Annotated in this window: 102 protein-coding genes and 2 riboswitches (1 of these 104 running past the window's edge); of the genes, 57 read left to right on the top strand and 45 right to left on the bottom strand. The window is 64.3% G+C overall.

The window, feature by feature from the left end:
- Positions 1-375, top strand: the end of a protein-coding gene (gene hpaH / locus BLJ79_RS17135; RefSeq protein WP_071215985.1) for a 2-oxo-hept-4-ene-1,7-dioate hydratase. It extends 411 nt beyond the left edge of the window; 375 of the gene's 786 nt are visible here — the last part of the coding sequence; the start codon falls outside the window, past its left edge; its stop codon occupies positions 373-375.
- Positions 360-1,175: an aldolase/citrate lyase family protein gene (locus BLJ79_RS17130; protein ID WP_175475518.1), complete on the top strand. Its 816-nt coding sequence runs from the start codon at positions 360-362 to the stop codon at positions 1,173-1,175. Before hpaH ends, BLJ79_RS17130 begins: the two co-directional genes overlap by 16 nt.
- Positions 1,176-1,447: 272 nt before the next feature.
- On the opposite strand, the gene BLJ79_RS17125 is transcribed toward BLJ79_RS17130, so the two are convergent.
- Positions 1,448-2,602, bottom strand: coding sequence for a Fic family protein (locus tag BLJ79_RS17125; RefSeq protein WP_071215984.1), 1,155 nt, complete (start codon positions 2,600-2,602; stop codon positions 1,448-1,450).
- Positions 2,603-2,802: 200 nt separating this feature from the next.
- Here BLJ79_RS17125 and BLJ79_RS17120 point away from each other — a divergent pair, with 200 nt between their 5' ends.
- Positions 2,803-3,549 carry a sulfite exporter TauE/SafE family protein gene (locus BLJ79_RS17120; protein WP_071215983.1) on the top strand — a complete coding sequence of 249 codons (747 nt, stop codon included), beginning with the start codon at positions 2,803-2,805 and terminating at the stop codon, positions 3,547-3,549.
- A gap of 66 nt (positions 3,550-3,615) precedes the next feature.
- On the top strand, positions 3,616-4,944 hold the full coding sequence (locus BLJ79_RS17115) for a cell division protein PerM (RefSeq protein ID WP_139194935.1): 1,329 nt from the start codon (positions 3,616-3,618) through the stop codon (positions 4,942-4,944).
- Positions 4,945-4,953: 9 nt separating this feature from the next.
- Here BLJ79_RS17115 and BLJ79_RS17110 read toward each other — a convergent pair whose 3' ends face one another.
- Entirely contained in the window at positions 4,954-5,496 is a 543-nt protein-coding gene (locus tag BLJ79_RS17110) for a DinB family protein (protein WP_071215982.1), read from the bottom strand.
- Positions 5,493-5,900, bottom strand: a complete 408-nt coding sequence (locus BLJ79_RS17105; RefSeq protein WP_071215981.1) for a hypothetical protein — start codon at positions 5,898-5,900, stop codon at positions 5,493-5,495. The genes BLJ79_RS17110 and BLJ79_RS17105 overlap by 4 nt, the downstream gene beginning before the upstream one ends.
- 153 nt (positions 5,901-6,053) lie before the next feature.
- On the opposite strand from BLJ79_RS17105, the gene BLJ79_RS17100 reads away from it, so the two are divergent.
- Genes BLJ79_RS17100 through purN form a run of 6 tightly spaced genes read left to right on the top strand, consistent with a single transcriptional unit; the run spans position 6,054 to position 11,870 of the window.
- Complete coding sequence (locus BLJ79_RS17100) at positions 6,054-7,580, top strand: ABC transporter substrate-binding protein (RefSeq protein WP_071215980.1); 1,527 nt, start codon at positions 6,054-6,056, stop codon at positions 7,578-7,580.
- A 10-nt stretch (positions 7,581-7,590) separates the two neighbouring features.
- Positions 7,591-8,550, top strand: a complete 960-nt coding sequence (locus tag BLJ79_RS17095; RefSeq protein WP_071215979.1) for an ABC transporter permease — start codon at positions 7,591-7,593, stop codon at positions 8,548-8,550.
- A complete protein-coding gene (locus BLJ79_RS17090; RefSeq protein ID WP_071215978.1) occupies positions 8,547-9,374 on the top strand; it encodes an ABC transporter permease in 828 nt (275 codons plus the stop codon). The genes BLJ79_RS17095 and BLJ79_RS17090 overlap by 4 nt, the downstream gene beginning before the upstream one ends.
- On the top strand, positions 9,371-11,098 hold the full coding sequence (locus tag BLJ79_RS17085; RefSeq protein ID WP_071215977.1) for a dipeptide ABC transporter ATP-binding protein: 1,728 nt from the start codon (positions 9,371-9,373) through the stop codon (positions 11,096-11,098). The genes BLJ79_RS17090 and BLJ79_RS17085 overlap by 4 nt, the downstream gene beginning before the upstream one ends.
- Positions 11,099-11,143: 45 nt before the next feature.
- On the top strand, positions 11,144-11,281 hold the full coding sequence (locus tag BLJ79_RS23425) for a YbaK/EbsC family protein (RefSeq protein WP_175475517.1): 138 nt from the start codon (positions 11,144-11,146) through the stop codon (positions 11,279-11,281).
- A gap of 22 nt (positions 11,282-11,303) precedes the next feature.
- Positions 11,304-11,870 (top strand): phosphoribosylglycinamide formyltransferase, encoded by a 567-nt coding sequence (gene purN, locus BLJ79_RS17080; protein WP_071215976.1) that lies wholly within the window; start codon positions 11,304-11,306, stop codon positions 11,868-11,870.
- A gap of 228 nt (positions 11,871-12,098) precedes the next feature.
- Here purN and BLJ79_RS17075 read toward each other — a convergent pair whose 3' ends face one another.
- Positions 12,099-12,782 (bottom strand): helix-turn-helix domain-containing protein, encoded by a 684-nt coding sequence (locus tag BLJ79_RS17075; RefSeq protein ID WP_071215975.1) that lies wholly within the window; start codon positions 12,780-12,782, stop codon positions 12,099-12,101.
- 128 nt (positions 12,783-12,910) lie between these two features.
- Positions 12,911-13,429 (bottom strand): putative immunity protein, encoded by a 519-nt coding sequence (locus tag BLJ79_RS17070; RefSeq protein ID WP_071215974.1) that lies wholly within the window; start codon positions 13,427-13,429, stop codon positions 12,911-12,913.
- A gap of 333 nt (positions 13,430-13,762) precedes the next feature.
- On the opposite strand from BLJ79_RS17070, the gene BLJ79_RS17065 reads away from it, so the two are divergent.
- Positions 13,763-15,229, top strand: a complete 1,467-nt coding sequence (locus tag BLJ79_RS17065; protein WP_071215973.1) for an FAD-dependent monooxygenase — start codon at positions 13,763-13,765, stop codon at positions 15,227-15,229.
- Between the two features lie 311 nt (positions 15,230-15,540).
- Here BLJ79_RS17065 and BLJ79_RS17060 read toward each other — a convergent pair whose 3' ends face one another.
- Positions 15,541-18,573: an alpha-mannosidase gene (locus BLJ79_RS17060; RefSeq protein WP_071215972.1), complete on the bottom strand. Its 3,033-nt coding sequence runs from the start codon at positions 18,571-18,573 to the stop codon at positions 15,541-15,543.
- 543 nt (positions 18,574-19,116) lie between these two features.
- Between BLJ79_RS17060 and BLJ79_RS17055 the strand changes: the two genes are divergently transcribed.
- Positions 19,117-20,034 carry an N-acetylglucosamine kinase gene (locus BLJ79_RS17055; protein WP_071215971.1) on the top strand — a complete coding sequence of 306 codons (918 nt, stop codon included), beginning with the start codon at positions 19,117-19,119 and terminating at the stop codon, positions 20,032-20,034.
- A 28-nt stretch (positions 20,035-20,062) separates the two neighbouring features.
- On the opposite strand, the gene BLJ79_RS17050 is transcribed toward BLJ79_RS17055, so the two are convergent.
- Positions 20,063-21,412, bottom strand: coding sequence for an MFS transporter (locus BLJ79_RS17050; protein WP_071215970.1), 1,350 nt, complete (start codon positions 21,410-21,412; stop codon positions 20,063-20,065).
- A 267-nt stretch (positions 21,413-21,679) separates the two neighbouring features.
- Here BLJ79_RS17050 and BLJ79_RS17045 point away from each other — a divergent pair, with 267 nt between their 5' ends.
- Positions 21,680-22,429: a DUF4303 domain-containing protein gene (locus tag BLJ79_RS17045; protein ID WP_083411400.1), complete on the top strand. Its 750-nt coding sequence runs from the start codon at positions 21,680-21,682 to the stop codon at positions 22,427-22,429.
- Here BLJ79_RS17045 and BLJ79_RS17040 read toward each other — a convergent pair.
- Positions 22,426-23,094, bottom strand: a complete 669-nt coding sequence (locus tag BLJ79_RS17040) for an anti-sigma factor (protein ID WP_071215968.1) — start codon at positions 23,092-23,094, stop codon at positions 22,426-22,428. The two genes, BLJ79_RS17045 and BLJ79_RS17040, sit on opposite strands and share 4 nt — an antisense overlap.
- On the bottom strand, positions 23,091-23,594 hold the full coding sequence (locus BLJ79_RS17035; RefSeq protein WP_071215967.1) for a sigma-70 family RNA polymerase sigma factor: 504 nt from the start codon (positions 23,592-23,594) through the stop codon (positions 23,091-23,093). Before BLJ79_RS17035 ends, BLJ79_RS17040 begins: the two co-directional genes overlap by 4 nt.
- A 244-nt stretch (positions 23,595-23,838) precedes the next feature.
- Here BLJ79_RS17035 and BLJ79_RS17030 point away from each other — a divergent pair, with 244 nt between their 5' ends.
- Positions 23,839-24,387 carry a COG4315 family predicted lipoprotein gene (locus BLJ79_RS17030; protein WP_071215966.1) on the top strand — a complete coding sequence of 183 codons (549 nt, stop codon included), beginning with the start codon at positions 23,839-23,841 and terminating at the stop codon, positions 24,385-24,387.
- 90 nt (positions 24,388-24,477) lie between these two features.
- Positions 24,478-26,145, top strand: coding sequence for a bifunctional phosphoribosylaminoimidazolecarboxamide formyltransferase/IMP cyclohydrolase (gene purH / locus BLJ79_RS17025; protein WP_071215965.1), 1,668 nt, complete (start codon positions 24,478-24,480; stop codon positions 26,143-26,145).
- Between the two features lie 583 nt (positions 26,146-26,728).
- Here purH and BLJ79_RS17020 read toward each other — a convergent pair.
- The 3 genes from BLJ79_RS17020 to BLJ79_RS17010 all read right to left on the bottom strand — a co-directional run bounded on the left by BLJ79_RS17020 (position 26,729) and on the right by BLJ79_RS17010 (position 29,459).
- Positions 26,729-27,172: a YdeI/OmpD-associated family protein gene (locus BLJ79_RS17020; protein ID WP_071215964.1), complete on the bottom strand. Its 444-nt coding sequence runs from the start codon at positions 27,170-27,172 to the stop codon at positions 26,729-26,731.
- Between the two features lie 295 nt (positions 27,173-27,467).
- Positions 27,468-27,899, bottom strand: coding sequence for a VOC family protein (locus BLJ79_RS17015; protein ID WP_217641929.1), 432 nt, complete (start codon positions 27,897-27,899; stop codon positions 27,468-27,470).
- A 99-nt stretch (positions 27,900-27,998) separates the two neighbouring features.
- Entirely contained in the window at positions 27,999-29,459 is a 1,461-nt protein-coding gene (locus BLJ79_RS17010; protein WP_083411398.1) for an MDR family MFS transporter, read from the bottom strand.
- Positions 29,460-29,614: 155 nt separating this feature from the next.
- Here BLJ79_RS17010 and BLJ79_RS17005 point away from each other — a divergent pair, with 155 nt between their 5' ends.
- Both BLJ79_RS17005 and BLJ79_RS17000 read left to right on the top strand, forming a co-directional pair.
- On the top strand, positions 29,615-30,199 hold the full coding sequence (locus BLJ79_RS17005; protein ID WP_071215962.1) for a TetR/AcrR family transcriptional regulator: 585 nt from the start codon (positions 29,615-29,617) through the stop codon (positions 30,197-30,199).
- A 221-nt stretch (positions 30,200-30,420) separates the two neighbouring features.
- Positions 30,421-32,643, top strand: coding sequence for an NADP-dependent isocitrate dehydrogenase (locus tag BLJ79_RS17000; protein WP_071215961.1), 2,223 nt, complete (start codon positions 30,421-30,423; stop codon positions 32,641-32,643).
- 13 nt (positions 32,644-32,656) lie between these two features.
- Here BLJ79_RS17000 and BLJ79_RS16995 read toward each other — a convergent pair whose 3' ends face one another.
- The 5 genes from BLJ79_RS16995 to ilvD all read right to left on the bottom strand — a co-directional run bounded on the left by BLJ79_RS16995 (position 32,657) and on the right by ilvD (position 39,014).
- Positions 32,657-33,055: a hypothetical protein gene (locus tag BLJ79_RS16995; protein WP_139194933.1), complete on the bottom strand. Its 399-nt coding sequence runs from the start codon at positions 33,053-33,055 to the stop codon at positions 32,657-32,659.
- A 222-nt stretch (positions 33,056-33,277) separates the two neighbouring features.
- Entirely contained in the window at positions 33,278-34,630 is a 1,353-nt protein-coding gene (locus BLJ79_RS23015; protein WP_139194932.1) for a hypothetical protein, read from the bottom strand.
- 172 nt (positions 34,631-34,802) lie between these two features.
- The gene (locus tag BLJ79_RS16990) at positions 34,803-36,335 is read right to left on the bottom strand and encodes a deoxyguanosinetriphosphate triphosphohydrolase family protein (protein WP_071215959.1); all 1,533 of its coding nucleotides are present in this window, start codon (positions 36,333-36,335) and stop codon (positions 34,803-34,805) included.
- A 146-nt stretch (positions 36,336-36,481) separates the two neighbouring features.
- Positions 36,482-36,958 carry a hypothetical protein gene (locus tag BLJ79_RS16985; protein WP_139194931.1) on the bottom strand — a complete coding sequence of 159 codons (477 nt, stop codon included), beginning with the start codon at positions 36,956-36,958 and terminating at the stop codon, positions 36,482-36,484.
- A 187-nt stretch (positions 36,959-37,145) separates the two neighbouring features.
- Positions 37,146-39,014, bottom strand: coding sequence for a dihydroxy-acid dehydratase (ilvD, locus tag BLJ79_RS16980; RefSeq protein WP_071215957.1), 1,869 nt, complete (start codon positions 39,012-39,014; stop codon positions 37,146-37,148).
- Between the two features lie 77 nt (positions 39,015-39,091).
- Between ilvD and BLJ79_RS16975 the strand changes: the two genes are divergently transcribed.
- From BLJ79_RS16975 to BLJ79_RS16945, 7 genes are all read left to right on the top strand, one after another.
- Positions 39,092-39,928, top strand: coding sequence for a helix-turn-helix transcriptional regulator (locus BLJ79_RS16975; protein WP_071215956.1), 837 nt, complete (start codon positions 39,092-39,094; stop codon positions 39,926-39,928).
- Positions 39,929-40,360: 432 nt separating this feature from the next.
- Positions 40,361-40,479, top strand: a riboswitch (SAM riboswitch).
- A 105-nt stretch (positions 40,480-40,584) separates the two neighbouring features.
- Complete coding sequence (locus tag BLJ79_RS16970; protein WP_071215955.1) at positions 40,585-41,511, top strand: methylenetetrahydrofolate reductase; 927 nt, start codon at positions 40,585-40,587, stop codon at positions 41,509-41,511.
- Between the two features lie 54 nt (positions 41,512-41,565).
- Positions 41,566-43,923 (top strand): 5-methyltetrahydropteroyltriglutamate--homocysteine S-methyltransferase, encoded by a 2,358-nt coding sequence (metE, locus tag BLJ79_RS16965; RefSeq protein ID WP_071215954.1) that lies wholly within the window; start codon positions 41,566-41,568, stop codon positions 43,921-43,923.
- A 103-nt stretch (positions 43,924-44,026) separates the two neighbouring features.
- Entirely contained in the window at positions 44,027-45,367 is a 1,341-nt protein-coding gene (locus BLJ79_RS16960; protein ID WP_071215953.1) for an O-acetylhomoserine aminocarboxypropyltransferase/cysteine synthase family protein, read from the top strand.
- 18 nt (positions 45,368-45,385) lie between these two features.
- Positions 45,386-46,594 carry a cystathionine gamma-synthase gene (locus BLJ79_RS16955; RefSeq protein ID WP_071215952.1) on the top strand — a complete coding sequence of 403 codons (1,209 nt, stop codon included), beginning with the start codon at positions 45,386-45,388 and terminating at the stop codon, positions 46,592-46,594.
- A 206-nt stretch (positions 46,595-46,800) separates the two neighbouring features.
- On the top strand, positions 46,801-47,808 hold the full coding sequence (locus BLJ79_RS16950; protein ID WP_071215951.1) for a bile acid:sodium symporter family protein: 1,008 nt from the start codon (positions 46,801-46,803) through the stop codon (positions 47,806-47,808).
- Positions 47,809-48,097: 289 nt separating this feature from the next.
- Positions 48,098-48,781 carry a hypothetical protein gene (locus BLJ79_RS16945; protein ID WP_071215950.1) on the top strand — a complete coding sequence of 228 codons (684 nt, stop codon included), beginning with the start codon at positions 48,098-48,100 and terminating at the stop codon, positions 48,779-48,781.
- Between the two features lie 322 nt (positions 48,782-49,103).
- Here the strand turns inward: BLJ79_RS16945 and BLJ79_RS16940 are convergent, their stop codons facing one another.
- Entirely contained in the window at positions 49,104-49,403 is a 300-nt protein-coding gene (locus BLJ79_RS16940; protein ID WP_071215949.1) for a hypothetical protein, read from the bottom strand.
- 439 nt (positions 49,404-49,842) lie between these two features.
- On the opposite strand from BLJ79_RS16940, the gene BLJ79_RS16935 reads away from it, so the two are divergent.
- Complete coding sequence (locus tag BLJ79_RS16935) at positions 49,843-51,372, top strand: FAD-dependent oxidoreductase (protein ID WP_071215948.1); 1,530 nt, start codon at positions 49,843-49,845, stop codon at positions 51,370-51,372.
- A gap of 31 nt (positions 51,373-51,403) precedes the next feature.
- Here the strand turns inward: BLJ79_RS16935 and BLJ79_RS16930 are convergent, their stop codons facing one another.
- The 3 genes from BLJ79_RS16930 to BLJ79_RS16920 form a co-directional block, all read right to left on the bottom strand.
- On the bottom strand, positions 51,404-52,000 hold the full coding sequence (locus BLJ79_RS16930; RefSeq protein WP_071215947.1) for a hypothetical protein: 597 nt from the start codon (positions 51,998-52,000) through the stop codon (positions 51,404-51,406).
- A gap of 100 nt (positions 52,001-52,100) precedes the next feature.
- Positions 52,101-53,159, bottom strand: coding sequence for a Gfo/Idh/MocA family protein (locus BLJ79_RS16925; RefSeq protein WP_071215946.1), 1,059 nt, complete (start codon positions 53,157-53,159; stop codon positions 52,101-52,103).
- A gap of 43 nt (positions 53,160-53,202) precedes the next feature.
- Positions 53,203-53,727, bottom strand: coding sequence for a gamma carbonic anhydrase family protein (locus tag BLJ79_RS16920; protein ID WP_071215945.1), 525 nt, complete (start codon positions 53,725-53,727; stop codon positions 53,203-53,205).
- Positions 53,728-54,043: 316 nt separating this feature from the next.
- Between BLJ79_RS16920 and BLJ79_RS22560 the strand changes: the two genes are divergently transcribed.
- The 3 genes from BLJ79_RS22560 to BLJ79_RS16905 all read left to right on the top strand — a co-directional run bounded on the left by BLJ79_RS22560 (position 54,044) and on the right by BLJ79_RS16905 (position 57,287).
- The gene (locus BLJ79_RS22560) at positions 54,044-54,595 is read left to right on the top strand and encodes a hypothetical protein (RefSeq protein WP_139194930.1); all 552 of its coding nucleotides are present in this window, start codon (positions 54,044-54,046) and stop codon (positions 54,593-54,595) included.
- Positions 54,596-54,692: 97 nt separating this feature from the next.
- Positions 54,693-55,157 carry an OsmC family protein gene (locus tag BLJ79_RS16910; protein ID WP_071215944.1) on the top strand — a complete coding sequence of 155 codons (465 nt, stop codon included), beginning with the start codon at positions 54,693-54,695 and terminating at the stop codon, positions 55,155-55,157.
- A 267-nt stretch (positions 55,158-55,424) separates the two neighbouring features.
- The gene (locus tag BLJ79_RS16905; RefSeq protein WP_071216074.1) at positions 55,425-57,287 is read left to right on the top strand and encodes a heavy metal translocating P-type ATPase; all 1,863 of its coding nucleotides are present in this window, start codon (positions 55,425-55,427) and stop codon (positions 57,285-57,287) included.
- A gap of 9 nt (positions 57,288-57,296) precedes the next feature.
- Here the strand turns inward: BLJ79_RS16905 and BLJ79_RS16900 are convergent, their stop codons facing one another.
- The 4 genes from BLJ79_RS16900 to BLJ79_RS16885 all read right to left on the bottom strand — a co-directional run bounded on the left by BLJ79_RS16900 (position 57,297) and on the right by BLJ79_RS16885 (position 60,952).
- Positions 57,297-58,112 carry an HTTM domain-containing protein gene (locus BLJ79_RS16900; RefSeq protein ID WP_071215943.1) on the bottom strand — a complete coding sequence of 272 codons (816 nt, stop codon included), beginning with the start codon at positions 58,110-58,112 and terminating at the stop codon, positions 57,297-57,299.
- Complete coding sequence (locus BLJ79_RS16895; RefSeq protein WP_139194929.1) at positions 58,097-58,459, bottom strand: hypothetical protein; 363 nt, start codon at positions 58,457-58,459, stop codon at positions 58,097-58,099. The genes BLJ79_RS16900 and BLJ79_RS16895 overlap by 16 nt, the downstream gene beginning before the upstream one ends.
- A 476-nt stretch (positions 58,460-58,935) precedes the next feature.
- On the bottom strand, positions 58,936-59,784 hold the full coding sequence (purU, locus tag BLJ79_RS16890) for a formyltetrahydrofolate deformylase (RefSeq protein ID WP_071215941.1): 849 nt from the start codon (positions 59,782-59,784) through the stop codon (positions 58,936-58,938).
- 61 nt (positions 59,785-59,845) lie between these two features.
- The gene (locus tag BLJ79_RS16885; protein WP_071215940.1) at positions 59,846-60,952 is read right to left on the bottom strand and encodes an NAD(P)-binding domain-containing protein; all 1,107 of its coding nucleotides are present in this window, start codon (positions 60,950-60,952) and stop codon (positions 59,846-59,848) included.
- 92 nt (positions 60,953-61,044) lie between these two features.
- Positions 61,045-61,132, top strand: a riboswitch (ZMP/ZTP riboswitch).
- Between the two features lie 62 nt (positions 61,133-61,194).
- On the opposite strand from BLJ79_RS16885, the gene glyA reads away from it, so the two are divergent.
- From glyA to BLJ79_RS16870, 3 genes are all read left to right on the top strand, one after another.
- Positions 61,195-62,481 (top strand): serine hydroxymethyltransferase, encoded by a 1,287-nt coding sequence (glyA, locus tag BLJ79_RS16880; RefSeq protein WP_071215939.1) that lies wholly within the window; start codon positions 61,195-61,197, stop codon positions 62,479-62,481.
- 82 nt (positions 62,482-62,563) lie between these two features.
- A complete protein-coding gene (locus BLJ79_RS16875; RefSeq protein WP_071215938.1) occupies positions 62,564-63,445 on the top strand; it encodes a bifunctional methylenetetrahydrofolate dehydrogenase/methenyltetrahydrofolate cyclohydrolase in 882 nt (293 codons plus the stop codon).
- A gap of 120 nt (positions 63,446-63,565) precedes the next feature.
- Positions 63,566-64,171, top strand: coding sequence for a hypothetical protein (locus tag BLJ79_RS16870; protein ID WP_071215937.1), 606 nt, complete (start codon positions 63,566-63,568; stop codon positions 64,169-64,171).
- A gap of 230 nt (positions 64,172-64,401) precedes the next feature.
- Here the strand turns inward: BLJ79_RS16870 and BLJ79_RS16865 are convergent, their stop codons facing one another.
- Positions 64,402-65,577 (bottom strand): M20 family metallopeptidase, encoded by a 1,176-nt coding sequence (locus BLJ79_RS16865; RefSeq protein WP_071215936.1) that lies wholly within the window; start codon positions 65,575-65,577, stop codon positions 64,402-64,404.
- A gap of 48 nt (positions 65,578-65,625) precedes the next feature.
- Positions 65,626-67,161, bottom strand: coding sequence for an AbgT family transporter (locus tag BLJ79_RS16860; RefSeq protein ID WP_071215935.1), 1,536 nt, complete (start codon positions 67,159-67,161; stop codon positions 65,626-65,628).
- 146 nt (positions 67,162-67,307) lie between these two features.
- Between BLJ79_RS16860 and BLJ79_RS16855 the strand changes: the two genes are divergently transcribed.
- The 8 genes from BLJ79_RS16855 (at position 67,308) to BLJ79_RS16820 (ending at position 76,384) form a co-directional block, all read left to right on the top strand.
- Positions 67,308-68,330: an Lrp/AsnC family transcriptional regulator gene (locus BLJ79_RS16855; protein ID WP_071215934.1), complete on the top strand. Its 1,023-nt coding sequence runs from the start codon at positions 67,308-67,310 to the stop codon at positions 68,328-68,330.
- Positions 68,331-68,415: 85 nt separating this feature from the next.
- Complete coding sequence (locus tag BLJ79_RS16850; protein ID WP_071215933.1) at positions 68,416-69,543, top strand: sensor histidine kinase; 1,128 nt, start codon at positions 68,416-68,418, stop codon at positions 69,541-69,543.
- A gap of 37 nt (positions 69,544-69,580) precedes the next feature.
- On the top strand, positions 69,581-70,282 hold the full coding sequence (locus tag BLJ79_RS16845) for a response regulator (protein WP_071215932.1): 702 nt from the start codon (positions 69,581-69,583) through the stop codon (positions 70,280-70,282).
- A 157-nt stretch (positions 70,283-70,439) separates the two neighbouring features.
- Positions 70,440-70,712 carry an SHOCT domain-containing protein gene (locus BLJ79_RS16840; protein WP_071215931.1) on the top strand — a complete coding sequence of 91 codons (273 nt, stop codon included), beginning with the start codon at positions 70,440-70,442 and terminating at the stop codon, positions 70,710-70,712.
- Positions 70,713-71,067: 355 nt separating this feature from the next.
- Positions 71,068-72,174: a fatty acid desaturase family protein gene (locus BLJ79_RS16835; RefSeq protein WP_071215930.1), complete on the top strand. Its 1,107-nt coding sequence runs from the start codon at positions 71,068-71,070 to the stop codon at positions 72,172-72,174.
- A gap of 468 nt (positions 72,175-72,642) precedes the next feature.
- Positions 72,643-73,677: an iron ABC transporter substrate-binding protein gene (locus BLJ79_RS16830; RefSeq protein ID WP_071215929.1), complete on the top strand. Its 1,035-nt coding sequence runs from the start codon at positions 72,643-72,645 to the stop codon at positions 73,675-73,677.
- A gap of 50 nt (positions 73,678-73,727) precedes the next feature.
- Positions 73,728-75,275: an ABC transporter permease gene (locus BLJ79_RS16825; RefSeq protein ID WP_071215928.1), complete on the top strand. Its 1,548-nt coding sequence runs from the start codon at positions 73,728-73,730 to the stop codon at positions 75,273-75,275.
- Positions 75,276-75,313: 38 nt separating this feature from the next.
- Positions 75,314-76,384 (top strand): ABC transporter ATP-binding protein, encoded by a 1,071-nt coding sequence (locus BLJ79_RS16820; protein WP_071216073.1) that lies wholly within the window; start codon positions 75,314-75,316, stop codon positions 76,382-76,384.
- A gap of 83 nt (positions 76,385-76,467) precedes the next feature.
- Here the strand turns inward: BLJ79_RS16820 and BLJ79_RS16815 are convergent, their stop codons facing one another.
- Entirely contained in the window at positions 76,468-77,865 is a 1,398-nt protein-coding gene (locus tag BLJ79_RS16815; protein WP_071215927.1) for an MFS transporter, read from the bottom strand.
- Between the two features lie 171 nt (positions 77,866-78,036).
- Here BLJ79_RS16815 and BLJ79_RS16810 point away from each other — a divergent pair, with 171 nt between their 5' ends.
- Positions 78,037-78,954 carry a LysR substrate-binding domain-containing protein gene (locus BLJ79_RS16810; RefSeq protein WP_071215926.1) on the top strand — a complete coding sequence of 306 codons (918 nt, stop codon included), beginning with the start codon at positions 78,037-78,039 and terminating at the stop codon, positions 78,952-78,954.
- An 11-nt stretch (positions 78,955-78,965) separates the two neighbouring features.
- On the opposite strand, the gene BLJ79_RS16805 is transcribed toward BLJ79_RS16810, so the two are convergent.
- The 3 genes from BLJ79_RS16805 to BLJ79_RS16795 are packed head-to-tail and all read right to left on the bottom strand — an operon-like array spanning position 78,966 to position 81,901.
- Entirely contained in the window at positions 78,966-80,219 is a 1,254-nt protein-coding gene (locus BLJ79_RS16805; protein ID WP_139194928.1) for an NAD(P)/FAD-dependent oxidoreductase, read from the bottom strand.
- 5 nt (positions 80,220-80,224) lie between these two features.
- Positions 80,225-80,548 carry a 2Fe-2S iron-sulfur cluster-binding protein gene (locus tag BLJ79_RS16800; RefSeq protein WP_071215925.1) on the bottom strand — a complete coding sequence of 108 codons (324 nt, stop codon included), beginning with the start codon at positions 80,546-80,548 and terminating at the stop codon, positions 80,225-80,227.
- 60 nt (positions 80,549-80,608) lie between these two features.
- Entirely contained in the window at positions 80,609-81,901 is a 1,293-nt protein-coding gene (locus BLJ79_RS16795) for a cytochrome P450 (RefSeq protein WP_083411395.1), read from the bottom strand.
- A 114-nt stretch (positions 81,902-82,015) separates the two neighbouring features.
- On the opposite strand from BLJ79_RS16795, the gene BLJ79_RS16790 reads away from it, so the two are divergent.
- Both BLJ79_RS16790 and BLJ79_RS16785 read left to right on the top strand, forming a co-directional pair.
- On the top strand, positions 82,016-82,915 hold the full coding sequence (locus tag BLJ79_RS16790) for a LysR family transcriptional regulator (protein ID WP_071215924.1): 900 nt from the start codon (positions 82,016-82,018) through the stop codon (positions 82,913-82,915).
- Positions 82,916-83,012: 97 nt separating this feature from the next.
- Entirely contained in the window at positions 83,013-83,876 is an 864-nt protein-coding gene (locus tag BLJ79_RS16785) for an ABC transporter ATP-binding protein (RefSeq protein ID WP_353615488.1), read from the top strand.
- Between the two features lie 337 nt (positions 83,877-84,213).
- Here the strand turns inward: BLJ79_RS16785 and BLJ79_RS16780 are convergent, their stop codons facing one another.
- The 8 genes from BLJ79_RS16780 to BLJ79_RS16760 all read right to left on the bottom strand — a co-directional run bounded on the left by BLJ79_RS16780 (position 84,214) and on the right by BLJ79_RS16760 (position 91,415).
- Positions 84,214-85,101, bottom strand: coding sequence for a type II secretion system F family protein (locus BLJ79_RS16780; protein WP_071215923.1), 888 nt, complete (start codon positions 85,099-85,101; stop codon positions 84,214-84,216).
- Positions 85,102-85,113: 12 nt separating this feature from the next.
- Entirely contained in the window at positions 85,114-85,935 is an 822-nt protein-coding gene (locus BLJ79_RS16775) for a type II secretion system F family protein (protein ID WP_286135474.1), read from the bottom strand.
- A gap of 125 nt (positions 85,936-86,060) precedes the next feature.
- The gene (locus tag BLJ79_RS16770) at positions 86,061-87,416 is read right to left on the bottom strand and encodes a TadA family conjugal transfer-associated ATPase (protein ID WP_502686111.1); all 1,356 of its coding nucleotides are present in this window, start codon (positions 87,414-87,416) and stop codon (positions 86,061-86,063) included.
- Between the two features lie 191 nt (positions 87,417-87,607).
- Complete coding sequence (locus BLJ79_RS16765) at positions 87,608-88,804, bottom strand: CpaE/TadZ family protein (RefSeq protein WP_071215920.1); 1,197 nt, start codon at positions 88,802-88,804, stop codon at positions 87,608-87,610.
- Positions 88,801-89,544, bottom strand: a complete 744-nt coding sequence (cpaB, locus tag BLJ79_RS22555) for a Flp pilus assembly protein CpaB (protein WP_083411394.1) — start codon at positions 89,542-89,544, stop codon at positions 88,801-88,803. The genes BLJ79_RS16765 and cpaB overlap by 4 nt, the downstream gene beginning before the upstream one ends.
- 55 nt (positions 89,545-89,599) lie before the next feature.
- On the bottom strand, positions 89,600-90,682 hold the full coding sequence (locus tag BLJ79_RS22550; protein ID WP_083411393.1) for a pilus assembly protein TadG-related protein: 1,083 nt from the start codon (positions 90,680-90,682) through the stop codon (positions 89,600-89,602).
- Entirely contained in the window at positions 90,670-91,053 is a 384-nt protein-coding gene (locus tag BLJ79_RS22545) for a TadE family protein (RefSeq protein ID WP_083411392.1), read from the bottom strand. Before BLJ79_RS22545 ends, BLJ79_RS22550 begins: the two co-directional genes overlap by 13 nt.
- A 140-nt stretch (positions 91,054-91,193) precedes the next feature.
- Positions 91,194-91,415 carry a Flp family type IVb pilin gene (locus BLJ79_RS16760; protein ID WP_071215919.1) on the bottom strand — a complete coding sequence of 74 codons (222 nt, stop codon included), beginning with the start codon at positions 91,413-91,415 and terminating at the stop codon, positions 91,194-91,196.
- Positions 91,416-91,974: 559 nt separating this feature from the next.
- On the opposite strand from BLJ79_RS16760, the gene BLJ79_RS16755 reads away from it, so the two are divergent.
- The 5 genes from BLJ79_RS16755 to BLJ79_RS16740 all read left to right on the top strand — a co-directional run bounded on the left by BLJ79_RS16755 (position 91,975) and on the right by BLJ79_RS16740 (position 96,007).
- Positions 91,975-92,331 (top strand): VOC family protein, encoded by a 357-nt coding sequence (locus BLJ79_RS16755; protein ID WP_071215918.1) that lies wholly within the window; start codon positions 91,975-91,977, stop codon positions 92,329-92,331.
- Positions 92,332-93,043: 712 nt separating this feature from the next.
- A complete protein-coding gene (locus BLJ79_RS23420; protein WP_175475515.1) occupies positions 93,044-93,229 on the top strand; it encodes a hypothetical protein in 186 nt (61 codons plus the stop codon).
- A gap of 51 nt (positions 93,230-93,280) precedes the next feature.
- Entirely contained in the window at positions 93,281-93,433 is a 153-nt protein-coding gene (locus BLJ79_RS23415; RefSeq protein ID WP_175475514.1) for a hypothetical protein, read from the top strand.
- 264 nt (positions 93,434-93,697) lie between these two features.
- A complete protein-coding gene (locus BLJ79_RS16745; protein WP_071215916.1) occupies positions 93,698-94,960 on the top strand; it encodes an NYN domain-containing protein in 1,263 nt (420 codons plus the stop codon).
- Positions 94,961-95,140: 180 nt separating this feature from the next.
- Positions 95,141-96,007 (top strand): hypothetical protein, encoded by an 867-nt coding sequence (locus BLJ79_RS16740; RefSeq protein WP_071215915.1) that lies wholly within the window; start codon positions 95,141-95,143, stop codon positions 96,005-96,007.
- Positions 96,008-96,339: 332 nt separating this feature from the next.
- On the opposite strand, the gene BLJ79_RS16735 is transcribed toward BLJ79_RS16740, so the two are convergent.
- A complete protein-coding gene (locus tag BLJ79_RS16735; RefSeq protein ID WP_139194927.1) occupies positions 96,340-96,597 on the bottom strand; it encodes a hypothetical protein in 258 nt (85 codons plus the stop codon).
- A gap of 13 nt (positions 96,598-96,610) precedes the next feature.
- Between BLJ79_RS16735 and BLJ79_RS16730 the strand changes: the two genes are divergently transcribed.
- Entirely contained in the window at positions 96,611-96,988 is a 378-nt protein-coding gene (locus BLJ79_RS16730; protein ID WP_139194926.1) for a hypothetical protein, read from the top strand.
- 5 nt (positions 96,989-96,993) lie between these two features.
- A complete protein-coding gene (locus BLJ79_RS16725) occupies positions 96,994-98,010 on the top strand; it encodes a TolB-like translocation protein (RefSeq protein ID WP_139194925.1) in 1,017 nt (338 codons plus the stop codon).
- A 55-nt stretch (positions 98,011-98,065) separates the two neighbouring features.
- On the opposite strand, the gene BLJ79_RS23010 is transcribed toward BLJ79_RS16725, so the two are convergent.
- Positions 98,066-102,556 carry a DUF4082 domain-containing protein gene (locus BLJ79_RS23010; RefSeq protein WP_071215911.1) on the bottom strand — a complete coding sequence of 1,497 codons (4,491 nt, stop codon included), beginning with the start codon at positions 102,554-102,556 and terminating at the stop codon, positions 98,066-98,068.
- 285 nt (positions 102,557-102,841) lie between these two features.
- Between BLJ79_RS23010 and BLJ79_RS16715 the strand changes: the two genes are divergently transcribed.
- The 5 genes from BLJ79_RS16715 (at position 102,842) to BLJ79_RS16695 (ending at position 107,044) form a co-directional block, all read left to right on the top strand.
- Complete coding sequence (locus BLJ79_RS16715) at positions 102,842-103,366, top strand: hypothetical protein (RefSeq protein ID WP_071215910.1); 525 nt, start codon at positions 102,842-102,844, stop codon at positions 103,364-103,366.
- 83 nt (positions 103,367-103,449) lie between these two features.
- Complete coding sequence (locus tag BLJ79_RS16710; RefSeq protein ID WP_175475513.1) at positions 103,450-104,295, top strand: exodeoxyribonuclease III; 846 nt, start codon at positions 103,450-103,452, stop codon at positions 104,293-104,295.
- Between the two features lie 16 nt (positions 104,296-104,311).
- A complete protein-coding gene (gene trpS, locus BLJ79_RS16705) occupies positions 104,312-105,349 on the top strand; it encodes a tryptophan--tRNA ligase (RefSeq protein ID WP_139194923.1) in 1,038 nt (345 codons plus the stop codon).
- 2 nt (positions 105,350-105,351) lie between these two features.
- Positions 105,352-105,909, top strand: coding sequence for a 2'-5' RNA ligase family protein (locus BLJ79_RS16700; protein ID WP_071215909.1), 558 nt, complete (start codon positions 105,352-105,354; stop codon positions 105,907-105,909).
- A gap of 10 nt (positions 105,910-105,919) precedes the next feature.
- On the top strand, positions 105,920-107,044 hold the full coding sequence (locus BLJ79_RS16695) for a YihY/virulence factor BrkB family protein (protein WP_139194922.1): 1,125 nt from the start codon (positions 105,920-105,922) through the stop codon (positions 107,042-107,044).
- 242 nt (positions 107,045-107,286) lie between these two features.
- Here the strand turns inward: BLJ79_RS16695 and BLJ79_RS16690 are convergent, their stop codons facing one another.
- From BLJ79_RS16690 to sdhC, 4 genes are read right to left on the bottom strand one after another with little or no spacing between them, the layout of a single operon-like run.
- Positions 107,287-108,069 (bottom strand): succinate dehydrogenase iron-sulfur subunit, encoded by a 783-nt coding sequence (locus BLJ79_RS16690; protein WP_071215908.1) that lies wholly within the window; start codon positions 108,067-108,069, stop codon positions 107,287-107,289.
- Positions 108,069-109,856, bottom strand: coding sequence for a succinate dehydrogenase flavoprotein subunit (gene sdhA, locus BLJ79_RS16685; RefSeq protein WP_071215907.1), 1,788 nt, complete (start codon positions 109,854-109,856; stop codon positions 108,069-108,071). Before sdhA ends, BLJ79_RS16690 begins: the two co-directional genes overlap by 1 nt.
- Positions 109,857-109,909: 53 nt before the next feature.
- Positions 109,910-110,356 carry a succinate dehydrogenase hydrophobic membrane anchor subunit gene (locus BLJ79_RS16680; protein WP_071215906.1) on the bottom strand — a complete coding sequence of 149 codons (447 nt, stop codon included), beginning with the start codon at positions 110,354-110,356 and terminating at the stop codon, positions 109,910-109,912.
- A gap of 3 nt (positions 110,357-110,359) precedes the next feature.
- Positions 110,360-110,755: a succinate dehydrogenase, cytochrome b556 subunit gene (sdhC, locus tag BLJ79_RS16675; protein ID WP_083411388.1), complete on the bottom strand. Its 396-nt coding sequence runs from the start codon at positions 110,753-110,755 to the stop codon at positions 110,360-110,362.
- 251 nt (positions 110,756-111,006) lie between these two features.
- Between sdhC and BLJ79_RS16670 the strand changes: the two genes are divergently transcribed.
- From BLJ79_RS16670 to BLJ79_RS16660, 3 genes are all read left to right on the top strand, one after another.
- The gene (locus BLJ79_RS16670; protein ID WP_071215904.1) at positions 111,007-112,119 is read left to right on the top strand and encodes a mannose-1-phosphate guanylyltransferase; all 1,113 of its coding nucleotides are present in this window, start codon (positions 111,007-111,009) and stop codon (positions 112,117-112,119) included.
- 249 nt (positions 112,120-112,368) lie between these two features.
- Positions 112,369-114,564: a choline BCCT transporter BetT gene (gene betT / locus BLJ79_RS16665; protein ID WP_083411387.1), complete on the top strand. Its 2,196-nt coding sequence runs from the start codon at positions 112,369-112,371 to the stop codon at positions 114,562-114,564.
- On the top strand, positions 114,561-115,343 hold a 783-nt coding region (locus BLJ79_RS16660; protein WP_139194921.1), incomplete at its 3' end, for an aldehyde dehydrogenase family protein. The genes betT and BLJ79_RS16660, both read left to right, overlap by 4 nt.

The following is a 115,343-nucleotide window of genomic DNA, read 5'->3' as shown; positions in this document are numbered from 1 at the left end:
CTGGAGATCCTGGACTCGCGCATCGAGATGGAGGGCCGCACCATCGTGGACACCATCTCCGACAACGCGGCCATGGGAGCCATGGTCATCGGCGGCAACCCGATGAAGCCGCAGGACATCGACCTGCGCTGGGTCTCGGGCATTCTGTTCAAGAACCAGGTCGTCGAGGAGACCGGCGTCGCCGCCGGCGTGCTGAACCACCCGGCAGCCGGGGTCTATTGGCTGGCCAACAAGATCGCCGCCCACGGCGACAAGCTCAATGCCGGGGAAATCATCCTGGCCGGATCCTTCACCCGCCCGATGTGGGTGGACAAGGGTGACACCGTCTTTGCCGACTACGGACGAATGGGGACCGTGACATGCCATTTCTCATAGAACCCGACCCGTCCTTCAAGGATGCGCTGGAACATGCAGACCACGCCCTGTCGGGGATCTGGGTGTGCTCGGGATCCCCGCTGGTCGCGGAGATCTGTGCCGGCGCCGGATTCGACTGGATCTTCATCGATGCCGAGCACTCGCCCAACGGGCTCGAGTCGATCCTGGGCCAGTTGCAGTCGGTGCGCGGCTACCCGGTCATTCCGGTGGTCCGCCCGCCGGTCAACGACACCGTGGTCATCAAGCAGTACCTTGACCTGGGCGTGCAGTCGCTGATCATCCCGATGGTCAACAACGCCGAGCAGGCCCGTGCCGCGGTCGCCGCCTGCCACTACCCGCCGACGGGCGTGCGCGGCGTCGGCTCGGCGCTGGCCCGCTCGGCCCGCTGGAACCGCATCCCCGACTACCTGACGCGCGCCGGGGACACCCTGACGCTGATGGTGCAGATCGAATCGGCCGAGGCGGTGGCCAACGTCAAGGAAATCGTGGAAACCGAGGGCGTGGACGGCATCTTCATCGGCCCCTCCGACCTGGCCGCTTCGATGGGCGTGATCGGGCAGCAGGACCACCTCGACGTGGTCGCCGCGGTGGAGACCGCGATCGCCGCGGGCAAGGCCGCCGGAAAGTACGTCGGCGTCAACGCCTTCGCCGAAGCAACCGCCAAGCGCTACATCGAGCTCGGCGCCCACTACGTGGGTGTCGGTGCCGATGTGGCGCTGCTGGCTCGCGGCACCGAGGCGCTRGCCGCCAAGTTCCGGCCCGGCGTTGGAAGCCAGGCCGGGGCCCCGGCCAGCTACTGACCGAACCGGGCTGGGGCCTGGAGCGCAAGACAAGCGGTCCTGCGGGAGGTACTTTCCTCTTGCATGGCCGCCTGTTTCTTGTCCTCTCCAGGGCGCCCGGAAGACTTCTTGCGTCCGGTGCAAATCCGGCAACATTTTAGATCCGCAAAAACAACATTTAAATCTTAGGTCGTTCCAAGCCCGGGATCGCGGTGTTTTTTACAGTTCGTAAAATTGAAAGAATTTAAAAAGGTCAACCAAGGATTTTAGTACTTGTCGATTCGGTTCATGCCCTATGCGAAATCGTCGCGCAGGATGCTCGGGAGGAATCCGAGGTCGTCCAATTGGCGAATGACGAACGAAGTCAGTGGACCGGGCGCCATGACGAGGCGGTAGCTGCGTTTGCCGTCGGCGATCGGTTCTATCAGTCGTTGGTCAAGCATCTTACGAATCCCTTGGCTCCGTCTTGCGGCAGAGCCCACAAAAATATGCTGGATATCCTGGGGCTTGATTTCCGTTTGTCGAGCGAGGAGCCCAAGCACTTCGGATTGCTGCACGTCGATCGCTCCGGATCGCGTTGCTTTTGTGATGGCTGGCAGTAGCAGTCTCTCGGTCACGAATTTGCGGTCGCCAAGTTGCTTCAATTTTTCAAGGTCATCGCGGAGGCCTTCGAGCAGGTAGGTGCACCAATCAACGATTGCGCCGGTCTCCAGCGAGTCAGCCCTTTCAAGCATTCGATAGTAATTCGTGCGATCCGCCCCGAATACCGCCGTGGGGTTCAAAGCCCGGTAATTCGTAGTTGTTGAGAATCCCTGGCTCACCATGACCGCGTATGTGAGCAGCCTGCCCACGCGTCCGTTTCCATTTCCAAATGGGTGAATCCATACGAAACGGTGGTGCGCAATCGCTACTTTCAGCAGGTCGTAGCTTTGCTCCGCTTCGGCGTTGATGAAGTCGAGCAATTCGCTCATGTCGGCTTGCACGGAACCAGGGAGGGGAGGCACGTGTCGGGACCCGCCAATGGAAACCTCCGTTGTGCGGTACGCGCCCGGAGTTCGATCACCCTCGCGTACCAAACCGGACACTGCAATTCGATGTAATTCACGCACGAGGCTGTGTGTGATGGGGGTCCCGGGCGAAACCACTTCGTCAATGAATGCGGCGGCCTTCTGGAGCAGCAAGATTTCCTGGACGCCATCGGAAGGATTCGCGTGCGGGTTCACCTGTGCACGGGCGGCACCCTCGACTGCATCCACAATTGACGTTCTGTTGCCTTCGATACGGGCACTCATGATGCTGGTCATGAGCTGGAACACCGACTTCAACTGGGAGAAAACGATTTGATCGGTTGTGCCCGCCCCGAGATCGCCGCGAAGTCGTTCCAACTCGATAACCACTTTTGCCAAGGGGGAGTTGAACGAGAATTCCGGGAAGCTGATCGGCTGCATGTGAACATTTTAGACAGACGAAACCAGCATTTAAATCCGTAATCGATCCAAGCCCGGAATTGCGGGGTTTTTGGCAGTTCGTAAAATCAAAAGAATTTAAATCCGCCAGCCCGAGATTTCAGGTCCGGCTCCGCCGACCGGTCCGCTGGAAGCAAACAGACCGGCACAAACGAGCGGCCACAAGAGATAGGCTCGATCGAATGGAACTTCCCCTCATCTTGCTCGTCCTTGGCATGGTTGTGCTCGGTGCCATTGCGCAGCGCGTGGCGGGGCTCGGTTTCGCGATGCTCGTCTCCCCGTTCCTGGTCCTCGCCCTGGGCGCCCACCAGGGGGTGTTCCTGGTGAACATCTGCGGTGTGGTCTCCTCGGCGATCATCGTCCCCCGGGTCTGGAAGGACATCGACTGGTCGATGTTCCGCTGGCTGTGCTCCTTCAGCGTCGTCGGCTCGGTGGCCGGCGCTTTGCTGGCCGGGGGCCTGCCCCAGGCCCCGCTGTCGATCGTGGTCGGCGCCACGGTGCTCGCCGCGCTGCTGCTCTCCCTGATCCTGGTGCGCTCAAACGTGACAGTGGACGGGCAGGTCCCCAAGGCCGGCGCCGGGTTCCTCTCCGGGCTCACCAACTCCCTGGCCGGGGTCGGCGGCCCGGCGGTGAGCGCCTACGCGGTGCTCGCGCGCTGGCCCCAGCGACCCTTCGCCGCGACCCTGCAGCCCTTCTTCGTGGTGACCGGGGCTGTCACCGTGGCCATGAAGTTCATCACCACCCCCGACCAGCTGCCGCCGCTGCCGGGGTGGGCCTGGATCGCGGTTGCCGTGTTCATCGGGGGCGGGGTGCTCATCGGCGAGCAGGTCCAACGAGTGGTCACCGACCGGCACGCGCGGTTCTTCGTGCTGTGTTTCGCCTTCTTCGGTGCCGTCACCGCGTTGGTCAGCGGGTTGCGCGCGCTGTGACGCCAGGGTGCGCGCAAACGCGTCAATCAGGGCCGCAAGCACGCATCGATGGCACGATTGGAAGCAATGAGTGAGAAGAAAAAGCAGCCGCCCGCCGCGGCGGCATTGAACGCGGCACGCCAACGGCTGAGCACCGGCTGGCCCATGCCGTTGTTCCTGCAAGGGGCCTTCGAGTTCATGCAGGCCGCCCTGTTCTCGGCCTTCCTCGTGGTCATCCCGTGGTTCGCCGTGTGGTTCAGCGGAGGCTTCGCGGACCGCAGCATCGAATCGGTGCTGAAGATGGGTGGACAGATCTGGCTGCTGATCCACGCCGTCCCGCTGCACCTGCTGCAGGTAGGCACCGGTGCCGACCCCTCCCAGGGCTCCGGGCTGCTGGATTTCACCCCGCTGGGACTCACGCTGATCCCGTTCTTCCTGTGCTGGCGCGCCGGGCGGCGCATCGCGCGGGCCTCCTACACCGACTCGTTGTGGCAGGGCATCCTCGGGGCGCTGGGCGTCTACCTGCTCTGCGGGCTTTTCACCGGGTTCCTGGTGAACAACGAGGAAGCCTCGGTTTCGCTGCTCGCCGCCACCCTCATTCCCGCCATCCCTGCCGGCGCCGGGGTGGTCATCGGAGCCCGCCGCGAGGCCGGATCCTGGGGCCGGCTGATCGGCTTCGACGCCGCGGCCTGGATCTCCAAGACCTCCCAGCATTCGCGCTGGGCCGGGTCCTACGTGTGGGCGGTGCTGTGCGGCGGCACCCTGGCCTACATGCTCACCTTTGCACTGTCCTCGCTGCTGCTGGCCATCAACCTGGGCGTGCACTGGGTCGATGTCTCCAACGTCTACCAGCAGCTGCGCCCCGGGCCCATCGGCTCGGCCGTGCTGACCCTGGGCCAGCTGGGCATCATGCCCAATCTGGCGCTGTGGACCCTGGCCTGGATCACCGGCGGCGGCTTCACCCTGGGGGTGGGCAGCACGCTGTCCACGCTGGAAACCACCGTCGGGCCGCTGCCGGCGGTCCCGGTGCTCGCGGCCCTGCCTTCCGGGGACCTGTCCTACGCCTGGGCATTCATGGGCCTGCCGGTGCTGGCCGGGATGCTGGCCGGCTGGTACTTCCTGCGGGTGGGGGAGAACCACCTGGACGACTGGGTCTCCAAGCGCATCCGCTCCCGCTGGGCCTCCCTGGGCCTGTCAACCGTCGCCCTGGGCGTGTTCGTCGGAGCCTTCGCCGGGGCGCTGTCGCTGGTGGGTTCCTGGCTGGCCGGCGGGTCGCTGGGCATCGGGCGGTTCACCGAGGTGGGGCCGGATGTCATGATGACCGCGCTGCTGCTGGCCGCCGAGGTCGCCCTGGGCACCGCCATCGGATACCTCATCTCCCCGCTGCTGGAGCACGACCCGGTGCTTGACGGCTAGGGTTCGGTCCTATTCCCGGCCGCGTGCCACGCCCAGGTCGTGGTGCAGGTGGTGGGCCGCGTCGTGCCAGGCGTACTGGGCCAACGTGGCGGTGGTGAACACCGCGCCGTTGGACCGGGTGCCCATCCGCGGGATCTGCGCATCGGTCAGCGCCTCCAACGCCCCGGCGAAGGCCAGCGAGGCTTCCTCGAGCATCCGGGCGACCTCGAGGGCCGGGATCGAGGCGTAGTCGTTGGCGACGGCCGCCGCATCCTGGTCCCAGTTCGCGAACGACGGGGCGTCCTTCTCGACGATCAGCGCCAGGCGCTCGGTCATTACCTGATACATCTGGGCCACGTGGGCCACGTATTCGTGCGCGCTCCACACCATCGGCGAGGGTCGGGTGCCCGCGCCGGGGGAGCCCAGGACCTCGGCAAAGCGCCCGGAGGCCTCGCGCACCAAGGCGGCGACCTGCGCGGTGCTCAGCGCCCGCACGTCGATTCCGCATTCCTCGCAGGTTTCGTTAAGCACCAGGGTCCAGTCCTTGGTGTCGGGCATGATTTGTTCGCTCATTTCAAGATCCTCAATCCACTGGGTTCCAGTTGCTTGATGTATTCCCGGGTGCATGCCGCCTGGGAGCGCAGCGTCAAGGCGTCGCGCTGGCATTGCTGGTATTGCAGGGACGGCCCGTAGAAGGCCAGCTGCCCGGCCAGCGGCAGGGCGAAGAGCCCGCAGGCCAGCGTTGCGACCGGGGCGGCCAACCGCAGCATGCCGGCGGCGGGGTTCCGCCACGCGCGCACGCAGGTGATGGCCCCGACGACGGTTCCGGCCACCGCGAAGGGCAGGCCGGCCAGCCGCCACGGCAGCGGCTGGTACCAGAAGCACAGGGCCCCGGCCATGGCCGCGATGGTGCCCGCGACCCAGCCCAGAAGCGGGCGTGCGGGATCGGATGCCCCGGTGGTGGTGTTGCTGCCCATATCTTCCACACTAGACCCGACGGGCCCGATCGTTACAGGGACGGGTTAGCGCCGGGGCCCGGTGCGTACGATAATGGTTTGTCAGCGGTGCTTTCGCACCACGGGCGGCGCACGGCGCCGGCCCCCAAGCACCTTTAGAGGAATGATGGTTCGATGCAGGCAATCTTGACGGCCCGACGCGGCAGGCGGGGCGCACGGCTCGCTGCCGTGCTTGCTGCGCTGCTGATGCTGGCGGCCTGCAGCGCCGGATCCACCGGCGGGGCACCGGCGGACAAGGACAAGCTCGTGGTCGCGCTGACCGGGGAACCGGTGAACCTGGACTTCACCACCACGGCCGGGGCAGCGATCCCGCAGGCCATGATGGCCAACGTATACGAGGGCCTGGTGACCCTGGACCAGACCGGCGCGATCCGCCCGCTGCTGGCCACGAAGTGGGAAACGAGCAACGCGAACAAGTCCTACACCTTCACCCTGGTCGAGGGAGCCACGTTCTCCAACGGGGCCGCCTTCGATGCCGAAGACGTCAAGTTCTCCATCGAGCGGGTCAAGTCCGCCGCGTGGCTCAACGGGCTCAAATCCAAGATGGACGATGTCCAGGACGTGGTGGTCAACTCTCCGAACTCGGTCACGGTGAACCTTGCCCGTCCCTCGCAGGCCTGGCTGTACTCGATGACCACGCTGGTCGGGGCCATGTTCGACCCTTCGGGCGTGGACGATTTGGCCAACAACCCGGTGGGCACCGGGCCCTACAAGCTTGCCTCCTGGGCGCGCGGGGAATCGATCAACCTGGAGGCCCGCCCCGACTACTGGGGTGCGGCCCCGGGCATCAAGGACGTGTCCCTGCGCTACTTCGCCGACGCCATCGCGACCACCAATGCGTTGTCTTCCGGGGACGTGGATGTCATCTACAACATGCAGGCACCCGAGCTGCTTTCCTCCTTCGAGTCCAACCCCGCCTACCAGGTCATCGAGGGCACCTCCAACGGCGAGGTCATCCTCTCGATGAACAACAAGGCCAAGCCCTTCAACGACAAGCGGGTGCGCCAGGCGGTGCTCTACGCCATCGACCGCAAGGCCGTGCGCGACACGGCCTGGAACGGGTTGGGCACCCTGGTTGGCGGGCCGGTCCCGCCCACCGACCAGTACTACGAGGACCTCAACGACCGCTACCCCTTCGACCCGGCCAAGGCCAGGGAACTGCTGAAGGAAGTCGGCGTCCAGGACCTGAAGATCACCTTCACGGTGCCCACCCGTCCGTACGCCACCGCAGTCTCGGAGATCGTCCAGTCGCAGCTGCGCGACGTGGGCATCGACGCGAAGATCGCCTCCGCGGAGTTCCCGGCCGTGTGGCTGGATACGGTGTTCACGCGCCACGACTACCAGATGTCGGTGATCCTGGCCGTGGAAGCCCGCGACCTGCTGACCATGTTCAACAACCCCAACTACTACATCGGCTACGACAACTCCAAGATCAAGGACGAGGCCGCCGCCGCGGACGCGAGCGACGAGGCGACCTATGTGGAGGGCATGAAGAACGTGGTGCGCACCATCGTGGAGGACGCCCCGGTGGACACGCTGTTCATCTTCCCGAACATCTCGGTGGCCAAGGCGGGGATCACCGGGCTGGGCGCCAACTCGGTCACCGAGGCGCTGAACCTCGCGCCCATCGCCTGGTCCTAGGGCGGCGCACATGCTGGTGCGCATTGCGGGGAACCTCGCACGCTTCGTGCTGTCCCTGTTGGCGGCCACCCTGGCGGTCTTCGCGCTGATGCGCGTGCTGCCCGGGGACCCGGCGGCCATCGCCGCCGGGGAAAACGCGACCCCCGAGGTGGTGGCGGGCCTGGCCAGGCAATTCGGCACCGACCGGCCGCTTCCGGTGCAGTACTGGGACTGGTTCTCCGGTCTCTGGCGCGGGGACTTCGGGATCTCCTACGTGACCCGGACCGACATCTCGCCGCTGGTGGCGGACAAGGTGCAGGTCTCGCTGATCCTGGTGACCCTGGCCATGGCGCTCGCGCTGGCGATCGCGGTCCCGGCCGGGACGATCGCCGCGGTGCGGCACCACAAGCCCTCCGGCGCGGTGATCTCCGCGGCCAGCCAGCTGGGCATCGCGATCCCCGGTTTCCTGCTGGGCATCGTGCTGGTCTCCTTCTTCGCGCTGCGCCTGGGCTGGCTGCCGGCCAACGGCTGGGTGGCCCCCGGGGTCGACTTCGCCGGGTTCGCCTCCCGGCTCGTGCTGCCGGTCATCGCGCTGGCCGGGGTGCAGTCCGCGATCCTGGTGCGCTACGTGCGCTCAGCGGTGCTGGAGGTCATGCACGAGGACTACCTGCGCACCGCCCGGGCCAAGGGCCTGTCCCCGCTGGGGGCGCTGGTGCGGCACGGGCTGCGCAACGCCGCGATCCCGGTGCTGACGGTGACCTCCGTGCAGTTTTCCGCGCTGATCATCGGGGCCGTGGTCATCGAGCGGGTCTTCGTGATCCCGGGCCTGGGTTCGATGCTGCTTTCCGCCGTGGCAAACCGGGACCTGCTCACCGTCCAGTCGGTGGTGATGGTGCTGGTGGCCCTCACCCTGGTGGTGAACCTGCTGGTGGATGTCCTGTACACCATCGTCGACCCGCGCATCCGCGCCGCCGCCCAGGGAGCACGATGAAAAACGCCCGCCCCACCCCCGCCCTGCTCGCCGGGGCCGCGATCGTGGCCCTGATTGCCGCCGCGGCCCTGCTCTCCTTCGTCTATACGCCCTTTGACCCGTTGCAGGTCAATGCGCCGGCGCGGCTGCAGAGCCCGAGCCTGCAGCACTGGCTGGGCACCGACAACCTGGGCCGCGACCTGCTCTCCCGCATCCTGGTCGGGGCGCGGATCACGCTGCTGGTCGGGGTGGTCTCGGTGGGCATCGCGGTGCTCATCGGCACCCCGGTCGGCATCTGGGCCGGGRTGAAACGCGGAGCGGTGGAGGAGATCACGATGCGCGGCGCCGACATCCTGCTGGCCTTCCCCGCGCTGCTGCTGGCCATCATGTTCGCCGCGATCTACGGGGCCTCCACCGTCTCGGCGATGGCGGCGATCGGGCTGGCCTCGGTGCCGGGCTTCGCCCGGGTGGCCCGCGCCGGGACGCTGCAGGTCATGAACGCCGAATACGTGCTCGCCGCCCGGGCCGCGGCCCAGCGCCCGGTGCGCATCGCCGCCCGCCACGTGCTGCCCAACATCACCGGCATGCTGCTGATCCAGTGCTCGGTGACCTTCGCGCTGGCCGTGCTGGCCGAGGCCGCGCTGTCCTTCCTGGGACTGGGCACGCCCCCGCCGGTGCCCTCCTGGGGGCGGATGCTGCAGGAATCCCAGCAATACTGGGGCAGCTTCCCGGCCATGGCGATCTGGCCCGGACTGGCCATCGCGCTGGCCGTGATGGGCTTCAACCTGCTCGGGGACGGCCTGCGCGACCGGCTGGATCCGAAGCTGGGCAGGGGCAAGGCATGAACGAGGAAATAGGCATTGCAGACGAGCCGCTGCTGCGCGTCGACAACCTGGGCATCGCCGCCGGGGCCACGCCGCTGGTCTCCGAGCTGTCCTTTTCCATGGCAGCCGGCGAGCGCATCGGGCTGATCGGCGAATCCGGGTCCGGCAAGTCCCTGACCGCCACGGCCCTGCTGGGCCTGCTCCCCGAGGAACTGGCACTGACCGGCAGCGCGCACCTGCGCGGCTTCGCACCGGAGCTTTTCACCGCCGGGGACAAGGCCATGAGGGGGCTGCGCGGGGACGGGATCTCGATGGTCTTCCAGGAGCCGCTCTCGGCCCTGAACCCGCTGATGAAGGTCGGTGCGCAGGTCGCCGAGGTGATGCTGGTGCACCGCACCGTGCCCACCCGGGCCGCGGCCCAACGGCGCGCGGTCGAGCTGCTGGCCTCGGTGAAGATCCCCGACCCGGCCCAGGCCGCCGGGGCCTACCCGCACCAGCTCTCGGGCGGGCAGCGCCAGCGCGTGATGATCGCGATGGCCCTGGCCAACGACCCGCAGCTGCTGCTGGCCGACGAGCCGACCACGGCGCTGGATGTCACGGTGCAGTCCCAGGTCCTGGAGCTGATCTCCGCCCAGGTTTCCGAGCGCGGCACCGGGCTGCTGTTCATCACCCACGACCTGGCCGTGGTCGCCAACATGTGCACCCGGGTGCTGGTGCTGAACAAGGGCAGGCTGGTGGAATCCGGCGACATCGACAGGATCTTCACGGCCCCGGCCCACCCGTACACCCGGGCGCTGCTGGCCGCCAGCGACATCTCGGCCACCGATGCACGCGGCCGGCTGTTCACCGTGGACACCGCCGCCGGCTACGTGCCCCCGGCACTGCGCGAGGCACCGGGCACGGCCGCGCCGGCACCCCGCCGGGCCGCCGCGGACCCGGCGCTGATCACCGCCACGAACCTGGGCCGGACCTACCACCGTGCCCGCACCAAGGCCTTTGGCCCGCGCCCCGTGGTCAAGGCCCTGGATGGGGTCGGCTTCAGCATCGCCGCCGGGGAACGGGTGGGCATCGTGGGGGAGTCCGGCTCGGGCAAGACCACGCTGCTGCGGATCCTGGCCGGGCTGGATGCCCCGAGCACCGGAAGCGCCGTGGTGGCCGGGACCGAGGTCGCCGGGGCCAAGGAGGCGGACCTGGCGCCGCTGCGCCGCCAACTGCAGATCGTCTTCCAGGACCCGATGGGTTCGCTGGACCCGCGGATGAAGGTCGCCGACATCATTGCCGAGCCGCTGCTGGTGCCCGGCCGGAAGCTGGATGCCCGCGGGCGCGAGGCTGCGGTGCACAAGATGCTGGGGCTCGTGGGCCTGGATCCCGAGTCCGCCTCCCGCTACCCGCACCAGTTCTCCGGCGGGCAGCGCCAGCGCATCTCCATCGCCCGGGCCCTGGTGAACCGCCCCAGCATCCTGGTGGCCGACGAGCCGGTCTCCGCGCTGGATGTCTCGGTGCGCGCCCAGGTGCTGAACCTGCTCGCGGACCTGGTGGACAAGTACGCGCTGACGCTGCTGATGGTCTCCCACGACCTGTCGGTGGTGCGCCACCTGTGCGACCGGGTCATCGTGATGAAGGACGGGCGGATCGTGGAAACCGGGGACACCGAGCAGATCTACAACAACCCCGCCCATCCCTACACGGCACAGCTGGTGGCCAGCTCGCTGGACCTGGCCGAGGAGCTGGCTCCGACCCCGTAGGGTGGCTGGCACGGAACCGGGATTGCCGGAATCCGCCCCGCCCCGGTGAACCCCGGGTTGGTGGCCGTTGCCGGGCACCCGGTCAGCGGCAGCGGGATCCGCGCATCGAGGATCTTGTGTTCCGGAGCCGTCCTGGCCTCCCTGCCCGGCGCGGTGGTCCTGCCGCTGGCCAAGGCCGGGTGAAGCTCCCACTAAACTGGTACCCATGCGCATCGTAGTTCTTGTCTCCGGCACCGGGTCCAACCTCCAGTCCGTCATCGACGCCGTCGCCGACGGGTCGCTGAAAAACGTGGAAATCGCCGCCGTCGGCGCAGACAAATACGGCACCCACGGCGTGGAACGCTCCGCGGCCGCCGGCATCGAGACCTTCGTGGTGAACTTCAAGGACTATGCCGAGCGCGCGGACTGGAACCACGCGCTGACCGAAAAGTGCCTGTCCTACGAGCCGGACTACGTGGTCTCCTCGGGGTTCATGCGCATCGTCGGGGAAGAGTTCATCAACGCCTTCGACGGCACCTACATCAACACCCACCCGGCCCTGCTGCCCGCTTTCCCGGGCGCCCACGGCGTCCGCGACGCGCTGGCCTACGGGGTCAAGGTCACTGGCTGCACCGTGCACATCGCCGACGCGGGCGTGGACACCGGTCCGATCCTGCGCCAGGAAGCGGTGGTGATCGAGGACGACGACACCGAGGAGTCGCTGCACGAGCGCATCAAGGTCGTCGAGCGCCGCCTGCTCATCGCCACGCTGGCGGACCTGGCCGGGAAGTAGCACCCGGCTTTTCGAAGCAGGAGGCCTGCCCGGATTGGATCCGGGCGGGCCTTCCGTTTAGGCAGAGCTTGCAGGACCGCCCCAACGGCATCACGCGTGGTTAAGCAGCTCGCGGAGGGAATGTACCGCATCGGCAAGCTCGTCTTTGCCTACGCCGAGGCGGTTGGGGTGCTGCGAACCGAAGCAAAGCACCTTCCGGGCACACGGAAGCTTTGGCGAAGACGCTGCTCAGGCATTGGCGATTATCCGCTGCAATGTATCCCGCCCTGCCCCGCGTTCGCGGATGTCGTCGGAGTCCATCAAATCCAGTGCGATGACGGCGTCGGAACCCACTGCGCCCGAAACCAGTTCGGGGTCGTCTAAGAACCTGACAAGCACGCCGCCCGTTTCGTCGTTGGCAAGGGGAATCTGATCAAGCAACGACTCGGCTGAACCGGTCCAATACCCTTCCAAACGGTCCTCATCCAGAACACCGGCCAAACCGAACCGGCCGGCAACGGATTCCTGGGCGATCGAACTGACACCGGTTGGCAGCAGCATTCCGGTGAGACTGGAACGAACCCGCGAGCCCGCGCTGAATCGCCTCACCTGGCAGTGGTTTCGCGCCAAACGCTGCAACTCGGACGCTTCCATCGAGCGCAACTGCCTGGTGAGCCTGGAACGACGGGGCTGGTCGATGAGTTCCGTCTGGTGGCGGTGCAGTATTTCCAACGCCGCCCATGCGGTTCTCGGAGACCAGATACGTCCCGGGGCCTGCGAGCAGCGTTGGATCCTGTGGATGGATGCCGGTTCGAAAAGAAGCCTGCCAGCCATTTTTGTCGCCTGGAGCCGACCGCTATTTACCAGGCGTCGCACTGCTGCCGGGGAGATGCCAAGCACCTCGGAGGCCATGGCAGTCGTGTAGAGATCCATGTTTCAATCATGTCTGAAACGACACTATTGATACATAGTTGGTGAATCCATCTGCCTGGGAATACTTATGAGTGCTGCGTAACGACTCCAGAGGCGCCCGGCCTCGACTCCGAGGTCCACTTGGCGGGTCAATCGGTGAAGACGTTCCAGCAAATGGCATTGCGGTGCTTCTGGTCATCGAGAACCAGTTCACGGACCGCCGCAGGCAGTTGGGAGCGTTGCCATTCCCGTTCCGCTGCACGGGCCGCCGCGGCGTCCCGGGATTCCGCAGCGGCACCGGCCGCTCGGATGGCGTATGCGGCGGCACCCAGATCGTGGGCTGCCACGTGGGCCACGGCGACGGCCTGCCCGGCCGCAAGGGCCGCGAACTTCACCGGATCGGGCATGGAGCGCCCGGCGGAATTGGCCACGAAGGCCTCTCGGTGCGCTTCGCGCATCGGGACCTCGCCACGGATCCAGGCCCGGCCGACCTCGATGGCGTGCCGGGGTCGGGTATCGCCAGGTTGCCGGTCCTCAAAGAGCGGCAGCACGTGTTCGGCGCAGTCCAGCGCCCAGGCGGCAAGCATCCGGTGGTGTTCATCGCTCAGTGTGCCCCCGCGACGGATGGTGACCAGCCGGGGATCGCGCTCCTTGGGAAGGATCGGCATGCTGCAAATATACGCTTCACGAAGTTCCAAGGCACGGGGGTCCAGGGCGAAGCTTGCAGGTTTTCCGGGACGTGGCACGGCGAGGGGAATCGGCACGTCGTTGATCAACGCAAGCGAGGGATCTGGCACGGTTGCCGGGTGGGGAACGGACTGCCCGATAGGAGGGCCATCCGTGCGGCCTGGCGGACCGTCCTGAAATCACCGAGGATGCCGCCGTGGGCGTCGTCTTGCATTTTCAGGATATCGCCTGCCAGGGGGCTTGCCGCAAGCCCCGCGGCGTGCCATACACTGCTCGAAAGTGCCCTTGGAGGCACACCATCGGGAGGGAAGAACATGGCGGATGTCCTCATCGTGGGCAGCGGCCCGGCCGGAATGATGCTGGCCGGGGAATTGGCCGTGGCAGGCATCGACGTGGAGATCATGGAGCGGCGGCCGACGGGGGCGCTGGCCGAATCCCGTGCCGGGGGCTTCCACTGCCGAACCATCGAGATCCTCGACCAGCGCGGGATTGCCGATCGATTCCTGGCGGCGGGAAAAACGGTGCAGACCGCCCGCTTCGGCAGCACTGTGCTGGACATCAGCGATTTTCCCACGCGGCACCCCTATGGGCTTGGACTGTGGCAGAGCCAGATACAACCAATCCTCGAAGACTGGATCAACCAGCTCGGCGTGCCCGTGCACCATGGGCGGGAGGTCATCGGCTTCGACCAGGGCGACACCGGGGTCACGGTCGAGACCGCCGGCGGCGGCAACCACCGCACGGCGTACCTGGTGGGTGCCGACGGTGGACGCAGCCTGGTTCGCAAGGCGGCCGGCATCGATTTCCCCGGATGGGAAGCAACCCGCAGCAACCTGATCGCCGAAGTGGAAGTGTCCGAGGAACCACCCGCCGGTACGTTGCTGGATGCGGCGGGAGTCCACGGCTTCAGCCTGCTCGACGACGGGCGCACCTATCGCGTCATCACCACGGAGCAGCAGCTCGGATCGCGGGAGGCACCCGGAGTAGGCGATCTGGCCGATTCCCTGACCGCGGCGTACGGGACGGACTTCGGAGTGCACAGCCCAACCTCGATCTCCAGGTTCACCGACGCCACAAGGCAGGCAGCAACATACCGCAAGGGACGGGTGCTGCTGGTCGGGGACGCCGCGCACGTGCACTATCCCGCCGGCGGCCAGGGGATCGGCCTGGGCATGCAGGATGCCGTGAACCTCGGCTGGAAACTCGCGCAGGTCCTCAAGGGCAGCTCACCGGATTCCCTGCTGGAGACCTACCACGCTGAGCGGCATCCCGTGGGGCTCCGCGCGCTCAAGCACTCCATGGCGCAAACGGCCCTGCAACGCCATGACGCACGCTCCGCAGCGCTCGCCGAGACCGTCAGCGAGCTGATGCACATGGACCAGCCGCGCCAGCACCTCGCCGCATTGATCCACGGCCTCGACATCGCCTACGACCTCGGGGAAGGACACCCGCTGCTCGGGCGACGCATGCCCGATCTCGACCTTGACACGCCCAACGGCCCCACACGGGTCTTCGCCCTGCTTCATGATGCCAAGCCGGTGCTGCTCAAGCTGGCCGGGTCCAACCGCCTCGAGATCGCGCCGTGGGCAGACCGGGTGCAGCAAGTCGAAGCCCGGTTCAACGGCCCTTTGAAGCTTCCTCTCCTGGGTGAGGTGGCGGCCCCCGCCGCGGTGTTGGTCCGCCCGGACGGCTACGTCGCCTGGGTGGGTGAAGGCTCCGACCAAGGGCTTGCTGACGCGCTCACGCGCTGGTTTGGATCGGGGACGCCCGCCAGAACGTGATCGTTCCAGGGGAGTACGCCGTTACTCCTGCGATGTCCGCACGCGTCGTCACGACGACCCCATGACCGGCGGCGGAAACCTGGCGGGGACGGCCACCGCCGGTGCGGAAAGCGGGAGTTATTTCGTTGCCGCGACCGTTGATCATCGTCGATTCCGGGTGCGTTCCTTGTGCATGATCATTTCCGTCTCGACGGGGAGCAAGCCGAGCTTCGAGTTGATGGAACGCATCCACTTGTTTTCGTCGTCACTGCTGGACCTGACCCCACCGGCCATCGCCCTGCGGGACCTGCACCAAAACGAAGAATCGGGTGCTAGCGACCGAGGCGGAAGCGCAGGGTTCGCACCTCGAAGGCCGTCAAGGAAATTCTTACCGACCCGTTGGTGTGTTCGGCAATGCCGCCGTCACCCTCGATGGCGTCCTCCAGGAGGCCGATCACGGAGGCCGAATCCACCGGATGGTGCACCTTTACGGTGCCTGAGGCACGGCGGCCCAGGGACTCGTAGACGCGCACGACCAGGTCGCCGGACTTGTCGCCTGCCAGCTTCACGCTGGAGAGCACGGTGCCCGTTCCGTCGACGGTGACCAGCGGGTCGAACCCGTGGGCGCCGGTGAGGGTGCGCTGCGTGGAATTCAGCAGGGCGCCGGCCTCGGTGGCCGAGGCGATGTCGGCGCCGATGACCAGACCGTAGCGGTGGGTCTGGATGCCCTGATCGGTCTCCGGATCCGGGAAGCGCGGGGCACGCAGCAGCGACAAGCGAACGTTGGTTGTTACGCCGGCCTCGGTGGAATCTCGGGTGACGTCGAAACCGTAAATGGAATCGTTGACCAGCGCGGCTCCGAAGCCCGGTTCCCCGGCGAGCACGAAGCGGTGCATCGAGGTCTCGAACTTCGCCGCCTCCCAGCTGGTGTTCACGTGGGTGACGCGCTTGTGGTAGCCGAACTGGGTCTCGGCGATCACATGCTCGGCGCGGATATCCAGCGGGAACGCGACCTTGAGAAACTTCTCGGTCTCGTGCCAGTCGGTGACCTGCTCGATCTGCAGCACCCGCGAACCCGGCGCCAGAGCCAGTTCCTGGCGCAGGGTCGAGGCGGAGAAACTGCGTTCGATGGTGACGCGTGCGGTGCCGTCCTCATCGGTGGACAGGGCGATCGCATCGAGTCCGCGCAGGTCGGTGACCTGGTTGCGGTAGTACTTGTCCACGTCCCAGGCATCCCACTTGTTCGGGAAATCCTGGTGCAGTTGCAGCAGGTTGGCCTCGGTGCCCACGGCAATGGCCTCGCGCCCGGTGGCGTGGTCAACCGCCGAGGTGACCAGGCCCTCGCGGGAAATGGCGATGGTGACCAGCTCATTGGACAGCACGAAGCCGTCGGCCGACTCGCTGGCCTTCACTGTGTCGGCTACCGGGGCCAGCTCGGCCACCGGCACGCCGGCTCCGGTGCGGATGCCCGAGCGGGTGAACGATGCAGCGTTCATCGCGATCGGGGTCTCGCCCTTGCCGACCAAGGCGGCCTGCGCCGCGGCGATGATCGCCTCGGTGGCCTTGGTGGCCCGCGCGTACTCGGCAACGACCTCGCGGTGGACCCAGGCGATCGAGGTGCCCGGAAGGATGTCGTGGAACTGGTTGAGCAGAACCGTCTTCCAGAGTGCGTCGATCTCCTCGTGCGGGTACTCGAAGCCGGTGTACACGGCGGCGGTGGCGCACCAGAGCTCGGCCTCCACCAGCAGCTGCTCGGTGCGGCGGTTGCCCTGCTTGGTCCGGTGCTGGGAAGTCAGCGTGGCGCGGTGCAACTCCAGGTAGAGCTCGCCCACCCACACCGGCGGGTTTGCCAGCTCGGTCTTGGCGCGCCTGAAGAACTCGTCGGGGTGTTCCCACTTCACCTTGGCGCTGCCCTCGAGGTCGGCCAGGCGGCGTGCCTTGCCGGTCATCTCTCGTGTGGTGCCGCCGCCGCCATCGCCCCAACCCACAGGTGCAATGGAACCGGTGGCGTGGCGCGATTCGCGGAACTGGCGCGAGGCGCGGGCTACTTCCTCACCCGAAAGCTGCGAGTTGTAGGTGTCCATGGACGGGAAGTGGCTGAAGACGCGCGAGCCGTCGATCCCTTCCCAGTTGAACGTGTGGTGCGGGAATACGTTCTGCTGGTTCCAGGAGATCTTCTGGGTGAAGAACCATTCGAAGCCGGACCGTTTCATCAGCTGCGGAAGCGCGGGGGAGTACCCGAAGGAATCCGGAAGCCAGACCCCGGCGCAGGTGATCCCGAATTCCTCGCGGAAGAAGCGCTGGCCGTAGTAGAACTGGCGGACCATGGATTCGCCCGAGGGCATCACGGTGTCCGACTCGACCCACATGCCGCCCAGCGGCAGGAAGCGTCCGGAGGCCACGGCTTCCTTGACCCGGCCGTAGACCTCGGGGCGGTGCTCCTTGAGCCAGGCGTACTGCTGGGCGCTGGACATGCCGTAGAGGAAGTCCTCGTCGTCATCGAGCATTTCCACCATGGAGGAGGAGGTCCGGGCGACCTTGCGGATGGTCTCGCGCACCGGCCACAGCCAGGCCGAGTCGATGTGGGAATGGCCCACCGCGGAGATGCGGTGCGCGGATTCGTCGGCGCGCGTGGCCAGCACCCCGGCCAGTTCGGCGCGGGCCGCGGGCGCGGTTTCGGTGATGCGCTGCAGGTCCAGCACGTCAAGGGCGTTGTCCATGGCCTGCAGGATGCGCATGCGGCGCGGGCCCGCGGGCAGCTCGGCCTGCAGCTCGAGCAGCACCTCCAGGTCCAGGGAAAGCTCGTGGACCTCGGGTTCGAAGATCGCCAGGTCCATGCGTCCGGTGGTGTAAAGCCTGCGCGAGGACGAGGTCTGGATGTCGCCTTCCTGGGTCGGAAGGAACGGGTGGTAGTCCAGCAGCACCGGGTTGGCGGCGGCCTCGATAAAGTAGTCCACCTTCTCGTCGCCCTTGGCGCTGTCGGCAACGGGGATCCACTGGTTGCGCGGGTTGATGGCCTTTACGGTGCTGCCGTCGGCCCGGTGGACCAGGCCTTCGCATTGGAAGCCGGTCATGTTCTTGTCAAAGCCCAAATCAACCAGGGCCTCGAGGCGCTTGCCGGCCCATGCTGCCGGGACGGTGCCGCGCAGGTGGAACCAGGTCGTTCCCCACGCCGCGCCCCAGGCGGTGCCGACCGAATAATCGGTGTAGTCCAGGCCCATGGCTTCGGCCGGCGCGATGGGCTCGCCGGGAAGTTCGTGCCATTGAACCTCCAGCGGGAGGGCAACGGGGTGGATGGCAGGGCGGATGCGTTCCCCAAGGACCCGCGCAACACGTCCGAGGGTCAGGGGGATGTCGTCATGCATGAAGAATGCCTTTCGCGGGGCCGCGGCCCGAAGGATGGTGTCCCAGGGGCCGGGCGGGGGTGCTCTGCAAGGATTTCGTCGTTGACCTGTCTTGTCAGCGTATCCGAGAAGACCTCCACCGTCCCGGAAGATCCGGTCCAGGCCAACGGGAGGCCGTGCCGAACCTGCCCCCCGTCCGGGGCGAGAACGCGGGAGACGGCTCCGCGGGGGTTCGGGTGCCGGACCGTCGCGTGGGCGCGTCCCGGAGGGAAACACCTGGGGCCCGGGCAGTGATGTCCCGCAATGGGACGGCAGCCATCCACCGTGGCGGACGGGCAAGGGCAGGCAATGGCGGATACGATGCCATCATGATTCAGGGCTTGCACCCGCAAGCGACGGTCGTTGCCGCAAGGCCCGCCGAACCGACCGTGGCTGGCGGGGAGCCGCGGACATGCCGCCGTTCAGCCTGTCCGTGAACGGCTCGGGCACCAGGCATCCGGGGGAAAATGGGCAAGGACCATCACCCCGGCGAGGCACGGGCATCACCCACGAGAAGGAACATTCATGAGTAGCACCCGGCAGAAACCGCTGGCCTTGGTGGGCCTGGACATCGGCGGAACCAAGACGCACGCCATGGCCTGGAGCGGTGGGACACGGCTTGCCGAGGCCAAGAGCGGAAGCGCCAACGTGCAGAACGTCAGTGTGGAGACCGCCAGGGCCAACATTGCCGAGGTGTTCGCCGCACTCGGGGCCGGGCATATCGACCGGGTCGTGGCTGGTGCAGGCGGCATCGACACCGAGGCGGACGCCGGGTTCCTGCGTTCCATGATCGCCGTCCACGCCCCGGATGCCGAGATCCTCGTGGTCCACGACACCCGGCTGGTCCTGGCCGCGGGCCACGCCTCCACCGGCATGGCTGTCATCCTGGGGACCGGTTCGGCGGTCTGGGGCGTTAACGCCGAAGGCAAGGAAGGCCGGGCCGGTGGCTGGGGCTACCTGCTGGGGGACGAGGCCAGCGGCTACTGGATGGGCCGCGAGGCGGTGCGTCACACGCTGCGCGAGTTCAACCGTGGACTGGCCCCGGGCGAGCTGGGCCGGCGCGTGCTCGCGGCCAACAAGGTTTCCTCCCCGGACGAGCTGATTGCGCTCTTCCACGGTGACACCGACCGCCGCTACTGGGCCCAGCAGTCCCCGCTGGTCTTCGAGGCCCTCGCGGCCGGGGACCCGGACAGCGCCGTGATCGTTGGCGAGGCGGTCGAGCATGTGTGCCAAATGCTCTCGGACATCTCCGCACTGCTGGAAACCCAAGGGCCGGTCATCATCGGCGGCGGCCTGGGCATGCACCAGCCTGTCTACCAGGAGATGCTGCGCCAGGCACTGGGAGACTTGGGACTTGTCGAGATCCGCTTCCTGGATCTCGACCCGGTGGAAGGGACCAAGTTCATCTCCGACCACACTCCCTTGCCCGCAAAATCCGCCTAGGCTCCGCCGATCCAGACCCTGGCAAGACCTATTGCAGGGCGCGGCCCTTGGTCTCGGGAGCGAAGAACGCCATCAGGATGACAGCGCCCAGCACCAGGGCCCCGGCCACCAGGAACAGGTTGCCCAGGCCCACCACGGGCCACAAGGCGGCAAAGGCCAGCGGCCCGAACCCGGCACCCAGCCGGCTGAACGAGGATGCCCAGCCAAAGCCGGATCCGCGCAGTTCGGTCGGGTACAGCTCGGAGACGTAGGTGTAGAGCACCGGCACGGCGATCTGCACGACCACGCCGAAGACCAGCAGCCAGATCAGCGCGAGGGTGGGCGCGTTGATGGTCACCGCGACCATCACCAGGATGATCGCGGACAGCGGGCCGGTGATGCCCAGCAGCCACTTGCGCCCGACCCGCTCGACCAGCAGCGCCGCGATGCCCACGCCGATCAATCCCATCAGCGCCATCACCGAGGTCATGAAGAACGCCGTGGACTGGACCATGCCGGTGTCGGCCAGGATGGACGGCATCCACGTCAAGGCCAGGTAGTAGACCAGCAGGATGGTCAGGAACAGCGACCAGGAGACCATGGTGATCCGCGGGCTGAAGCGCCAGATCTTCACCAGCTGCTCCAGCCAGGACCCAGCGGACAAGCGCGGGACGGACTGGGGCTCGGGCAGCGTGTAGGGCGCGGCGGTGGCTCCGGTGCGCGCCACCAGGTCGTCGATGACCTTGGCCGCGGCATCGCGCTGGCCCTTGCGGACCAGGTAGAGCGGGGACTCCGGGACGCTGCGCCGCACCCAGAACACCAGCAGCGCCGGCAGCACCATGACCACCAGGATCAGCCGCCAGTTTCCCGTGGTCGCCTGGACCCAGCCGGAAACGAAGAATGACAGCGCGGCGCCGACGGGCCACCAGCCATCCATCGCGGTGAGYACCCGGCCGCGTTGCCTGGCCGGGGTGAACTCGCCGACCAGCGCGTAATCCACCGGGATGCACCCGCCCAGGCCCACCCCGGCAATGAAGCGGCAGGCCACAAACCAGCCGAAGCCCGGGGCCAGGGCCCCTGCGACGGTGAAGATGGAGAAGATCAGCAGTGTCCAGGTGAAGGCCTTCTTGCGCCCGATCTTGTCGGCAATGGTTCCCCAGAGGAACGCGCCGAGGGCCATGCCCACCAGGTTGCCGGTGCCCAGCAGCGCGGCGGTGGTCCGGTCCAGGCCCCATTCGGCGGCGACCAGCGGGATCAGGGCGCCGTTGAGCGTGACATCCCAGGCGTCGAACATGAAACCCAGCCCGCCAATGATGAAGATCCTTCCCTGCACACCCCACTTCCACGGAAGGTTCTGGACGACCGATTCGCCGGTGGGAAGCTTCAGGAAATTGTTCATCAGGAATTGGCCTTCGGAAAGGTGCGGACCGACGCAGGACGGGGGTACAGCCAGGACAACATGGAGGCAAAGCGGCAGGGCGGAGGAAGTCCTTCGGCGCCTGCCGGGAACAACGCTACGCGCTGGAATGGAAAACCACAGAATAGGCCTTGACTTTTTGTGGCTTTGTGTTGCGCCGACCGGCATCATTCCGGCCCCGGCGCATCCGCCGAAGCCCCATGTGCCGGGGCTGTTCCGGTGCGGGGCAACCCGGGGTAGGCTCTGGTTATGGGAGTAGATTGGACCGCTCTCGAAGAGGCGATACGGGTGTCGGCTCTTCGCCAGGCGGAAGAAATAATTGACCGTCACCCGGACGAAATGTTCTATGCCGTTGCCCTTGACGGGGTGAGCGCGGACGAAACCGACCACATCGATTTGCCCGTGCTGGCCCTGAACTCCGAACAAGCCCTGACCCGTTCCCTCGCCGGCGACGACGAGGAAAACGACGAAGAGGACTTCGACGACGAGGACGAGGAAGAATACTTCGAGGAACGTGCCGACGCCGACGACGACGGGTCCGACAGGGACCTGAATCGCGACGACAACAACAGCAACTCGGACGATGACGACGAAGACGAGGGCGAAACCACCGACGAGGACGACGACGATGAAGACATCGACGCGGTCCTGAAGGAATTCGACGCGTTGGCCTCCGGTGCCGAGCAGGGCTACTACTCATCCAAGTGGAACCCCGCCGATTGGCAGTGGAGCCCCATCGAGCTCTTCGACGAGTCGGCCACCGAGCTGTGGAGCCAGGCGCTGACCAACGTCGCCAAGGACCATGGGTGGGAAAAGACCAACCGTCTGTACTACGAGATGCTCATCCGCGTCACCGAGTCGTTGCGCAACACCCTGGCCAAGGGACGCAACAAGGACATGGTCGTCTACCTCTCGGATGACGACCACGGCGATGCCCTGCTGCGCAGGTGCCTCACCGAGGCACAACTGGCCAAGCATTTCCCGGAACTGGCGATTTAGCTCGGCAACTGCGCAGGCCCCTCCGGAACATTGAGCTGCGCGAGGATCCTTGAATCCACGTCGCGCAGCTGGATCACCGAGATGTGCCCCATCTGCGTGGGTACGGCTCCGCTCAGGCGGGCCGTACCCGTCTTGGTTGCGTTCCAGGATCCTGCCCGGTCGACCTGGCCGGAGCTATCGATGACCCACAACGACAGGGTCCCGTTGGTGGGCAGGTCGGTGGCGCTGAACTGCACCTCGGTGCCCCACGCCTTGGCATTCAATCCCACGTCCACGCGCGGCCCGGCGGCCGAAACGACCTGGTAGCTGGCATCGGGTGCCGGGGCAGGGTTCAGCACCGGTGCCAGGAACACCCCTCCGGCCACGGACGCGGCAACCGCGAGGACCGCCGCGGACCCCCATGCGGCCCGGCGCGTCCGGCGCCTGGCCCGCAGCCGGTCCAGCAGCTGAATCCCGGGCTCGGCCACCGGCGCCGCCGGCTCGGCCTCAAGCATTGCCCGGGCGGCCTGTGGGTCCAAGGCACCCAGGCGCGTCGTTACCGGGGCATATGAGGCAAGCTCCCTGCGGCACTGGGCGCAGGATTCGAGGTGTGCCTCGAAGTTCCGGGTTGCCTCGGGGTCCAGCCCGCCCAGCACATAGGCACCCAGATCCAGGTGATCGTTCACTGTTCCACCCCCATCTCCGCCAGGATCCCGCGCAGGGACCGCATCGCATAGTACGCCCGTGATTTCACCGTTCCCTGGGGGATCCCCAGGCTGGTGGCCGTTTGCGCCACCGTGGAACCCAGATAGTGCAGGTGGACCACCACCTGCCGGTGCTCAAGGGTCAAACGCATCAGGGCCTCTTCCATGAGGATCTTGTCCAGGACCGCTTCCATGCCTGCGAATGCCCCGGCGGCCTGCGGGTCCTGCTCGCCGAGTCCGGTGGCCGAAATCCGTGCCGCGGCGCGGCGGTGCCGGTCGATGATCACGTTGCGGGCCGTGGCAAACAGGTAACTGCGCAGCGAACCGGTCAACTCCGGTGCCGCCTTCCACACCTTGAGCACGGTTTCCTGCACCACGTCGTCGGCCTCGTCGCGGTCGGAGGCCACGCGCAGCACGAAGCGGCGCAGGGCATCTCCGTGGTCGCGGTAGATATCCGACACCACTTGCGCATCTAGCGGCACATGGGCTCCATTGGGTCTTCTCGGGAACATGGGTTCACCCATTCAGACGCATCGGGACGGCAAAAGGTTCAAACACCCTCCAAGTATGCGCAAAAAAACCTGCAACACCATGAACCACCTTGCGCTTTCGTACGTCTTAGCCGGTGAGAGGTCTCCCGGATGCACCGGCTTGGTGCCCCGGGGGATCCCTGGCCCCGAAGATCACCGGGGCCCAAGTCCCGCCCCAAGTGTTAGGAATTGCATCATGATCCGGAACAACCACCCGAAATTCGCTTCCACCGCCGCGGTGCTCCTGGGTGCCGCCTTGCTGCTGGCCGGCTGCGGCAACAGCACCACCCCGGCCCAGAGTCCCGCCGCAACCTCCGCGGCCAGCTCCTCCGCAGGGGGAGACGGGTACGGGGCTCCGGCACCCAGCGCCACCGCCTCGAGCCCGGCCGCGGCAACCACGGACCTGAAGACCGCATCCACCTCCCTCGGAAACATCGTTGTCGACTCCAAGGGCATGACGCTGTACTACTTCACCAAGGACGCCAAGGACACCACCACCAGTGCCTGCACCGGCGAGTGCCTGGCCGCATGGCCGATCGCCACCACCACCAACGCCACCCCCACGGTGGAAGGGGTGACCGGCAAGGTCGGGACAATCACGAGCCCCGACGGCGCCAAGCAGCTCACGCTCAACGGGATGCCGCTGTATTACTACGCCGCGGACTCCAAGCCCGGGGATGTCAAGGGGCAGGGCGTCAAGGACGTCTGGTACGTGGCATCGCCTGCGGGGGAAATGATCAAATAGTTCACGCAGCACACGGAAGAAGGCCGCTCCCAACGGTGCGGGATAAGATGGGCAGTGCACCCCCTCAATTCCGCACCCTGGGAGACTTTTGTGAGCCAGACCGTCCTTGAYCTCGTCCCGATTCGCCGGGCCCTGATTTCCGTCTATGACAAGAGCGGACTGGAGGAACTGGCCGCGGGCCTGCACGCAGCCGGCGTCGCCCTGGTCTCCACCGGTTCCACCGCCAAGCGCATCGCCGCCGCGGGCATCCCGGTCTCCGAGGTCGAGGAAGTCACCGGTTCCCCGGAAATGCTTGACGGCCGCGTCAAGACCCTGCACCCGCGCGTGCACGGCGGCATCCTGGCCGACCGCCGCGTCCCGGCCCACATGAAGACCCTTGAGGACATGCAGATCGAGGCCTTCGACCTCGTCGTGGTGAACCTCTACCCGTTCGTCGAGACCGTGCGCTCCGGCGCCGAGAACGACGCCGTGGTCGAGCAGATCGACATCGGTGGACCGGCCATGGTCCGCTCGGCGGCCAAGAACCACGCCGCGGTGTCCATCGTGGTGGATCCGGCCTCCTACGGCGAGGTCATCGCCGCGGCCGCCTCCGGCGGCTTCGACCTGAAGTCCCGCCAGCGCCTGGCGGCCAAGGCCTTCGCGCACACCGCGGCCTACGACACGGCCGTCGCTTCCTGGACCGCCTCACAGTTCCTGGACGAGGACGGCGACGGCGTCATCGACTGGCCCGCGTACACCGGCCTGGCCCTGGAACGCTCCGAGGTGCTGCGCTACGGCGAAAACCCGCACCAGCAGGCTGCCCTCTACGTGGACAAGGCCGCCCCGGCCGGCATTGCCCAGGCCGACCAGCTGCACGGCAAGGCCATGAGCTACAACAACTACGTCGACGCCGACGCCGCGCTGCGCGCAGCCTTCGACTTCGACGCCCCGGCCGTCGCCGTGATCAAGCACGCCAACCCGTGCGGCGTCGCCGTGGCCTCCCCGGATGCCGTGGACCCGATCGCCGACGCACACGCCAAGGCACACGCCACGGACCCGCTCTCGGCCTTCGGCGGCGTCATCGCAGCCAACCGCACCGTGACCGTGGCCATGGCCAACGCCGTCAAGGACATCTTCACCGAGGTCGTCATCGCCCCGGCCTTCGAGGCCGAAGCCGTGGCCATTCTCGCGGCCAAGAAGAACATCCGCCTGCTGGCCCTGCCCGAGGGCTACGGCCGCTACCCGAGCGAAATCCGCCAGGTCTCCGGCGGCGTGCTGGTCCAGATGAGCGACAAGGTCGACGCCGACGGCGACAACCCGGCGAACTGGACCCTGGCCGCCGGTGCGGCCGCCGACGAGAAGACCCTCGCGGACCTGGCCTTCGCCTGGACCGCGGTGCGTGCCGCGAAGTCCAACGCCATCCTGCTGGCCAACAACGGCGCGGCCGTGGGCATCGGCATGGGCCAGGTCAACCGCGTGGATTCCTGCAAGCTCGCGGTCGAGCGCGCCAACACCCTGGGCGTCACGGTCGAATCAACCGTGGATGCCGCGGGCGGGGCCTCCGGTGCCGAAGGCACCTCGGCGGAGCGCGCCCGCGGCGCGGTTGCCGCCTCGGATGCGTTCTTCCCGTTTGCCGACGGCCTGCAGATCCTGCTGGACGCCGGTGTGCGCGCCGTGGTCCAGCCCGGCGGCTCGGTCCGCGACGAGGAAGTCATTGCCGCTGCCAACGCAGCCGGCATCACCATGTACTTCACCGGTGCACGCCACTTCTTCCACTAGGAACCAGTGGTCCGGCTGCCGCCGGCGACCTCCCGCACCGGGGGATCGCCGGCGGCAGCCTTCGGTTTTAAGCGCCGTTGCCATGCGGCCAGGGTTGCGGCGCCGCCCCCCGGGGGCTGGGGGAGGCCGGACTGGATCTTCACGCCAGGGGCAACCGGCGGTGCACATACCGGGTTGAACCCCGTGCGGGAAAAACATCCAAAGTTCCATCGGCCAAGGCACGCACTCGCGCCGACGAATCACTAGATGCGCATGACACCCGCCGGGGCGCAGCCGGCCATGGCATAGGCGGCAGGTTCTGCCGCGATGTCTCTGGGGACGTGGGTTCCTGAAACTGCGGGCCGGGAATGCGGCCTGCCAGCCGCCCCCTGCCGATCGCGGGGCCAACCGATGGACCGATGCGCTGCCAGGCTACCGGTGGTGCTTCCGGTCGGTGGATAGGCTGGCCAGCCGGACCGGAAGATCAATCTGCGAGGTGCCGGTCCGAGCGGAAGCATCCTGTGGACCGCATCGGCGCTCGGCGGCCTCTTGAGCGTCGGCCATGGCTGGACCCCTGCGCCGCAAGATCGGGCACGTCGCGGTATCAGGATTCCAGTGCCGACATGATCTTCTGGATTCGCCGCATTCGGGTTTCGTCGCTCTTGGCGCTTTGGACAGACTGCTCGTGGGCGCGCTGTTGGCTGTAGGAGAGGGCGGACCAGGCCTTCGACGCCGCCGGGTTTGAGGCGAACAGCCCTGCCAGTTCGGTGGGGATTTCGACGGTTCGCGGGGCGTCGTCAACTTCGAGCCCGACCTCGATTTCATCGCCCGCGCCCTTGCCCGTGGCGGACCGGGTCTCGGCGTTGAACGAGATCAGGAATTGGCCGCCCATCGATGCGATGGTGTTTCGGTACGAGTAATTGCCATCAATGGTGACGACCACGGGAACGCGCTTCCCTCGGCCGAAGCCGAGCACAATGTCCTCGGGCACGATGATGCCGACGTTGTTGCCGCCGGCGGCCCACAGCGTTGTTCGGAAGTTGACCATGGTTGCTCCTCCAATAGGGGATGCTGACCATGCTAGCGCGGTGTGCGTGAAGCAGCTGATGGCTCCGGGACACAATATCGGCAAGTCCACAGGGCATCGACGCGGACGGCCAGCGGGGCCCCTGGCAGTGCAATGAACCCCGTCCGCCGGGAAACCGCGGCCAGGTTCGGGGCAGCAAGAGCACTGCTGCACGCGCCTGCCAAGGGGGTTTGAAAATCGCCAAAATTGCCCGGGAGGCCATCAGCCCCAAGAATGGACCGCCTGGCTCCGTGCAGTAGCCAGGCGGTGCACTCATTTACTTGTCGGTGGCACTCAGCTGCCAGGAAACACCAAAACGGTCGCTCACCCATGCGTATCGCTGGGCGAAAGGATACTCGCCAGGCGGCATCAAGACCTGGCCCTGGTCGGAGAGCCGGTCAAACAGTGCATCCAAGGAAGCTTCGTCGGGGCAGTCGAAGAAGAACGACACCGACGGAGTGAACCCAAAGGCGTGAACGTCCGGGCTGTCGATGCACAGCAGTGTCTGGTCGGCAATCCGGAAGCTTGCCGTTTTGACCGTGCCTTCGCGGTCTGGTTCCTCCGGTCCATAGCGGTCCATGTCGAGGATTTCGGCGTCGGGGAAGGCCGAGACGTAAAAGTTCATGGCCTCTTCGGCCTGGCCCGTGAACATCAAGAACGGTGTCAGTGTCATGCCACCACTGTACCGACGCGGCTCGGTGGCAGGCATCCACCGGCTGCGATGGGTGCGGGCCCGCATCGCCCTCCGGCAGGCGAGGGCCCCGAGCCACTGATCCGCCCGGGGCCCGGTCCCTGGCAGGGGAGCGCGTCAGCGCCGCTTGTCCACCGCGACGAAGAACGAAACGGCCAGGCCGATGGTGGCCAGGACGGCACCGACGATGAAGGCGACGTGGGCGCCGGAGAACAGCGCGTGGGCCAGGTCGGACCCCGCTTCAAGCCGAGCCGTGGAGAGCAATGACATGACGGTGATGAAGACGGTGGTGCCGATGGCGCCGCCGAGCTGCTGGCCGGTGTTGAAGATGGCCGAGCCGTGGCCGTACAGGCGGGGCTCGAGGCTGGCCATGGCCGAGGACATCAACCCGGTCATCAGCAGCGCCAGCCCGATGGAGAAGATGACGTGGTTGAGCATGAACACCCACAGGGCCGTGTCCGAATCCACGCCGACGTAGAGCCACTGGCCAAGTGCGAGCATGGCCGCACCCGGAATCACGACCGGGCGGGGCCCGAAGCGGTCGTAGATGCGCCCGAAGATCGGCGCGACAACGGCCTGGGCCAGGCCGCCGGGCAGCAGCATCATGCCGATGGCCAGCGTGCCGATGCCCGCGCCGGATTCGAGGATGATCGGCAGCATCACGATGGTGCCCAGCAGCGTGCCGAAGGCGATCATGATCAGCAGCACGGAGAAGGTGAAGCTGCGGGACCTGAACGGGGTCAGGTTCAGCAATTCCTTGCCGTCGCGGGTGAGGCGGACCTGGCGCTTGATGAACAGGGCCAGGGACAGCAGGCCGAAGGCGAAGCAGGCGATGGCCAGCACCGGGTTCTCGGCGGCATGCTCAAGGGTGGAGATGCCGTAGACCAGCAGTCCGAAGGCGAAGGCGGAAAGCACGACGGAGAAGACATCGACCGGGAGCTTGCGGGCCGTCGAGGGGAGCTTGATGAAAACGATGCCCAGCACCAGGATGACCACGGCCAGCGGGGCCATCAGGATGAAGATGTAGTGCCAGCTGAAGGAGTTGACTATGGCGCCTGAAACGGTGGGTCCCACGGCCGGGCCCACGGAGATCACGATCGAGTTCAGCCCCATGACGGCCCCGCGCTTGTGCACGGGGACCAGCTGCAAGGTGGTGGTCATCAGCAGCGGCAGCACGATGGCGGTGCCGACGGCCTGGATGATGCGGGCCACCAGCAGCACCGCGAAGGTCGGGGCAACGATGGCGATGGCCGTGCCGACGACGAAGCTGGACAATGCGAAGATGAACAGTGCCCGCGTGCTGAAACGCTGCAGCAGGAACCCGGTGGTGGGGATGACCACGGACATGGTCAGCAGGAACCCGGTGGTCAGCCACTGCCCGGCGGCCGCGGAGACGGACAAGTCCGCCATGATGGCCGGCAGGGCGACGCTGAGCACCGTTTCGTTCAGGATCATCAGGAAGGCGGCCAGGGCCAGGGCCCCGATGATGCCGGTGAGCTGCCTGGTGGGCAACGTGGGCGGGGCCTGTCGCGACGTGGTCGGGGGCGGCGGCATCGTGTCATCTGCGGTCTGGGCCATCGAAAATACCTTCTTCTGTGAAAAGTGAACAAACCAAATCATGTCACGGTGTGACACGTTTGATAAGCTAAAGTTGTCAGAGTGTGACACAAGATATACTTTTTCAAGCCCCGGAACGCGCCGGGGCGCCGCCGCGTCAAGGAGTGGGACGAACTGTGGGGATCCGCGAAGAACGCCGCGCACGGATGCGCCGAGAGATCCAGGGAGCCACGCTGGACCTGGTGGAGAAGCAGGGCCTTGACGCCACGACGATCGGCGACATCGCCGCACGCGTAGGAATTTCCGAGCGCACGGTTTTCCGCTACTACGCGTCCAAGGAGCATGCGCTCATGCCCGGCCAGCAGAGCCTGATCGACACCCTGGTGGGCAGCGAAAGCGCCCATTCAACTTCCTCCGGAATCCTGGGGGATCTGCTGGCCGTGTGTCGGGACCTGTTCGCGCAGGAGGTCGAGCAGAGCGATTTCCGGAGGATCTCCCGCCTGATGGTGCAGGAGCCGGCGATGATGAGGGTGGTCGTGCGGCAAGAGCGGATACTGGTTGAGGCGCTGAGTGCCGCGCTCGTCGGGCGGGGGCAGCTGGAATCGATCCAGGCGCTGCTGGTGGCCGAGGTGGTCACGGCCGCCTGGCGGGTCGCCTGGCAAAGCTTTGCGCGGAACGAAGTCGACGGCGTGGATTCCGACCCGGTGGAACTCTTCGAGAAAACCATTTGCGAATTGGGGAAGTTGTTTCACGAAGGCTGAGGTGGGCGGCTCGGACCATTCAGTTATGACGGGTTAACTTAACTCGTCCCGAGTGCGGAAGCCCCGATTGCCCCGCCAATGCGCGGCGAAACGGTCCCGCAAGGTGACGGGATCCTTGCCACAAAAAGTGTTTACGGGCGGAAAGTCGGGTAAGTTGGGGACGTTGAGATCAGTTCGGACCACACGTATCCGATAAGACCGTTCAGGGAGACGCCTCACCTATGGCCAAGATTATTTATACCCACACCGACGAAGCTCCGATGCTGGCAACCCACTCGTTCCTGCCGATTGTCGAAGCCTATGCCTCGACCGCGGGTGTAGAGATCGAGACCCGCGACATCTCGCTGGCCGGCCGCATCATTTCCGTCTTCGGCGACTACCTCACCGCCGAGCAGCAGATTCCCGACGCCCTGGCAGAGCTCGGCGCACTGGCCAAGAGCCCGGATGCGAACATCATCAAGTTGCCGAACATCTCCGCCTCCATCCCGCAGCTCAAGGCGGCCATCGCGGAACTGCAGGCCGCCGGCTACGCCCTGCCGGACTACCCGGACAACCCGTCTTCCGACGAGGAAACCGACATCCGCGCCCGCTACGACAAGATCAAGGGTTCGGCAGTGAACCCGGTCCTGCGCGAAGGCAACTCGGACCGCCGCGCACCGTTGAGCGTGAAGAACTACGCCCGCAAGAACCCGCACTCCATGGGTGCCTGGACCGCGGACTCCAAGACCAACGTCGCCACCATGGCCGAAGACGACTTCCGTGCCAACGGGAAGTCCGTGGTCATCGACAAGGACCAGACCCTGTCCATCCGCTTCGTCGGCGAAGACGGCGAAGTCAAGGTCCTGAAGAAGGCACTGCCGGTCCTCAAGGACGAAATCATCGACGGCACCGTGATGCACGCCGCCTCGCTGAACGCCTTCCTCAAGGAAGCCATTGCCCGCGCCAAGGCCGAGGACGTGCTCTTCTCCGCACACCTGAAGGCCACCATGATGAAGGTCTCGGACCCGATCATCTTCGGCCACGTCGTCAAGGCCTACTTCTCCGAGCTCTTCGAGACCTACGGCGAGCAGCTCGAGGCCGCCGGCCTGAACGCAAACAACGGCCTGGCAGCCATCCTCGGCGGGCTCGACGAGCTCTCCGACGACGTGCGCGCCGGTGTCGAGGCACTGATCGCCAAGGGCTTCGAAGACGGCCCGGCCATCGCCATGGTCGACTCCGACAAGGGCATCACCAACCTGCACGTCCCCTCGGACGTCATCGTGGATGCCTCCATGCCCGCCATGATCCGCTCCTCGGGCCACATGTGGGACGCAGAGGGCAAGGAACGCGACACCCTGGCAGTCCTGCCGGACTCCTCCTACTCGGGCATCTACCAGGTCGTCATCGACGACTGCCGCGCCAACGGCGCCTACGACCCGACCACCATGGGCACCGTCCCGAACGTCGGGTTGATGGCCCAGGCAGCCGAGGAATACGGCTCCCACGACAAGACCTTCGAAATCAAGGCCTCCGGCCACGTCCAGGTCCTGGATGCCACCGGCGGCGTGCTCATCGAGCACCAGGTCTTCCCGGGCGACATCTGGCGCGCCTGCCAGACCAAGGACGTGCCGGTGCGCGACTGGGTCAAGCTGGCCGTCAACCGCGCCCGCGCCTCACAGACCCCCGCCGTGTTCTGGCTGGACGAGACCCGCGCGCACGACGCCGTGCTGATCTCCAAGGTCAACGAGTACCTCAAGGACCACGACATCGAGGGCCTGGTCATCGAGATCCTCTCGCCCGAGGCCGCGACCCAGTACACCATCGAGCGCATCCGCCGCGGCGAGGACACCATCTCGGTCTCCGGCAACGTGCTGCGCGACTACCTCACCGACCTGTTCCCGATCCTCGAACTGGGCACCAGCGCCAAGATGCTTTCCATCGTGCCGCTGATCGCCGGTGGCGGGCTCTTCGAAACCGGTGCCGGTGGCTCCGCCCCGAAGCATGTCTCGCAGCTGGTGAGTGAAAACCACCTGCGCTGGGATTCCCTGGGCGAGTTCCTGGCCCTGGCCGTCTCCTTCGAGCACCTGGCCAACACCTCGGACAACGCTCGCGCGCAGATCCTGGCAGACACCCTGGATGCCGCAACCGGCACCTTCCTGCTGGAGAACAAGTCGCCCAAGCGCAAGGTCGGCGAGCTCGACAACCGCGGCAGCCACTTCTACCTGGCCAAGTACTGGGCGGAAGAGATCTCGGCTCAGACCAAGGATGCCGAGCTGGCAACGGCATTCAAGGCCGTCTCCGAGGCACTGGGCGGCAACGAGGAAGCCATCGTGGCCGAGCTCGCAGCCGTGCAGGGCGCTCCGGTTGACCTGGGCGGCTACTACCGCCCGGTCGAGGAAAAGGTCGCAGCCATCATGCGCCCGAGCGCCACGCTGAACACCGCGCTGGAACTGCTCAAGAAGTAGTTTCACGCCTGACTCAACGCCTGACGGCGGGTCGCCTGCTTTTCCCTTTCCGAGGAAGCACGCGGCCCGCCGTCGGCGTTTTGTGCGCACATGTCTGGGAAGTCTCACGGCATAGTCGTGCCATGGCAAGGATCATATGGTTCAACGGGGCGTTCGGCTCCGGAAAGAGCACCGCGGCGAACGAGCTGGTGGAACTGGTACCCGGATGGTGCACCTTTGACGCGGAGATCGTGGGGTTCATGCTGCGCCACTGCATCAGCGAACCCGTGCCGGTTTCCAGGACCACCTCGCCGAGATCCTGGACGGCTTGTCGCACCGCGGCATCGAGCACCACCACGTCCTGCTCGATGTCCGGGAAGAGGAGCTGGTGCGTCGGATCGAGACCGACGCCATCGAAACCGGTGCGCGCCAATGGCACCCGGACCACGTGGAAAGCTACCGGGAAAGCCGCTCTTGGCTGCGTTCGCTCTCCCAGGTCGTGGACACGACCGCCATGGATGCAAGGGATGCCGCCCGCACCATCGCCGGTCGCCTCGCCGCGACTGTAGGGGGGAAACCCGCAGGTCGTTGGGTGCGGCCGAGCAGAGAATGAACACTCCCAGTTTCGTGCTTCCGCAGTTGCTTCCCGTTGGTTCTATTTGCCCGTTTTGTTCTCGACCCAGTCAAGACCGGAGCGCAGGCGAGCTATCACGACGGCAAGCTGACTGGAAGACCGACCTGTCAGTGGATGATGATCGCAAACGTTCTGTCTGACAGCAATGCCCTGGCTCGTCTCATCTCGTCTGACAGTGCGCGAAGTTCCAGAGACTAATGGTTCCGTCACGGAAAGCTCTCTCTTTCTACGCTCAGCGATGGCTCTCCGCCGCACGCGACTGGATGAGAAGAGCTGGCGATGACGCATGACATGTATCGGGTAGGAGAAAACCATGACGGCTTTCCGCCAGCCAGGAGAGGCTGGGTAGCACACCAGCATTAGTGGCCAGAGAAGCCCGAAAGTCAGGAAAAATGCAACGACGAGGGAAAAGGTCACTTTTTCAGAGGAGATATCTTGGCCTATTATTTCTGGTTGGGTGGCGATATCGACGGCAATCCAGGCATAGGTTGTGACAACCACAATGGCTGCAGCTAGCGAGAATACCGATGGGATCCATACCCAAAGTGTTGCCCAAAAAATGTCTGAAATAAGAGCACAAAACGTTATTGCGACAAACATTAGAACGAGCCAAAGTCCGTACAGATCCATAAGTTCAGGGCTTATTAATAAAATGATACCTGGAATCACAACAAATGTAATTAGGATGAGCAGGGTAAGTATTGCTATGGCTAGACCAAGGGAATTTTTGTTAACTTTCAAATTTACAAGAATTCCCCATCGGTCTTTCTGATCTGCAGATAAGAGTTTATGCTGTTCCCTATATCTAGGTAGCTCGTGTGCGGCTGCGAGCGCCAATTCGTCGGTTGTCGGTTGTGTCTGGATTGCAACGAATGCAATGACTTGAGCAATAGCGAGAACCAGCACAACCATGATCAAGTTTACGGGTTCTCCTCCTTTTGGCCGGAAGTACGTGATCGAGTGGAATGCTCCGATGGCAGTTGCCGATGCTCCAAGGGCAGTGGCTACCCCGGCCGATCGAATTCGCTGGAGGGCCAGTGATGTGGAATCAAGAGCGTTGGGATCAAACCGGTCGCGGCTAAAGGCCAACGCAACGACAATTGTGGCTAACAGTGCAAGCAAGCCAATCGCGTTGTCACTTGTCAGATGTAGTTGTTCGGCGATTCGGTCAACCGTGTCTGCAGGATTCTCCGACTGGTGGAAGACAAAAGTTCCAGTGACGAGAAATAGGCTTACTGCAAAGACTAAACCCAGCAACGAAGTCCATAGCCATGCCGTAATTGGATGAACGCGATGCTGTGTGGAAGTCGCTTCTGCACGTAGTTGTTTCCACCGTTTTCGGCGTTGCTTGATGTTATCCTGATTTGATGTCATGGGCAGTCCTCAACCCCTAATCTTCAGTCGAAAACGACTTTTTGTGATGAGTCGGAAATATATCGGTGGGGATGTTCTGGCCCCATCGATCGGTTGCCGAGTATTGGCGCCCTGCAGTCGAGAAGCGGCTTGGAATCAGAATTCGGTGGCTCAGTTTTGGCGTTGAAACCAGTCATAACCCGCGTCCCACTTCCCAGATGGACTCGGAGGTGCCGGTGAGTAGGGCGTTGACGGAGGCCGCCTGCGCGTCGGTGAACGAGGCGATGTAGTCGACGATGGCCCGGGCCCGGCCCAGCCGCTCGATCTCCCCGCGCGAGGCCTCGGCGAACAGCTTGGGGGACTCGGTGAGCAGCCGGCGGTACTCGCCGGTGGCGGCCTCGACGGAGTCCAGCAGCCGGCGCGGGGCCCGGGCGGCATCCTGCGGGTCATCCAGCCACGCCGCCAGCCCCTCGGCCAGCGACCTGATGATGCGGGTCTGCCCGCGCTGGTACAGGGCCAGGTCTGAGCGCTCGAGCACGAAGCGCTCGTGCACGAACTTGAGCACCACCACGTCGTGCCAGGCCTCGTCGGCCAGGCGCACGTGCCCGCTGCGGACCACAGGGTCCTTCTCCACCGCGATGGAGGCCTGGAGCCGGTTGATCCAGCGCCGGGTGAAAGCGGTGACGGCACGGTCGGCATCAAGGCCGCCGTCGTAGGGCAGCGCCAGCAACCCCTCGACCAGGTCGTGGTCCACCCGCTGAACCGAGGCGCGGAAGGCCTCGGCGTTGGCGATCCACGGGTCCTTGGCCGCGACCTTGCGCCAGGTGCGCTCCAGCCCGTGGCCGGGGACGCGCAGGTCAAGGTCGCGCGCATCCAGCGCGGACAGCGCGGGCCCGGAATCGAGCCAGCGCCGCAGTTCGGAGGACACCAGGGAATACTGCAGCACCCCGGCACGGTAGAAGTCGTCCAGGTCGTGCACCGCATAGGCGATGTCGTCGGCGATGTCCATGACCGAGCATTCCAGGGTCTGCTGGTGGTCGGCGATCTGCCCGAAGACCGAGAGCACGTCGCGCATCTCGGCCGCCTCGATGTCGTAGGCCGAGTACTTCACCGCCGGGCGGCCGCCGCCGGGGCCCACGCCGCGCGGCAGCAGTTCCGGGGGACGGGACGGCAGGGAACGCCACTCGTTGCGGGTCCACGGGTACTTCAGCACCGCGGCCCGCACGGCCCGGGTCAGGTTCAGCCCGCGTGCGGAAGCGTCGCAGCTGTCCAGCGCGGTGAGGATGCGGAAGGACTGGGCGTTGCCCTCGAAGCCATCGGGGAGCCCGAGGATCTGGCGGGCGGCCCGGTCCAGTTCCTGTTCGCCCAGGTGCCCGAAGGGCGGGTGGCCCAGGTCGTGGGCCGCCGCGGCGGCCTGCACCACGACCGGGTCGCAACCGCCGAGTTCCTCCACAAGCCTTTGCGTGGGTTCGTCGGCGTTGCGCAGGCCTATGGCGATGGAGCGGGCCACGGCGGAGACCTTCAACGAGTGGGTGAGCCGGTTGTGCACCACGGTGCCGGCGCCGGCCTGCGGGATGACCTGGGTGACTGCCGAGAGCCGGGAGAAATAGGGGGAGAATCGGATGCGTTCGATGTCGACGCGGAATTCGTCTTCGCCGGGCCGCGATTCCTCGCCGATGTCCCGGTCCCGTCCGCCGCTGAGGTGTGTCGTGTTCCTGTAATCCATGGTGGGCTCCAGCCTAGTTCGCGCCGGGCCGGGCGGCACGCAGCACCACGGCAAACACGTCGGAAGACACGGTGCCCAGGACCAATGGCGTCTGCCGCCCCCGGCCGTTGTCTTCAGGGTTTCCGGACCGGGGAAGGACGCGCACCTCAGCCCAGCGGGGGAGCCGGGTGGTACCTGCCGCTTCCCCAGCCAATTTCCCAGCCCCTGTCGTGGTCCATGTAGTCGGCGTAGGCGACGGGCAGGTCGTCCATGGAACGGACACGGTCCATCAAGGAGTCGTACCAGCGCACGTACCGGGGATCGGAACCCGTTGCCCTGGGTGCGGGGAGGTGCACCAGGATCAGCAAGGCAATCGTTTCCACGCCGGTATCGTCATCGACTTCTGTTCCGGCGAACTCGTACCACCCGGCGCTCGAGTACCTCACGCAGTCGGCCTCATCTTCGGGTTCCGGATCGAACCACTCGGCGGAATCGGCCCGTGGGTTTTCAAAGGCATTGAAGATCGTGATGCGCCAAGCCGTGCCCGAGGCGTTCATCCCGGGGTGGATGCGCAGTGAACCGAATCCCTGCCGGTGCAGGTTGTGCACTGCCTGCAAGATCAGCAACGGAACCTTGAAATCCATGGGTATGCCCCCAAACGTGTCGTCCATCGGATGTGGCTTCAATCTTTTCAGGCTAGTCCCACGTTTTGGGGCGCCAGGCACCCGATCCCGCCTCCGGCATCATCGGAGAGAAAACAATAGCGGGTGCCCATCAGGAAGGATGGGCACCCACTATTGGAACCAAGGCATCACATGGACGCGGTTGTCTTTAGACCCGCGCGGGCAGCGGAACCGAGATCTCCGGTACGTAACGCACCGCACCCTTGTCCGCGGACTGGGCGAAGGCCGCGTAGGCACGCAGCGCCGGGGAAACCACGCGGTCGCGGTCGCGCGGCTGGTAGCCAATGCTGGCTTCCAAGACCTCGCGGCGGCGGGCCAGCTCGTCCTCGCTGACCTCCAGGGTGATGGAACGCGACGGGATGTCGATGGAAATGGTGTCCCCGTTCTCCACCAGTGCGATGGCGCCGCCGGCGGCGGCCTCGGGGGAGATGTGCCCGATCGACAGCCCGGAGGTGCCGCCGGAGAAGCGCCCGTCGGTGATCAGCGCACACTTCGCGCCCAGGCCCAGGCCCTTGAGGAAGGAGGTGGGGTAGAGCATTTCCTGCATGCCCGGCCCGCCGCGCGGACCCTCGTAGCGGATCACCACGACATCTCCTGGAACGATCTCCTTGCTCAGGATCGCGGTGACCGCATCGTCCTGGGATTCGAAGACCACCGCGGGCCCGGAGAACGTGAAGATCGATTCTTCAACGCCGGCGGTCTTGACCACGCAGCCATCCAGCGAGATGTTTCCGCGCAGCACGGCCAGGCCGCCCTCCACGGAGTGGGCGTGTTCCATCGAGTGGATGCAGCCGTTCTTCGCATCCACGTCCAGGGTGTCCCAGCGCTCGGACTGGGAGAACGCCTCGGCGGAGCGCACGCAGCCGGGGGCCGCGTGGAAGAGTTCGATGGCCGTCTCGGTGGCCTTGCCGCCGCGGATGTCCCAGTCATCGAGCCACGAGCGCAAATCGGTGCTGTGGATGGAGCGCACGTCGTGGCGGAGCCGGCCGCCGCGGTCCAGCTCGCCCAGGATGGCGGGGATGCCGCCGGCGCGGTGGACGTCCTCGACCAGGTAGTCGCCGTTGGGGGCGACCTTGGTCAGGCAGGGGGTGCGGCGGGAGATCTCGTCGATGTCGTCCAACGTGAAGTCCAGCTCGGCCTCCTGGGCCGTGGCCAAAAGGTGCAGGATGGTGTTGGAGGAGCCGCCCATGGCGATGTCCATGGTCATGGCGTTCTCGAACGCGGCCCGGTTGGCGATGGCGCGCGGCAGCACGGAGGCGTCGTCGTCGAAGTAGTGGGACTTGGTGATGTCCACGATGGCGCGGCCGGCGTCCTCGTACAGCTCCTTGCGGGCGGTGTGCGTGGCCAGCGTGGTGCCGTTGCCCGGCAGCGACAGGCCCAGGGCCTCGGTGAGGCAGTTCATCGAGTTGGCGGTGAACATGCCCGAGCAGGAACCGCAGGTGGGGCAGGCGTTTTCCTCGATGTTCAGCAGTTCCTCGTCGGAGACCGCATCGTTCACGGCGTCGGCGATGGCGGAGATCAGGTTCAGCCGCTTGCGCACGGTGCCGTCCACCAGCACCGCGGTGCCGCCCTCCATCGGGCCGCCGGAAACAAACACGGTGGGGATGTTCAGGCGCATGGCGGCCATCATCATTCCCGGGGTGATCTTGTCGCAGTTGGAGATGCAGATCAGGGCGTCGGCGCAGTGCGCGTTGACCATGTACTCGACGGAGTCGGCGATCAAGTCGCGGCTGGGCAGCGAGTACAGCATGCCGCTGTGGCCCATGGCGATCCCGTCGTCCACGGCGATGGTGTTGAACTCGCGCGGGATTCCGCCGGCCTCGATGATCGCGTCGGAGACGATGCGGCCCACCGGCTGGAGGTGGGTGTGGCCGGGGACGAATTCGGTGAAGCTGTTGGCGACGGCAATGATCGGCTTTCCGAAGTCGGAGCCCTTGACGCCGGCGGCGCGGAGCAGCGCGCGTGCTCCGACCATGTTGCGGCCATGGGTGACTGTTCGTGAACGTAATTCAGGCATGATCCAAGTCAACCAGCACCGTCCGCGCGGCGGAAGACGCTCCTAATACTAGTAGTGGCAGTGATAGATTTAGACGAATGAACGATGAACGCAGGCGGGAGCTGGGGCAGTTCCTGCGCGACAGGCGCGGCAACCTTGTCCGCGCGGAACTGGGGCTGCCGCCGATCGGGCGCAACCGCACGCTGGGCCTGCGCCGGGAGGAGATCGCCGCCTTCGCCGCGGTCAGCGTCACTTGGTACACCTGGCTCGAACAGGGGCGGGACATCAACGCCTCCCGCCAGGTGCTCGAATCCATCGCCCGCGTGCTCACCCTGACCTCGGCCGAAACGGCGTACCTGCTGGCCCTGGGCGGATACACCCCCGTCCCCGCCACCGAGGTCATGGCGATCGAGCAGGCACCGGACCACCTGCAACGGCTGCTCGACGCCTTTGACTTCCCGGCGTTCGCCGTCGCCCCGGACTGGGGCATCGCCGGCTGGAACCGCGCCTACGCGGGCCTCTACACGCGCATCGGCGCGGTGGGCCCGGAGGACCGGAACCTGCTCTGGCTGATTTTCACCGATCCGTACCTGCGCCAGATGCTGCCCGACTGGGAAGAAACCTCGCGGCACTTTGTCGCCGAGTTCCGTGCCGAGGCCGGTGCCCGCCTGGGATCGGCCGCCCACACAACACTGCTGAAGCGACTGGGAGAAGCCAGCGAACAATTCGCCAAGCTCTGGGCCGACCGCGGCGTGGAGCGCTTTGCCTCCCGGCAGCGCGTGTTCCTGCACCCGGCGGCCGGCGAGCTGGTCTTTGAGCAGCACCGACTGGTGCCCTCCGACGCCCCGGAACTGCACCTTGTGATGTACGTGCCGGTGCCCGGAACCCCGACCGGGGAGAAGATGCGCAAGCTCCTGGCGGACGAAACCTCCTGACTCCGCCCCGCGCCAAACCAAGGCGCGGACCGGGTCGCCGGCCACGGCGCCCGAGCCGTTCCGCACGCACCCCCTCCTGCCCATCCAGAGGTCCTGCCGCGCCCGGCAAATGAACCCCGCCGGCGGCTGCCTCATAGCCCGAATGCGGTAGCCCGGCCGCCGCTTGCCATCGCCTGCGGCCCCCGGCACTGCTCCCGCTGGCAGTGCCGCGGGACGTCACGGAAGCTTCACGGAAATTCCCCGGTCGTCATGCCCGATGCAAAAATCCTTGAAATTCAAGGGAAGCAGTCGAATTTCCTCCCGTAACAATGTGACCCCCACGGCGAGCGAAAATGACGCTGCGGGGTCATGTGAAGTGCTTTAACCATTCGTGACAGCCTGGCCGGCAGGGCCCTTGCATCAGTGGTTTCGGCAGGCCCAAGATGGATACATCAACCATCAAGAGCGGCTGAGAGATCTGGCTCGTTGACGCCGCAGCAACCATCGCCCGATGGAATTCCCCTTCCGGGGAATCCGATCGGCGAGGGTGCTAAGGCCAGAAGCGATGGAGCCGCTTTCAGCGTTCACTCACATCGCCGCAGGAAACCCGTGACGGGTGCCTGGGGCTTTTGTGGCGAGCCTTGAGGCCTCCCTCGTGTCGACGAGGAGTAATTTCAATGAGCATTGCACCGACGACGGCACCGCCGTCACTGTCCTACGAGCTGTACCCGCCGGTGAACCGCGATGCCTCCGAGGGTGTTTTCAACACCATCTCCGCATTGGAGTCCACGGATCCCGACTATGTGTCGGTGACGTACTCGGGGTCCCCTGCCCGCCGCAACGCGTCCCTGGAACTGATCGAGCACCTCATCCAAAACACCCGGCTGCGTCCGCTGGCGCACCTGACCTGTGTGGGGGAGAGCCGCGAATCGCTGCAGAACCTGATTCGCCACTTCATCTCCCTCGGGGTCCGGGGCGTGCTGGCCCTGCGCGGGGACCTGCCCACCGAGCCGCATCAATGGCGCGGGGAATTCCCCTTCGCCCGATACCTGATCGAACTGATCCGGGAGGTGGAGGCCGAGCACTCGGCAGCACTGGCCGGCGGGCGGCTGGGCGTGGGCGTTGCCGCCTACCCCATCCGGCACCCCGAATCCCCGTCCTTCGAGCATGACGTGGAGGTGCTGCTGGCCAAGGAACGCTCCGGGGCCAACTACGCCATCACCCAGGTGTACTTCCAGCCCGCGGAATACACACACCTCGTGGAGTCCGCCCGCCGGGCCGGGGTCACCATCCCGGTGATCCCCGGGGTCATCCCGCTGAACTCGCTGCGGCGCCTGAACCGGCTGGCGTCGATGACGGGGATTGCCCCGGATCCGATCCTGGCCCACGCCCTGGAAACCGCAAGCTCGGAGGCCGAACGCCACCGCATCGGCGTGGACGCCGCCGTCAACCTGGCCCGCAGGGCCTTCGACGACGGGGCACCGGGCGTGCACCTCTACACCTTCAACGACCACCGCGGCTCCCTCGACGTGATCGAGCAGCTCGAACTGCCACGGACCCGCGCCACCCTCACCAACGCCTGGGCCACCCGCGCAGCGGTCTGACCGGCACCGTCTTTCCAGCTTTCAGCAACGTCAACAACACCAAGGAGAAACACCATGTCGAAGCCAATCTTCCCCGCCGCCTCCATCCTCGGCTACCCGCGCATCGGGCCGAACCGCGAACTGAAAAAGGCCCTCGAGGCCCACTGGGCCCAAAAGACCGACGAGGCCACGCTGCACGCCGCTGCCCTGCAGCTGCAGAAGGCGAACCTTTCCAGGCTTGCCGCACTGGGCCTGAAGCCCGACGATGCCTCGCTGCCCGGCGACTTCGCCTACTACGACCAGGTCCTGGACGCCACCCTCGCCCTCTCGGCCCTGCCCACCCGCTTTGCCGACCTGGCCGACGCCAACGGCGCCATCGACACCGCCGCCTCCTTCGTCCTGGCCCGCGGCGACGAATCCCGCGCCCCGCAGGAAATGACCAAGTGGTTCGACACCAACTACCACTACCTGGTCCCGGAAATCGGCGAGACCACCCCGATCAGGGCCAACGCCACCGCACTGGTCGAATCCTTCACGGCGCACGCCGCCAACGGCACCACCATCCGCCCCACACTGGTCGGCCCCATCAGCTACCTGCTGCTGGCCAAGGCCGAGGACGGCGCAGCTCCGGGCTTCGACCCGCTGGCCCGTATCGATGAGGTCGTGGCAGCCTACGCGAAGATCCTCGCCGAGCTGTCCGCCGCCGGCGCACCGTGGGTGCAGCTGGACGAGCCGGGCCTGGTCACCGACCGCGGCGCCGAACTGGCGGTCCCCGGCGCGCTCGCCGAATCCGTCTACACCAAGCTGGCAATCGCCACTGCGCGCCCGGCGCTGCTGGTCACCTTCGGCTACGGCACCGCCGGGGATCCCGCCCGCCCGGGTACCACCCAGGGCCTGCTGGCCCGCGCCGGCGTCGAGGCCGTGCACGCCGATGTGGTCCGCGGCGCGCTGCCCACCGCCGAATTCCTCGGCGACCTAGCCGGTTCCACGCTCGTGGCCGGCATCGTGGATTCGCGCAACATCTGGCGCAACAACCTCTCCGCCTCGCTGGAGATCCTCAAGTCGCTGCGCACCGAGGTCGAGAAGGCCGACGGCACCCTGGCCGTGGGCACCGCCACCTCGCTGCAGCACGTCCCGCACGACGTCGCCCTGGAAGCAAACCTTCCGGCCCACCTTCCCGAATGGCTCGCCTTCGCCAACCAGAAGGTCGCCGAGGTCATCGCCCTGGCCAAGGGCATTTTCGAGGGCGAATCGGCGATCGCCGCGCAGCTCTCGGCCGCCGAGTCTGCCATCGCCCACCGTGCCGGATTCGCCGGGATCACCGTCGCCGCGGTGCGCGAGCGCCTGGCCAACCTGACCACCGCCGACTTCTCCCGCTCCGATGCGCAGACCCGCAAGGCCGCCCAGGAGGCCGCCCTGGAGCTGCCGCCGCTGCCGACCACCACCATCGGATCCTTCCCGCAGACCACCCAGGTCCGCGCCGCCCGCGCCGCCCACAAGGCCGGCACCCTGGATGACGCCGGATACGAGGGCTTCCTCAAGGAGGAAATCAACCGGGTGGTCGAGCTGCAGGAACGCCTGGGCCTGGATGTGCTGGTGCACGGCGAGGCCGAGCGCAACGACATGGTCCAGTACTTCGCCGAGAACTTCGACGGCTTCTCCGAGACCGAGAACGGCTGGGTGCAGTCCTACGGATCCCGGGCCACCCGCCCCTCGATCCTCTGGGGGGATGTCTCCCGCCCGGCGGCCTTCACCGTCCCGTGGATCTCCTACGCCGCCTCGCTGACCACCAAGCCGCTCAAGGGAATGCTCACCGGACCGGTCACCATCCTGGCCTGGAGCTTCATCCGCGACGATGCGCCGCTGGCCACCTCCGCCAACCAGGTGGCCCTGGCGCTGCGGGATGAGATCGCGGACCTGCAGGCCGCCGGGATTTCCATCATCCAGGTCGACGAGCCGGCGCTGCGCGAGCTGCTGCCTCTGCGCGCCGCGGACCAGCCCAAGTACCTGGGCTGGAGCGTGGATGCCTTCCGCCTGGCCACCGCCGGCGCGGTGGATGCCACCCAGATCCACACCCACCTGTGCTACTCGGAATTCGGCGAAATCATCGAGGCCATCGACGCGCTCGATGCCGATGTCACCTCGATCGAGGCCGCCCGCTCCCGCATGGAGGTCACCGCGGATCTGACCAGCTACGGCTACTCCCGCGGCATCGGCCCGGGCGTGTACGACATCCACTCCCCGCGCGTTCCCTCCACCGAGGAAGTCGCCGAGCTCATCGACATCGCCCTGGGTTCGCTGGATCCCAAGGCCCTGTGGATCAACCCGGACTGCGGCCTGAAGACCCGCGGCTACGCCGAGACCGAGGCCTCTCTGGCCAACCTGGTTTCCGCCGCCGTCGCCGCCCGCGCCACCCTGGGTGCCACGGTCTAGCCTGCACGCAGCTATGCGGGTGCGGCACCGGGGAAATCGGTGCCGCACCCGCGCACCATCCCATAACACGCACTTCTTCCTCCCCGGCCCGAAAGGCACGATCATGGCCTCCAGCTCCTGGCACCACGCCACCACCGAAATCCACGCCGGGTACTCCCCGGCGGGAGAACACCGACCCATGACCGTGCCGATCTACAACACCGCGGCGTACCAGTTCCCCGACTACGCCACCGCGGCAAGGCTCTTCTCACTCAAGGCACCGGGCTTCACCTACTCGCGCACCGGCAATCCCACGGTCGCGGTGCTCGAGGAGCGCGCCGCTGCCCTGGAGGGCGGGATCGGGGCCATCGCCACGGCCACCGGGCAGGCGGCCGTGGCTCTGTCCCTACTGGCGCTGCTGCAGGGACCCAACCACCTGGTGGCCTCGTCCAAGCTCTACGGCGGCACCGTCGACCTGCTCACCGACACCTTCGCCGACTTCGGCGTGAGCGTCACGTTCGTCGACCCGGAAGACCCTGCCAACTGGGCCGCGGCCATCACCGAGAAGACCCGGGGATTCCTGCTCGAGTCGGTCTCCAACCCGCTGGCCACCCTGGTGGATCTGCGCGCAATCACCGATCTGGCCCACGCCGCGGGGATCCCGGTGGTCGTGGACAACACCCTGGCCACCCCGGCCGCCTACCGGCCCATCGAGTTCGGCGCCGACATCGTGGTGCACTCCGCAACCAAGGCCCTGTCCGGCCACGGATCGGTTCTTGGGGGACTGGTCATTGACGCCGGAACCTTCGATTTCACCGATGCCGCCCGCTGGCCGCAGATCGCCGGACCCAAGGCGCGTTACTACGGGGATTCGCTGCTGGGACGCTACGGAGCCAAGGCCTACCTGATGCTCGCACGCTCCAAGTTCCTGCACGATCTGGGCCCCACTCTCTCGGCGGCCTCGGCAAGCTCCATCCTCACCGGCATCGAGACGCTCTCACTGCGCGTGGCCAAGGCCCAGGCCAACGTGCTCGAACTGGTCAAGGCCCTGGGAGTGCACCCGGCCGTGGCCCGGGTGCACCACCCCTCGGTGCCCACCCACCAGGACCACGAGCTGGCCACGGAACATTTCCCGAATGGCACCGGCTGCGTGTTTTCCTTTGACCTCAAGGACCCGGCAGCGGTGCCGCAACTGGTCGATTCGCTGAAGCTCTTCGCGCTGGCCGCCAACATCGGGGACGCCCGCTCGCTGATCGTGCACCCGGCCGCGATGACCCACTGCCGGCTCAACGATGGGCAGCTTGAAGCCGCAGGCATCGCTCCGGGCACGCTGCGCCTGTCCGTGGGACTCGAGGACGCCCGAGATCTGGTCGCCGACCTCACCGCCGGGCTCGACGCCCTGGGCCGGAACAACACCACCACCGAAACCGTGGCCAACGCGCCGCGCGAAACCGTCAACGCCTAGGGACCAGGGAGCAGAATCATGGGAACCACCAGCCACCAGGGTTTTAACACCCAAGCCATCCACGCGGGCCAGGCGCCCGACCCGCTCACCGGGGCGGTCATCCCGCCGATCTACCAGACCAGCACCTTCGTGCAGGACGGGATCAACGTGCTGCGCAGCGGGCACGAGTACTCCCGCGGCTCCAACCCGACCCGCAACGGATTCGAAACCCAGCTCACCGCCCTGGAGGGCGGGCATGCCGGTTTCGCGTTCGCCTCCGGGATCGCCGCCGAGGACGCGCTGCTGCGCGCGGTGCTGGCACCCGGTGACCACATCGTGCTCGGCGCCGACGGCTACGGCGGCACCAACCGGCTCATAAACCGCCTGCACGGCAAATGGGGGATCACCAACACCCCGGTGGACATCACCGATCTTGAAGCCGTCGCCGCGGCCGTGCAGCCGGGAAAGACCGCGCTGGTCTGGGTCGAAACCCCGTCGAACCCGCTGCTGGGCATCGCGGACGTGGCCGGCTGGGCACGGATCGCCCATGCGGCAGGTGCCCTGCTGGTCGTGGACAACACCTTCGCCACCCCGTTCCTGCAGCGCCCGCTGTCCCTGGGCGCGGACGTGGTAGTGCATTCGACCACCAAGTACATCGGCGGGCACTCGGATGTGCTCGGGGGCGCGGTGATCGTGGCCCGGAAGGAATTCCGCGGCGAGGAGCTGGCGCAGTCCGTGGGCTTCCAGCAATTCGCCGGGGGAGCGGTGGCCGGGCCGCAGGACTGTTTCCTGGCCGCCCGCGGGCTGAAGACCCTGGGGCTGCGCATGGAACGCCACTGCGCCAACGCCGCGACCCTTGCCGATTGGCTGGGCACCAGCGAGGAAGTCGAAACTGTCCTGTACCCGGGCCTGGAATCGCACCCCGGCCACGAGCTGGCCAAGACGCAGTCCAACGGCTTCGGCGGGATCGTCTCGATCCAGTTTGCCGGAGGGGAAGCCGCGGCCCGGGCGTTTGCCGAGTCGATGAAGCTCTTTGCGCTCTCGGTGTCTCTGGGCGGGGTCGAGTCGCTGGTTTGCTACTCGGCGGAAATGACCCATGCCTCGGTGGTCGGCACCCCGTTGGCCGTGCCGCGGAACCTGGTGCGCCTGAGCGTGGGAATCGAACAGGTCGAGGACCTTCTCCAGGACCTCGAGCTCGGACTGTCCGCAGCCCGGAACGCCTCGCGCCAGTACGCGGGAGCCAGATAAAGACTTGCGGTGGTCCCTTGTGAAGGTCTGAGGGGGCTGGGGAGGGGCCACCGCAAACCCGTCCGGAACGAAGGCGGCGGGAATGCGTGAAGCAAATGAAGCCGTGCTGCCGCGATAAGCGGTAGATGGTTGGCGATGAGCGGCAAGCGGTGAACGGATTGTTGTCACAAATGGACAGTGACTGATCAGTTTGTCACGATCTATTCATGTCAATTGATCGAAACGTACAACCAAAGCCCGGACTGGATGCCGAAGAGCGCAGCGCAAAGATTGCCGTGACGCTCTTCCCGCTGCTGGTCCTGGCCGGCGGGGCGTTCGCCCTGTTCTCCCCGGAAACCTTCAGCGGATTCTCCAAGGCCATCAACCCCTTGCTCATGGTCATCATGTTCGGCATGGGCCTGACCTTGACGCTTCCCGACTTCGCACTGGTCGTGCGCAAGCCGCTGCCGGTGCTCCTGGGCGTGGTGGCGCAGTACGTGATCATGCCGCTGCTGGGCCTGGGCATCTCCATGTTGCTGCAGCTGCCCCCGGCCCTGGCCGCCGGTGTCATCCTGGTTGGTTGCGCACCGGGAGGCACCTCCTCGAACGTGGTGACCTACCTGGCCAAGGGAGACGTCGCGCTCTCGGTGACCATGACCTCGATCTCCACCCTGCTGGCACCCATCTTCACACCGCTGCTGACCCTGTGGCTGGCCGGACAGTATCTGCCGGTTGACGCCGGGTCGATGGCCAAGTCGATCGTGCAGATCGTGCTCATCCCCGTGGTCCTGGGCCTGGTGCTCCGCGTGATCCTGCCGCGCCTGGTCGCCAAGGTGCTGCCGGCCCTTCCCTGGGTCTCGGTCATCGCCATCACCGGCGTGGTGCTCATCGTGGTGGCCGGAAGCGCCGCCGCCATCTTCAGCGCAGGTGCGCTGATCCTGCTGGCCGTCATCCTGCACAACGCCGGCGGTGTGGCCCTGGGCTACGGAACCGCGAAGCTGTTCAAGCAGCCCATCGCCACGCGCCGCACCATGGCCATCGAGGTTGGCATGCAGAACTCCGGCCTGGCCTCGGGCCTGGCCAAGACGTACTTCACGCCGGAAGCAGCACTTCCTGGCGCGGTGTTCTCGGTCTGGCACAACCTCTCCGGTGCGGTCATTGCCGCCTACTGGCGCCGCAGCAGCGCGAAGAATGCCGAGCGCGAAGCCGCCGAAGCGGAACTCGTGGCCAAGTAATCAACAAAGGCACGAAGTAAGGCACGGTGTTTCGCGCTGAGCAATCATCGCGAAACACCGTGTCTTTTCATCGCAGATGGTTGTGCAGTCGTGGAACGGGCGGCCCGCGTTGCAGCCCAATTTGTCCTTTGACGAGACCTGAGCACTTGAGTTTTCGGCAATCTAAGCGCGTCCTGAACCTTTTTGCGGGAATCGTTGGCCATCCCGGCAAGGACGTCAGTCAGACTAGACAGGCTGTCTAAGCTTGGTGGCAGGCCCACCAACCTGGGGAATAGGAGCAGCGCCACCCATGAACATCCCTCGACCGCGCATAGCGTTTCTACCCAATACACCTGACGCGAGGCTGCTGGCGGACCTCACGAGTCACGCAAGCGACCTTTCAGAAGCCTCGCATACCCTGGGCGAGGCCTTCGCGGCGGGTGAGGGTTCCGGCTTGTGGTTGCCACTGACGTCGCACGCGGTCACGGCATACGTCCGCCCATTTATTCACTCCAATGTCCGCACCCGCCTTGACGAAATGCCTGGCATCCCGGCCATGTCGTCCGCTCTCAAAACGGTGCACGACACCATTCGCAAGTATCGCAACACCACCATTGCCCACTCGCAATCGGACCTGGCCGTGCCGCTCCCCGTTGCCATCCTGGACGCCGAGGGCCTGGCGGTCGAAGTCAAAGGCGTATCCATCATTCATCAGATGCCACTCATCCTTGCCGAACGCTTCTCCTGCCTGGTTTCTTCGATGGAGGACGTCGTCGACCAAGCAACCCAGCCGGTTCTGGAGCGTCTGTGGGCTTGGCTGAAGGACGAGACCGCGGATACTATTCGCGATTGGGCGAAACCGGAGTTTGCCCACGCCACCGACGAGGACTTCACCGCAGCACAAAAAAGAACAAGGACGCCCAGTTTCACGGCCTACTGGCACGTTGAACAATCACCAGACGGCGAGCAGCCACACGAACCCCCGTCGGACTAACGCTCATCAGGCCGATCTGTCATGTGGGACAGAACGCGGGTAGGTATTGCGTCTATCAGAAGGTCCGGCTGCAGCGTCACTCGTCCCCAACCCCAGACATCTAATAATGCTCTTTCGGCTCCAGGGGAACTGAGGAACATACGTGCATGTGCCAAGCGCAGCGGCCTCGGAAGTCCCATTCCGAGCCAAGGACCCCACCGCAGCGCAGCTAGTTTTCCGTTGAGCATCCCCATTGAAAGTCAGCGCCTCGCGATGGCCAAGGTCCCGATCGCACTGGAGATAGGGTGATCGGCGCGAGTGGCCCAATGCCCGGCATCTTGGTTCATTCGATGCCGTCGTCCAAGACCGTGGGCTTCACCGGGTTGCCCTTGTCGTGGCGTGAGCGTGCGCGCCCATAGGGGCTGCGTGAGTTCTGCTTCCACCACCACCAGTCGGCGTGCGAGGCGGCCCGGCGCAGCAGGTCTGCACTGAGCGGAGCAAACCCGCTGGCGACCAGTTCCCGGTGGATGTCCTCGGCTGCGCCATAGGTCATGGACTTCCACTGCTTGCGGCTGCGCACGCCGTGGCGGTGGTCCTTGCACCATGTGTTGAGCCTGTCAAACAGCTCTGTCCCTGTGTCCATGGTTGATACTCCTTGCGACTCGGGAATTCCGAGCCAGGGCTTTTGTGGTTCCTTCCTGTGCCGGCGCACGTTGGTTACATGCTGATTCTCGGCCGGGCAGTGGCCGTTATGCAAGGACAACATCCCCGGACCACACACCGAATTGGTTCCACGTGCCACATCCGCCTCGGGTCTAATCGTTGCCCGGTGCGCCGCGGAAGGATCCAAATAGAGGAAGGGAACCAACGCTGCACCACACCCGGGCCGAAGCGCGCCATTGATAAAGCCCCAGCCAAAGGCCATGATCAGGGCAAGGCCGCGATCAGTTCACGTGTCCGGGGAAGGATTCGACGAACTGCAATGCTTTGGCCCCGCGCACATCGGGCCGGGCCGAAACACGCTCAGGTCCGAGGCGACCCGAATTCCATGGAATTGTGCAGGACAACCCGAAGGAGACACCGTGACCACCGCAGCGAACAGTGAACGGCCCGAAGGCGAACCCGTCTCCCTCTGGGTGGCCACCGGCGGAACCACCGATTATCCGCCCCTGCGCGGAGACATGGAGGTGGATGTCGCGGTGATCGGCGGAGGCATCGCCGGGTTGGCCGCGGCTCTGGCGCTCAAGCGCGCCGGCCGGAGCGTAGCCGTCGTTGAGACCGCCCGAGTGGGAACCGGGGTCACCGGCCACACCACCGGCAAGGTCACCTCCCTGCAGCGGCTTGCCTACACGGGACTGCGCGAGAGCCACGGCATCGATACGGCCCGAGCCTACGGCCAGGCCAACGAGGCGGCGTTGCGCCACATCGCGGAGGTGGTGGCGGCCGAAGGCATCGACTGCGACTTCCGCCGCGTCGCCAACTACACCTACGCCGAATCCGACGACGCGCTGGCGAAGGTGCAGGCCGAGGCGGAGTTGGCCAAAGAACTGGGCCTTCCCGCCGCGTTCACCACCGAGGTGCCGCTGCCCTTCGACGTCAAGGGTGCCGTGCGGTTTGACGGGCAGGCGCAGCTCCATGCCGTGAAGTACCTGCAGGGACTGGCCCGTGCGGTCCACGGGGAGGGCAGCTTCGTCTTTGAGCAGTCGCGTGCCCAGGACATCCAGGATGGTTCCCCGTGCGTCATCACCTTGGAGAGCGGCAGCATCAGGGCAAATGACGTCATCGTCGCGACCAATGTGCCCTTCGGCGACCACGGCCGTTTCGATGAGAGGTGTTACGTCCACCGTTCCTACCTTGTCGCCGGACTGATCGATTCCGCACCGCTGGATGCCACGTTCATCAGCGTCGATGAACCCATGCGTTCCATCCTGACGGTCGCCGTGGACGGCAAGAACTACATGCTCGCCGGAGGGGAAGGCCACCGGGCCTCGGAACCGGGGGACTCGGCCGAACGGTACCGCCGGCTGGCCACGTTCACCCGCGAGAGGCTCGGAGCGGCAAGCATCGCCTACCGGTGGTCGACGCAGGACGGCATCCCCGTCGACGGACTGCCCTACGTCGGTCCCCTTTCACCCGGGGCCCGGCACCTCTACGTCATCACCGGGCTGCGCAAGTGGGGGCTGACCAATGGGACGGCCGCGGCATTGATCCTCGCCGATACCCTCATGGGCCGGGAAAACCCGTGGGCCGCAATGTTCAACAGCAACCGCGACCTCCCCGAGGGCACCAAGGAAGCGTCCGCCCGGCGGGACCCCGTGGCAGCTGATGCCGGCCCTGCTGCGGAACAGGCCGGCATCCGCAGCAGCGAAGAGCTGGCACCCGGGCAGGGTGCGGTCATCGAGGCCGGGGGCGAGAGCACTGCCGTCTACAAGGATGCCCTCGGCGGCCTTCACGCCGTCTCGGCCATCTGCACGCACCAGGGGTGCACCGTGGAATTCAACCCCGCAGACACCACTTGGGACTGCCCCTGCCACGGCTCCCGCTTCACCACCGACGGTACCGTCATCCAGGGCCCTGCCGTCAAGGCGCTCCCGGCCCGGACTGCACCCTGAACCGGTGCCGGGGACCAGCCTGTGTAGTCGTTTAGCCTTCAAACGGTGCAGGCAGCATATCGCGGTGCGGAACGATGGACACGACTTCCAAACGAGGGTCTTGGTGCAACGCCCGGAACAAATCGGGCGAAGCGGCCATGACCAGGGAATCCGGATACAGTCCGGTGCCCCAGGCAAAGGAATGGTTGGGATCCTCGACGAAATCCGGGACCCGGTCGCGTACACCGCGGAAGAGGATTTCCTCGAGGCAAAGGACTTCGTGGAGGTATTCCTGGCCGTAAAAGTTGCTGGTCGTGGCCCCGGGTGTGAAGGGCCGCGAGCGCCCGACCCATGTGCGGGTTTTCAGCGGAAAATCCGTGCCCAGGTGTGCACTCAGGATCTCACTCAGGGCAGCGGCAGTTTCCCGGTCCAACCGGCCCAAGGGGGCATCAGGTGCATCGGCGTCCGGATGCTCCTCCAGATACGCGCTCCACAGCTCGTTGCAATCCGCCGAGGCCTCCAACCCGGCCCCGGGCGGAAGCAAGGATGACCACCGGCGAGGTTCCTCGTGATTGTCGTATGCGGGCAGGAAGAGGCGCAGCAGGTGCAGCGAACGGAATTCCTCGCCGATGTACTCACGGGCCAGCATGGAATTTTCCTTTCCTGGGAAGGGAACCGGGATGCAAAAAGGTTTCGCGGTGCCGGAAAACTCCCCGACACCGCGAAACCAATTATTGCCGTGCTGGTTGCTACCTGACGTAGGCGTCGTTCGGGTAGCGGATCCCCAGCTGGTGGCGGATCCCGTCGAAGATGGCCATGGTGTTCACCGAGTGCTCCCACGGCATGGTGGGGGACTCGTTCAGGCCCTCCTGGATGCAGCGGGTCGCTTCGCGGAACTCGTAGGTGTAGTTCGCGCCCACCGGCTCAAAGACCTCGGTCCGCGCCGGTCCGTTGACCGGGTGGATGAAGAGCTTGGTGGGGTTGTGCAGCGGGGCATTGGTGCCCAGCCAGCCACCGGTGCAAGCCACCCGTGCTTCCTTGGTCGGCGAACTGGTCAGCGAAACCATCAGCTGCGCGTGGCGCACCCCGGAGTAACCCAGGGTGATGGCGGTCTGGATGTCCACACCGTCGTCGTTGAGGTCGCTGCTGGCCTGCACCGAGGTCGGGAAGCCCATGGCCCCGATGGCCCAGGTGAGGGGGTAGACCCCCATGTCCAGCAGCGCGCCGCCGCCGGCCTCCGGGTCATACAGGCGCCAGGTCGGGTCGTAGGGGGCCAAGAATCCCAGGTCCGCCTGGACCCAGGACGGGTCTCCGAGCTCGCCGGACTCCAAGATCTCCATGGCCCGGGCGAATGCGGGGGTGAAGCGCGACCAGACGGCTTCCATCAGGAACAGGTCGCGTTCCTCGGCCTCGGCGACCAGGGCGCGGGCCTCGGCGGCGTTGATGGTCAAGGACTTTTCGCACACCACGTTCTTGCCGGCCCGCAGCGCGGCCATGGCGATCTCGAAGTGCTGCCCGTGGGGGGTGCCGATGTAGACGGCCTCGATCTCCGGCTCGGCAAACATGGCCTCGTAGGAGCCGTAGGCCCATTCGATGTCATGCTTGTCGGCGAACGCGCGGGCGCGTTCCTCGCTGCGGGAGGACACCGCAATGACGTTGGCGTCCTCCAGGGACTGGAGATCTGCAATGACATTTTCAACAATGCGCCCGGTGGAGACAATGCCCCAGTTCAGCGAGCGGCCCGTGGCCCTGATTGGTGAGGGGGCGCTTGAATGGGCGGCGGGTGGTGCCTGGATGTAACGAACCATCGTAAGTGTGCTCCCTATGCAGTATTGGGCTGGGTGGGTGGACCTAACGTGCGGCGTTTGCCTCACGGTGCTTGGCCGCCAGCACCAGGTAGTGGGCGGCGTTTTCCTTCAGGGATTCGACTTCCTCGTCGCTGAGCTCGCGGCGCACCTTGGCCGGAACCCCGGCAACCAGCGAGCGCGGCGGTACCTGGGTGCCCTCGAGCACCAGGGCACCGGCGGCAACCAGGGAGTTCTCCCCGATGACCGCACCGTTCATGATGGTCGCGCTCATGCCGATGAGGCAGTCGTTGCCCACGGTGGCCCCGTGGACCACGGCCGAGTGACCCACCGAAACGCGCTCGCCGATGGTGCAGGGGAATCCTGTGTCGGCGTGCAGCACCACGTTGTCCTGGAGGTTGGTGCCCTCCTTGACGGTGATGGTGTCGGAGTCCCCGCGGGCCGAGACGCCATAGAAGGCGCTGACATTTGCACCCAGGGACACGTCCCCGGAAAGCGTTGCGGTTGGTGCCACGAAAGCGGTGGGATCGACGGACGGGGTTACTGAATCAATGGTGATGATGTGGGCCATGGCACCCACTCTAGCCGGTGCCCTGCGGGTGCTTTGGTTGCGCGACACGACGTTGTCGATGGCGTATGCGGGACCGGGGAGACCGTGCCGGGGCCATGGGCCCAGGGAGCCTGCCCGGCCGGTAACCGGAGGGCCGTGCCCGGTCGGGCGGATGCGCGGGACCGGTGCGTGGTGGCCACTTCACGGGGCAAGCAGATAGTGTTGATGCTTGGCTCCGCACCATGGGACTGCAGGGTATTTCATGGGGATCGGACACAGCAGAACAGGAGCAGCCGGGACAATGTGGCCGCAGCACAAGGTTGAGGTTTACGAGCGGATGGTCGCAGAACTCCGGCGCACCCTCGAGGGGCAGTCGCAGGGCATCCCGCCCCAGGTCCGCGAGCGGTTGGAGGGAATCATCCAAGGCGCGGTCCGCACCATCGAAACCGGCGCCGAAATCGTGGCGGTGGGTCTCCCGGACCTCGCACCTGAGACGGTCGAGTTGGCGCCGGTGGATTCCGCAGTGGCCGAGCCCGTGGTGGCTGAACCTGAACCGGCTGAACCCGCCCCGACCGCCGCCAAGCCCGCCGTCGATCCCTTCCGACATGGTGCACACGCCGAGGCCAACAGGCTGGCCAAGGCCAGGCAGCTGGCCCGCTGGCTCTGGGACCGCAACATCACCGGCGAGCAGGTCCTGGGCTTCACCAACAAGTGGCGCAACAAGATTGCCCGGGCGGCCGGCGTCAATCCGCCCTCCACGCTGGAAACCTGGACGGTCGCGGTGGACCTGATGGCGCGCATGGAAGAACTGGCCGCTTCCGGGACCCAACCGGATGCCAGCGAGCGTCACCACCTGGACGAGCACGAACAGTGGGCCACCGAAAGCTAGCCGGGGCGGATGCCTGCTCGTCCAGGCGGAACGTTGTACACCACGCCCCGCCTGTCGCGTGCGGAATCGCCCGGTTCGCCGGTGGCATGATGAACCCATGAGCGAAAACGAAGATCCCATGCTGCGTTCCGTCGAGCTGACCCGCACGGCAACCGGCCGTTACACCGTGCGCAATGCCGCGGGTGCGGAAATCGAATTCGGCCACGGCGAAGGGCTGCTTAGCCCGGTGGAGTTGCTGTTGGCGGCGATCGCCGGCTGTTCGTCGATCGACGTGGACACCGTCACCGCCCGCAGCGCAGAGCCCACGTCATTCAAGGTGGCGGCCACCGGCCGCAAGGTGGTTCAGGACGGCGCCAGTCGGTTGGACGGGCTGCACCTGTCCTTCAACGTGGAATTCCCCGACACGACCGAAGGCCAGAAGGCCGCGGGCATGGTCGAACGCCTGGTGGACCTCTCGCACGAGAAGTACTGCACGGTGTCACGGACGGTGGAACGCGGCACTGCCGTCACGAACGAGGTCCACGTGGGGCTCGGGGACAACGGGCAGCCAGGACAGCCGTAGGGGCACCACCAGCGGACAGCACCCAGCCCGGTGCGTCGCTGTCCGGCAACCCGAGGCCGCATCGGGTGCCCCGCCGTGCCTGCCGGTTCGTGGCGGACAGTGCCTGATGCGCTGCCCGTGTTTGCCCCTTTCCGTCCCCTTGGGGTGGGGTGCGCCGTAGGAAGGTGAGCCTGTCCACGCTGGCAAGGAACCCCTAAACCGTCGAGGATGGTGGTGGGGAACATTTCCCCTGTCTACATACAAAGGTGAGATTGACCCGTGGGCCTGATGAAACGTTATCCGCTGGTGGTGGCAACACTCGTGGTGCTGGCCGGCACGCTGCTGTTGCTTCCGTTCGGGATGGGCGAGGCCGCGCGCTGGATCGCGGGCATCTTTGCCCTGGGGGTCGCGCTGCAGCTGGGCTGGGGCATGGTGAAGGATATTGCCCGGGGGCACTGGGGCATTGACATCCTGGCGTTCACCGCCATCCTGGCCACGGTGTTCGTGGGGGAATGGGTCGCGGCACTGATCATCTGCCTGATGGTCTCCGGGGGCGAGGCCTTGGAAGACCATGCCCAGGTCCGCGCCACCCAATCGCTTTCCGAGCTCATGGACCGGGTGCCAACCCGGACCCGGCTCATGGACGCCGCCGGGAACCTCACCGAGGTGCTGGTGGAGGCGGTGACCGCGGGGGACGTGCTGCTGGTGCGGCCCGGGGAAGTGTTGCCGGTGGATGGGGTGCTGCTTGATGGCGAGGCCGACTTCGACGAGTCCTCGTTGACCGGTGAATCGCTGCCGGTGCAAAAGCTCGCGGGGGAACGGCYGATGTCCGGTTCCGTGAACGGGAACCGCGCCATCAGCATGCGGGCCTCTGCAGGTGCCGCCGACTCGCAGTACTCGCGCATTGTCGAACTGGTCCAGGAAGCCTCAAGCTCTCGGGCGCCGATGGTGCGCCTGGCCGACCGCTATGCTGTCCCGTTCACGCTGCTGGCCTACGTCATTGCCGGTGCGGCGTGGTGGGCCAGCGGGGACCCGGTGCGTTTTGCCGAGGTGCTCGTGGTCGCCACGCCCTGCCCGTTGCTGATTGCCGCACCGGTGGCCTTCATGGGAGGGATGAGTCGCGCGGCCAAGGGAGGAATCATCGTCAAGGACGGCGGCACCCTGGAAAAGCTTGCCGCGGTGCAATCCGTGGCCTTCGACAAGACCGGGACGCTGACCCGGGGCACCCCGGAACTGCGCGGCGTCAAGCCGGTGGAAGGGTTCGGTGCCGATGAGCTCCTGGGCCTGGTGGCCGCCGCTGAGCAGTACTCCTCGCACGTGCTGGCCGCCTCGATCGTGGCCGCCGCCGGGAAGCGCGCGCTGCCGATCGCCGAGGTGCAGGATGTCAGCGAGGAAGCGACCCATGGAGTCAGCGCCCTGGTGGGCGGGCGCCGGGTGCTGGTGGGCAAGCCGGCCTGGGTGGCGTCGCTGGCCGCCGGGGTGGTGCGCCGGGAGCTGGGTCCGGGGGAGTCCTCCGTCTACGTTGCGGTGGATGGCGTCTTTGCCGGGGTGCTGCTGCTGGCCGACGAGCTGCGCGAAGACGCAGGAGCGACGCTGGAGCGGCTGCGCGCATTGGGCGTGAAGGAAATGCTCATGCTCACCGGCGACCAGCAGGCCACAGCCGACCACATCGCCGCGGAGATCGGCCTGGACACGGTGTACGCCGAGTGCCTGCCCGAGGACAAGGTCGTGCACGTGCGCAAGCTGGAGCACCGCCCGGTGATGATGGTCGGTGACGGGGTCAACGACGCCCCGGTGCTGGCCGCGGCAGATGTGGGCGTGGCCATGGGGGCTCGCGGCTCGACCGCCGCCTCACAAAGCGCCGACGTGGTCATCATGACCGAGAACATCTCCCAAGTGGCGCACGCGGTGCGGATCGGCAAGGACACCCTGCGCATCGCAGTGCAGTCCATCTGGCTGGGCATCGTCTTCTCCGTGGTGCTGATGCTGGTGGCCGCCACCGGGGTGCTGCCGGCGGTGGCGGGGGCGCTGAGCCAGGAGGTCGTGGACCTGGTCGCGATCCTGTCCGCTCTGCGTGCCCTGAAGGGCGGACGGAAGAAGAAAGCCCCGGTGAGCCGGCCGGCACCCGCTGGATCGACAGTGGTGCGCTGAACCTGGCCGCTACACGGAAGCCACGGGAAGTCTTGTGCGGATTCCCTGCCCGGCCCGGCGTGCCAGCAGCGCGTCATGGACAAAGGGCGCGTAGCCGGCCATCATCATCAGCGCGAAGGCGACCAGCGGCAGCGCCGTGTTGAGCATCAACACGATGCCCAGATGCAGGCAAGCCCCGACCAGAAAAGCGACCGGGCGCAGTTTGGGGATCCACAGAGCCACCGAGAGAAAGAGTTCCGCGCAGACACTCCCGATGGCCAGGGCGGGCAGCAGGCTCACTGGCACCGGGACCCACTCGCGCAGGTGGTGTCCGATGACCTCACCGGAGAGGTACTGCTCGTTCAACTTGGAAACGGCGGTGAACGCGTAAACCGTCGTGATCTGCACCTTGAGCAGAAATGCCGGCCAGTAGGGAACCTGCAGCACCCTGTTCCAGGCACCGGGCCGAAGCGTCTTGTGTGCCCCGCTGCAGGACAGACAGAAGGCCAATGCCGCCTGCAATACCAAGTGGTTGCTGAAGGCCTGCTGATCCGCGCCCAGTGCAGCCACCGAGGTGGCACAGACCAGGATCATCGGCAGCCGCCCGGCAATGCCCAGCACCGCGCCAAGGCCGGCGACCAGGGCCACGGCGAACATACCCAGCACCGCCTGTTCCCCGATCCGGGGCAGCTGTTCGAAATACGGCATGGCCAGCCGCTCCCCGCCGGCGACCAAGGCCAGGACCACGAACCATTCGGTGGCCACGATCAGGGAGGCGAGCCCCACAAGGATTCGGCCGATGGCCAGCGGACGGGCGTCGATGGTGCCGCTCATGATCCGGGACATGGGAATTCCTCCTCGCGATGCGGGGTTTCGCTGGACATCCGCACGGAGACCACGTCGTCGCGTGTACGGCAGAGGAAATCCGCGACTGGTGCGAAGTAGTCGATCTCGATCCGAAGCCCGGACACGATTTCACCCATGGGCACGTCTTCGGTTGCCCCGTTGGTGGTGAGAACCTCGATGGTTGGAAGGGAAACATATCGGGCGTACATGTGCCAGCCGAAACGCTGTGCCTGTTCCGTGCCCCCGATGGCCAGCAGGGGGACCAATACCATCAGGCCGGTTGCTGCGGCGACAGTTGCGGCACGCAGCATCTTCCTCGCCCGCGATGGCGGCGCGGCACCGGCCATGGCCTGATCCGGACCGCCATTGTCGCCACGGTGCGTGCTTGCGTGTTTTCCCCCAACATCCCCCAATGTCATGCTTCGGAGTCTAGCGGCAGCTGCACGGTTCTGTCAGGGCCTTGGGGAAGTTCACCCGAATCCGTTTGATTGGATGGGTCCGTGCAATTTCCAGAAGGTTGCCGGCGGCCGTTTGGGGAGTATCAGGTGCAGGACGTCGTTGGCCACCCCGCCGGTTACTGCAAGCTCCAAGGACTTGAATGACATCCAAAAAGCAGCAGGCCGCAATCCAGCCGAGAGTCATCGGCGCTTTGTCCCCGAATGTCTCCTGGCCCTGGGACTGTCGTATTTGACGGGGCCAGGTGCCCCAGAGATTTGTGGAGTCTTCGAAAGCCGGCACAGTCCCCCCGATGCTGCAAGAGTATGGGCCTGCAGCAGGAAGAAATCCTGCTGCAGGCCCATAACTCTTGGAGGAACCCTGTTCGCTAGGAGAACACCACGGTGCGGTAGCCGTCGAGCATGACCCGGCGCTCGGCATGCCAGGCCACGGCACGGGTGAGCGTGCGTCCCTCCACGTCGCGACCCATGGCCACGAACTGTCCGGCAGTGCGGGCATGGTCCACCCGGATGACCTCCTGCTCGATGATCGGGCCTTCATCCAGATCCGCGGTCACGTAGTGGGCGGTCGCACCAATCAGCTTCACGCCGCGGGCGTGGGCCTGGTGGTAGGGCTTGGCCCCCTTGAAGGAGGGAAGGAACGAGTGGTGGATGTTGATGGCCCGTCCGCTCAAGGCGCGGCACAAGTCGTCCGAGAGGATCTGCATGTAGCGGGCCAGCACCACCAGCTCGATGTTGTGCTCGTCCACCAGCGCCAGCAACTGTGCCTCGGCATGGGCCTTGGTCTCTGCGGTGACCGGGATGTGGATGAATTCGATGCCATGGAAGTCGGCCATGGGCTTCAGATCAAGGTGGTTGGATACGATGACCGGGATCTCCACCGGCAGGGTTCCGGCACGCTGGGCAAAGAGCAGGTCGTTGAGCGCGTGGCCTTCCTTGGACACCATGATCAAGGTCCTCACCCGGGACCCGGCCGCGGTGATGCCCAGTTCCATGCCGAATTCTTCGCGAACCGGACCCAGCGCGTTGCGCACAGCGTCAATGTCCTGGGCCGTGGCCACGGCGATGCGCATGAAGAAGTTGTGGGTCTCGGGGCTTTCGAATTGCTGCGACTCGGTGATGTTGCAACCCGCGCTCAGCAAGGCTCCTGAAACGGCGTGGACGATGCCCGGACGGTCGGGACAAGACAGGGAGACAATGAATTCGTTGGTGGTCACGTATTCACGCTACATGCAGGTATCGCCGTGGCTGAATCCGGTGAAGGGAATGCGGACGCAACTATCGGGAATCGGCGGTGGCGGTATCGGCGGCCGCAGCTTCCTGGAGCCTGCCGGCGGCAACCGCTGCGGCCCGCCCGGCCCGGGTCGCCCCGATGGTGGACGCCGAGGCGCCGTACCCGACCAGGAACAGGCCCGGGACCTTGGGGACAGACACCGAATCCTCGCCCATGAGGATCCCGCCGCCGGGTTCGCGCAGGCCCAGCGGCGCCAGGTGGTCAAGGGAAGCCCGGAACCCGGTGGCCCACAGGATCACGTCGATCTCCTCGGTGCTGCCGTCGGAGAAGGTGACCGAGCGGGCAGAGAGCGAGTTGATCGCACCGCGGGAGACCAACACCCCGGAATCGATGCCCGCCTGGTAGAAGTCGGTCAGGGGGAGGCCCGTTACCGAGACCACGGACAACGGCGGCAAGCCGGAACGGGTACGGGCATTGACGTTGTTCTCAACCTCGATGCCCCACGCCTTGTTCTGTGGCGCTTCCCTCCACTGCGGCGCTCGCCGGGTGGACCATAGGGTGTCGATGCCCAGCGTGGAAAGCTGCAGCAGGAACTGGGCGGCGCTGGTTCCCCCGCCCACCACCAGCACGCGTTGTCCCAGGAACTCCTCCGGTGCCGTGAAATTGCGGGTGTGCAGCTGGCGGCCGGTGAATTCGCGTTGCCCGGGGTAATACGGCCAATACGGCTTGTCCCAGGTTCCGGTGGCATTGATCACCGTGGCCGCGCGAATGGCGCGTCCGTCGGTGGCAGTGATCGTGAATCCGTCCTCGAGGGAACCCGTGACGTTGCGCACCTTGAACGGACGGACCACCGGCAGGGCAAAGGCCAATTCGTAGGCCCCGTAGTACCGGGCAACCACTGCCGAGGCCGGCTCGCGGGGATCGGGGGTTGCAAGGTCCATGCCGGGAAGCGAATGCAGCCCGTGGGCACGGTCAAAAGTCAATGAATCCCAGCGGTGGCGCCATGCCCCGCCCGGGCCGTCGTTGGCGTCCAGCACCACGAAGTCCTCATGGGGAACAAGGCCCTTGCGCCGCAAATGGTGGGCCGCCGAGAGGCCTGCCTGCCCGGCACCGATGACGACCGTGCTTATTTTCCTGCTCATGGACCGCATTCCCGGGTCCCTCCTTCAAGGACATATCAGTTGAAGATTCAACGTTCTTAGCGTGTAACAGTCCCAAACATGGTCCTATTCCGACTAATATCGAAGGGTGTCGCGACTGGCGTTGGGTGGGGTGAACCACCGGGGAACGGCACATGAGCTAACCACGGACCGCGCGCCTGGGTCCGGGGGTTGAATGTTTCGCAATGTGTACCTGCCCGAAGACCAACCCTCACCCACTGGAGTTCAACATCATGAGCAAGAATCCCGTGACCAACCAGTCCCTCGCAGAGCTCGATCCGGAAATCGCCGAAGTCCTCAGGCTTGAGCTGGGCCGCCAGCGCGACACCCTGGAAATGATCGCCTCCGAGAACTTCGCCCCGCGCGCCGTCCTTGAGGCCCAGGGTTCGGTCCTGACCAACAAGTACGCCGAGGGCTACCCGGGCCGCCGCTACTACGGCGGCTGCGAGCACGTGGACGTGGCCGAGAACCTGGCCATCGAGCGCGTAAATACCCTCTTTGGCTCCAAGTTCGCCAACGTCCAGCCGCACTCCGGCGCCTCGGCCAACGCCGCGGCCCTCTCGGCCATGATCGAACCGGGCGACAAGATCCTGGGCCTGTCCCTGGCCCACGGCGGACACCTGACCCACGGCATGAAGCTGAACTTCTCCGGGAAGCTCTACAAGGTTGCTGCCTACGAGGTCGATCCGGAAACCTTCCGCGTGGACATGGTCAAGCTCCGTGCCCAGGCCATTGCCGAGAAGCCGCAGGTCATCATCGCCGGCTGGTCCGCCTACCCGCGCCAGCTCGACTTCGCCGAATTCCGCGCCATCGCCGACGCGGTCGGTGCCAAACTCTGGGTCGACATGGCCCACTTCGCCGGACTGGTCGCAGCCGGACTGCACCCGAACCCGGTCCCGTACGCCGACGTGGTCACCTCCACCGTGCACAAGACCCTTGCCGGCCCGCGCTCGGGACTGATCCTGACCAACGATCCGGATTTGGCCAAGAAGATCAACTCCAACGTCTTCCCCGGCCACCAGGGCGGACCGCTGATGCACGCGATCGCCGGCAAGGCCGTGGCCTTCAAGATCGCCGCCGGCGAGGAATTCAAGGAACGCCAGGTCCTCACCCTCGAGGGTGCCAAGATCCTGGCCGAGCGCCTGACCGCCGAGGATGTCACCGCGGCCGGCGTCTCGGTGCTCACCGGCGGCACCGACGTGCACCTGGTCCTGGTGGACCTGCGCAACTCGGAGCTCGACGGCAAGCAGGCCGAAGACCTGCTGCACGAAATCGGGATCACCGTGAACCGCAACTCGGTGCCCTTCGACCCGCGCCCGCCGATGACCACCTCGGGCCTGCGCATCGGCACCCCGGCACTGGCCACCCGCGGCTTCGATGCAGGGGCCTTCACCGAGGTCGCCGACATTATCGGTGTCGCGCTGCGCGACGGGCAAAGCGCCGACAAGGCCGCCCTGGCTGCACGCGTGGACACCCTGGCCAAGGCCTTCCCGCTCTACGAAGGCCTCGAAGACTGGTAATCGGCCACTGGCCCCCAACTCGGCACGGCCGCCGCTACAGCGCGCGCCCGCAACCTCTTTCCTGAACGGAGCACCACCACCCATGACTGCACAGATCCTTGACGGCAAGGCAACCGCAAAGGCCATCAAGGCCGAACTGACCGAACGCGTCGCCGCCCTGGCGACACGCGGCGTCACCCCCGGCCTCGGCACCATCCTGGTCGGATCCGACCCCGGATCCACCTGGTACGTCGGCGGCAAGCACAAGGACTGCGCGGAGGTCGGCATCAAGTCGATCCGCGTGGACTTGCCGGAGGACACCACCCAGGAAGACCTGCTGGCCAAGGTCCGCGAATTGAACGAGAACCCGGAATGCACCGGCTACATCGTCCAGCTGCCGCTGCCCAAGCACATCGACCAGGACGTCATCCTCGAGGCCGTGGACCCGGCCAAGGACGCCGACGGCCTGCACCCGATGAACCTTGGCCGCCTGGTCGCCAATGTCAACCGCCCGATGACCTCGCCGCTTCCCTGCACGCCCAAGGGCTGCGTGGTGCTCCTGGAGCGCCACGGCATCGACCTCAACGGCAAGAACGTGTTGGTCGTGGGCCGCGGGGTGACCATTGGCCGCCCGATCGGGCTGCTGCTGACCCGCCGCGACATCAACGCGACGGTCACCCTGGCGCACACCGGCACCAAGGACCTGGCCAAGCACCTCGCCGAGGCAGACGTGGTGGTTGCCGCAGCGGGGGTGCCGCACATGATCAAGGCCAAGGACCTAAAGCCCGGCGCGATCGTGCTGGACGTGGGCGTCTCGCGCGTCAACGACGAGAATGGCAAGGCCGTTGTCACCGGTGACGTGGAGCCGGCGGCCTACGAGGTGGCCTCCTGGATCTCCCCGAACCCGGGCGGCGTGGGTCCGATGACCCGTGCCATGTTGCTGGCCAACGTGGTCGAGTCCGCGGAGCGCGCGGCCGGACTGTAACCAGGTCCGCCACAGAACGGCAACGGCCCGTGTGCGGTTCCCTTTCAATCGAAGGGAACCACACACGGGCCGTTTGTTTTTCCGGAAACGGTGTCCGGGTCCCTTGCGTAGGATTGCTCCATGATCGCCGACACCGCTTCCGCCACTCGACGCACCGTCCCGGAGCGCATGCGGTGGGTCGTCGGGATGCTGGTGTTCGCCGCGGTCTGCTACGCGGTCTTCGGCTGGTTGTATGACCGGGAACTCCGCGATGCCTCGGGCAACAGGCTGGTCTTTTACCTGGGTTGGCAAGACGGGGAATTCGCGGCCTTGGCCTTCGTGCTCGGGGGATTGGCCATCGGCGCGGTGTTGCTGCTGCTGGTCGGGCCGCCGGTTGCGCGTATCCGGAACACCGCAGTCTTTGTCATTGTGCRGTTGCTTCTCTTTGCCGTGGGCCTCGTGCTGTTCCTGTTCTGGGCTCTGGCCTGCCTGGTCATCATGATGGGTGCCGGAATGGGCTCGATGGATCCGGTCACCGCCCCGGACGGCAAGCAGGTGCTCCTGGAGCGAAGCGTGGCCGATGGAGACATAACCTCCGTCTGGGTTCCGCACTCTCGGTTCATGTACGCGGAACTTTCTGACAGCAGCTTCCCGACCGAGACATTTGTCGAGAGCGAGGACTGCGCCCTGGAAACCAATTCCGAGCCTTGGGTCCTTTCCTGCCAGGGAATTGAAATGGTTCTCTAGCGTAACCGCTGACCTTAATCGTTACCTCTGACGCCCTTTGTATGTTTCAGGGGTCGGTTTAATTCGCCTGTTCGCCGTACCCGGAAGCAGAATCATTCCCAGTACACAAGCTCGGATCCGGTAGATGATTCCTCGGTGCAGGTATCCCCTGATGCGACTATATGGGCCACTCGGTGGGTTTCGTGGGGTCGGTAGCCGCAGGCGGCCACCGACCCCTTGAAACCAATTGCCTAAGCGGCTATCGCCATCCAGCCATTGGCCAGCTTCACCAAGGAATTGGCGGTGATGGCGGTGAACAAAGGAATCTCGTCCGGGTAGATGAACTCGTGCCGGGCATGTGCGCCGTCTCCGACCGCACCCATGCCGCACAGGACCGGGACACCGAGAGCGGACACGAAGTTGGCATCGCTGCCTCCGCCGACGGAAGTGTTCTCCAATGCGTGCCCGAGCTCTACGGCGGCGGCGGAGACCACGTCGAAGAGCCGTTGGCCCGGCTCTGTCATGTCCATCGGTGGACGGTTCCAGTAGTGGTCGATTTCGATGCGCACCCGCTTGTCGCTGACGGTGATCGCGTCGAGGGCAGCATCGACGCGGGCCATCTCCGCCTGGCTCTCGACCCGGATGTCGATTACCGCCGTGGCGGTTCCGGCAGCAACATTGCTTGCGGATCCTCCGGAGACCAGACCGGTGCTGATGCTCGTGCCTTTGTCGAGATCGGCGACCTGGCTTGCCGCGGTGATGAATTCGGCCAGCCCATGGATGGCGTTGGCACCCGACTTCGGGTCCAGTCCGGCGTGGGCTTCGATTCCCGTGGCCTTGACCTCAAAGATGCCCACGCCCTTGCGGCCGGTCTTTACCGCCTGGCCGGACGTCGGCTCCAGCACCAACACGGCGTCCGCCTCCAGCGCGGCGGCCTCGATGACGGGCCGCGAAGCGAGGGACCCGATTTCCTCGTCGCCGTTGAACAGGAAGGTCACCTCCGGGTGGGGCAGGCCTGCGTCGCGGACGAGTTTCAGGGCCCAGAAGCCCTGGACCAGCCCGGTCTTCATGTCGAAGATGCCCGGCGCGCTGAGGGTGGCCCGGCCCTGGGCATCGGTGCCCTCGATGATTCCCCAGTCGCCGAAGGTGCCGGTGGGCCAGACAGTGTCGTAGTGCCCGATCACGAGCACCTTCCCGCCGCCGGTTCCCGGGTAGGTCAGCTGCAGGATGTCACCATGGTCCCCGCCCGGGGTGAGGATGGATTCGGCCGGCTCTCCGAGTACGGCCGTAGCCAGCTCCCGCACGTGGTCCAGGCCAGCGGCGAGGCCCTGGAGATCGGAACTGTAGGTTTCGACGGCGACCAGGTCCTTGATCTGCCCGATCATGGTGTCGTGGTGGGACTGTGCTGCGCGGAGCAACGGATTCATGTTCTTCTCCTGGTATGTGAGGGATGTTTGGTGGTGCATGTGCCGCGGTTAGATCCCGAAGGGGATTCCCAGGGCGTACCAGAGCATGAAGAACGCGACCCAGACGACCCAGATGACCATGGCCAGCGGGATGGTGAAGGATGCGAGCGTGCCGATGCCGGCGGACTTGCGGTATTGCTGGATGAATCCAAGGGCCATGACGAAGTAGGGGCTCATCGGGGTGACGCAGTTGGTCACCGAGTCGGCGATGCGGTACATCGCTTGGGTGGTCGCCGGCTCAATGTCCAACAGCATCAGCATGGGAATGAAGATCGGTGCGGCCAGGGACCACATGGCCGACCCGCTGGTCACGATGAAGTTCATGACGGCGATGACGATGGCCAGGCCCAGGAGGATGGCCCAGCCGGGGGCATTGATCCTTTCCAGGGAAGCTGATCCACTGATGGCTATGACCTCACCGATCCCGGTCCACTTGAAATACGCGAGGAACTGGGAAATGGCGAAGAACAGCACCAGGATCGGGGCCATGTCCTTCATGCCGTGCGTCATCGCGGCCACGACGTCGGCGGCCTTGGAGTAGGTCCCCGCGGTTCGGCCGTAGACGTAGCCGACGATGCCGAAGAAGAGGCCGATGACGAAGGCCATTCCGCCAATGACCGGGGAGGTGAGTAGTGAGCCGCCTTCGCCGCGCAAAGGGGAAGAAGGTGGAATCATGGCCGCCACCAACACGACAAAGAAGGTGAGGGCTGCGATGCCCGAGAACCGAAGTCCGCGGCGCTGGGCAGGCGTGGCCAGCAGGTCGTTGAAATCGACGACGTCCCCGGCTTCAGTCGGGTCGGATTCGAGGTCGGAGCGCTTGGCCAGGACCTTCTCAACGACGATGGTGATGGTCAGGGCGATGAGTATCGACGAAGATGCGCCGAAGAAGTAGTTGGCCAGCGGGGAAACCACGACGGTCGGGTCGATGGTGGCGGCCGCGGCGGTGGTGATCGAGGACAGCAGGACGTCTGTTGTCGTCAACGATGGAGACGCGTCGTAGCCGGCCGAGATCGAGACGAAAGCAACGATGGCACCGAGAACGGGGCTGCGTCCGATGGCGCGAAAGACCAATGCACCCAAGGGAATGAGGGTGACGTAGGCGGCATCTCCGGCCACGTGGCCGATCATGGCTGCCATTGACAGGCTGAACGTCACGTACTTCGTGGGGATGCGGGTGACCGTCTGGCGAAGCACTGCATCGATCAGACCGCTGCGCTCGGCGATGGCGATGCCCAGCAGGGTTGTCATGATGGTCGCCAGCGGCGGAAACCCTGCGAAGTTCTTGACGGCGTCGCCGAGGATGGTCTGCATGCCTTCGGCACTCAGAAGACTGCGGACGACGACGGGTTCGCCGGTGCTCGGGTTCACTGCGGAGATGCCGGCCGCATCGAGGATGCTGCTCAGGACGATGATGACTCCGGCCAGGATGCAGAAGAGCCAGAAGGGGTGCGGCAGTTTGTTGCCGACCCGCTCGATGACTCCGAATGCCTTGAAGGAGGCACGGATGAAGCCAGACCGTGGTTCGGTCTGAATGGTCGTGGTCATAGCCAGTCCTGTCGTCAGCGCATGGGAAGTGTGTTTTGAGACACGTGATTACAAGAATTATGCACGAACGACACTTGAATGCAAGAAATGATCGAAAACTGCTCTTGTCCACACGACTTATTCGGACCAAGTAGGATGGGTGCATCATGCTTGATGACTTGGATCGACAAATAATTGGTGTGCTTCACCTGTTGCCACGGGCTTCTTGGGACGAGGTCGCCTCGGTTGTCAGCGTTGACGCAAGCACGGTGTCCCGTAGGTATTCGCGGCTCGTGGCAGACAATGTCTTGCGTGTGGTTGGTGAGCTGTCGTGGACCACCTATTCCACGACGTACCCCGTGCACCTGCGCATCCAGACGCACTCCGCATCCCCGGCGCGGATCTTGGATGACCTTGCCGCACTTCCGCAGACCATCCACGTGGCATCCACTTACGGCCTCTATCCGTTGTTCGCCACCATCCATGCGGCCAGCGAACAGGAGACCGGAGAGGTGCTGCAGGCCGTCTACGGCATGGACGGCGTCTCATCGATCATGACGCTTCCCATCTTGACGTTCGGGTCGAAGGGTTCTCGGTGGGATCCGCAGCTCCTCACCGACCCGCAGCGCGAGGCCTGCCGCGTTCTGGCCGTGGCCGCGGGGGAACTCGGCGCCGAAGACTCGGCCCAGGCAATCCCGCCGTCTGGGATGGACCCGGTGGAGAAACGAGCGCTGTCGCTCCTGCAGCGCGAAGGCCGACTGTCGGCATCCCGGCTGGCCCGGGAGCTCGGCATTGCGAATTCGACCGCACAACGCATGATCCGGCGCTTCATGGACCACCAATGGTTCACTCCCCGGGTTGAGATTGACGGTGCATATCTGGGATTCGAGGCTCCGTTCGTCCTGAGCGTCAAGACCTCATTGGACTCGGCTGGTGAGGTGGTCCGGCGCCTGACGGAGCATCCAGCACTTCGCTTTGTCTCGCAGGTTGCCTCGGAGTACAACATGTTCTGCACGGGGATGGCCCGCGACCGGGAACATCTTGCCCAGCTCATCAATGAGGATTTCGGTGCCCTGCCGGGGGTTCGAGACGTTTCAGTGGACCTGTTCCTGACGGAAGCCAAGCGATTCTGGATGTCCCGTGGCAGCGGTCAGAGACTCAATGAGTTCGCTCCACCCCCACTTGTTTGATTCCCTGGCGTACTCCCCATGATGTACATGGGGCTACGGCCTCGGCCGGATGAACACGGATAGCGACTGCGAGTAGTCTCTTCTCATGATCAATCGACGCCGTCCGCCACTGGGCATCCTGCCGGTGGCCGTGGCGGTCGTCCAGATCGTTGGCAGCCATTTTGCCGCGCTTAGGTTCAACGAATCGCTATCCTGGTTTGCTGTCCTCTTGCTGTTGGCGGGTCCGGCCCTGCTGCTGTTGCGCCGACGCGCTCCCGGCCCCATGGTCGCCGGCATCGGGTTGGTGACCGTCGGCTACGTCGCGGCAGGTTTTCCGTGGGGACCCTTCCCCCTTTCCTTTGCCGTGGGGCTCGTCTTGGCCGTCCTAGCCGGCGCCCGTTGGTGGGCGTGGGGGAGCGCGGCGGCTGCCGGACTTGGATTTCTGTTGCTGGCCATGGAGCATGGGGAAAGCACCAGAGTCTTTTTCGTGCTCGTGTGGCTGATAGTCGTCCTGCTCGTGGGCGAGCTGGGACGCAGCGCCAAGACCCGGCGGGACGAATACCGCCGCGCGGCCATGGAACGGGCCAGGCACCAGCGAGACGAGGACCGACTAGTGCTGGCGCGCGATATCCATGATGTCGTGGCGCATTCGCTGTCGATGATCAACGTGCAAGCCTCCGTTGCCCTTCACTTGGCCAAGAAGGGCGGCGACACCCAAGGCATGTACGAGGCCTTGGAAAACATCAAGACCGGTTCCAAGGAAGCCCTCTCCGAGGTGCGTGAGGTGTTGGCCGTCCTGCGCCAGGATGCGCCACGGGTTCCCAGCCAGCGGCTGGAACAACTCGACGAGCTGGTGCAGCGGGTCCGCGGGGCCAACTTGTCGATCATCTTCACCCCGCCGGTGTTGCCGCCGCCCGGGTGGGTCGATGAACGGGTGGAGAACATCCTCTACCGGGTGGTCCAGGAATCCCTGACCAATGTCGTACGGCACGCCAAGGCGAGCCGCGTGGTGGTCGCCGTGCACCTGGATGACGCGCACGCCGCGGTCACCGTCACCGACGACGGAGTTGGCATTGGCATTGGCAACGAGGGAAACGGAATCGGCGGCATGCGCGAACGTCTGGGTGCACACGGTGGCACGCTGACGATCGACGCGGCAAATGCCCCGGGAGCACCGACTCCCGGAACCCGGATCAGCGCCTGGCTGCCGGCACCAGGAACGACGCGTGCCTGAAGACCAGGCACCCCACGACACGAAACCAAGGAGCCCCATGATCGGCCTTCTCATTGTTGATGACCAATCGTTGATCCGGGCAGGTTTCTCCGCGCTGCTGGGCGCCGAGGGCGACATGCAGGTGCTCGGCCAGGCTTCCAACGGCATGCAGGCGGTTGCCCAGGCCCGGGCCTTGAAACCCGACATCGTGCTCATGGACATCCGCATGCCCCAGGGAGACGGCATCACGGCCGCGGCAGCAATCACCGCGGATCCCGACTTGGCCCACACCCGGATCATCATGCTCACCACCTTCGAACTCGACGACTACATCCTCGATTCCATCCGTGCCGGGGCCTCCGGATTCCTGGTCAAGGACACCGAGCCGGAGGAATTGATCCAGGCCGTGCGGATCGTCGCGGCGGGGGACTCGCTGCTCTCGCCCTCGGTGACACGCAAGCTCCTGGCTCAGGTTGCCGCCACCCAGCCCCCGCCGACCACCAAGAGGCCTGCGGCCATGGACGTGCTGACCGAACGCGAGCGCGAGGTGTTGCTGCTCATTGGCACAGGCAAGAGCAACGCCGAAATCGCCGAACAACTTTTTATCACCCCGCTCACGGCCAAGACCCATGTCTCCAGGATCATCGGGAAAATGGGCGTGCGCGACCGGACGGGGCTTGTGGTTATCGCGTACGAAAGCGGGCTGATCACTCCAGGCGCGCTGCCGGCCGCGCAGGGGCCTCGACGCGACCGACCCTAATCCTGGTGGCACCGGCAACTGCACCGGGTGGAGTACGCCGGGCGGTCCAAGGTGTCTCCACCCGGCCGATGCGGCAAGGGACCCCAGGGAACGAAAGTGGATACATGAGGCAAAGGACCTCGAAATCCGCTATCGATGCTTTGAGGAGCAACCCAAAATGACAACCACGATTCTTCCCGCACTGGCAGCCATGCCGGCCCATGCTTGGGGACCGGGATACGGACCGGGCTGGTTCATCCTGATCCCGATCTTCTGGATCCTGCTCATCGGCTTCTTCATCTTCTTCAGCCGCCGCATGTACTGGCGCCATCGCGTCCAGGGCGATCCCACGAGCGCAGAAGGTGTGCTGCGTGAGCGCTACGCACGCGGAGAAATTGACGAGACCGAGTACCGTCAACGCCTGGAAGTGTTGCGCGCAGATCGGAAATAAGTCTTCCGAACGCCGATGATCGGCGCCGAACCACGGGTGGAACGCGCCCGTGGTTCGGTGTGCGCCGGGGCAAAAAATGCTTGGGTGACGCAGGCAATACATGCCAAAAGAGTTATATGTCGCGACTTGGACAGGATTGCAAAAAGTCCCGGAAGTACGGGCCAACGCGCCTATTGCCGCGCGATTGCGGGAAGTTCATGCCCGAAAATGAATCAGGATATTTGGTATCACCTTGCAACGATCAGGTGCTACACATGCATAGCACGTAAGCTCATGAACATAGGAACCGAGATTTTCAGTTCTTACGACTGAAATCGTCGCCCTACTCGCTAATCGGGAGTGACCCTTGAGCAGTATGAGTTCCACTTTGTCCCCCTCGGCCCCGGAGCAACGTGTATCGCGTGGTTCCGCAGGAGCCAACAACTACCGCCACCTGAAGATCCGCGTTCGCGATGCCGGCCTGCTCGGTCGCCGCAAGGGCCACTACCTTGGGCTTGTCAGCGTCCTGGTGGCCCTTCTCGGTGGAGCCGTCACCGGCTTTGTGCTGTTGGGGGACAGCTGGTATCAGCTGCTCATAGCTGCCGTCATTGGCGTCATCCTCACCCAGTTCGCATTTCTTGCCCATGAGGCCTCACACCGCCAGATCCTGACATCGGGTCCGGCCAACGACAAGATCGGCCGCTTCCTGGCCAACTTCGTGGTGGGCATCAGCTACCAGTGGTGGATGAACAAGCACAACAAGCACCATGCCATGCCCAACACCATTGGCAAGGACCCGGACATCGAATGGGACACCATTTCGTTCCAGACCGAGGACGCCCAGAAACAGAAGGGCTTCCTGAAGTGGATCACCGAGCGACAGGGCTACCTGTTCTTCCCGTTGCTGACCCTCGAGGGCTTCAACCTGCACATGCGCTCGATGATCTACTTGTTCACCGGCGACCGGGTCAAGGACCGCCGACGTGAAATCATCTCCATCATCATCAGGTTGTCCCTCTACGTGGCGGCCATCTACATCTTCCTGCCGGTTGGCATTGGCTCGGCGTTCCTGGGCGTGCAGCTCGCGGTCTTCGGTGTGTACATGGGCGCCTCGTTCGCACCGAATCACAAGGGCATGCCGATGATCCCCAAGGAGTCGCGCATCGACTTCTTCTCCCGCCAAGTGCTGACCAGTCGCAACGTCATGGCCCGCTCGACCTTTGGCAATCGCGTGCTCTCGCACGTATTCGGCGGCCTGAACTACCAGGTGGAGCACCACCTGTTCCCCTCGATGCCCCGCGCCAACCTCGCCGGCGTCGCCGAGATCGTGCGCGAATACTGCCACGAGCTCAAGGTCCCGTACACGGTCACGTCCGTAGGCCAGTCCTACGCACAGGTGATCACCTACCTGAACAAGGTCGGCCTCTCGGCCCGCGACCCGTTCGATTGCCCGATGGTCGGCGAGTTCCGCGCCTACAAGTAGACAGATCTGGACGTCGTCGACCGATCGCTCGGCTGACTGCGGAACTTGAATATTTCACATTGCCCCCGGCGCCGTTCATTCGGTTCCGGGGGCTTTGTGCAATCTGCTGGCCAGCAGTCTCTGGCGATGGTTTTCGGCAAATTGTGACAATGTGACAATTTGTGTGGCCCACTTCACGGTTTCGCCTGTCGGTGGGTCAAAGTGCTCGGAGTGCGACCTCGGCGTTCGCGCAAAAAGGTCGGCTCAGTAGGCTGAATTCAAGCACGAAAACCTTCGCTAAATTCAGCGCATTGACTGGCTTTTCGGGCCCATTGCATCGAGCCGGGTTTGGGTTTCCCTGCATGGCGGACATTGGCCCCTGCTTTGTTTGGTGAATTAGGTTAGTCATACCTAAGCTAAGTGGGCGGGCTCACTTATGAACCTGTTTGACCCGCCGGATACTCTCACTCCATAAGAAAGCGCCGATCCATGACGATTCGTAAAAACGTGCTGGCTGGCATGGCCCTCATTGCCACCGCCGCCCTCAGCTTGACCGCATGCTCCGCAAACGCACCGACCACAGGAGAATCGGATGCCGGAGGAATCACGATCTATAACGCACAGCACGAAAGCCTGACCCAGGAATGGGTTGACGCCTTCACCAAAGAGACCGGCATCAAGGTCACCGTACGCAACGGCTCAGACACCGAAATGTCCAACCAGATCATCCAGGAAGGCAAGGCCTCGCCGGCTGATGTTTTCCTGACCGAGAATTCTCCCGCAATGGCGCAGGTTGAGAATGCCGGTCTCTTCGCAGACATCGACAAGGCCACCAGCGACCAGGTGCCTGCCGAGTTCCGACCGTCCACCAGCAAGTGGACAGGCATCGCAGCACGCTCGACCGTGTTCGTCTTCGACCCTAAGAAGATCACCGCAGACCAGCTGCCCAAGTCCATGCTGGACCTGGCTAAGCCGGAGTGGAAGGGCAAGTGGGCCGCTTCCCCGACCGGCGCCGACTTCCAGGCCATCGTTGCAGCACTGCTGGAACTCAAGGGCGAAGAAGCCACCACGCAGTGGCTTGCGGGCATGAAGGAAAACTTCACCGCCTACAAGGGCAACTCCACGGCCATGAAGGCAGTCAACGCCGGCGAAATCGACGCCGCCCTGATCTACCACTACTACTACTATGGCGACCAGGCCAAGACCGGCGAGAACTCGAAGAACGTCACTCCGTACTACTTCAAGAACCAGGATCCTGGAGCATTCGTCTCGGTTTCCGGCGGCGGCGTCCTCGCCTCCTCGAAGCACGCGGAGCAGGCCCAGGAATTCCTGAAGTTCGTCACCGGCAAGAAGGGCCAGGAAATCCTCAAGGACGGCACCTCGTTTGAATACGCCGTTGGTTCCGAGGTTGCTTCCAATGAGAAACTGGTACCACTGAAGGAGCTCCAGGCTCCGACTGTTGATCCGGCCAAGCTCGACTCGGCCAAGGTCACCGACCTCATGACCAAGGCAGGACTGCTGTAACCCAGATGAGCAAGACTCAATTGGTTCCCGCGAAATATCGGGAACCGAAGATGGCGGGCGGGGGCACCAAGCCCCGCCCGCCATTGGGCGTTTCAACGCTCGTCATTTTGGCAACATTGATTGCCTTGTTCTCCCTGGTTCCCCTGGGCTACGTCATCTACATGACGGTGGCCACCGGCTGGGACACCGTAGTCGAACTCATCGTCCGCCCGCGCGTGGGTGAGTTGCTGCTCAACACCATTTTGCTTGTGCTCGTCACGCTGCCGCTGTGCCTCGTGCTGGGCGTGGGCGGTGCCTGGCTGGTGGAACGCACGAACCTGCAGGGCCACCGCTGGTGGGCGCTGGCGCTGGCCGCCCCGCTGGCGATTCCCGCGTTCGTCAACAGCTATGCCTGGGCATCGACCATTCCCTCGCTGGCCGGCCTTAGCGCCGGCACTCTGATTGCCACGCTGTCCTACTTCCCGCTGGTGTACATCCCCGTCGCGGCGACCCTGGGACGGCTGGACCCGGCCATCGAGCAATCCGCGGCCTCGCTGGGCCTGGGACCCTGGGCAGTGTTCTTCCGGGTGGTGCTCCCGCAGCTTCGCATTGCCATGGCCGGCGGCTCGCTGCTGGTGGCCCTGCACCTGCTTTCGGAATACGGCGCCTTTGCCATGATCCGTTTTGACACCTTCACCACGGCGATCATGATCCAGTTCCAGTCCACGTTCAACGGGGCCGCGGGCAACATGCTTGCCAGCGTGTTGGTCCTCCTGTGCATGTTGCTCCTGCTGGCCGAGGCCAAGACCCGCGGCAACGCAAGGTATTCGCGCGTCGGGTTCGGGGCGCAGGGACTGGCCACACGCTTGCGGCTGGGACGCCACGGGATCGCCGCCCAACTGGCATTGCTCGCGCTGTTCGTGCTCTCCCTGGGCGTGCCGCTGTATTCGGTGGTTCGCTGGCTGGTCGCCGGGGGAGCAGCAATCTGGGACCCCACCGAGTTCTTCCCGGCACTGGCCCAGACCATGGGTTACGGGCTCACCGGCGCGCTGGTCACCTGCGTGGTGGCCTTCCCCATGGCGTTCCTGGCCGTGCGCCACCCCAACTGGTTCAGCAAGCTCCTGGAACTGTCCAACTACATCACCAGCTCGATGCCCGGGATCGTGGTGGGCCTGGCCTTTGTCACCGTTGCCATCAGGCTTGTCCCCGGGATTTACCAAAGCGCGTACGTGTTGCTGGCCGCCTACGTGCTGCTGTTCCTCCCGCGCGCGCTGGTGAACCTGCGCGCCGGGCTCTCCCAGGCACCGCGCGAACTCGAGGAGGCTGCCCGATCGCTGGGCAGGTCTCCGGCATTGGCTTTCTTCCGGGTGACCCTTCGCCTGACGGCCCCGGCGGCGGCCGGGGGAGCGGCACTGGTGTTCCTGGCCATTGTCAATGAATTGACGGCGACGTTGCTGCTGGCGCCCAACGGCACCCGCACCCTGGCAACCGCGTTTTGGGCCAAGAGCAGCGAGATCGACTACGCGGGCGCCGCACCCTATGCCTTGTTGATGATCCTTATTTCCTTGCCCATGACCTACCTGCTGTTCCAACAGTCAAAGAAAGCGGCCGGACAGTGACCACCCAGATTCCCCAGGCCCACAAGTTCTACGGGCTCATGCCAGCCGTCAAGTTCCTGCGCACCAGCAACCTGGTCAAGAGCTTTGGCAACAAGGAAGTCCTCAAGGGGGTTGACCTCGCCCTGAACGAGGGCGGAACCACCGCAATCGTCGGGCCCTCTGGATCCGGCAAGACCACCCTGCTGCGGCTGATCGCGGGCTTCGAGAACCCGGATGCCGGAACGATCGAGTTGAACAACCGCACGGTGGCCGGGGACGCGTGGGTGCCGGCGCACAAGCGGGAGATCGGATACGTGGCCCAAGACGGTGCGCTGTTCCCGCACCTGAGCGTGGCCCAGAACATCGCCTTCGGTCTGGACCGATCCTGGAACCTTGCCGGTCGCCGGGAGAATGCCCGACGCGTGGCCGAACTGCTGGAAATGGTCTCCCTGGAATCCTCCATGGGGGAGCGCCGACCGCACGAGATCTCCGGCGGGCAGCAGCAGCGCGTGGCATTGGCCCGCGCCCTGGCCCGCAAGCCCAAGCTGATGCTGCTGGACGAGCCGTTCTCGGCCCTGGATGCCGGGTTGCGGGTGGCCACGCGCAAGGCCGTGGCCGATGTCCTGCATGCCGCGGAGATCACCACGATCCTGGTCACCCACGACCAGGGCGAGGCGCTGTCCTTCGCCGACCAGGTGGCGGTCATGCGCGGGGGAAGGCTGGCCCAGACAGGCACACCATTCTCCGTCTACACCCGCCCGGCGGACCTCGACACCGCCGAATTCCTGGGCGATGCGGTCATGCTCGATGCGTTGCTGCAGGGCTCGTTGGCTACCTGCTCTCTGGGCGGCATTCCCGTGCGGCACGCGACCGTCCAGGGCCGGGTGCGCCTGATGCTGCGCCCGGAGCAAATCCGCATCACCGCGGATGGCCCGATCAAGGGGACCGTGGTGGACACGGTGTTTTTCGGTCCGGAGACGACGGTGCGGATCAGGCTCTCCCCGGTGCCCGGGCTGGCCGGTGGCGGGGAGGTCATCACCATCCGCCACTGGAACGCGTCGATGGCGCGGCCCGGCATGGAATTGAACCTGCGGGTCATTGGCGAAGGCGTTGCCTTCGCCGCCGAGTAGGAATCAAGGAATCACGGAAATGGCCGTGGCCCGCCCCCGAGGGGGAACGGGCCACGGCCATTTACCGTTGTGTGTTCGAAACGTTAGACGGTGGCGTCCGCGGTGTCTGCGACGGGCTTGCGCTTGTCGAAGACGGTGGCCCCGACTTCCTGCTCGGCCTGGTTGGTGATCGAGAGGTCGATCCCGCTGCGGTCGCGCAGCAGTGACACCGCGGTGAGCGAGATCAGGGTCATCACCAGGAGGTAGATCGACACCGCGGTGGTGGTGCCGGTGGCCTGGACCAGCCAGGTGGCGATCATCGGGGCGAATGCGCCGCCGACGATGGCGCCCAGGGCGTAGGAAATCGATACGCCGGAGAAGCGGACCGAGGCCGGGAACAGCTCGGAGTACAGGGCAGCTTGCGGGCCATAGCCCAGGCCCAGTCCGACGGCGAAGAGCGCGAAGGCCAGGTAGAGCATGGGCAGCGAGGCGGTGTTGACCATCCAGAACAGCGGGAAGACCACCAGCGCCTGGCAGGTGAAGCCGATCTGGTAGGTGCGCTTGCGCCCGATCGTGTCGGAGAGGTAGCCCGAGAGAAGCGTGAAGAGGAACCACATGGCCGCTGCGAAGGCGACGGCAACCAGCACGTCGGTCCGTTCGAAGCCGATCGGCCCCTTGGGGTTGGTGGTGTAGGCCTGCAGGAACCCGCCGGTGGTCATGTAGCCGGCGGCGTTGTTGCCGGCGAACACCAGGGCGGCCAGGATGACCAGCAGCCAGTGCTTGCGGAAGAGCTCGACGACCGGGACCTTGGTCTGCTGCTTCTTGGCGGCGATTTCCTCGAAGATCGGGGATTCGTCCACGGCGCGACGCACGATGTAGCCAACGGCGATCAGCACGATGCTCAGCAGGAAGGGCACACGCCACCCCCAGGCCAGGAACTGCTCGCCGGGGGAGATGACGCCTGTCATCAACGCCATGACACCCGAGGCCAGGAGCATGCCCAGCGGAACCCCGAGCTGCGGGAAGGCGCCGGCACGGCCGCGGCGGTCCTTGGGGGCGTGCTCGACTGCCATGAGTACCGCGCCGCCCCATTCGCCGCCGGCGGAGATGCCTTGCAGGATGCGCAGCAGCAGGAGCAGGATCGGGGCCAGGACCCCGGCGGTGGCGTAGGTCGGCAGCAGGCCGATCAAGGTCGTTGCCGCACCCATCAGGATCAGGGTGATCACCAGCATGGCACGGCGGCCGATCTTGTCGCCGTAGTGGCCGGCCAGGAAAGCGCCCAGCGGGCGGAAGAGGAAGGAGATGCCCACGGAGGCAAAGGCGAGCAGCAGCCCGATCTGGGCACCCGCCGGCTTGAAGAAGAGGTCGGCGAAGATCAGGCCGGCCGCCGTGGCGTAGATGAAGAAGTCGTACCACTCGATGGTGGTCCCGATGATCGTGGCAAACGCCACCCGGCGCGAATTGGCGCGCTGGGCCGGTGTCTGGCTCTGGGCATTGCTCATGGTGCTCCTCTTTGAGCGGGCTGCTCGTCATGGATCGATTTGGTCTGCGGTGTGCCGGTGTTGCCCCGTGGTAATACCGGTTTGGTAACCAAAGTCACCTTCAAGTGTTGCAGGCCACAATGATTGAGTAAACTTCAAATAGGTGTACAAGATTATTGATTGGACTAAAGAATGGCTCGATTCTCCCTGCGCCAGCTTGAACTGCTGGCCGAACTCCCGCGACACTCGACCCTGGGCTCGGCGGCGTCGGAACTGCACATCTCGGAGTCGGCGCTCTCCCAGGCGATCACCGCGGTCGAGAAGATCGCCGGGGAACAGCTCTGTATCCGCCGCAAGTCGCACGGGGTGAGGATGACCCCGGCCGGCCAATACTTCGCGGCCAGGGCCGCACGCATCGTGGCCGATACCGAGGAATTGTCGGATTCCTTTCCCCGATCCGATGGCTCCCTGCGCGGTCCGGTGTCGATCGGGTGCTTTGCGTCCTTTGCCAGCCACGTGGTGCCCTCGACGCTCGAGGGCTTCCGCGCCCTGCATCCGGGCATCGATGTGACGGTGCGGGTCGGCACCCACGACGACCTGCTTCCGGCGTTGGAAAACGGGGAGCTGGATATGGCGCTGGTCTATGACCTCCTGCTGCCCCTCGGGTTCGCCAAGCGGAAGATCTACGAAACGCGGCTCGAGGTGGTGCTGCACCCCGGGCACCCGCTGGCTGCCAAGGAATCGATCACCTTGGCCGAGTTGGAGAACGAGCCGTTGATCAACTACGAATCCACCCCGAGCACCGAGAACACCCGCAGGCTCTTTGCCGAGGCAGGACTTCATCCCAACGTCGCCTATTCGCTGCCACAGGTGGTGTTGGTCAACGCCATGGTGGGCCGCGGCCTGGGATACGCGCTGTTGTATGCGCGGCCCAACAACCCGCCGCACGCCCTGGATGGATTGCCCGTGGCCATCAGGAAGCTGGAGCCGCCCAACAGCCAGAGCGCGGTCGTTGCGATCTGGCCGCGCGCTTCGACGCTCGGGCCCCGGGCGGAGGCACTGCTGGAACACTGCATCGCGGCCATGGACGGCGCCTGGGCCAGGGACTAAGCCACGGTGGGTTATGCCGGTATCGGGACGACAAAGGACGCCTTGGCCAGCGCCTTGAGGCTGAACCCCGGGTCGGTGAGCGTCGCCGGGTCAAGTGCGATTCCCCGGCCCACCAGTTTGCGGGCGGCAATGTGGTCGGCCGCGGAGTTCACCGACTCCACGGCCGCCAGCACCCCGTCGCGCAACAGCGCGATAGAAAACTTCCCGCTGGCCGGATCCCCGAGCAGCACCGGAAGGTCATCCGGGTGGGAGATCCCGGCGATCTGCAGCCGGAGGTTGCCCTGGGTGCTCCAGAACCACGGGGTTTCCGCGTAGTCCGTGTGGTGGCCCATGATGCTGCGGGCGGCATGCCGCCCGTGGTCGGTGGCGTTCTGCACGGATTCGAGCCGGGTGCGCGATCCCGTGTGAGCGTTGGGGAAGGAGGCGCAATCGCCGACCGCCAGGACCCTGTCCACGGAGGTGCGCAGCGCGGAGTCGACCACGATCCCGTTGTCGGTGGCCAGGCCCGCGGCCTCTGCCAGTTCGGTGCGCGGCGCCACGCCAACCCCGTAGAGCACCAGGTCCGCCGGGTAGCGGGTGCCGGTGGTGGATTCAACGGACAACGACGTTCCGTCGCGGCGGATGGCCGCCACACCCTCGTTCAGTCGAAGGTCGATACCGTCGGCCCGGTGCCGCGATGCGATCCACTCGGACGCAGTTGCCGAGAGCGCGCGGCCCATCGGACGCGCGGCGAATTCCAGCACCGTGACCTCAAGGCCGCGAAGGCGTGCAGCCGCGGCGAATTCCAGACCAATGAACCCGGCGCCGATCACCACCACTTTTCGCGCCTGGGCCAGCGCCGCCTGCAGGTTCTGGGCATCGTCGAGCGTGCGCAGCGCGTGGACACCCGGGAGCGAAGCACCCGGGCAGGGCAGCTGCCGGTTGGCCGCTCCGGTGGCAAAGACCAGGTGGGTGTAGCCCAGGGTCGAACCGTCGGCCAGGGTGACGCAGCGGGCTTCGGTGTCCACGGCGACCGCTGCGCCGGCCCGCAGCGTGATGTCTTTGGAAGCAAAGAAGTCCGGGCCGCGCAGGGGCAGGGCTGTGCCCGCTGAATCGGCAGCCAGGTAGTCCTTGGACAGCGGCGGGCGCTGGTAGGGGAAGGCCGCCTCGTCATTGAGGATGGTGATTTCCCCGGCGTAGCCCTCGACGCGCAGGGAGTCGGCGACCTGGATGCCGGCCTGCCCCGCACCGATGATGACGGTGCGTTCAACCATGTTCGTTGCCATGGCGGTTACACCTGGTCCGAGGGAACGTCAACGACGATGTTCGCCAGCGAGCCGGACATCTTGATCTGGCAGCCCAGGCGCGAGGCATCAGTGCGCTCGGCGGTGGTGCAGTCGAGCATCTCGTCCTCGTCGTCACTGAGGTCCGGGAGCTGTCCGGCGAATTCGGGGCGGACGTAGATGTGGCAGGTGGCGCACATGGCCTGTCCGCCGCATTCGCCAACGATTCCCTCGATGCCGTTGGTGACGGCGGCGCGCATCAGCGAGGTGCCTTCCTCGACGGTGATGTTGGCACTCTCGCCGGTGGGCTGGGTAAAGGTGATGATGGGCATGGAAGAAAGGCTCCTGAAAGAAATGAGGGGTGCGAGTGAAGGAAGTAGCGGGGGAGGGGGCTAACCCCAGGTGACTGGCATCTTGGTCATGCCGCGGAATACCCAGCCGGCGTCGACGCTGGCGGCCGACGGGTCCAGGCGCAGATCCGGGATCCGGTCGAAGATCGCCGGCATGGCGATCTGGGCGACCTGCGCACGGGCGATCCAGGTGCCGGCGCAGAAGTGGACGCCGCCGCCGAAGCCCAGGTGTGGCTTCTTGGGCCGGAAAATGTTGAACTCCTCCGGGTCCTCGAAGACCTTCGGATCGCGGTTGGCAGCGCCCAGCACCACGCCGAGCCGGGAGCCGGCGGGCAGGTGGACGCCCTCGAGCACTACGTCTTGGGTGGTTTCGCGCGGGTACATGCCAATGGGGGCCACCCAGCGCACGGATTCCTCAAATGCCACCGCGTGCAGCTTGGGGTCGTTCTTCACTGCCTCGAGCTGTTCCGGGTTGTTCAGCAGCGCCCAGACGGTGGTGGCCAGCACGTCGCGTGGTTCGTTCAGCCCGCCGCCGATGGTCATTTTCAGGTTGGCCCGGATGGCCTCGAGCGGGATGGGCATGGAGGCGAGCCCGGAGAGCAGCGAGTGGTCCGGGTTCTTGGCCAGGTAGGGGAGCATCTCGTCGATGGCGGCATCCACCTCGGCGGAAGAAGCGGCGGACTTGGCCCAGATATCCGCGTCGTCGGCGTAGTTGCCGGTCCCGTCGATCATGGTCTGGCTCCAGCGTTGCATGTCCTCCTGCGAGGCATTGTGGAAGCCGCAGATCAATCGAAGGTTTTCCGCGGTGTAGGGGGCGGCGTAGTCCCAGACGAAGTCGGCGCTCGGGCCCTTGGCAAGCAGCTCGCCGAGGTACTGCTCGTGGTTGGAAGCGAAGATCTCGTTCCAGTGCTTCTTGATCGTTCCCGGGCGCAGGGTCGAGCCATAGGAGTCGCGGTCCACCTGGTGCTCCGGGTTGTCCTTGCGGAGCATCGAGTGGCCCATGGAGCGCTTCATCAGGGAGTTATTCTCGTCGGCGGAGAAACGGACCTCATCCTGCTCGATTTCGTGGCAGGCAGCGTGGGAGGTCACCATGTAGCGGTTGACCGCCGGCACCCAGTGGACGGGCGACTCGGAACGCATGCGCTGGTAGATCGGGAACGGGTTCTCGTACAGGTCCGGGATGGTGACCCAGTCCGCCACGGGTGCCTCGACGCCCGTGCCTGCAACAGGGGATGCTTCCGCGGCGAACTGGTCGGTGGTTTCCCCGGAGGACGGTGCCGGCAGGGTCGCCCCGCTGTAGGGGCAGGTGGCGGTCGGGGCGTTGGAAGCTCTCATTGCGGTGGGTCTCCTGTGTGAAGGGGTGACTGGCTTCCCTCCAGTGTGAGCCAGCACATATCGTGGGGTAAAGTACGAGTTATAGACTCATTACCACGTTTTTAGTGAGGTGTTGTGGCGCGCTACACATTGCGGCAACTTGAATGCTTCGTGGCGGTTGGCGAGCACGGCTCCATTGCCGCGGCCGCCGCGGCTATGATGCTTTCCCCCTCGGCGATCACGGGGGCTTTGAACGAGCTTGAACGATCCTTCAATGCGCAGCTGACGATCAGGCGGAAGGCTCACGGGGTAAGCCTGACCCCCTCGGGTCAATATGCCTTGTCCCAGGCAAAGAACCTACTGCGCGCCGCCACGGACCTGCAGGTCATGGCAGCGGATGCCGGAAACACCTTGCGCGGCAAAGTGAGAGTCGGCTGCTATACGTCCTTGGCGCCCACGCTGTTGACCGAGCTATTGGCGGAGTACGGTCTTCGCCACCCGGACGTGGAGCTGGATTTCTATGCCGGAACGCAGCAGGAAATCCACGAGAAATTGCTGTCGGGCGAACTGGACCTGGCCATTGCCTACGAGCTCACGCTTCCACCAGGTCTGGCACGGAAAAGGCTGGGCGAGGCAGTGCCCGCCGTCGTGCTGCCGGCGGACCACCGGTTGGCGTCGCAGGAGAAAATTGCGTTGGCCGAGCTTGTCGATGAACCCATGATCCTGCTGGATGTGAACCCGAGCCGGGAGAACACGGAGATGATGTTCTCCTCAGCCGGGCTAGTCCCGTGGATCCGTTTCCGCACCACCGACTTCGAAGTGACCCGCTCCATGGTGGCCCGGGGCATGGGATACGCGATTCTGGTCCAGCGACCCGTTGCGGACGTCTCCTACGAAGGCAGGCCGTTGGTGGTCCGTCCGGTTCATCCGGCCGTGCGCCACGTCCCAATATCCATGGTATGGAGCGAAGGGGTCCAGCTGTCCAGGAGCGCCGAGGCCATGCTCCACCTTTCACTCGAGCTGCACCGACGGTAGACGCGAGCAGCGAACCTCGCCAATCGAGCCCACTGCGCGCCAGAGTGAGGAAGACGGGTTGCCAGGGATTGCGTGAAGTTGACGGGCTACGCCGCGAGTGAGCGTGGGAACTGTCCATAATCAAGGCGGACTGAACTCCGGGAGCAAGTTGCTGAAACGAGATCTACCGCGGGCATTGCGTGAAATAGATGCCGGCCTGATTGAGCTACAAAGTATGTCCCAAGTTACAGAGAGATGGGTGGCCGAGTTGTTGGAGATGGTCTCCCTGGAGGCATCCATGGGCGAGCGGCGCCCGCACGAGATCTCCGGCGGGCAGCAGCAGCGCGTGGCCCTGGCCCGCGCCCTGGCCCGCAAGCCCAAGCTGATGCTGCTGGACGAGCCGTTCTCGGCACTGGATGCCGGGCTGCGGGTGGCCACGCGCAAGGCCGTGGCCGATGTCCTGCATGCCGCGGAGATCACCACGATCCTGGTCACACACGACCAGGGCGAGGCGCTGTCCTTCGCCGACCAGGTGGCGGTCATGCGCGGGGGAAGGCTGGCCCAGACAGGCACGCCGTTCTCCGTCTACACCCGCCCGGCGGACCTCGACACCGCCGAATTCCTGGGCGATGCGGTCATGCTCGATGCGTTGCTGCAGGGCTCGTTGGCCACCTGTTCGCTGGGCGGCATTCCCGTGCGGCACGCGACCGTCCAGGGCCGGGTGCGGCTGATGCTGCGCCCGGAGCAGATCCGGATCACCGCGGACGGACCGATCAAGGGGATCGTGGTGGACACGGTGTTTTTCGGTCCGGAGACGACGGTGCGGATCAGGCTCTCCCCGGTGCCCGGGCTGGCCGGTGGTGGGGAGGTCATCACCATCCGCCATTGGAACGCGTCGATGGCGCGGCCCGGCATGGAATTGAACCTGCGGGTGATCGGCGAGGGCGTTGCTTTCGCCGCCGAGAACAGAAGTGCCGGTTAGGAAATGATCGTTGCCTGACTCCCGCTGTGAGGCGAGAATTTACTAGTGACGAGTTACTGATTTGTCGCGTGCTTGCCCAGCGCGCTCAAAGCGGCTCTCGGACATTGGGCCTCCATCAACGAGGGTTGACCAGTATGCATGTTTGGATGGCACATAGCAGGAGGAGGTGTGCGATTCCGCAGACTCGGCACTCGGAGCAACAGCTGTAAGCAGGTAGACGATGTCAACATTGCATGCAAACAGTCACCTCCCTCCCTCTATCTAGTCCAGCACAGTTTTCGTAATATTTTCTTTACGGAATAGCCTGGGAGCCGGGCCGAAGCACTACTTTGATTGGTTAACCGAAAATACCACTTTCAAGGATGTTGATTACTGCCGGACCCAGAATGACGATGAACAATACAGGGAAGATAAACATAAGGAGGGGGAAGAGGATCTTGACTGGCAGCTTCATTGCCTTTTCTTCCGCACGCTGACGCCGCCTGACACGCATCTGCGAGGCCTGGGACCGCAACACTCTCACAATGCCAATCCCGTAGCGGTCTGCTTGGATCACAGCGCGGACAAAGGACTTCAATTCAGCAACAGAGGTACGATCAGCCAACGCTGCATAGGCGTCTGCTCTGGATCGTCCGAGCTGCATTTCTTGAAGTGCCCTGCTCATTTCTTGGGCCATCGGGCCCGGGCTGGTTGCAGCGACTCGTGCCATGGCTGACTCGAAGCCAAGCCCGGCTTCAACCGAAATAAGCAGCTGATCCAGGATATTTGGGAGTTCAAGTTGAATAGCTTCCTGACGCTTAATTCCGGTGTTGTAGACCAAGAGATCGGGTAGGAAAAAACCGAGAACGAGCAATACAGCAGTTAAAATGAATAGCGGAGTGGCAGGGTTCGCCAAGAAAAACAGAACTCCGATTCCCCCCAGAATTAATGACGCGATGGGCTTGGACACGATCACGCGGTCCATCGGCCATGCCGCCGGGCGACCAGCCATGGCAAGCAAGCGATCTAACCTTGCAGCGTATGAGCCGGACATCAGACGTCGCGCGAGTGCTGTGAAGTCAGACTTCCGCTCTTCGCCTTCACCGGGATTTTGCTGTGTCCTGCTGAGATTTTGCTTGATGAGGACCAGCTGGTTTCGGTCCACAGCGACAAAGCTCCATGCAAGATAGGCCAGCGGGAAAACTAATAGAGCAATCGCTGTCCAGCCAATGGCTTCGAGTTCCATGTCGTCCCTCTCCTAGAACTTGATCTGAATTGTCCGGCTCATCCATATTGATCCAATGATCAGCATGACCACAGCAGTGATGAGCATGAAGATGCCGATAATGTGTGTAAAGAGTGTGCCGATATACGTGGGATTGATTATCCCGAGCATCAGCGACAACCCAACTGGCAGAGCGATTAAGATATAGGCAGATAGCTTTCCTTCAGCTGCCAGCGCCCGAACCTGGCCCTTGATTTGGGCCCGTTCATTGATCGTCTCGCCGACTTGGTCTAAAACCTGGGCAAGATCCCCGCCAACTTCACGGTTGATCAAAATGGCTTCAGCAATCCAAGCAAAGTCCTCGGAGCCCATGCGTTTGGCGATCTCCATCATTGTCAATTCTGGATCTCGTCCTACCCGAGCTTCATTGACAATGCGGCTAAGTTCTTCGGACATCGGGGACTCGAATTCTCGGATCGCAGAATCGAATGCTCGCATGACTGAGTGTCCGGCGCGTAGACTGCCAGACAATGTCATTAGCAGGTCTGGCAATTGCGTGTCAAAAAAACCACGCCGCTTCGATGCGCGCATTGACAGTACAGCCCATCCCACGATCGGCACTATGAGTGCCAAGAGAATGGCCCCGACGGGTCCCATAGCTACGAAACCAAGGAACCCTGCGACGACCGCACCCGACAGTAGCAGTACCAGGAATTCTGCTGGTGCCATCTTCAGTCCCGCAGCCTGAAGAGCCGCCCGATTGAACAATCGTCCGCCTTGGAAACCGACACCGCGTTCTACGGCTCCGACAGCAGCACCGCTGAAACGAGTCAGCAGTGAGTGCTGTGATTCCACGTTTCCTTGGCGGCGCCGTTCCAATGACACGTCGGCGCTTGCGGGACGAAACACGGAGAACAAGACCAACCAAGAAGAACCCAAAACACAGACGATTCCGCCCAAGACTAACCAAAGCTGCACGGTTATCTCCTTCCTGGACCGGTGGCGGAACCAGCTGTCAATGAAGCACCGAATATTCCTGACGGCACGGAAATTCCAACATTGTGGAAATGTTCTATGAAACGAGGACGTACACCGGTCGGAATAGGTTTTCCGAGGAACCTTCCATGAGCGTCGACGCCTGCGCTGTAGTCGAAGACAAAAGCGTCCTGTAGCGTCACAACATCCCCCTCCATCCCCTGGACTTCGGTGACGTGCGTTACTCTTCGGGTGCCATCCCTCATGCGTGTCAGGTGCACAATCAGGTCTACTGCGGAGGCAACTTGCTCACGGATGGCACGTAGCGGTAAATCCAGACCAGCCATCAACACCAAGGTTTCCAAGCGTGCTATCGCATCTCTGGGTGTGTTGGCGTGGACGGTCGACACCGAACCGTCGTGGCCGGTGTTCATTGCCTGAAGCATGTCCAGCGCCTCGCCACCACGGACCTCACCGACCACTATCCGGTCTGGCCGCATGCGAAGTGAATTTCTTACCAGATCGCGAATGGTCACGGCACCCTTGCCCTCGATATTTGCAGGGCGACTTTCCAACCGAACCACATGGTCCTGCTGGAGCTGAAGTTCGACGGCATCCTCGATCGTGACGATGCGTTCATTGTTGGGAATGAATCCCGAAATCACGTTCAGCAGAGTCGTCTTTCCGGTACCAGTACCACCTGAAACGATGATGTTTAGACGTGCCTTGACACATGCATCGAGTAGGTGGGCCATGTCGGTACTCAATGTTCCGAAATCAATCAGATTGCGAACAGTCAGAGGAACTTGGCCAAACTTTCGAATGGTCAGGCTCGGACCGTTGACTGCCAATGGTGGAATGATGGCATTGACACGGCTGCCGTCTTCAAGTCGGGCGTCGACTAGTGGCGAAGACTCGTCAATGCGACGTCCCACTCTGGAGACTATGCGCTCGATGACTCTTCGCAGCTGTTCTTCCGAACTGAATCTGGCGTCCGCCAGCTCAAGTTGGCCGTTGCGCTCGATATAAATCTGCTGGAAATGGTTGACCATGATCTCTGTAACTTCCGGATCATCCAGTAGACGCTGCAACGGGCCCATGCCCAAGACCTCGTCGCCGATATCCCGAATAAGCCGCCGGCGTTCCTCCGGCGAAAGTGGAACATTTTCCGCGTCGATGACCTGGCTCAGCTCTTCACGGGCCATCTTGCGAAGGGACTCTTCGGTCATGGATGGATCTGTGATGCGTGAGCCCAGCCGCTTGAATAGCTCTTCACCCGCACGCGACTTGAAAGCTGCCAAACCGTCGGTCTGGTTGCGTTGCTGTGAATGCGCGGTAGTCGTGCCGCCCATTCGAGCCATCATGCTGTTGGGCTTGACAGTATCCGTGTGGGTTCGTTCGATGGCTGGCTCTGAGAAGGACGGATCGTCGTGATCTACCGCTCCTACTACTGGAACGGGGTTGACAAAAATCTCGTCCGCAGCCGCCGGATCCGGAACGCCTGCAGGCTCGTTGACTTCATTGCGTAAGGCGTTAAGTCGCTCTGAGAGGTTCACTGGAGTACCTCTCTCCGGTGCACGTTCTTGCGCTGTGACTCTTTTGAATTTGGGTCGAAGCGCAACGTAAATCGATGCAGATTCCGCCAAGCTGGACCTCTTGTCTTTTCAGCAAGTAGCGGGACCCCCTTGTTGGTGCTGAGGGAGACTGACCTTGAGACTGGGATGACGGCGTCGACGGGCAACCCGATTGACAACTCAATGTCCTGGACCGTCAGCCCGTTTCGTTTGTCGGCAAAGTTCAGAACGACATGTCGTCCTTCAGGGACCAACTGCAATTCGCGTAGGACTGAAAGCCCGTTATTGAGACCACGGATGCTGGGTACATCCATGCCACATACCCATACTGCATCCGTCGTTTGTTCGAGAGCGGCCAACAGATGCTCGCCAAGTCCGGGTGCGGTATCCAGGACAACGTACTGGAACTCGGCAGCAAGCTGGCTCACCAAGATGGCGACCTGCTCTGCTGTGATGAGATCGGCATCCGCCGGATTCTTTGGCCCGCACAATGCGTAGACGCCGCTTTCTCCAACGCTGAGATAAGCCTTTAGCACCATCGAATCCTGTGCTGCGGCACCAAACACCGCATCAGTGATTGTATGCTCCGGGTCAAGATTCAGGGCGCTTGCAACATCACCAAACTGCAGGTCGAGATCTAAGATCACCACTCCCATGGGAGCGATTTTCGACAGGCCAACCGCTAGATTGGTCGCGATCGTGGTTTTTCCTACCCCGCCTTTGGGGGACATAACCGCAATGACGCGTCCGCGTTGATGCTCATGGTGGCCGTCACCAGTTTGTCGGCGCCGGCTGTCAGTGATCAGGCAATTGCGTTCAAGTAGGACCCGCAATTGCTCTGGTTCGGCGCCAGGATCGGCAATATCTCGGATCCCGGCGCGCATGGCCGTCATGACCAATTCTGAGTCTGCCAAGGCAGTTAGGACCACCGAAATATCGGGATGGAGAAGATCCATGGCTGTGGCCAAATCCAGAGCAGCGGACTTGTTTACATCGGGCCCGAGCAACAGGACATCGGTTGGCTCGCCGAGGCTGCGGGTTAGGAGCTCCTCAGGCATGAGCTGCACCGCTGCGGCTGGTATCCGCTGCAGATTACCAGGCAGCGAGCCACGAATGGCGAGTTGGACGACCTTTTCAAAGTCCGGTAGATCCGTGAGTAGCAGAAAGCGGCTCATTTGAGCACCTCGTTGATGGTGATAGGGGATTTGTCGCCCTCTGGCACATTTTCGTCTTGTTTGGTAAGCCAGATTGAGGCGAACTCTTGGCTGTAGATAATCTTTGAAGCCTGATCGGATTCAACTCCGAACGTCACGTAAGCCGAACCAGACGGCAATGCTGCTACGTCCTTGGTTGCAGTAGATTTTTCTTGAGGAGCAACTTGGATTGCGGTGATAAGAACTTTGTCGTAAAGGAGTTTGGTTACATCAAGGCCGGCGGTGGCCTCATTTTTACTTGCAACCTTTGGATAGTTACCAAAGACTCCGACGGTGTCACCGGCTCGAAGCATGGATCCAACAACTCGTGCTGGCTCTAGCAATACGGTTACCTCTTGAAGGCCTTTCGGCACTGCAATCGTTCCTGGAGTAAGCAGGGATTCTTCGGCAACCAACTTTGCGGCAAGTAAGTGTTCGCCTGCAACCATGTCTTGGGACAGTACCTTTCCGTCTTGGCCCGCCAGTGAATCCAGAGCAGCACCAGTTACTGCTGACCCCGGAAGACTCTTGACCGTCAATGATTGGCCCAAGTCCTTGACAGGTGTCCCGGCAGATACGTTTTTGGTAGCAACGAGCACCTGAACCGGATCCAAGGCGGCCTGCGCTCGCGAATCAGCTGCATTGACATATGAGTAGAGTAATACCGCACCGACAACCGCCAATATGAGCGCGGCGATGCCCCCCAGCATCCGTGTTTTCATGAAATGCCCCCAGTCATGATGATTTTCAAATATCGATTATTATTTCGACACATATTTATTTGGATAAGCTAACAACTTCAGTTCCAAAACCAAAGTCTTCACCCCCAGCTTCGGCGTTTGAATCTTCGAGAACATATCGCAAGAATTTTCCGACAACACCTGTTTTGCTTGCACCGCCACCGGTCGGAAATGCGGGGTGCTTGGGGCGTGGATACATCAGGAGTCCATCGTGACCCATGCCGTTGGAGAAGAACCATCCGTGGATCTCAATGACAGCGTACGCTTCGATGACGTAGCCTCCACCTCTGCCTTGACCAGGGGCGAAATCGAATACCGGAAATACAGCTTCAACAGTTCCCCCACTGAGCAGTGTGGTCCGCCATTCCTCAAGAACTTTCAGACAAGCAGCTGTAGTGAGAGTGTCGGTTCCCCCGCCAGTGTTCGAAGGCTCAGGCGTGTCGTCTATGCTCGTAGTTGCAGAACAGCTATCTGAGTCTGGGAACAGCCAGCCGAAGCCTCCTGGAAGTTCTTGACCGGAAGGTGGTCCACAGTTGGTGAGAGTGTCGCCGTGGGCTTGAAGGAACTTCAACTCACCATCGCCGGTAGGTGAAGAATCGATCTCGCAAAAGGAAAAGGCTATTGGGAAAGTGGAAGTCGCGCTCTTCGGAGGTCCCCAAATCGCTGTAGCGGTAGCTCCTACTTTTACCTCGGTAACAGGATTTGGTGAGAGGAAGCGAGCGAACAGCGTGGAAATACTATTGGGAGTGGCACCATGCTCAGAGGCACGAGCTACTACGGTAACTGAATTCTTTTTTCCGGAGACTGTGTAGCCGAACTGTGCAGGCTCTGCGACGGAGACTCCATCATTGGCATTACCGTCCACGAGCTCGCCAAGAATTTCTGGATTGCTACTACAAACGGGCGAACTTGGGTCATTGGCGCATGCTGAAGCTACACCAAGGGCGCCGGCATCCGCACCGTTTTGGAGTTGAGCCTTTTCCCAATAGAACTTGCCAATATCTACTGAGATGGCAGCAAAGCTGAGCAGCACGACCATCAATAGTGCAACCAGCACTGTGGAGTTACCGCGGTCATCGTGGAGGCGTTCGAGTGTCCTCTTTTTTGTCATCCACCGCATCGCATTGCTCCTTGCCCAACAATCTCGTCTGGACTCAGGAACATTGGCCAGCCTGTAAGTGGAACATATTTCATCGTGATGGTCACAAGGGTGGTAGTTCCTGTGCTGCAAGAAGTTGCTGAGACATCGTCTAAGGTGCCCAGGCCCATGAGTGTTGCTGTCGTTTGTGTATTCGCCCCTACGTCGTAGCCGCCCGAATCTGAATGATGAATGGCATATTGGCGAGCGCTTTCACGAGCAATTTGTGTCACTGATAGTTGTTGATTAAAAAAGTTTCCAAACTCGACTATTCCAAGAACTAAAGTCAAGAGGACTGGAAGGATCAAGGCAAATTCGACTGCTGAAGCGCCACGTTGCCTTTCGGTTGCCATGCGTCTACCCTCCCCAAGTGGGTATCGGAGCTGAACTCGATTGATAAGGTGGCGGGTGATCGAGCTGTCGTCGATCACCCGCCGTTGGCGTAGCTAGCTGTTAGCCACGTCTATGCCCATCGCTAGATTGCGATTCAGGGTTACGCTGTTGGCATTCCGTCGGGGTTGCCAATCCGATCGGTGATGTCAGTGAACATGTCACCGATTGCGCCACCGAGCGTGAAAACGATCGCGATGATGACGACGGCAATGCCAGCAACCATGATGCCGTATTCAACGGCGGTTGCTCCCTTTTCATCACGGCGCAGCTTGCCTGCGACAGTGTGGAGACCAATGTAGATGTTTGCGAACAAGGTGTTCATGTTGAAACTCCATTTTCTACGTCAAGAAGGTGCGAAATTTTTTCGCCCCCCAGCGAATCAATCTTGATGAGAAATTATGGAGGAATGAAGTGGTCCCCAAGAATCTAGACCCCATCCGATGCCTACTACTTATGAGTAGCCCCCCCAAGCGGTTCCCCAACCGCTGGCATCTACGTTGGAGTCTAGGAGAGATTTTTGAGTCTGTAAAGGACTCGTGTGAATTGTTTTCTGAAACGGCTTAGCCGGATTTAACACTCGAGTAATTTTCATGCGAAGCGGTTCATGAGTTCAGCTGAAGGCCGCCGGTAATTCTGTAACCCGAGCGCGACATAGCGGGTAACTGCAATCAAGCGCGGGTTCTCGAGCCCAGGGATCCACACGCTGGAAAGCAATCGCGGGTCTATGCGGCATGGCAAGGAACCGAATATCGGTGGCCTTGGCGTTGGTGCCACAACCATCTATGTCTTCCACTGTTTTCTCTGGTGGCTGTTGATCAGCCGGCGCATAATGATGGGGCAAGAAAACCTACACACACCAGAATCCGGAGGGGCGTGCGGTCATGGTTGGCTCTTGGCAGGCGTTGGTTATCGACTGTGAAAACCCTGATATGTTGGCGAATTTCTACGAAGAACTGCTTGGCATGGTTCGAGTGGAGAACGATGATGACTGGGTCGGCATCGGAGACGCTCCGGATAGACCCGCGATTGCTTTCCAGCGTGTGGATCCCTATGTGGCGCCGGAATGGCCAGGACACGTGCATCCGCAACAAGCCCACATCGACGTCAGGGTCAAGGATCTAGACATTGCCGAAAATGAGGTACTTTCGATGGGTGCGACTTCGATGGGTGCAGGGTCCAAAAGCTACCGTGTGTACCTGGACCCGCAGAAGCATCCGTTTTGCTTAGTAAGTTGGTAACCAAGAATCAATGATTACGCGCCGCTACTTGCTGAAGTGAAGTCATCTCATAGTGCATCGACACCGTGCAAGGTTGTCGATGCGGCCCCTTGGTCAATTCAACGAGGGCCTCGTCATGACCTGCGGGGCATGCTGAATCATCGTTGTTTGGCCAATCCCTAGATTTTGACCGAGCAGAGCTTGACTTGCTCGAAGCATATGTTTTTTCACGCCAAGAACAGTGCGTGCGTATTTACACTGGGGATCGGGAGCGAGCTCCCGAAGCTTTCATTCCTGAGCGTTCGAGAAAGCGTGCAGCATTGCAGGACCATTCGCCGCCGATCCTGCTGCAACATGCGATGACTTTCGCTGGAGTATGTGGTTCAGACAGTCGAGTTCCTCGATCCAGCTGACGCTTTGGGTTTGGCTCCTCATTCCACGGCCTGAATAATTATTCCAATAGCCGCCGCTGCGTAGAGAAGCAGCCGCCAGTTCGTCTTGGTGACCTTCGGCGCGTCCTTCACGGCCGTCGTCCTTTCGGCGCTGACCGGTGTTCCCACTGCCTAGGTGCTCGCACGCCGGGACTTCCCGTTCTCTAAGCCGGTCAAGATGCTGTTCCTGCTGCCGGTGCTGCTGCCGCCATTCACCTACGGCATGCCCTGGCCACGATGATGTACAACTTCGGCCTGGGCCGCACGGTGTTGCTGTCACCCTGGTGAACTTGGTGCCGTTCGTGATCCCGACGATGACCCCGTTCATCGAACAGATCAATCAGACCAGCGATAATGCCACTCGCATGTCCGGGGCGAGCATGCGGCGGGTGTTCTCACGCATCCACGCACTGCTGCTGGTGCGCGGAATTCTCTCTGCCGTCATCCTGGTGCTGGTCAGGACCGTGGGCATGTTCGAACTGACCTAACTGATTTCCGGCCCGACCTCGGTCACCCTGGTGGTAGCGATCTACCGCGCCATGACGTACTCAGGCGGCGGCGAGGCCTGGCAGCTGGTTTCCAGCATGGGTGTGCTCTACACCGCGACGATGCTGGTCATCTTGGTGGTGGCGCTGCGGTTCGTAAACCCGACCCAGCTGGTGGCACGGGTGAAGGAGTCCCGCGACGACTGAGCGAACGCCATTGGTCGGGCTGATGCGGGGGTGCCTGCCCGACCAACGGTGCAGTGCCGTGGCGCCACGATGTCGACACATGGAGCGCCTCAGGTGCCGGAGAAGGGTGGGTGCACGCACCGTCCCGACCCCACGAGGCAACCCCTCGTTAAAATCCAAGCAGTGTGTGCAGTGATTTTACGGATTCTCTGCCAAGATGAGTGGAACAAAGAATCGCGCAACTTGGACCTTGGGGAAGGTTTCCAATGTGCGAACGATCGGGGGATGGGAATCATGGGCATGGGGGATGCCAAATCGGTGCATCGCAATGTCGCCGTGTTCATCGACATGGAAAACCTTGTTGGCGGCAAAGCAGTGGGGAGCACCGGGCTGCGGCTTGGTGAGCTGATGAGCGGAATCGAAAGCATTGTGCGGAAAACGGGCGTCGGCTCACGCACCGCCTTGGCTCGCGCCTATGCACATTGGGGAAGCCTTGTGATGGCCGGCTTCCAGCGAGAGATCCTTGAGCTGGGCATCGAGCCGGTTCAGATTTTTTCCTTTGACAAGCAGGTCAAGAACGCTGCCGACATCGAGTTGTGCGTGGATGCCCTTTCGGTCGCGCACGAGTCGCCGTGGATTGACGTGTTTGTGCTTGCCACCGGGGATGGAGGGTTCATTCCCTTGATTCGCAGGCTTCATGCACTGAACAAGTTCGTGATAGTGGTGTCTACCAATGATCCGGAATCCGGCATTGTCAATTCGCTCTTGAAGTCCGTTGCCGATGAATACCACCAAATTCAGATGTCGATGGTGCAGTTGACGGTATCGGAGAAGTTGCTGAAAGCACCCTCATCATCGGCTGCTGCGGTTGTGAAGACGGTTCCCAAAATTCCCAATGTTCCCAAGGCTTCCGCGACGGCTGCGAAGAAGAATTCCATCAAGCAATCCAAGCTCACGGTGGTCCGAACGGATCAGGTTCCGGATCGGAGCAAGCTCTCGGCCGTCATAGAGTTTAGACGTGCCATCTACAAGATCATCGAGCAGGCCCCTGATCTGTTGGTCGATAACAAGGTCAACGCTGCCGCGTTGGGCAGCCGCTTGCGCAGCGAGTACCCGCAACTTGGTTACAAGGCTTGCGGATCCAAGACTCTGACCGAATTCTTGGCGACGTACTGTGCGCTAGAAACCATGGAAACCGGTCCCGCGCAGGCGTCCACCGCGGCTGCCTGTACCACCGTGCAGAATCCTGAGGGAGAGTTGGCAGCCCCGAATGCCATAGCAACCCGGGCACAGAAAGTCGTTTTGGATGCCGTCCGCAGGGAATTCACGGCTGGGTCGTTGGGGCACGAAGTGAAGGTATGCGGTACCGACGGCTTGAATCTCAGCCAGGTGGGAATTCAATTGAGGACCGTCATCGAGGGGTTCACGCCGATTAGCGCTGGTTTCCCGCTACTTCACCAAGTCCTGGACCACGCATTGACTCGCACAGACTACCGTGTCCGTTTCGAAGCAGGCCGTGCAGCCGTGCTGCATGATTCCTATGCCTAAGGGGCCAAAACCGAGGACTTGGCAACTCCAACCGGCCAGATTTACATCGTGCTTCCTGCGTCGCGGTTCGCCAACTCGCACCAACGATTTCGTCCAGAACCTGTCCAAACTTCGAATGAAATGCCACTATTGCTTCATGGATCCGGTTCTGCGGATCCAATAACTTGGGGGAGTTACAACATGGAATCCACGGATATTTGGCTGATTCAGGTTGACGTCGACACTGTGCATGAGCTGATACGCGTTGAAGTCGACACTGTGCACGACCATGCGGAACAAATCGTGCACTCGGAAAACTCCAAGCCGTTTTGGCCGCCGGCAGATCGGTCCGGCGCGGAGCCACAGGTTGGCGACCGCTTGGTGCTCTGGCAGATGGGGGCCGGCGACATCGCCGGTGCTGTCGCACTCGGAACCGTCGCAGAAATAGATATGCGATTTCACGAACGTGATTATCACCGGAAGCGTGTTGATCACCAGAATCTTGAGAAGGATACTCGCCGTCTCTCAGTCCGTATGCACTTCACGCACTGGTTCCGCGACGGTCGAGTGACGAGGGTGGAATTGAAGGAGGACCCGCGCTTCGTCGGATTTGTCATGTTTAAGCCCTATGGCGCCGTAGGCAAGAATCCGTGGACCCTCACCGATGACCAGTGGGACGCAATATCGGAGCGCATGCCGAAATGGGCTTCCGTGGACCATCCCCAGAAGACGTACACCGTCCGGGTGGAATGCGATTTTCAGCTGGATGACCTAGAAGGGCCTGTGGAGAATTTCCGCGGATTGCTCAAGAACAGAGACTTCGACTGGTTCGGTCTGAACGCCACCACAGATGAGCTTCCCCTGCGTGACGAGGATTCCTATTCCATGCAGTCCGTGGAAATCACGGGTGTGGATGAGGCGCATTTGGTCACCTGGACTTCAACGGTGGCTGCCCGTTCGGCACAAGAGGCGGCATACATGGGCCTGGCGAATTTGGCCCACGAAGCCGACGACTCGCCTCTCGAAGATCTCGTCATCAGCGCGAAGCGCTATCCGGTCAGGCTGTAGTTTGCGGGTGTCTTCGCCAAGATAATTTCCGTTATCGGGCCGGTGTCCCACGAACGATTTACGCTCCCGGGACACTCGGCCGATGCGGAGGTGGATTTCATGTTACGAGCGCCAGTGCGCGGATGCCCGGCCCATGGCGTATGCGGGCACCGGGTTGTACGCTAACCACAGGGAATATTGGGCTTGGGGCCGTGGCAACCCGGATGCGGCCGATCGCATTGGTGGGGGAAAATGCAGAACAAGAAGTGGCTGGCGTGGGCGCTCGCCGTCATCGTAGTGCTCGTGGGAGCCTCAATCGCCTTTAACGTTGCCGCGCGCACTCCTGCTGCAACTCAAGTCGTTAGCGAACCCACTCCGAGTACTTCCAACAGTGCTCCCGGATCCGCAGGCTCGGCGAGTCCAAGCGTGACGGTTCCGGGCAGTGAAAGCTCCTCGGCCTCGGCCGCCACAACGGGCCCAGCCTCGCAGCCGGCGGCATCGTCGACCAAGGCACCCACGTCGTCGAAATCACCGAGTACGTCGGCGCCCGGCTCTGCGATCGAATCACCCAAGCTCGAGGTTCCGGCCAGTGCCAAGCCCAGTGCGACCACGTTGCCGAAATCCGTGAAAAAGGCCCCGGTGCTTTCCGGCACGGTGCCCAAGGAAGGGACGGCCAAGGGGAAACTCACCTCGGGATTCCCGACCAAGGCAATGCCGATACCGGAAGGCGCCCACATCGTTGATTCTTCCGTCAGCACGCAGGGGCGAAAAATCCAGGTCGCGGTCAACTACCGCACCTCGTTGGGCGTCGAAGCGGTCCTGAAGTACTACGAGTCCCAGGCCGCCAAGCGGGGCTGGGTCGCCACCCGAGGCACCGCCGCAGACGGAGCCAAGAGCATCACCCTGGGCTTCGGGGACGACACCATGGTTGCCACCGTCCGCACCGCTCCCACGGGTGCCACCACGGTCGCCGCATTCGGTTCCTACGTGGTCGGGAAGTAGCCGACGTGAAACCCAAACGACAGTACATCCTCGCTGCCCTGGTAGTGGTGGCCGTCCTGGTGGCCGGGGGCTTCGCCGTGAACTCCTTCATGGGGTTCCAAGAACGAACCCAGGCCCCCGCCGTAGCGGCGCAACAGAACCCGGAGGGCATCGCCCAGATCCCGCTGGAGGGCGCCGTTGTCTTCCGCGACACCCGAGCCACCGATAACTACGGGAAGGTCGCCTGGGCGCCCCTGGACAGCCCCAACGGGACGCGAACCGACACGGGGCTGTCCTGCGACCGGGTGTACCGCACCGGCGGAATGCTTTCGTGCCTCAGCGCCTTGCGCGGCATGAACACCAGTTACGATTCGACCGTCTACAGCATCGGCGGGCACCTGCTGTCTGAGAGGGCCCTGCCCGGTGAACCCAGCCGCACCCGGGTTTCTCCGACCGGCATGGTCGGGGTCACCGCCTTCATCACCGGCGAATCCTACGACTTCGTCGGCTTCTCCACCGAGACGGTCATTGCCGTTCCCGGCGGCACCAATTATGGAAACCTGCAGGACTTCGACATCCTCGTTGGCGGGACCAAGCTGACCGCCGCGGACCGGAACGTCTGGGGCGTGACCTTTGCCAAGGATGCCCAAACCTTCTATGCGACGGCGGCCTCGGGCAAGCAGACCTGGTTGGTGCAGGGTTCGCTGCGGGACAAGACCCTGACCGCAATCGGCGAGAACGCCGAATGCCCGTCGATCTCCCCGGATGGCAAGCTCATTGCCTACAAGAAGCGCCGGGCGGATTCCGCCCCGGCGCATTGGGACATCGCGGTGCTGGACATCGCCAAGAGGACCGAGACGCTCTACCCGCTCGAGTCGGGTTTTGACGACCAGCTTGAATGGCTGGATGCCGACACGCTGCTCTTTGGCCAGCCGCGGGAAGAGACGCCCGGGGATGCCGACATCTTTTCCCTGGATCTGGTTCCCGGAGCCACCCCGAAGGTGTTCATTGAACATGCGTGGTCGCCCTCCATCCAGCGCTGAGGAGCTGGAAGAAGGGCGACCACTTATCGGATGCCGCCGTAAGGGCCCCAAGCTCCTACGGCCGCGAGTAGATCAGGTCCACGAAGTAGTTGTTGCGCATCGTCGTGGTGGAGGCGGGCATGACGCCTCCCGAACCGTAGCGGTACCTGCCGTTGCTGGTGTTGGCCGTGACGGTCCCGTCGGTAAACGTCTTGGAGAAGAACAGCGCCGTGGTGGAAACATGCCCCCGGGGTGCCAGGTAGGAGACCGTGTAGGTTCCGGCGGGCAGGGCCAGCGGCGTGGCGAAGGTGGCGCTTTGCCATCCGCGGCTGCTTTCACCCGTGAATGTCACCGTGCCGAGCCGTTGCCCGTTGTTGCTCCAGATGCTCCCGGTGTGGGTACCGGTGTTGGTGAGCTCCTTGAAGAACCGCACCCCGCGGGCCGTGATCGGGACCGTGGTGCTGAACCGCAGCCCGACCTCAACGGAGCGGGTGTCCAGCGAGTCCGAGAGCAACGGAAGCGTGGAACCAAACAGGTTCACCTGGGTCGCGGTCGGTGACGGGCTGGGGCTCGGGGTTGGCGTCGGAGTAGGAGTGGGAGTGGGAGTCGGCGTAACGGTTGGCGTTGGTGTCGGAGTCGGAGTGGGGCTCACTGTCGGTGTTGGCGACGGAGCTGGCGTTGCGACGGGGGCTTGCACGGTATTGTAGATGAGGTCAACGAAGTAGTTCGTATCGCCCCAGGTGTTACTCGGAACCGTTCCACCTGATCCGTACACGAAGAGCCCGTTGCTTCCCACGGTGCTCACGGCACCGACGGTGCGCGGCTGCGCAAAGTCACCCGCCGTGTAGGCGTAGCCACCGTTGGGGGCCAAATAGGAGACAACGAACGTCTGGTTGGCAGCAATGCGCACCGGGTTGCTCAGCTGCACCGTCTGCCATCCCGAGGCAGTCTCATTGGTGAAGGTCGCAGTTGCCAGCCGTGTCCCGGTTTCGCTCCAGACCGAGCCCGTATGGATCCCGGTGTTCAGCGATCCCTTGTAGAAGCGGATGGCGGAGACATCAATGTCCTTGCTTGTGTGCAAACGCACTCCCAACTCAACCGAGTCATGGTCTTGCGGGTCCAGGTTGGCAGGAACCTGGGTGCCCAAGAATGTGGTCGGCGAGCCATCGGCACTGGCCGTGTGGAATGACCACACCTGATCTTCGAGCAGCGCCCCGCCGGTGCTGGAAACGTTCTTCAATGAGGCCGTGTAGGCCTGGCCACTGGCCAAGGCCGCAGACGGGGTGAATGTCAAGGTCTTCTTGTCGGTTGAGGTTGTCACGGTACCGGCCACGGATCCCGACGGGCCGGTCAGGGTGTACTGGAACCCTGGTGCCACCGCCTGGTTCAGGACGGTGACGACCTTCGCGGTGGCGGGAACCTCCAGTGCGTCAGGTTGCGGGGACCGGGAGACCACCTGGATGGCCTGGGCTCCGTCAGGAACGAATGCCACGTCAACCAGGTAGTCGGTGCTGGTGCCGTTGTTGGGGTACCCCAGGGAATAGGTGAAGGTGCCGGCGTTGGCATTGGTGTGCAAGGGACCGTAGCTCGTGGGATCCAGGAGCCCGTTGGGTGTCACGGAGTAGGTGCCTTCCGTCGTGTAGGCAACCGTGTATTGGGCATTGGCAAGCACTGCCACTGGTGCGGAGAATGCGGCATATTGCCATCCCGAGGCGCCGTTGTTGGCGAAGTTCACGCTGGCCAGCAGGGTGCCGTTGGACGAGAACAGCTTGCCGGTGTGGGCACCGATGTTCCCCGCATCCTTGTAGAACTCCACTCCGGTGATCTTGCCGCTTTCCGTGGGGACAAAACGCATGCCCAACGTCAGCGGGGTGTTGTCATCGACCAGGCCCGTGGAGGGAACGGCCGAGTCCTGGTACAGCCCGCACGGGCAATCCCCGGCGGCCGCATCGGGCTTCACCATCGTGAAGCTCCAGCTGGTGCCGGTGCTGACGCTGATGCCCTGGGCATCCTGTGCGGACACCGTGGCCGTGTAGCTGGTTCCCGCGGCCAAGGCAGTGGTCGGCGTGAACGTTGCCCGGCGTGACGTGGAGTTGTAGACCGTACTCCCGGCCACCGAAGCGCCCGCCGCGGTCTTCACGGAAATATTCACGGTTCCCGGTTGCACCGGACGGGAGAAGGTCACGGCAATCGCCGTGCCCGCCGGTACGCTCTTGGCCGTGTCGAGCGGGCTGGAATTGTAGGCGCGCAGCGGGGAGGAATCCTGGGATTCAAAGATTGCATCGACGTAGTAGCTGCTTTGCTGGAAGGTGCTGGTTGGCATGGACCCGTTGGTGTCATAGACCCCGGCGGGATTGGCGCCAAAGCCCCCGGCCACGTGCAGCGGGTCCACGGTGATGCCGGAGTAGGCAAAGAGGTAATCCTTGGCCGCATAGTGCCCGCTGGTCGTCGAGTAGGACACCACGTATTCGGTGCCCGCGGTCACGGCAATGGGGGAAGTGAACTTGGCTTCCTGCCAGCCGCTGGATGTTTCGCCGGCGAACGACACCGTGGCCAGGCGCTGGCCATCCATGGACCACACCGACCCGGTGTGCGGGCCGGTGTTGGCCGCGCTCTTGTAGTAGCGGACGCCGGCGACGAACCCGTCGGTGGTCGGGGTGAAGCGCAGCCCCAATTCCACTCCGTACGGATCGCCCGAATCCGGCTGGACCGGGGTGGTCTCCCCGAACACGCTGTACGGGCCCGTGACCGTCAGCGGGATGACCGTCGCGGTGGCCGGGTAGTTTCCGCTGTCGTCGATGCCGCGCACCCACAGGGCCTCGCCGTCGATGCCATGCTGGACGTAGTCAAAGGACCAGTTGGTCGTCCCCTGGGCCGGGTGCCAGTGCGCCCCGGCGTCGGTGGAGTACTCCACCCCGGCCACCACACCGCCACCGGCATCGGCGGCGGTTCCCGAAACGGTGTACTTCTTCCCGTTCTTGGCGCTCGCCGGAGGGGGAGTGGTGATGCTGATGCTGGGTGCTGTCGTATCGGTGGACTTGGCCGCTGCCACGAGCCCCGACATCAGGGTTGTGGGTTGGGCACCCATGTCGGCCAGGAGGTTGACCTGTGCCTGTTGCATGATCGAATCCGCGGGTGCGCCGTCTCCGTCGTGTTCCGCATCGAGTCCCCAGGCCCATTGGATCGAACCGGCGGAAAACACGAGGGCGCCGCTGGCTGCCTTGTACAGGGTCAGGTGGTGCGTGGTGGTGCCCGGTGCCACGAAATTTCCGAAGTCCTGCAGGTATTGCGGTACGGCTCCGGTGGTGGTGGACAGGAACACCTGCCCGGCTGGCCGGAAGCCGTTGTCCGGTGCCTCGTTGGACTCGTACCCGATGGTGTGGGGAGCCAGGGCCCGTTTCGTTCCAGAGGCCAAGGAGGTCAGCGGGGTGTTGCGCCACAGGCGGGTCTTGCCCTCCTGCGCATTGACCGTTACGGGCAGGTCCCCGTCATTGACCATGTAAAGGGTCCCGGTCAGGTTGTTCTCGGGTGCGGCCGCACCCTCGGATGCCGGGGCGAATCGTGGATCGCGGTACGTTCCGGTCCATTCGCTGCTGGGGTCGATCTTGGCGTTGGACCACGTCTCCTTGTAGGTGACCAAAGTGCGGTAGGCCTTCCCGTCGACCGTGGAGGCCTCGTAGCGGGTGCGCCAGTAGCCCTCGTTTCCGGTCAGGAACTGGAGGTTGACTCCGGCATCCCGGGCGGCCTCGATGTTGGAGCGCTGCTGTCCCGACCAATATTCATCATGCCCGACCGACAGGAAGGCATTGTGGTTTGTCAGGAGATTTCCCCGTCGATCTGTATCCACCCCGCTGATGTAGCTGACGTCGTAGCCGTTGCGTTCCAGGAACCTGACGGTGGGGTACTCATTGGCAAAGTAGAAGTCCCGTTGGTGGTTCGCTTCCCGGGTGGCGAACGGCCTGTTGTAGCTGAGCTTGTAGGCGCGCCCGTTGGCCGCGCCCTGGTAGAAGCTTGACCCGCCATAGGTGTTGTAGGCCTGCCACGTTGGGTCGGAGGTCTGGAACACGACATCCGAGTGGCTTGAATCGTCACGAACGATGAAGGTGATGTGGCTGCTTGCATTGATATCGGCCCGGTACAGGTTCGCGACGTAGATTCCTGACACGGCATCGGCAGGAACCGTCCAACTGGCCGAAACCGCCCAGTTGCCGCAGTCGACCAATTCCGTGGCCACGTCGTTGCGGCATTCCGGTTGGGTCTGCGGCAAGCTGGCCGAGGGGGTGACCGACGCTATCTGGCGGGCACCCTTGCCTTGGTACCACCCGGTGCGGAAGATGTCGATCGAATAATTTCGTGCATCCGTATCGATCTTGAAATCGATCTTTTGGCCGATGTTGACACTGATCTCCGTTGCGAATCCCTGGATGGTGTCGGATCCGTACCCATTGATGTCCCAGTTTTCCGGGTCGGTTCCCGGCTTCGAGTTCTCGCAGACAATCTTGTTGGCCCCGGGCGCGCAGGGATCTGCCGCCACCGTGCTGGGAGCCGTGAGAGTGACTGCGACCATGGCCAGTGCACTGGCCAGGGCGAGGTATCGTCGTGATTTTCGGGCTTGGGGCGGTGGAGTGCCCTGTGGATGGTTCGGAGCCGCAAAGATGCGACGGATGGGCCGAAAAAATCCAATTGACGATGCCATCTTCTTTACCCCAAGAATTATGCGCATGCGGTCTTGCCGCACCACGTCCCCAGTCTCACGTATCTGGCTTGAGTGTAGGAGTTTGCCGATTAAGCTAACAAGCGTAATTCATACTCGGATTCGATCCTGCCCCTGCGTGTTTGAGAGAATAAGAGCATGGAACCCCTTGGTAGCAGCTCGGCCCCGGCACAGGGCAAAAAAATCACCATCAATGCCTCAACCCTCTCGTTGGCCGTCATGGTCACGATCTTCCTGGTGGCAGTCGTCTTTGCGGCCAACCAGAACGATGTCATTGGCTGGATCGTCGTGGTGATCTCGCTCGGTTGGCTGTTGCTGTCGGCATTCCTGGTCTTCGGGCTCAAGCGCGGCGCGGCCAAGATGACCAGCCAGCTCAAGGCCGCCACCGCGGCCGCGGCGGCACGCAACCAGCCGAGCCCCTCCGCCGGCGCCGTGGTCATGGACGAGGCCACCCGGAACCGCGACCTGAAGCTTGACCATTCCTTCAAGATCATCCAGGTGCAGGTCGGTGTCGTGAACGAGTACCGTCCCCAGTCCGGCGAGGACGCCAAGGGCATGGTTGACCGCGCCCTGGAAACCATCGAAATCACGGCCTCCAACGCCCGCGACATGATGAAGCCCTCCGGCCGCGGGGAGCCCATGACCGGCGAGGTCATCGACTAGCTTTTCCCTGGCGCCCGCGGCAGGGCGACACCCCCGGCGGTGCCGGGGCGATCCCTTGAACAAATATCGATAAGGTGGATGGCGTGATACCTACCTCAGAAGAGATCCTGGCCAAGTCCGAGAACGCGCTGCGCGTCGCTTCGGTGAACGTCAACGGCATCCGTGCCGCCTACAAGCGCAACATGGCCGACTGGATCGACGCCCGCGACACCGACATCCTCTGCCTGCAGGAGGTGCGAGCGCCGGATGCGATCGTGCGCGAGCTGGTCGGCGAGGGCTGGCACATCCTGCACGCCGAGGCCAAGGACAAGGGCCGCGCCGGGGTCGCAGTGCTTTCGCGCGCCGAGCCGACCGCCGTGCGCGGGCACATCGGCGAGGAATACTTCGCCGAATCCGGGCGCTGGGTGGAAGCGGACTTCACCATGGCGGACGGCAGCACGCTGTGCGTGGTCTCCGCCTACGTGCATTCCGGCGAGCTGAACACCCAGAAGCAGGAAGACAAATACCGTTTCCTTCAGCGCATGAATGTGCGCCTGGTCGAGCTGAAGAGCGAAAAGGACCATGTGCTGGTGGTGGGCGACTTGAACGTCGTGCACACCGAGAAGGACATCAAGAACTGGAAGCCTAACCACAACAAGCGCGCCGGTGTCATGGACGAGGAGATCGCCTACTTCGACGGCTTCTTTGGCGCCGAGATCGGCTACAAGGACGTGGCCCGGGAGCTGGCCGGCCCCGACGCACAGGGCCCCTACACCTGGTGGTCCTTCCGCGGGCAGGCATTCGACAACGACGCCGGGTGGCGTATCGACTACCACATGGCAACCCCGGACCTCACGGCGAAGGCCGTCAAGTCCCACGTGGATCGCGCCTCGGCCTACGATTTGCGCTTCTCCGACCACGCACCGCTGGTCGTCGACTACCAGTTCTAAAGGACTCCTTCATTCCATGAGCGAAGCACTCGCCACTTCCACCCGTCCGCGCGTCCTGTCGGGGATGCAGCCCTCGGCCGATTCCCTGCACCTGGGCAACTACCTCGGCGCGCTGGTCAACTGGGTCAAGGCCCAGGACGACTACGAGGCGTTCTTCTTCATCCCGGACATGCACGCCATCACGGTGCCGCAGGACCCGGCCGAGCTGCGCAAGCGCACCCGCGTCACTGCCGCGCAGTACATTGCCGGGGGCATTGACCTGGCGAAGTCAACGCTCTTCGTCCAGTCCCAGGTCCCCGAGCATGCGCAGCTGGCCTGGGTGTTCAACTGCATCACCGGCTTCGGCGAGGCCAGCCGGATGACCCAGTTCAAGGACAAGAGCTCCAAGGGCGGCGCGGACGTTTCCTCGGTGGGCCTGTTCACCTACCCGGTGCTGATGGCAGCGGACATCCTGCTCTACCAGCCGCAGGGCGTCCCGGTGGGTGATGACCAGCGCCAGCACGTGGAGCTGGCCCGCGACCTGGCCACCCGCTTCAACCACCGCTTCGGCGAGACGTTCGTGGTGCCGGAGGCCTTCATCCAGAGGGAGGGGGCGCGGATCTACGACCTGCAGAACCCGACCTCCAAGATGTCCAAGTCGGCTTCGAGCCCCAACGGCCTGATCAACGTGCTGGACGAGCCCAAGCTGGTGGCCAAGCGGATCAAGTCCGCAGTCACCGATGCCGACACCGTCATCGCCCACGACCGCGCCAACAAGCCGGGGGTGACCAACCTGCTGGAGATCCTCTCGGCCGTGTCCGGGACCCCGATCCCGGCCCTGGTCAACGAGTTCGAGGGCAAGATGTACGGCCACCTGAAGGTGGCGGTGGCCGACGCCGTGGTCGAGGCGCTGACCCCGGTGCGCACCCGGACCCTTGAGCTGCTCGAGGACCCTGCGGAACTGGATTCGATCCTGGCCGCCGGTGCCTACAAGGCCCGCGAGGTCGCCTCGAAGACCCTGGCCGATGTCTACGAGCGCGTCGGCTTCATGGCCCCCGTGGGCGGGATCCGCTAGCAATGGCTGCCGAAGCGGGGGAGAGGGCCGAAAGTGGCGTCGCGCAAGCGACGGCACTGGGGGTCGTCATTGAGATCCCTTCCCCGCTTGAGGCCTCGCTGCGCGGATGGCGCCGGCGCTACGGCGGGGAGGCGGCCGCGGCCGTGGCCCCGCACATCACCCTGGTCTCCGGCTCCACCACCAACTGGAAGACCGCCGTGGAACACGTGCGCAAGGTGGCCGCGCAATGCCCTGCCTTCAAGGTTTCCCTGCGCGGCACCGGCACCTTCCGGCCCATCTCCCCGGTCGTGTTCCTGAACGTGCTCGAGGGGGCCGAGGCCTGCGGGCAACTGCATGACGCACTGGTCGCCGGTCCGCTGCTGCACGAGCTGAGCTACGGCTACCACCCGCACCTGACCATCGCGCACGAGGTTGACGACGACGCCATGGACCTGGCCCAGGAAGAACTCAAGGGCGAGTCCATGGAATTCATGGTTAACAGCATCGGCCTATTTGGCGTTGACGACACCGGGGCCTGGTCGCTGCGCGAGGAGCTGGGACTTGGCGGGCCGACGGGCTGAGGTCGGTCGCGTGCCGGCCTGGGACGCCACCGACGATGTCGAACCTGCCGACCCCGGACCCTCCGGCTACGATCCCGTGGCCGAGGAACGCGGAACCCGCGCGCCCGGAGTGGTGGCCCGCCGCTTTGTCGGCGCACCCGTCACCGCCCCGCCCTCGCCGCTGGATCCGCGCGCGCTGCGTGCCCATATCCGGCTGAAGGCCCAGGAACTCTACGTTGCGCGTGCCACAGGCACGCCCTGGCTGCGCTTCAAGGCCTTCTGCATCCTGCTCACCGCCATGTTATACAGCATCTACCCCATGCGGGTGTGGAACCTGTATGTGCGGCGCCGCGGTCCGCTGCTGGCCGCCGGCGGAGCCTACCGGATGTTCTTCTCCATCGCCGCGATGCTCGTGGCCGGCTTCACCCTCCTGAGCCTGTTTGCCTCCGACAACCCGGTGCTGCGCGACGGGGTGATCGACATGGTCGCCGCCACCACCCCGGGGCTTATCGACACCGGGCACGGGGGACTGGCCACCCCCGACCAGCTCCTGGGTTTCCACAGCTACGGACTGACCCTGGCCATCTCCTTGGTAGCACTGGTCTTCACCTCGCTGGGCTGGCTGGCCGGGCTGCGCGAGGGCATCCGCACGATACTGGGCCTGAAGCGGGACCGGTCCAACCCGGTGCTCTCCAAGCTGCGCGACGCGCTGCTGCTGGTCGTGCTGGCCATAGCCCTGGTCGCCTCCAGCGCCTTGGCCATTGCCTCATCCTCCATGATCGAGACCGTGGCCGGGGTGCTGCACCTCAATGGCTGGTGGACCAATGCGCTGACCCGGGTGGGCTTTGTCGTGGCCATGTTCGCCCTGGACTGCGCCACGGCCTGGGTGCTGCTGCGCGTGGCCTCGCGGGCCAAGATCATTGACGGGGGATTGCGGGCCGGCGTGCTGCTGGCAGGAGGCGGGGCGACGATCCTGCGCTTCCTTTCGGCCATGCTGTTGGCCTCGCTGACCAACAACGCGCTGCTGGCGCCCTTCGCGGTGATTCTGGGACTGTTCCTCTGGTTCAACCTGCTCAGCAACGTGTACCTGCTGGCGGCGTCCATCGTGGCGGTGCGCTCCGCGGACATCCAGCGGATGCTGGCCAGAACCGCCTGACGCGCGGCGCTCCACCGCCTGGGCCGAAAGGCGCCTGCTTCCCTCCGCTCCTTGCGGGCCTCCTGGAGGGCTTCCTCGGCAAGCCAAACCAAGCCCATCCCGTGCTCCCTTGATCCTTGGCCCCATCCCCAACCCTCTTGGAAGCGGGCCACCGGAAGCTGCCAGGCCGCAAAGAGGCCCTTAAAGCACTGTGGTCCGGCTTCCCCGTGGGGAAACCGGACCACAACAGGTCTAGCTGGAAACTAGATGGAGCGGGCCAGGATGGCCTGCTTGACCTCGGCGATGGCCTTGGTCACCTGGATGCCACGCGGGCATGCTTCGGTGCAGTTGAAGGTGGTGCGGCAGCGCCACACGCCTTCCTTGTCGTTCAGGACCTCGAGGCGCATGTCCCCTGCATCGTCGCGCGAGTCGAAGATGAAGCGGTGTGCGTTCACGATGGCCGCCGGGCCGAAGTACTGGCCATCGGTCCAGAAGACCGGGCAGGAAGAGGTGCACGCGGCGCAGAGGATGCACTTGGTGGTGTCCTCGAACTTGGCGTGGTCCTCTGCCGACTGGTAGCGCTCCGCAGCGGGCTCGTGGCCCTTGTTGATGAGGAACGGCATGATCTCGCGGTAGGACTGGAAGAACGGTTCCATGTCGACGATGAGGTCCTTTTCAAGGGGCAGGCCCTTGATGGCTTCAACGGTGATCGGCTTGGAGTGGTCCAGGTCCTTGAGCAGGGTCTTGCAGGCCAGGCGGTTGCGGCCGTTGATGCGCATGGCATCGGAGCCGCAGACGCCGTGGGCGCAGGAACGGCGGAAGGACAGCGAACCGTCGTGGTCCCACTTGACCTTGTGCAGGGCGTCCAGCACGCGGTCGGTGCCGTACATGGTCAGCTCAAAGTCTTCCCAGTAGGCGTCAGCGGTGGTCTCCGGCAGGTACCGGCGAACGCGCAAGGTGATGTTGAACTGCGGAATTTCTCCGCCGCCGCCAACTCCGGGCTTCAGCTCAATCTTCGAGGCTGGTTCGGGAAGTTCCGTGCTCATTAGTACTTACGCTCCATCGGCTGGTAACGGGTGAAGATAACGGGCTTGGTTTCCATGCGGATGCCGGGAATGCCCTCGGTGGTGGCCGTTGCATCGCGGTACGACATCGAGTGCTTCATGAAGTTCTCGTCGTCGCGGTTCGGGAAGTCCTCGCGGTAGTGACCGCCGCGGGATTCCTTGCGGTGCATGGCGGCTGCGGTCATGACCTCGGCCATGTCCAGCAGGAAGCCAAGCTCGATGGCCTCAAGCAGGTCAAGGTTGAAACGCTTGCCCTTGTCCTGGACCGATACGTTCTTGTAGCGCTCGCGCAGTTCCTCGATGACCTCGAGTGCCCGGTTCAGCGAGTCCTTGTCACGGAACACCTGGACGTTGGCGTCCATGATGTCCTGCAGTTCCTTGCGCAGCACCGCGACGCGCTCGGTTCCGGTGGAGTTGATCATGGCATCGATCTGGTCCGTGGTGAACTTCTCCGGATCCTCGGGAAGCTCGACGAACTCGGCGCCCAGGGCGTACTTGGCCGCGGAGATGCCGGCGCGCTTGCCGAACACGTTGATGTCCAGCAGCGAGTTGGTGCCCAGGCGGTTGGAGCCGTGCACCGAGACGCAGGCAACCTCGCCGGCGGCGAAGAGGCCCGGGATCACGGTGTCGTTGTCCTGGAGGACCTCGGCGTCGATGTTGGTCGGGATGCCGCCCATGACGTAGTGCGCGGTCGGGAAGACCGGCACCGGATCGGTGTACGGCTCCACACCCAGGTAGGTGCGGGCGAACTCGGTGATGTCCGGGAGCTTGGCGTCGATGTGCGCCGGCTCCAGGTGCGTCAGGTCGAGTAGCACGTAGTCCTTGTTCGGGCCGCAGCCGCGGCCCTCGCGCACCTCGTTGGCCATCGACCGGGCGACAATGTCACGCGGTGCGAGGTCCTTGATGGTCGGGGCATAGCGCTCCATGAAGCGCTCGCCCTCGGAGTTGCGCAGGATGGCGCCTTCGCCGCGGGCGGCTTCGGAGAGCAGGATGCCCAGGCCGGCCAGGCCGGTCGGGTGGAACTGCACGAATTCCATGTCCTCCAGCGGGATGCCCTTGCGGAACGCAATGCCCATGCCGTCGCCGGTGAGGGTGTGGGCGTTGGAGGTGGTCTTGAAGACCTTGCCGGCGCCGCCGGTTGCGAAGATCACGGACTTGGCCTGGAAGACGTGGAGTTCGCCGGTGGCCAGGTCGTAGGAAACCACGCCTGCAACGCGCTTCTGCTTGTAGGCGGTGCCGTCCTCGCGGAAGGCATCCTCCTCAACCATGAGCATGTCCAGGACGTAGTACTCGTTGTAGAACTCGACGTTGTGCTTGACGCAGTTTTGGTACAGCGTCTGCAGGATCATGTGGCCGGTGCGGTCCGCTGCATAGCAGGCGCGGCGCACGGCGGCCTTGCCGTGGTCGCGGGTGTGGCCGCCGAAGCGACGCTGGTCGATCTTGCCCTCGGGCGTGCGGTTGAACGGCAGGCCCATCTTTTCCAGGTCGAGCACGGCGTCGATGGCCTCCTTGGCCATGACCTCCGCCGCATCCTGGTCAACGAGGTAGTCCCCGCCCTTGACGGTGTCAAAGGTGTGCCATTCCCAGTTGTCTTCTTCTACGTTGGCCAGTGCTGCACACATGCCACCCTGCGCTGCACCGGTGTGCGAACGGGTCGGGTAAAGCTTGGTGAGAACGGCCGTACGTGCGCGCTGGCCGGATTCGATGGCCGCGCGCATGCCTGCGCCGCCAGCTCCGACGATCACGACGTCGTACTTGTGTACCTGCATACCTGATGCTCTCTTTTCTTGAATTCTCTACTTCGGTGAACGGGAACCGAAGACTACTGGCAGACCGAAAGGGTGCTGCCGGGGATGCACGGATCGAAGGTGAAGATCACCAGGGTGCCCAGGACGACAATGACGATGGTCGCGACGTAGAGGATGCCCTTGAGCCACACGCGGGTGGCGGGCTTCTCGGCGTAGTCGTTGATGATGGTGCGCACGCCGTTGGTGCCGTGAAGCATGGCAAGCCAGAGCATTGCCAGGTCCCAGAACATCCAGACCGGGTCGGCCCACTTGCCGGCGACGAAGCCGAAGTCGATGCCCGTGATGCCTTCGCCGAGCATCAGGTTGGCGAAGAGGTGCCCGAAGATCAGCACGATCAGCGCGACGCCGGACAGGCGCATGAAGAGCCATGCGATCATTTCAAAGCTGCCGCGGGACTTGCGCGCGCGGACATACTTCGGGTCGAGCCGTTGGCTGCGTGGTGCAGCGATATCTGCCGACATGGGTTAGTGACCTCCAAAGGCGATAGACAGGTGGCGAATCGAGAATGCCACCATGGTGATGACCCACAGTGCCAAAACGCCCCAAAGCATCTGGCGGTGGTACTTGGTTCCCGACTTCCAGAAGTCCACCAGGATCAGGCGCAGGCCATTGAATGCGTGGAAGACGATGGCGGCGACCAGAGCGGTTTCGCCCAGTGCCATCAGCGGGTTCTTGTAGGTGGACATGACCGCGTCATAGGCGCCGGGGGAAACCCGGACCAGCGACGTGTCGAGCACGTGGACCAAAAGGAATAAGAAAATAACGACACCTGTTACGCGATGCCCTACCCAAGACCACATGCCTTCATGGCCGCGGTAGAGGGTGCCTGACGAAGCCTTCGACACTGAATTAACCTCCATGACTCACAAGGGCGCATGTGTATCYTCCACACAATAAATTGACGCCTTAGTGCGAGCGTTCCTTGCCCGATCTTAGACCACCTTGGACGGGCGTGCCCATTCTTTCCGTGTGCCGTGTGAGTAGGCTCACCGGATGAAAGGGTGGATCGGCTAAACATCCGGGAAATGCGCGAAATACAATAGGTTCCAATGCCCTATTTCATAATCGGCCAACACCGCAATCTTCGGGTTGATCAACTAGCCTTAGTCGGATGAACGCTGAACTCTTGGCACGATTCCACGGGGTCATCCCCGCCGGTGGTGTCGGCACCCGACTCTGGCCGCTCTCGCGTGCCGCGGCCCCGAAATTCCTCCACGACCTGACCGGCTCCGGATCGACCCTGATTCGCGCCACCTATGAGCGGCTCATCCCGCTGGCCGGTGAGAACATCATGGTGGTCACCGGGCGCGCCCACCGCGCGGCGGTGCTGGCCCAACTCCCGGAAATCAGCGACCTGAACCTGGTCCTGGAACCGGACCCGAAAGACTCGGCGGCCGCCATCGGCCTGGCCGCCGCCATCCTCTACCTGCGCAATCCCGAGACCATCATGGGTTCCTTCGCCGCCGACCAGGTGATCGTCCCGGTCGAGGTCTTCCAGGAATCGGTCCGCGAGGCCATCCACACGGCTGCCACCGGCAAGATCGTCACCATCGGCATCCGACCCACCACGCCCTCCACCGGCTTCGGGTACATCCGGGCCGGGGAAAAGCTCCAGGTCTCCGGAGCACCCACGGCGCGCGACGTCGTCGAGTTCGTGGAGAAGCCGAACGAGGACACGGCGCGCCGCTACCTGGCCGACGGCGGCTACCTCTGGAACGCCGGCATGTTCGTCGCCCCGGTGGCCCTGATGCTCAAGCACCTGCAGCGCAGCGAACCGGTGCTCTACGCGGGCCTGATGGAAATCGCCCAGGCCTGGGAAACCGGGGACCGGGTGGATACCATCAACCGCATCTGGCCGACCCTGCCCAAGACCGCCATCGACTACGCCGTGGCCGAGCCTGCCGCGGCCGCCGGCGACGTGGCAGTGATCCCCGGCGTCTTCAACTGGGACGACGTGGGGGACTTCGCAGCCATCGGCCGGCTGAACCCCGCCAGCGAAAAGACCGGCGTCACCGTGGTGGGCGGCAACCCGCGCGTGTACTCGGACAACGCCACCGGCGTGGTGGTCACCGACTCCAAGCGCGTGATCGCCCTGATAGGAATCCACGACGTGGTCGTCGTCGACACCCCCGACGCGCTGCTGGTCACCACCAAGGAGCATGCGCAGTCGGTAAAGGCCACCGTGGAAAAGCTCAAGGAAGAGGGCGTCGTGGACGTCCTGTAGTACCTGCCCCGGCAGCCGCCGGGACATCGATGCCCCGCCCACAGGGACACGCCGGGAACCGAACGCGAAAGCGAAGCGGTTCACGGCAGGTCCCGGCGGGGCATTTTTGTGCCCGAAATTCCCCGGAATGCCGGGTGTTGCCACCATGCCCAACGATGATCACCGGCTGTGGGGAATCTCACCCGCAGGCGTGTGATAGACGCGCCCGGGCGGCTGCACGCGCACAAGTCATTGCTAGGCTCTCGAATCATGAGTGCCGTCAAGTATTCAGATGACCCGTCTATACCCATAAACAACACGGAAAGTGCAATCCCGCCCGACGCGGGGCCCAACCGCATCAACAAGGTCGTGTTCTTCGGCTCCGCCGCCACGATCCTGGCCTTCACCCTCTGGGCCATGATCGACCAGGCCGGTGCCGACGCCGTGATCACCGCGGTGGTCGGCTGGGTCGGGGCGACCTTCGGCTGGTGGTACTCACTGGTCGTGGTGGCCGTGCTGGTGTTCGTCATCTCCATCGCGGTCTCCAAGGTCGGCAAGACCCGGTTGGGCCCGGACCACTCCCGCCCTACCTTCAACCTCTTCACCTGGACGGCCATGCTGTTCGCCGCCGGGATCGGCATAGACCTGATGTTCTTCTCGGTCTCCGAACCCGTCGCCCAGTTCCTGGCCCCGCCCACCGGCGAGGGCTCCAGCGTGGAAGCCGCCCGCCAGGCGCTGGCCTGGACCCTGTTCCACTACGGCATCCTCGGCTGGGGGCTCTATGCCCTGATCGGCCTGGCCCTGGGCTACTTCGCCTACCGCCACAACCTGCCGCTGTCGATCCGCTCGGCGCTCTATCCGATCCTGGGCAAGCGCATCCACGGCCCATTGGGCCACGGCGTGGACATCGCCGCGGTGCTCGGCACCATCTTCGGCATCGCCACCTCGCTGGGCATCGGGGTGGCCCAACTGAACTTYGGCCTGAACTTCATGTTCGGCATCCCCGAGGGCACCTCGGTGCAGATCGCCCTGATCGTCATCGCCGTGGTCATGGCCACCGTCTCGGTGCTCACCGGCGTGGAAAAGGGCATCCGCCGGCTCTCGGAACTCAACGTGATCCTGTGCGTCGCCCTGATGCTCTTCGTGCTCTTCGCCGGCAAGACCCGCTTCCTGCTTGACGGGATCATCCTGAACATCGGGGACACGCTCTCGCGCTTCCCGGGCATGGCCCTGGACACCATGGCCTACGACCGCCCCGACGCATGGCTCAACGGCTGGACCCTGTTCTTCTGGGCCTGGTGGATCGCCTGGGCGCCGTTCGTCGGCCTCTTCCTGGCCCGCATCTCCCGCGGCCGCACCATCCGCCAGTTCGTCACCGGAGTGCTGGTGGTCCCGTTCGCGTTCATCCTGCTGTGGATCTCCATCTTCGGCAACAGCGCCCTGGACCTGGTGATGAACGGCAACGATGCGTTCGGGGACGTCGCCATGAACCAGCCCGAGCGTGCCTTCTACTCGCTGCTCGAGCARTACCCGGCGGTCCCGCTGGTCGCGGCCGTCGCCACCTTCACCGGGCTGCTTTTCTACGTCACCAGCGCCGACTCCGGCGCCCTGGTCATGGCCAACTTCACCTCGCACCTCAAGGACGCCGAATCCGACGGCCCCAAGTGGGTGCGCGTCTTCTGGTCGGTGGCCACCGGCCTGCTGACCTTGGCGATGCTGCTGGTCGGCGGGGTGCCCACGCTGCAGAATGCCACGGTGATCATGGGCCTGCCGTTCTCGGTGGTGCTGGTGTTCATCATGCTGGGGCTCTACAAGGCGCTGCGCGTCGAGCGCGCGCTGGCCGGAAGCTACAAGAACACCCTKCACACCGTGCTTACCTCGCGCACCGGATCGACCGGGATCGACCACCGGCGCGGCTGGCGCCAACGCCTGGCCCGCACCCTGGCCTACCCCGGCCAGCGTGCGGCCCAGCGCTTCATGGAGGAGATCGTAACCCCGGCACTGGAGGAAGTGAACAACGAGTTCGCCAGCTCCGGGGTCGTCGGGGAACTGCACGTCGCCCCGGTGGGCCAGCTGGGCATCAAGTCCGTGGACCTGGTGGTCCCGCACGGGACCGAGCGCCCCTTCAAGTACCAGGTCTATCCGGTCGCGCTCAACGTGCCATCCTATGCACGGGACTCCTCCACGGGGGAGAAGTACTACCGCATGGAGGTCTTCTCCCAGGAGGGCTCCCACGGGTACGACCTCATGGGCTGCACCCGCGAGCAGATCATTTCCGACGTGCTGGACCAGTACGAGGTGCACATGTCCTTCCTGCGTGCGCAGGCCAACACCGACGGTCTGAGCCAGATCGCCGAGACCACGCTGCCCAAGACCGACTGGGACAGCGACTTCGACACCGGGATGATTCCCATGATCAAGACCGGGCCCGTTGCGGGCGCGGAGAAGGAAGAGGAAAACGCATGAGCCAGGCCATCAACGATCCAACAGCGGGCGCCAACGGGTGCGGCCCGGGCACCACCATCTACATCAACGGGGCCTGGGCCCCGGCCGCGGACGGCGGCACCCGGGAGATCACCTGCCCGGGCACCGGCGAGCACGTCGCCACCGTCTCCGAGGGAACCGGCGCCGACTCCGAGCGCGCCATCGCCGCGGCCCGGGCCTCCTTCGACTCCGGGGTGTGGACCTCGGTCCCGGCCCCCCAGCGCGGGGACTTCCTGCTGAGGGTCGCCGCCCGGCTGCTGGAGCGCCAGGAGGAGTTCGCCCGCGCCGAGGCCCTGGACACCGGCAAGCGCATGTACGAGGCACGCCTGGACATCGAGGACATCGCCGCGAGCTTCAGCTACTTCGGCAAGCTCTCCGGCCAGGAACCGGGTCGGGTCGTCGACGCCGGGGACGCCAACGTGGTCTCGCGGATCGTCTACGAACCGGTCGGCGTGGTCTCCATGATCACCCCGTGGAACTACCCGCTGCTGCAGGCCGCCTGGAAGATTGCCCCGGCCCTGGCCGCCGGCTGCTCCTTCATCCTCAAGCCCGCCGAGCTGACCCCCTCCACCGCCATCTTGATGATGGACGTGCTGCAGGAACTGGGACTGCCGGCCGGGGTGGCGAACCTGGTGACCGGCGCCGGGTCCGCGGTCGGCCCGGCCCTGTCCGCGCACCGCGACGTGGACATGGTCTCCTTCACCGGGGGACTGGCCACCGGGCGGGTCATCGCCGCCGCGGCGGCTCGCCGCCGCGGCGGC

The organism is Arthrobacter sp. UCD-GKA, assembly GCF_001863355.1.
Classification (GTDB): Bacteria; Actinomycetota; Actinomycetes; order Actinomycetales; family Micrococcaceae; genus Paeniglutamicibacter.
The sequence above is the reverse complement of the archived record's forward strand: the minus strand, read 5'-3'. Positions and strand labels throughout refer to the sequence as shown.

Coding starts and splice junctions, on each gene's coding strand:
- BLJ79_RS17125 (WP_071215984.1), bottom strand. CDS start 2,602: ATGCAGCCGATCAGCTTCCCGGAATTCTCGTTCAACTCCCCCTTGGCA.
- BLJ79_RS17120 (WP_071215983.1), top strand. CDS start 2,803: ATGGAACTTCCCCTCATCTTGCTCGTCCTTGGCATGGTTGTGCTCGGT.
- BLJ79_RS17115 (WP_139194935.1), top strand. CDS start 3,616: ATGAGTGAGAAGAAAAAGCAGCCGCCCGCCGCGGCGGCATTGAACGCG.
- BLJ79_RS17110 (WP_071215982.1), bottom strand. CDS start 5,496: ATGAGCGAACAAATCATGCCCGACACCAAGGACTGGACCCTGGTGCTT.
- BLJ79_RS17105 (WP_071215981.1), bottom strand. CDS start 5,900: ATGGGCAGCAACACCACCACCGGGGCATCCGATCCCGCACGCCCGCTT.
- BLJ79_RS17100 (WP_071215980.1), top strand. CDS start 6,054: ATGCAGGCAATCTTGACGGCCCGACGCGGCAGGCGGGGCGCACGGCTC.
- BLJ79_RS17095 (WP_071215979.1), top strand. CDS start 7,591: ATGCTGGTGCGCATTGCGGGGAACCTCGCACGCTTCGTGCTGTCCCTG.
- BLJ79_RS17085 (WP_071215977.1), top strand. CDS start 9,371: ATGAACGAGGAAATAGGCATTGCAGACGAGCCGCTGCTGCGCGTCGAC.
- purN (WP_071215976.1), top strand. CDS start 11,304: ATGCGCATCGTAGTTCTTGTCTCCGGCACCGGGTCCAACCTCCAGTCC.
- BLJ79_RS17075 (WP_071215975.1), bottom strand. CDS start 12,782: ATGGATCTCTACACGACTGCCATGGCCTCCGAGGTGCTTGGCATCTCC.
- BLJ79_RS17070 (WP_071215974.1), bottom strand. CDS start 13,429: ATGCCGATCCTTCCCAAGGAGCGCGATCCCCGGCTGGTCACCATCCGT.
- BLJ79_RS17065 (WP_071215973.1), top strand. CDS start 13,763: ATGGCGGATGTCCTCATCGTGGGCAGCGGCCCGGCCGGAATGATGCTG.
- BLJ79_RS17060 (WP_071215972.1), bottom strand. CDS start 18,573: ATGCATGACGACATCCCCCTGACCCTCGGACGTGTTGCGCGGGTCCTT.
- BLJ79_RS17055 (WP_071215971.1), top strand. CDS start 19,117: ATGAGTAGCACCCGGCAGAAACCGCTGGCCTTGGTGGGCCTGGACATC.
- BLJ79_RS17045 (WP_083411400.1), top strand. CDS start 21,680: ATGGGAGTAGATTGGACCGCTCTCGAAGAGGCGATACGGGTGTCGGCT.
- BLJ79_RS17030 (WP_071215966.1), top strand. CDS start 23,839: ATGATCCGGAACAACCACCCGAAATTCGCTTCCACCGCCGCGGTGCTC.
- BLJ79_RS17020 (WP_071215964.1), bottom strand. CDS start 27,172: ATGGTCAACTTCCGAACAACGCTGTGGGCCGCCGGCGGCAACAACGTC.
- BLJ79_RS17015 (WP_217641929.1), bottom strand. CDS start 27,899: ATGCCTGCCACCGAGCCGCGTCGGTACAGTGGTGGCATGACACTGACA.
- BLJ79_RS17010 (WP_083411398.1), bottom strand. CDS start 29,459: ATGGCCCAGACCGCAGATGACACGATGCCGCCGCCCCCGACCACGTCG.
- BLJ79_RS17000 (WP_071215961.1), top strand. CDS start 30,421: ATGGCCAAGATTATTTATACCCACACCGACGAAGCTCCGATGCTGGCA.
- BLJ79_RS23015 (WP_139194932.1), bottom strand. CDS start 34,630: ATGACATCAAATCAGGATAACATCAAGCAACGCCGAAAACGGTGGAAA.
- BLJ79_RS16990 (WP_071215959.1), bottom strand. CDS start 36,335: ATGGATTACAGGAACACGACACACCTCAGCGGCGGACGGGACCGGGAC.
- BLJ79_RS16985 (WP_139194931.1), bottom strand. CDS start 36,958: ATGGATTTCAAGGTTCCGTTGCTGATCTTGCAGGCAGTGCACAACCTG.
- ilvD (WP_071215957.1), bottom strand. CDS start 39,014: ATGCCTGAATTACGTTCACGAACAGTCACCCATGGCCGCAACATGGTC.
- BLJ79_RS16975 (WP_071215956.1), top strand. CDS start 39,092: ATGAACGATGAACGCAGGCGGGAGCTGGGGCAGTTCCTGCGCGACAGG.
- BLJ79_RS16970 (WP_071215955.1), top strand. CDS start 40,585: ATGAGCATTGCACCGACGACGGCACCGCCGTCACTGTCCTACGAGCTG.
- metE (WP_071215954.1), top strand. CDS start 41,566: ATGTCGAAGCCAATCTTCCCCGCCGCCTCCATCCTCGGCTACCCGCGC.
- BLJ79_RS16960 (WP_071215953.1), top strand. CDS start 44,027: ATGGCCTCCAGCTCCTGGCACCACGCCACCACCGAAATCCACGCCGGG.
- BLJ79_RS16955 (WP_071215952.1), top strand. CDS start 45,386: ATGGGAACCACCAGCCACCAGGGTTTTAACACCCAAGCCATCCACGCG.
- BLJ79_RS16950 (WP_071215951.1), top strand. CDS start 46,801: ATGTCAATTGATCGAAACGTACAACCAAAGCCCGGACTGGATGCCGAA.
- BLJ79_RS16945 (WP_071215950.1), top strand. CDS start 48,098: ATGAACATCCCTCGACCGCGCATAGCGTTTCTACCCAATACACCTGAC.
- BLJ79_RS16940 (WP_071215949.1), bottom strand. CDS start 49,403: ATGGACACAGGGACAGAGCTGTTTGACAGGCTCAACACATGGTGCAAG.
- BLJ79_RS16930 (WP_071215947.1), bottom strand. CDS start 52,000: ATGCTGGCCCGTGAGTACATCGGCGAGGAATTCCGTTCGCTGCACCTG.
- BLJ79_RS16925 (WP_071215946.1), bottom strand. CDS start 53,159: ATGGTTCGTTACATCCAGGCACCACCCGCCGCCCATTCAAGCGCCCCC.
- BLJ79_RS16920 (WP_071215945.1), bottom strand. CDS start 53,727: ATGGCCCACATCATCACCATTGATTCAGTAACCCCGTCCGTCGATCCC.
- BLJ79_RS22560 (WP_139194930.1), top strand. CDS start 54,044: ATGGTCGCAGAACTCCGGCGCACCCTCGAGGGGCAGTCGCAGGGCATC.
- BLJ79_RS16910 (WP_071215944.1), top strand. CDS start 54,693: ATGAGCGAAAACGAAGATCCCATGCTGCGTTCCGTCGAGCTGACCCGC.
- BLJ79_RS16900 (WP_071215943.1), bottom strand. CDS start 58,112: ATGTCCCGGATCATGAGCGGCACCATCGACGCCCGTCCGCTGGCCATC.
- BLJ79_RS16895 (WP_139194929.1), bottom strand. CDS start 58,459: ATGGCCGGTGCCGCGCCGCCATCGCGGGCGAGGAAGATGCTGCGTGCC.
- BLJ79_RS16885 (WP_071215940.1), bottom strand. CDS start 60,952: ATGCGGTCCATGAGCAGGAAAATAAGCACGGTCGTCATCGGTGCCGGG.
- glyA (WP_071215939.1), top strand. CDS start 61,195: ATGAGCAAGAATCCCGTGACCAACCAGTCCCTCGCAGAGCTCGATCCG.
- BLJ79_RS16875 (WP_071215938.1), top strand. CDS start 62,564: ATGACTGCACAGATCCTTGACGGCAAGGCAACCGCAAAGGCCATCAAG.
- BLJ79_RS16865 (WP_071215936.1), bottom strand. CDS start 65,577: ATGAATCCGTTGCTCCGCGCAGCACAGTCCCACCACGACACCATGATC.
- BLJ79_RS16860 (WP_071215935.1), bottom strand. CDS start 67,161: ATGACCACGACCATTCAGACCGAACCACGGTCTGGCTTCATCCGTGCC.
- BLJ79_RS16855 (WP_071215934.1), top strand. CDS start 67,308: ATGCTTGATGACTTGGATCGACAAATAATTGGTGTGCTTCACCTGTTG.
- BLJ79_RS16850 (WP_071215933.1), top strand. CDS start 68,416: ATGATCAATCGACGCCGTCCGCCACTGGGCATCCTGCCGGTGGCCGTG.
- BLJ79_RS16845 (WP_071215932.1), top strand. CDS start 69,581: ATGATCGGCCTTCTCATTGTTGATGACCAATCGTTGATCCGGGCAGGT.
- BLJ79_RS16840 (WP_071215931.1), top strand. CDS start 70,440: ATGACAACCACGATTCTTCCCGCACTGGCAGCCATGCCGGCCCATGCT.
- BLJ79_RS16835 (WP_071215930.1), top strand. CDS start 71,068: ATGAGTTCCACTTTGTCCCCCTCGGCCCCGGAGCAACGTGTATCGCGT.
- BLJ79_RS16830 (WP_071215929.1), top strand. CDS start 72,643: ATGACGATTCGTAAAAACGTGCTGGCTGGCATGGCCCTCATTGCCACC.
- BLJ79_RS16825 (WP_071215928.1), top strand. CDS start 73,728: ATGGCGGGCGGGGGCACCAAGCCCCGCCCGCCATTGGGCGTTTCAACG.
- BLJ79_RS16820 (WP_071216073.1), top strand. CDS start 75,314: ATGCCAGCCGTCAAGTTCCTGCGCACCAGCAACCTGGTCAAGAGCTTT.
- BLJ79_RS16815 (WP_071215927.1), bottom strand. CDS start 77,865: ATGAGCAATGCCCAGAGCCAGACACCGGCCCAGCGCGCCAATTCGCGC.
- BLJ79_RS16810 (WP_071215926.1), top strand. CDS start 78,037: ATGGCTCGATTCTCCCTGCGCCAGCTTGAACTGCTGGCCGAACTCCCG.
- BLJ79_RS16805 (WP_139194928.1), bottom strand. CDS start 80,219: ATGGCAACGAACATGGTTGAACGCACCGTCATCATCGGTGCGGGGCAG.
- BLJ79_RS16800 (WP_071215925.1), bottom strand. CDS start 80,548: ATGCCCATCATCACCTTTACCCAGCCCACCGGCGAGAGTGCCAACATC.
- BLJ79_RS16795 (WP_083411395.1), bottom strand. CDS start 81,901: ATGAGAGCTTCCAACGCCCCGACCGCCACCTGCCCCTACAGCGGGGCG.
- BLJ79_RS16780 (WP_071215923.1), bottom strand. CDS start 85,101: ATGGAACTCGAAGCCATTGGCTGGACAGCGATTGCTCTATTAGTTTTC.
- BLJ79_RS16770 (WP_502686111.1), bottom strand. CDS start 87,416: ATGGCTCGAATGGGCGGCACGACTACCGCGCATTCACAGCAACGCAAC.
- BLJ79_RS16765 (WP_071215920.1), bottom strand. CDS start 88,804: ATGAGCCGCTTTCTGCTACTCACGGATCTACCGGACTTTGAAAAGGTC.
- cpaB (WP_083411394.1), bottom strand. CDS start 89,544: ATGAAAACACGGATGCTGGGGGGCATCGCCGCGCTCATATTGGCGGTT.
- BLJ79_RS22550 (WP_083411393.1), bottom strand. CDS start 90,682: ATGCGGTGGATGACAAAAAAGAGGACACTCGAACGCCTCCACGATGAC.
- BLJ79_RS22545 (WP_083411392.1), bottom strand. CDS start 91,053: ATGGCAACCGAAAGGCAACGTGGCGCTTCAGCAGTCGAATTTGCCTTG.
- BLJ79_RS16760 (WP_071215919.1), bottom strand. CDS start 91,415: ATGAACACCTTGTTCGCAAACATCTACATTGGTCTCCACACTGTCGCA.
- BLJ79_RS16755 (WP_071215918.1), top strand. CDS start 91,975: ATGGTTGGCTCTTGGCAGGCGTTGGTTATCGACTGTGAAAACCCTGAT.
- BLJ79_RS23415 (WP_175475514.1), top strand. CDS start 93,281: ATGACGTACTCAGGCGGCGGCGAGGCCTGGCAGCTGGTTTCCAGCATG.
- BLJ79_RS16745 (WP_071215916.1), top strand. CDS start 93,698: ATGGGAATCATGGGCATGGGGGATGCCAAATCGGTGCATCGCAATGTC.
- BLJ79_RS16740 (WP_071215915.1), top strand. CDS start 95,141: ATGGAATCCACGGATATTTGGCTGATTCAGGTTGACGTCGACACTGTG.
- BLJ79_RS23010 (WP_071215911.1), bottom strand. CDS start 102,556: ATGGTCGCAGTCACTCTCACGGCTCCCAGCACGGTGGCGGCAGATCCC.
- BLJ79_RS16715 (WP_071215910.1), top strand. CDS start 102,842: ATGGAACCCCTTGGTAGCAGCTCGGCCCCGGCACAGGGCAAAAAAATC.
- trpS (WP_139194923.1), top strand. CDS start 104,312: ATGAGCGAAGCACTCGCCACTTCCACCCGTCCGCGCGTCCTGTCGGGG.
- BLJ79_RS16700 (WP_071215909.1), top strand. CDS start 105,352: ATGGCTGCCGAAGCGGGGGAGAGGGCCGAAAGTGGCGTCGCGCAAGCG.
- BLJ79_RS16690 (WP_071215908.1), bottom strand. CDS start 108,069: ATGAGCACGGAACTTCCCGAACCAGCCTCGAAGATTGAGCTGAAGCCC.
- sdhA (WP_071215907.1), bottom strand. CDS start 109,856: ATGCAGGTACACAAGTACGACGTCGTGATCGTCGGAGCTGGCGGCGCA.
- BLJ79_RS16680 (WP_071215906.1), bottom strand. CDS start 110,356: ATGTCGGCAGATATCGCTGCACCACGCAGCCAACGGCTCGACCCGAAG.
- sdhC (WP_083411388.1), bottom strand. CDS start 110,755: ATGGAGGTTAATTCAGTGTCGAAGGCTTCGTCAGGCACCCTCTACCGC.
- BLJ79_RS16670 (WP_071215904.1), top strand. CDS start 111,007: ATGAACGCTGAACTCTTGGCACGATTCCACGGGGTCATCCCCGCCGGT.